93 protein-coding genes, 1 pseudogene and 1 other annotated feature (2 of these 95 running past the window's edge) are annotated in these 115,343 nt (G+C 67.0%); of the genes and pseudogenes, 57 read left to right on the top strand and 37 right to left on the bottom strand.

Features of this window, described 5'->3' with window-relative positions:
• Nucleotides 1-35: the beginning of a type 1 glutamine amidotransferase domain-containing protein gene (locus tag OKA11_RS01145; RefSeq protein ID WP_267218391.1), read on the bottom strand. Its footprint begins 757 nt before the window's first position; 35 of the gene's 792 nt are visible here — the first part of the coding sequence; the start codon lies at nucleotides 33-35; the stop codon falls past the left edge of the window.
• Between the two features lie 121 nt (nucleotides 36-156).
• Between OKA11_RS01145 and OKA11_RS01140 the strand changes: the two genes are divergently transcribed.
• On the top strand, nucleotides 157-1,059 hold the full coding sequence (locus OKA11_RS01140; protein ID WP_267218390.1) for a LysR substrate-binding domain-containing protein: 903 nt from the start codon (nucleotides 157-159) through the stop codon (nucleotides 1,057-1,059).
• A gap of 7 nt (nucleotides 1,060-1,066) precedes the next feature.
• On the opposite strand, the gene OKA11_RS01135 is transcribed toward OKA11_RS01140, so the two are convergent.
• The 6 genes from OKA11_RS01135 to OKA11_RS01110 are packed head-to-tail and all read right to left on the bottom strand — an operon-like array spanning nucleotide 1,067 to nucleotide 6,496.
• Nucleotides 1,067-2,023, bottom strand: a complete 957-nt coding sequence (locus OKA11_RS01135; RefSeq protein ID WP_267218388.1) for a fumarylacetoacetate hydrolase family protein — start codon at nucleotides 2,021-2,023, stop codon at nucleotides 1,067-1,069.
• A 1-nt stretch (nucleotide 2,024) separates the two neighbouring features.
• Nucleotides 2,025-2,831, bottom strand: coding sequence for a cyclase family protein (locus tag OKA11_RS01130; protein ID WP_267218387.1), 807 nt, complete (start codon nucleotides 2,829-2,831; stop codon nucleotides 2,025-2,027).
• A complete protein-coding gene (locus tag OKA11_RS01125) occupies nucleotides 2,828-3,985 on the bottom strand; it encodes an alpha/beta hydrolase family protein (protein WP_267218386.1) in 1,158 nt (385 codons plus the stop codon). Before OKA11_RS01125 ends, OKA11_RS01130 begins: the two co-directional genes overlap by 4 nt.
• A gap of 15 nt (nucleotides 3,986-4,000) precedes the next feature.
• A complete protein-coding gene (locus tag OKA11_RS01120; RefSeq protein ID WP_267218385.1) occupies nucleotides 4,001-4,450 on the bottom strand; it encodes a nuclear transport factor 2 family protein in 450 nt (149 codons plus the stop codon).
• Nucleotides 4,450-5,352 carry a VOC family protein gene (locus OKA11_RS01115; RefSeq protein WP_267218384.1) on the bottom strand — a complete coding sequence of 301 codons (903 nt, stop codon included), beginning with the start codon at nucleotides 5,350-5,352 and terminating at the stop codon, nucleotides 4,450-4,452. The genes OKA11_RS01120 and OKA11_RS01115 overlap by 1 nt, the downstream gene beginning before the upstream one ends.
• A 28-nt stretch (nucleotides 5,353-5,380) precedes the next feature.
• Nucleotides 5,381-6,496, bottom strand: coding sequence for an FAD-dependent oxidoreductase (locus tag OKA11_RS01110; RefSeq protein WP_267218383.1), 1,116 nt, complete (start codon nucleotides 6,494-6,496; stop codon nucleotides 5,381-5,383).
• Nucleotides 6,497-6,633: 137 nt separating this feature from the next.
• Between OKA11_RS01110 and OKA11_RS01105 the strand changes: the two genes are divergently transcribed.
• Nucleotides 6,634-7,557, top strand: coding sequence for a LysR family transcriptional regulator (locus OKA11_RS01105; protein WP_267218382.1), 924 nt, complete (start codon nucleotides 6,634-6,636; stop codon nucleotides 7,555-7,557).
• Here the strand turns inward: OKA11_RS01105 and pip are convergent.
• Entirely contained in the window at nucleotides 7,539-8,489 is a 951-nt protein-coding gene (gene pip, locus OKA11_RS01100) for a prolyl aminopeptidase (RefSeq protein ID WP_267218381.1), read from the bottom strand. The two genes, OKA11_RS01105 and pip, sit on opposite strands and share 19 nt — an antisense overlap.
• 153 nt (nucleotides 8,490-8,642) lie before the next feature.
• Here pip and OKA11_RS01095 point away from each other — a divergent pair, with 153 nt between their 5' ends.
• From OKA11_RS01095 to OKA11_RS01085, 3 genes are all read left to right on the top strand, one after another.
• Nucleotides 8,643-9,530 carry a LysR family transcriptional regulator gene (locus OKA11_RS01095; protein ID WP_267218380.1) on the top strand — a complete coding sequence of 296 codons (888 nt, stop codon included), beginning with the start codon at nucleotides 8,643-8,645 and terminating at the stop codon, nucleotides 9,528-9,530.
• Nucleotides 9,531-9,617: 87 nt separating this feature from the next.
• A complete protein-coding gene (locus OKA11_RS01090) occupies nucleotides 9,618-10,628 on the top strand; it encodes a DUF1611 domain-containing protein (RefSeq protein ID WP_267218378.1) in 1,011 nt (336 codons plus the stop codon).
• Complete coding sequence (locus tag OKA11_RS01085; protein WP_267218377.1) at nucleotides 10,625-11,668, top strand: dipeptide epimerase; 1,044 nt, start codon at nucleotides 10,625-10,627, stop codon at nucleotides 11,666-11,668. Before OKA11_RS01090 ends, OKA11_RS01085 begins: the two co-directional genes overlap by 4 nt.
• A 64-nt stretch (nucleotides 11,669-11,732) precedes the next feature.
• Here OKA11_RS01085 and OKA11_RS01080 read toward each other — a convergent pair whose 3' ends face one another.
• Complete coding sequence (locus tag OKA11_RS01080) at nucleotides 11,733-12,248, bottom strand: GNAT family N-acetyltransferase (RefSeq protein ID WP_267218376.1); 516 nt, start codon at nucleotides 12,246-12,248, stop codon at nucleotides 11,733-11,735.
• A 218-nt stretch (nucleotides 12,249-12,466) separates the two neighbouring features.
• Here OKA11_RS01080 and OKA11_RS01075 point away from each other — a divergent pair, with 218 nt between their 5' ends.
• Both OKA11_RS01075 and OKA11_RS01070 read left to right on the top strand, forming a co-directional pair.
• Nucleotides 12,467-14,035 carry an EAL domain-containing protein gene (locus OKA11_RS01075; protein WP_267218375.1) on the top strand — a complete coding sequence of 523 codons (1,569 nt, stop codon included), beginning with the start codon at nucleotides 12,467-12,469 and terminating at the stop codon, nucleotides 14,033-14,035.
• Between the two features lie 381 nt (nucleotides 14,036-14,416).
• Nucleotides 14,417-16,801: a TonB-dependent receptor plug domain-containing protein gene (locus OKA11_RS01070; RefSeq protein ID WP_379489409.1), complete on the top strand. Its 2,385-nt coding sequence runs from the start codon at nucleotides 14,417-14,419 to the stop codon at nucleotides 16,799-16,801.
• A 68-nt stretch (nucleotides 16,802-16,869) separates the two neighbouring features.
• Here the strand turns inward: OKA11_RS01070 and OKA11_RS01065 are convergent, their stop codons facing one another.
• Nucleotides 16,870-17,331 (bottom strand): EF-hand domain-containing protein, encoded by a 462-nt coding sequence (locus OKA11_RS01065; RefSeq protein ID WP_267218374.1) that lies wholly within the window; start codon nucleotides 17,329-17,331, stop codon nucleotides 16,870-16,872.
• Between the two features lie 8 nt (nucleotides 17,332-17,339).
• Nucleotides 17,340-18,134: a DUF4198 domain-containing protein gene (locus OKA11_RS01060; RefSeq protein ID WP_267218372.1), complete on the bottom strand. Its 795-nt coding sequence runs from the start codon at nucleotides 18,132-18,134 to the stop codon at nucleotides 17,340-17,342.
• Nucleotides 18,135-18,444: 310 nt separating this feature from the next.
• Here OKA11_RS01060 and OKA11_RS01055 point away from each other — a divergent pair, with 310 nt between their 5' ends.
• From OKA11_RS01055 to OKA11_RS01040, 4 genes are all read left to right on the top strand, one after another.
• Complete coding sequence (locus OKA11_RS01055) at nucleotides 18,445-20,679, top strand: TonB-dependent hemoglobin/transferrin/lactoferrin family receptor (RefSeq protein ID WP_267218371.1); 2,235 nt, start codon at nucleotides 18,445-18,447, stop codon at nucleotides 20,677-20,679.
• A gap of 56 nt (nucleotides 20,680-20,735) precedes the next feature.
• Nucleotides 20,736-21,338, top strand: a complete 603-nt coding sequence (locus tag OKA11_RS01050) for a biliverdin-producing heme oxygenase (protein WP_267218370.1) — start codon at nucleotides 20,736-20,738, stop codon at nucleotides 21,336-21,338.
• The gene (locus OKA11_RS01045; protein WP_267218369.1) at nucleotides 21,322-21,789 is read left to right on the top strand and encodes a YbaN family protein; all 468 of its coding nucleotides are present in this window, start codon (nucleotides 21,322-21,324) and stop codon (nucleotides 21,787-21,789) included. Before OKA11_RS01050 ends, OKA11_RS01045 begins: the two co-directional genes overlap by 17 nt.
• A gap of 170 nt (nucleotides 21,790-21,959) precedes the next feature.
• Nucleotides 21,960-23,636 (top strand): ABC-F family ATP-binding cassette domain-containing protein, encoded by a 1,677-nt coding sequence (locus OKA11_RS01040; RefSeq protein WP_267218368.1) that lies wholly within the window; start codon nucleotides 21,960-21,962, stop codon nucleotides 23,634-23,636.
• Here OKA11_RS01040 and OKA11_RS01035 read toward each other — a convergent pair.
• Complete coding sequence (locus OKA11_RS01035) at nucleotides 23,615-24,259, bottom strand: TetR/AcrR family transcriptional regulator (RefSeq protein ID WP_267218367.1); 645 nt, start codon at nucleotides 24,257-24,259, stop codon at nucleotides 23,615-23,617. The two genes, OKA11_RS01040 and OKA11_RS01035, sit on opposite strands and share 22 nt — an antisense overlap.
• A 17-nt stretch (nucleotides 24,260-24,276) precedes the next feature.
• Nucleotides 24,277-25,470: a hypothetical protein gene (locus OKA11_RS01030; protein ID WP_267218366.1), complete on the bottom strand. Its 1,194-nt coding sequence runs from the start codon at nucleotides 25,468-25,470 to the stop codon at nucleotides 24,277-24,279.
• A gap of 243 nt (nucleotides 25,471-25,713) precedes the next feature.
• On the opposite strand from OKA11_RS01030, the gene OKA11_RS01025 reads away from it, so the two are divergent.
• From OKA11_RS01025 to OKA11_RS01015, 3 genes are all read left to right on the top strand, one after another.
• Nucleotides 25,714-26,907, top strand: a complete 1,194-nt coding sequence (locus OKA11_RS01025) for a sulfotransferase family protein (RefSeq protein ID WP_267218365.1) — start codon at nucleotides 25,714-25,716, stop codon at nucleotides 26,905-26,907.
• Entirely contained in the window at nucleotides 26,904-27,911 is a 1,008-nt protein-coding gene (locus OKA11_RS01020; protein ID WP_267218364.1) for an alcohol dehydrogenase catalytic domain-containing protein, read from the top strand. The genes OKA11_RS01025 and OKA11_RS01020 overlap by 4 nt, the downstream gene beginning before the upstream one ends.
• A 155-nt stretch (nucleotides 27,912-28,066) precedes the next feature.
• Nucleotides 28,067-28,834, top strand: a complete 768-nt coding sequence (locus OKA11_RS01015) for an EF-hand domain-containing protein (RefSeq protein WP_267218363.1) — start codon at nucleotides 28,067-28,069, stop codon at nucleotides 28,832-28,834.
• A 48-nt stretch (nucleotides 28,835-28,882) separates the two neighbouring features.
• Here OKA11_RS01015 and OKA11_RS01010 read toward each other — a convergent pair whose 3' ends face one another.
• The 6 genes from OKA11_RS01010 to hmgA form a co-directional block, all read right to left on the bottom strand.
• A complete protein-coding gene (locus tag OKA11_RS01010) occupies nucleotides 28,883-29,539 on the bottom strand; it encodes a BON domain-containing protein (protein WP_267218362.1) in 657 nt (218 codons plus the stop codon).
• 299 nt (nucleotides 29,540-29,838) lie between these two features.
• Entirely contained in the window at nucleotides 29,839-31,542 is a 1,704-nt protein-coding gene (locus tag OKA11_RS01005) for a methyl-accepting chemotaxis protein (RefSeq protein WP_267218361.1), read from the bottom strand.
• Entirely contained in the window at nucleotides 31,539-31,715 is a 177-nt protein-coding gene (locus OKA11_RS01000) for a hypothetical protein (protein WP_267218360.1), read from the bottom strand. The genes OKA11_RS01005 and OKA11_RS01000 overlap by 4 nt, the downstream gene beginning before the upstream one ends.
• Before the next feature lie 167 nt (nucleotides 31,716-31,882).
• A complete protein-coding gene (gene maiA, locus OKA11_RS00995; protein ID WP_267218359.1) occupies nucleotides 31,883-32,527 on the bottom strand; it encodes a maleylacetoacetate isomerase in 645 nt (214 codons plus the stop codon).
• The gene (gene fahA / locus OKA11_RS00990; protein WP_267218358.1) at nucleotides 32,524-33,816 is read right to left on the bottom strand and encodes a fumarylacetoacetase; all 1,293 of its coding nucleotides are present in this window, start codon (nucleotides 33,814-33,816) and stop codon (nucleotides 32,524-32,526) included. The genes maiA and fahA overlap by 4 nt, the downstream gene beginning before the upstream one ends.
• Nucleotides 33,813-35,120: a homogentisate 1,2-dioxygenase gene (gene hmgA, locus OKA11_RS00985; RefSeq protein ID WP_267218614.1), complete on the bottom strand. Its 1,308-nt coding sequence runs from the start codon at nucleotides 35,118-35,120 to the stop codon at nucleotides 33,813-33,815. The genes fahA and hmgA overlap by 4 nt, the downstream gene beginning before the upstream one ends.
• Nucleotides 35,121-35,232: 112 nt before the next feature.
• On the opposite strand from hmgA, the gene OKA11_RS00980 reads away from it, so the two are divergent.
• Nucleotides 35,233-35,697, top strand: coding sequence for a MarR family winged helix-turn-helix transcriptional regulator (locus OKA11_RS00980; RefSeq protein WP_267218357.1), 465 nt, complete (start codon nucleotides 35,233-35,235; stop codon nucleotides 35,695-35,697).
• Between the two features lie 41 nt (nucleotides 35,698-35,738).
• Here OKA11_RS00980 and OKA11_RS00975 read toward each other — a convergent pair whose 3' ends face one another.
• Together OKA11_RS00975 and OKA11_RS00970 are read right to left on the bottom strand one after the other, a co-directional pair.
• Nucleotides 35,739-37,217, bottom strand: coding sequence for a SulP family inorganic anion transporter (locus OKA11_RS00975; protein WP_267218356.1), 1,479 nt, complete (start codon nucleotides 37,215-37,217; stop codon nucleotides 35,739-35,741).
• A gap of 72 nt (nucleotides 37,218-37,289) precedes the next feature.
• Nucleotides 37,290-37,345: a sequence feature (sul1 is cis-regulatory element that is thought to sense ions involved in sulfur or methionine metabolism; They are found in Alphaproteobacteria), on the bottom strand.
• A gap of 192 nt (nucleotides 37,346-37,537) precedes the next feature.
• Nucleotides 37,538-39,613: a prolyl oligopeptidase family serine peptidase gene (locus tag OKA11_RS00970; RefSeq protein WP_267218355.1), complete on the bottom strand. Its 2,076-nt coding sequence runs from the start codon at nucleotides 39,611-39,613 to the stop codon at nucleotides 37,538-37,540.
• A gap of 356 nt (nucleotides 39,614-39,969) precedes the next feature.
• On the opposite strand from OKA11_RS00970, the gene OKA11_RS00965 reads away from it, so the two are divergent.
• The 4 genes and pseudogenes from OKA11_RS00965 to OKA11_RS00950 form a co-directional block, all read left to right on the top strand.
• Nucleotides 39,970-43,080: a response regulator gene (locus tag OKA11_RS00965; RefSeq protein ID WP_267218354.1), complete on the top strand. Its 3,111-nt coding sequence runs from the start codon at nucleotides 39,970-39,972 to the stop codon at nucleotides 43,078-43,080.
• Complete coding sequence (locus tag OKA11_RS00960) at nucleotides 43,065-43,949, top strand: CheR family methyltransferase (protein ID WP_267218353.1); 885 nt, start codon at nucleotides 43,065-43,067, stop codon at nucleotides 43,947-43,949. Before OKA11_RS00965 ends, OKA11_RS00960 begins: the two co-directional genes overlap by 16 nt.
• A complete protein-coding gene (locus OKA11_RS00955; RefSeq protein ID WP_267218352.1) occupies nucleotides 43,939-45,765 on the top strand; it encodes a response regulator in 1,827 nt (608 codons plus the stop codon). The genes OKA11_RS00960 and OKA11_RS00955 overlap by 11 nt, the downstream gene beginning before the upstream one ends.
• Nucleotides 45,766-45,788: 23 nt before the next feature.
• Nucleotides 45,789-45,971, top strand: a pseudogene (locus OKA11_RS00950) (IS5/IS1182 family transposase); the annotation flags it as partial.
• 193 nt (nucleotides 45,972-46,164) lie between these two features.
• Here OKA11_RS00950 and OKA11_RS00945 read toward each other — a convergent pair.
• Nucleotides 46,165-47,001 carry a LytTR family DNA-binding domain-containing protein gene (locus OKA11_RS00945; protein WP_267218351.1) on the bottom strand — a complete coding sequence of 279 codons (837 nt, stop codon included), beginning with the start codon at nucleotides 46,999-47,001 and terminating at the stop codon, nucleotides 46,165-46,167.
• 272 nt (nucleotides 47,002-47,273) lie between these two features.
• Here OKA11_RS00945 and OKA11_RS00940 point away from each other — a divergent pair, with 272 nt between their 5' ends.
• On the top strand, nucleotides 47,274-48,077 hold the full coding sequence (locus OKA11_RS00940; protein ID WP_267218350.1) for a sterol desaturase family protein: 804 nt from the start codon (nucleotides 47,274-47,276) through the stop codon (nucleotides 48,075-48,077).
• Here the strand turns inward: OKA11_RS00940 and OKA11_RS00935 are convergent.
• Nucleotides 48,072-49,226, bottom strand: a complete 1,155-nt coding sequence (locus tag OKA11_RS00935) for a Gfo/Idh/MocA family protein (protein WP_267218349.1) — start codon at nucleotides 49,224-49,226, stop codon at nucleotides 48,072-48,074. The genes OKA11_RS00940 and OKA11_RS00935 overlap by 6 nt on opposite strands.
• 119 nt (nucleotides 49,227-49,345) lie before the next feature.
• On the opposite strand from OKA11_RS00935, the gene OKA11_RS00930 reads away from it, so the two are divergent.
• From OKA11_RS00930 to OKA11_RS00885, 10 genes are all read left to right on the top strand, one after another.
• Nucleotides 49,346-49,741, top strand: coding sequence for a c-type cytochrome (locus OKA11_RS00930; protein ID WP_379489301.1), 396 nt, complete (start codon nucleotides 49,346-49,348; stop codon nucleotides 49,739-49,741).
• A gap of 14 nt (nucleotides 49,742-49,755) precedes the next feature.
• Nucleotides 49,756-50,799, top strand: coding sequence for a sugar phosphate isomerase/epimerase family protein (locus OKA11_RS00925; RefSeq protein ID WP_267218348.1), 1,044 nt, complete (start codon nucleotides 49,756-49,758; stop codon nucleotides 50,797-50,799).
• Between the two features lie 61 nt (nucleotides 50,800-50,860).
• On the top strand, nucleotides 50,861-52,165 hold the full coding sequence (locus tag OKA11_RS00920; RefSeq protein ID WP_267218347.1) for an MFS transporter: 1,305 nt from the start codon (nucleotides 50,861-50,863) through the stop codon (nucleotides 52,163-52,165).
• A complete protein-coding gene (locus OKA11_RS00915; protein WP_267218346.1) occupies nucleotides 52,162-53,088 on the top strand; it encodes a hydroxypyruvate isomerase family protein in 927 nt (308 codons plus the stop codon). Before OKA11_RS00920 ends, OKA11_RS00915 begins: the two co-directional genes overlap by 4 nt.
• 14 nt (nucleotides 53,089-53,102) lie before the next feature.
• Nucleotides 53,103-53,942: a 3-keto-disaccharide hydrolase gene (locus OKA11_RS00910; RefSeq protein ID WP_267218345.1), complete on the top strand. Its 840-nt coding sequence runs from the start codon at nucleotides 53,103-53,105 to the stop codon at nucleotides 53,940-53,942.
• The gene (locus OKA11_RS00905; protein ID WP_267218611.1) at nucleotides 53,939-54,526 is read left to right on the top strand and encodes a gluconate 2-dehydrogenase subunit 3 family protein; all 588 of its coding nucleotides are present in this window, start codon (nucleotides 53,939-53,941) and stop codon (nucleotides 54,524-54,526) included. Before OKA11_RS00910 ends, OKA11_RS00905 begins: the two co-directional genes overlap by 4 nt.
• Nucleotides 54,523-55,368 carry a sugar phosphate isomerase/epimerase family protein gene (locus OKA11_RS00900; RefSeq protein ID WP_267218344.1) on the top strand — a complete coding sequence of 282 codons (846 nt, stop codon included), beginning with the start codon at nucleotides 54,523-54,525 and terminating at the stop codon, nucleotides 55,366-55,368. The genes OKA11_RS00905 and OKA11_RS00900 overlap by 4 nt, the downstream gene beginning before the upstream one ends.
• 24 nt (nucleotides 55,369-55,392) lie before the next feature.
• A complete protein-coding gene (locus tag OKA11_RS00895; protein WP_267218343.1) occupies nucleotides 55,393-57,075 on the top strand; it encodes a GMC oxidoreductase in 1,683 nt (560 codons plus the stop codon).
• Between the two features lie 68 nt (nucleotides 57,076-57,143).
• Nucleotides 57,144-58,217 carry a LacI family DNA-binding transcriptional regulator gene (locus OKA11_RS00890; protein ID WP_267218342.1) on the top strand — a complete coding sequence of 358 codons (1,074 nt, stop codon included), beginning with the start codon at nucleotides 57,144-57,146 and terminating at the stop codon, nucleotides 58,215-58,217.
• A 40-nt stretch (nucleotides 58,218-58,257) separates the two neighbouring features.
• Nucleotides 58,258-58,668 carry a Dabb family protein gene (locus OKA11_RS00885; RefSeq protein WP_267218341.1) on the top strand — a complete coding sequence of 137 codons (411 nt, stop codon included), beginning with the start codon at nucleotides 58,258-58,260 and terminating at the stop codon, nucleotides 58,666-58,668.
• Nucleotides 58,669-58,690: 22 nt separating this feature from the next.
• On the opposite strand, the gene OKA11_RS00880 is transcribed toward OKA11_RS00885, so the two are convergent.
• Nucleotides 58,691-60,859, bottom strand: coding sequence for a TonB-dependent siderophore receptor (locus OKA11_RS00880; RefSeq protein ID WP_267218340.1), 2,169 nt, complete (start codon nucleotides 60,857-60,859; stop codon nucleotides 58,691-58,693).
• Nucleotides 60,860-61,265: 406 nt separating this feature from the next.
• On the opposite strand from OKA11_RS00880, the gene OKA11_RS00875 reads away from it, so the two are divergent.
• The 15 genes from OKA11_RS00875 to OKA11_RS00805 all read left to right on the top strand — a co-directional run bounded on the left by OKA11_RS00875 (nucleotide 61,266) and on the right by OKA11_RS00805 (nucleotide 78,450).
• Entirely contained in the window at nucleotides 61,266-63,464 is a 2,199-nt protein-coding gene (locus tag OKA11_RS00875) for a TonB-dependent siderophore receptor (protein ID WP_267218339.1), read from the top strand.
• Between the two features lie 96 nt (nucleotides 63,465-63,560).
• Nucleotides 63,561-64,184 (top strand): energy transducer TonB, encoded by a 624-nt coding sequence (locus OKA11_RS00870; RefSeq protein ID WP_267218337.1) that lies wholly within the window; start codon nucleotides 63,561-63,563, stop codon nucleotides 64,182-64,184.
• Nucleotides 64,181-64,690: an RNA polymerase sigma factor gene (locus OKA11_RS00865; protein ID WP_267218336.1), complete on the top strand. Its 510-nt coding sequence runs from the start codon at nucleotides 64,181-64,183 to the stop codon at nucleotides 64,688-64,690. The genes OKA11_RS00870 and OKA11_RS00865 overlap by 4 nt, the downstream gene beginning before the upstream one ends.
• Nucleotides 64,691-64,781: 91 nt before the next feature.
• Nucleotides 64,782-65,780, top strand: a complete 999-nt coding sequence (locus tag OKA11_RS00860) for a FecR family protein (RefSeq protein ID WP_267218335.1) — start codon at nucleotides 64,782-64,784, stop codon at nucleotides 65,778-65,780.
• A 119-nt stretch (nucleotides 65,781-65,899) separates the two neighbouring features.
• Nucleotides 65,900-68,392 (top strand): TonB-dependent siderophore receptor, encoded by a 2,493-nt coding sequence (locus OKA11_RS00855; RefSeq protein WP_267218334.1) that lies wholly within the window; start codon nucleotides 65,900-65,902, stop codon nucleotides 68,390-68,392.
• Between the two features lie 38 nt (nucleotides 68,393-68,430).
• Nucleotides 68,431-70,005 carry a PepSY-associated TM helix domain-containing protein gene (locus OKA11_RS00850; protein ID WP_267218333.1) on the top strand — a complete coding sequence of 525 codons (1,575 nt, stop codon included), beginning with the start codon at nucleotides 68,431-68,433 and terminating at the stop codon, nucleotides 70,003-70,005.
• A complete protein-coding gene (locus OKA11_RS00845) occupies nucleotides 70,002-70,325 on the top strand; it encodes a DUF3325 family protein (RefSeq protein WP_267218331.1) in 324 nt (107 codons plus the stop codon). Before OKA11_RS00850 ends, OKA11_RS00845 begins: the two co-directional genes overlap by 4 nt.
• Nucleotides 70,322-70,633: a hypothetical protein gene (locus tag OKA11_RS00840; RefSeq protein ID WP_267218329.1), complete on the top strand. Its 312-nt coding sequence runs from the start codon at nucleotides 70,322-70,324 to the stop codon at nucleotides 70,631-70,633. Before OKA11_RS00845 ends, OKA11_RS00840 begins: the two co-directional genes overlap by 4 nt.
• Complete coding sequence (locus tag OKA11_RS00835; RefSeq protein WP_267218328.1) at nucleotides 70,630-72,705, top strand: TonB-dependent receptor domain-containing protein; 2,076 nt, start codon at nucleotides 70,630-70,632, stop codon at nucleotides 72,703-72,705. Before OKA11_RS00840 ends, OKA11_RS00835 begins: the two co-directional genes overlap by 4 nt.
• Nucleotides 72,706-72,884: 179 nt before the next feature.
• Nucleotides 72,885-73,901: a sugar phosphate isomerase/epimerase family protein gene (locus OKA11_RS00830; protein ID WP_267218327.1), complete on the top strand. Its 1,017-nt coding sequence runs from the start codon at nucleotides 72,885-72,887 to the stop codon at nucleotides 73,899-73,901.
• The gene (locus OKA11_RS00825; protein ID WP_267218326.1) at nucleotides 73,898-74,803 is read left to right on the top strand and encodes an alpha/beta hydrolase; all 906 of its coding nucleotides are present in this window, start codon (nucleotides 73,898-73,900) and stop codon (nucleotides 74,801-74,803) included. The genes OKA11_RS00830 and OKA11_RS00825 overlap by 4 nt, the downstream gene beginning before the upstream one ends.
• Complete coding sequence (locus OKA11_RS00820) at nucleotides 74,800-75,195, top strand: C-glycoside deglycosidase beta subunit domain-containing protein (RefSeq protein ID WP_267218325.1); 396 nt, start codon at nucleotides 74,800-74,802, stop codon at nucleotides 75,193-75,195. The genes OKA11_RS00825 and OKA11_RS00820 overlap by 4 nt, the downstream gene beginning before the upstream one ends.
• Before the next feature lie 266 nt (nucleotides 75,196-75,461).
• Nucleotides 75,462-77,549, top strand: coding sequence for a pilus assembly protein TadG-related protein (locus OKA11_RS00815; protein ID WP_267218324.1), 2,088 nt, complete (start codon nucleotides 75,462-75,464; stop codon nucleotides 77,547-77,549).
• A 2-nt stretch (nucleotides 77,550-77,551) separates the two neighbouring features.
• Nucleotides 77,552-78,034, top strand: a complete 483-nt coding sequence (locus tag OKA11_RS00810; protein WP_267218323.1) for a TadE/TadG family type IV pilus assembly protein — start codon at nucleotides 77,552-77,554, stop codon at nucleotides 78,032-78,034.
• Complete coding sequence (locus OKA11_RS00805; protein ID WP_267218322.1) at nucleotides 78,031-78,450, top strand: TadE/TadG family type IV pilus assembly protein; 420 nt, start codon at nucleotides 78,031-78,033, stop codon at nucleotides 78,448-78,450. Before OKA11_RS00810 ends, OKA11_RS00805 begins: the two co-directional genes overlap by 4 nt.
• Nucleotides 78,451-78,607: 157 nt before the next feature.
• On the opposite strand, the gene OKA11_RS00800 is transcribed toward OKA11_RS00805, so the two are convergent.
• Nucleotides 78,608-79,030: a hypothetical protein gene (locus tag OKA11_RS00800; RefSeq protein ID WP_267218321.1), complete on the bottom strand. Its 423-nt coding sequence runs from the start codon at nucleotides 79,028-79,030 to the stop codon at nucleotides 78,608-78,610.
• Between the two features lie 191 nt (nucleotides 79,031-79,221).
• Between OKA11_RS00800 and OKA11_RS00795 the strand changes: the two genes are divergently transcribed.
• Nucleotides 79,222-79,353 carry a hypothetical protein gene (locus OKA11_RS00795; RefSeq protein ID WP_260610462.1) on the top strand — a complete coding sequence of 44 codons (132 nt, stop codon included), beginning with the start codon at nucleotides 79,222-79,224 and terminating at the stop codon, nucleotides 79,351-79,353.
• Here the strand turns inward: OKA11_RS00795 and OKA11_RS00790 are convergent.
• Entirely contained in the window at nucleotides 79,336-79,965 is a 630-nt protein-coding gene (locus OKA11_RS00790; protein WP_267218320.1) for a hypothetical protein, read from the bottom strand. The genes OKA11_RS00795 and OKA11_RS00790 overlap by 18 nt on opposite strands.
• A gap of 377 nt (nucleotides 79,966-80,342) precedes the next feature.
• On the opposite strand from OKA11_RS00790, the gene OKA11_RS00785 reads away from it, so the two are divergent.
• Nucleotides 80,343-83,279 (top strand): TonB-dependent receptor domain-containing protein, encoded by a 2,937-nt coding sequence (locus OKA11_RS00785; protein ID WP_267218319.1) that lies wholly within the window; start codon nucleotides 80,343-80,345, stop codon nucleotides 83,277-83,279.
• 179 nt (nucleotides 83,280-83,458) lie between these two features.
• Nucleotides 83,459-84,349 carry a glycoside hydrolase gene (locus OKA11_RS00780; RefSeq protein ID WP_267218318.1) on the top strand — a complete coding sequence of 297 codons (891 nt, stop codon included), beginning with the start codon at nucleotides 83,459-83,461 and terminating at the stop codon, nucleotides 84,347-84,349.
• Nucleotides 84,350-85,300: 951 nt separating this feature from the next.
• Here OKA11_RS00780 and OKA11_RS00775 read toward each other — a convergent pair.
• From OKA11_RS00775 to OKA11_RS00750, 6 genes are all read right to left on the bottom strand, one after another.
• On the bottom strand, nucleotides 85,301-86,563 hold the full coding sequence (locus OKA11_RS00775; protein WP_267218317.1) for a purple acid phosphatase family protein: 1,263 nt from the start codon (nucleotides 86,561-86,563) through the stop codon (nucleotides 85,301-85,303).
• A gap of 11 nt (nucleotides 86,564-86,574) precedes the next feature.
• Nucleotides 86,575-89,790, bottom strand: a complete 3,216-nt coding sequence (locus OKA11_RS00770; RefSeq protein WP_267218315.1) for a TonB-dependent receptor — start codon at nucleotides 89,788-89,790, stop codon at nucleotides 86,575-86,577.
• 126 nt (nucleotides 89,791-89,916) lie between these two features.
• Entirely contained in the window at nucleotides 89,917-90,882 is a 966-nt protein-coding gene (locus tag OKA11_RS00765) for a FecR family protein (protein WP_267218314.1), read from the bottom strand.
• Nucleotides 90,882-91,469: an RNA polymerase sigma factor gene (locus tag OKA11_RS00760; RefSeq protein ID WP_267218313.1), complete on the bottom strand. Its 588-nt coding sequence runs from the start codon at nucleotides 91,467-91,469 to the stop codon at nucleotides 90,882-90,884. The genes OKA11_RS00765 and OKA11_RS00760 overlap by 1 nt, the downstream gene beginning before the upstream one ends.
• Before the next feature lie 80 nt (nucleotides 91,470-91,549).
• Entirely contained in the window at nucleotides 91,550-93,049 is a 1,500-nt protein-coding gene (gene proP, locus OKA11_RS00755; protein WP_267218312.1) for a glycine betaine/L-proline transporter ProP, read from the bottom strand.
• A 275-nt stretch (nucleotides 93,050-93,324) separates the two neighbouring features.
• Nucleotides 93,325-93,453 carry a hypothetical protein gene (locus OKA11_RS00750; protein WP_267218310.1) on the bottom strand — a complete coding sequence of 43 codons (129 nt, stop codon included), beginning with the start codon at nucleotides 93,451-93,453 and terminating at the stop codon, nucleotides 93,325-93,327.
• Between the two features lie 329 nt (nucleotides 93,454-93,782).
• Here OKA11_RS00750 and OKA11_RS00745 point away from each other — a divergent pair, with 329 nt between their 5' ends.
• From OKA11_RS00745 to OKA11_RS00715, 7 genes are all read left to right on the top strand, one after another.
• Nucleotides 93,783-95,498, top strand: coding sequence for a methyl-accepting chemotaxis protein (locus OKA11_RS00745; protein WP_267218308.1), 1,716 nt, complete (start codon nucleotides 93,783-93,785; stop codon nucleotides 95,496-95,498).
• A 101-nt stretch (nucleotides 95,499-95,599) separates the two neighbouring features.
• Nucleotides 95,600-96,205 carry an RNA polymerase sigma factor gene (locus OKA11_RS00740; protein ID WP_267218306.1) on the top strand — a complete coding sequence of 202 codons (606 nt, stop codon included), beginning with the start codon at nucleotides 95,600-95,602 and terminating at the stop codon, nucleotides 96,203-96,205.
• Nucleotides 96,202-97,209: a FecR family protein gene (locus OKA11_RS00735; protein ID WP_267218305.1), complete on the top strand. Its 1,008-nt coding sequence runs from the start codon at nucleotides 96,202-96,204 to the stop codon at nucleotides 97,207-97,209. The genes OKA11_RS00740 and OKA11_RS00735 overlap by 4 nt, the downstream gene beginning before the upstream one ends.
• Nucleotides 97,210-97,267: 58 nt before the next feature.
• Nucleotides 97,268-100,315: a TonB-dependent receptor gene (locus OKA11_RS00730; protein WP_267218304.1), complete on the top strand. Its 3,048-nt coding sequence runs from the start codon at nucleotides 97,268-97,270 to the stop codon at nucleotides 100,313-100,315.
• 74 nt (nucleotides 100,316-100,389) lie between these two features.
• The gene (locus OKA11_RS00725) at nucleotides 100,390-101,352 is read left to right on the top strand and encodes an alpha/beta hydrolase (RefSeq protein WP_267218303.1); all 963 of its coding nucleotides are present in this window, start codon (nucleotides 100,390-100,392) and stop codon (nucleotides 101,350-101,352) included.
• Nucleotides 101,349-102,464: a pectinesterase family protein gene (locus OKA11_RS00720; RefSeq protein WP_267218301.1), complete on the top strand. Its 1,116-nt coding sequence runs from the start codon at nucleotides 101,349-101,351 to the stop codon at nucleotides 102,462-102,464. The genes OKA11_RS00725 and OKA11_RS00720 overlap by 4 nt, the downstream gene beginning before the upstream one ends.
• A 5-nt stretch (nucleotides 102,465-102,469) precedes the next feature.
• On the top strand, nucleotides 102,470-102,796 hold the full coding sequence (locus OKA11_RS00715) for a hypothetical protein (RefSeq protein WP_267218300.1): 327 nt from the start codon (nucleotides 102,470-102,472) through the stop codon (nucleotides 102,794-102,796).
• Between the two features lie 240 nt (nucleotides 102,797-103,036).
• Here the strand turns inward: OKA11_RS00715 and OKA11_RS00710 are convergent, their stop codons facing one another.
• The 5 genes from OKA11_RS00710 to OKA11_RS00690 form a co-directional block, all read right to left on the bottom strand.
• Entirely contained in the window at nucleotides 103,037-104,677 is a 1,641-nt protein-coding gene (locus OKA11_RS00710; protein WP_267218299.1) for a DUF5597 domain-containing protein, read from the bottom strand.
• A gap of 55 nt (nucleotides 104,678-104,732) precedes the next feature.
• Entirely contained in the window at nucleotides 104,733-106,382 is a 1,650-nt protein-coding gene (locus tag OKA11_RS00705) for an alpha-L-fucosidase (RefSeq protein ID WP_267218298.1), read from the bottom strand.
• Between the two features lie 113 nt (nucleotides 106,383-106,495).
• The gene (locus tag OKA11_RS00700) at nucleotides 106,496-109,393 is read right to left on the bottom strand and encodes a TIM-barrel domain-containing protein (RefSeq protein WP_267218296.1); all 2,898 of its coding nucleotides are present in this window, start codon (nucleotides 109,391-109,393) and stop codon (nucleotides 106,496-106,498) included.
• 27 nt (nucleotides 109,394-109,420) lie between these two features.
• Nucleotides 109,421-111,058, bottom strand: a complete 1,638-nt coding sequence (locus OKA11_RS00695; RefSeq protein ID WP_379489302.1) for a DUF5597 domain-containing protein — start codon at nucleotides 111,056-111,058, stop codon at nucleotides 109,421-109,423.
• Entirely contained in the window at nucleotides 111,055-113,280 is a 2,226-nt protein-coding gene (locus OKA11_RS00690; RefSeq protein WP_267218295.1) for a beta propeller repeat protein, read from the bottom strand. The genes OKA11_RS00695 and OKA11_RS00690 overlap by 4 nt, the downstream gene beginning before the upstream one ends.
• Before the next feature lie 197 nt (nucleotides 113,281-113,477).
• On the opposite strand from OKA11_RS00690, the gene OKA11_RS00685 reads away from it, so the two are divergent.
• Nucleotides 113,478-114,605, top strand: a complete 1,128-nt coding sequence (locus OKA11_RS00685; RefSeq protein ID WP_267218294.1) for a fumarylacetoacetate hydrolase family protein — start codon at nucleotides 113,478-113,480, stop codon at nucleotides 114,603-114,605.
• Nucleotides 114,606-114,622: 17 nt separating this feature from the next.
• Nucleotides 114,623-115,343 carry the 5' portion of an SDR family NAD(P)-dependent oxidoreductase gene (locus OKA11_RS00680; protein ID WP_267218291.1) on the top strand. Its footprint extends 65 nt past the window's final position, so the window shows 721 of its 786 coding nt (coding positions 1-721); its start codon is at nucleotides 114,623-114,625; the stop codon falls past the right edge of the window.

Genomic DNA, 115,343 nt, shown 5'->3' with positions numbered 1-115,343 from the left:
TTGGAGCCGAGAACGAGAACCTTACCCTTGGTCATCTGAACCTCCGAAAATTCGAAATTGGCGGGCGATCCGCCGATGCCTGCAAGATGGCCTTCCCGAGATCATTTCAGAACTTTATTTCTTGGATTTTAGATATATTCATGAGCATATATCTAAATGCGCTACGATCTCAATCTGCTGCCGATCTTTGTCGCCTTGATGGAAGAGCGGAGCGTGACCCGTGCGGCCGAGCGGCTCGGAATGACCCAGCCCGCGCTGTCGAACGCGCTCGCGCGGCTGCGGACCATGCTGCAGGACCAGTTGTTCATCCGCGAACGCTACGGCATCCAACCGACGCCGGTGGCGCTGGAACTGGCCCCTGCAATAGCGGACGCCCTTGCCCGCCTGGACGACGCCGTGCTCGGCCAGCAGGACTTCGATCCGACGCATGCGGAACGGCTCTTCACGATCGCGCCCAACGGCTATGTCGAGTTCGTGCTGGTGCCGGCCATCGTCGCGCGTCTGGCACAAGTTGCCCCCGGCATAAGACTGCGCCTGACGCCCTACGGCAACGACCTGAGCGAGACCGGCGTCATTTCCGGGACGACCGCGATGGTACTTGGCCGCATCGTCGATCCGCCGGACAATCTCGTCGTCCAGCACCTGATGGACGAGAGCCTTGAATGCGTGGTGCGCGCCGGTCATCCCCAGGTCGGCGAGGCAATCACGCGCGAGCAGTTCGAACAACTCCGCCATGTCAACGTCATGCCGCCCGGAAGGATCCGCGCGGGGGTGTTCCAGGCGCTCGCACAGCAGCAACTCAAGCGCGACGTGGCGATCTCGGTGACCAATTTCTTCGCCGTGGCGGAAATGGTCGCGGTGACCGACTATTGCACCACGCTGCCGCGCCTGATCTGCAATCGGCTGCGCCACGATCCGCGGCTCAAGGTCCTTCCGGCCCCGGTAGATCTAGGGCAGTTCCCGGTCGAGATCGCCTGGCACGTGCGCTATCGCCACGATCCGGCCCATCGCTGGCTGCGATCCCTGATCGGCGATGTGGTGCGGCAACTTGCAGCCTGAAGGCCGGCTAGCGGCAAACCTCCTGCTCGATCGCGCCGAACGGGGCCGTCCCGTCGGGCAGACGCGCTTCCATGCGAACGGTATCGCCATATGTCATGAATGGCGTTGACGGCTTGCCGTCGCGGATGATCTCGATCGCGCGCACTTCGGAAATGCAGCTGGAGCCAACCTCGGCATAGTTGGCATTCGAAACCGTGCCCGAACCGATCACCGTGCCCGCCGCCAGATCGCGCGTCAGCGCGGCGTGGGCGACGAGTTCATGGAACCCGAAATCCATCGCCGCGCCGTTTGCGGCGCCGAACCGCTTGCCATCAAGATCGACGAGCAGATCCATGCAGACCCGCCCTTCACGCCATGCCGTGCCCAGAGCATCGGGCGTGACCGCGAAAGGCGCCATCGAACAAGGCGGCTTGGCCTGTATCCAGCCGAACCCGGTCTTCATCTCGATCGGCGCGATGGCGCGCAGGGACCAGTCGTTGATCTGTACCACCAGCCTGATGTGCCCCAGTGCCTCATCCGCGCTGGTCCCCATCGGCACATGGTCGACGATCACCCCGAACTCGCCCTCGAAATCGATGCCGTGGGCCGGATCGGCAAACGGCACCGGTTCGCTGGGGCCATAGAAGCGATCCGAAATGCCCTGATACATCAACGGCCTGTCGGTATCGATCGGCGGCAACCCGAACGCGATCTGCATGAGTTCGCCGTGGGTGCCGAAGGCCGATCCATCCAGCCATTGCCAGGACCGCGGCATCGGCGCGCGAAGACGCGCAGGATCGAGCCGCCCTCCGCCGCCTGCCTCCAGCAGCGCCGCCAGCCGCAGCAGGTCGGGTTCGGCTGCCTGCCAGTCCTCCATGGCCGAAAGCAGGCTCAATCCCGCCGTCGCCAGATAGCGGGCGCCATCGGCCGAGACGACGACGAGTTCACCATCGGGACGGCCGTTTTCCAGCGTTGCAAGGCGCATGTCAGTCCTCGAAGATCGCGACCGCGCGGGTCCAGCCCGCCGAGGCGCCCTTGATCTTGTGCGGGAAGCACGAGACAGTGAAGCCGTGGCCGGGCAGCACTTCGAGGTTGTGCAGCTTTTCAAGGTGGCAGTAGCCGATGTCGCGGCCTGCCTTGTGGCCTTCCCAGATCAGCGAAGTATCGCCGGTTTCCTTCACCTTTTCGGCGGTGTAGCTGAACGGCGCATCCCACGACCAGGCGTCGGTGCCGGTAACCCGCACCCCGCGCTCCGTCAGGTACATCGTTGCCTCGTAGCCCATGCCGCAGCCGCGATTGACGTAATTGGGCTCGCCCAGCGCCTTGCCCGCCGCCGTGTTGACCAGCACGATGTCGAGCGGCTTCAGCTCGTGGCCGATACGGGCGAGTTCGTCCTCAACGTCCTTGGCGGTCACGACGTAGCCATCGGGGAAATGCCGAAAATCCAGCTTCACGCCGGACTGGAAGCACCATTCCAGCGGCACTTCGTCGATGGTGATCGAGCGCTCCGGCTCCCCGTCCTTGCCGTTCATGGTAGGGTGGAAGTGGTAAGGCGCGTCCAGATGCGTGCCACTGTGCGTCGTCAACTTCACCCATTCCGACGCCGCGAAACCGGCGCCGTCCGGCGTATCTTCCGCCGTGACACCGGGGAAGAACATGTCCAGCTCGCCCGCCGTGTCCATGTGGGTCTGGTAGGTGATTTCGGGCTTCAGGAACGGCGGATCACTGACAACATCGTTGCAGAGCGAGATCGAGAGATCGACGAAACGACGCCTTGAAGAACTGGGTGTCATGCGGTTTCTCCTCCGAGCGTCTCGGCGAACCAGTCGGAAATCAGGTCGCGCCCGTAAGCCATGTTATCGGCGCCGACATGCTCCACGCCGCCCTCACGGTCGGTGAAGATCACCTTCTCGCGGCGCGGCGAGTTCACGAGCTGGTCGTAAAGATCGTCGGCATAGCCCGCACTGATCTGGCGGTCCTTGGCGCCATGGGTGACGAGGAACGGCACCCGGATGGAATCCATGTGGCCGTTGAGGTTCATTGCCTCGGACCTGGCGAGGAAATCCTCCTGATCCTTGGCGCCGAAGGCCCAGTGAACGTGCGCCCAATAGTGCGGCACCGGGTTCTCGCCCTCGCGCGCCATGCGCTTGTCCTGCACTTCGCGCCAGTTGTGGTTGGCACCCCAGACCGCACCCGAGGCAAAGCGCGGCTCATAGGCGACCGCGCGCGGCGCGAAGTGGCCGCCGAGCGAGATGCCGGTCATGCCGATGCGCGCGGGATCGACGTCCGGCTGCTGCTCGAGCCAGTCCACTGCCTTGCTCGCCCAGCTTTCCGAATGGGGATCGACCGGCAGGCCCTGCAGGCGCAGCGCCTCGCCCGACCCAGGCTGATCGACACAGAGCGTGGAGATCCCCCGGCGTGCCAGTTCCTGCGGCAGACGGGTCCAGTAGAGCAATTCCTTGCAGCTATCGAGGCCATTGCAGAACACCACCACCGGCCTGCGCCCCTCTCCGGGTGCGCGCGTGAACAGTGCCGGCATCGTGCCGGTTTCCAGCGGAATTTCCACGCGCTCGCGGTTGAGTTTGCCCAGCGCCGTCGAGCGATCGAAAGCCTCGCGCGCCTTCGCGTAAGTCTCCTTGCGGCCGGGGTGGCCGTGGCCCTGCATGCGCTCCGCCGTGATCAGATAGAGCGAAGCGCGCTCCAACTTGTTGGAAGCGGAAAACTTGCGCCCCTTCGCCTCATCCTCGGCGGCAAGCTCCAGCAGCTTGTCGCCCATTGCCGCCCAGGCCTTCATGAATTGCGGCGTGCCCGCATCGGCACCGTTCGCCGCCGCGTCGCGGATCGGCTGGCACATGTCGATGATCTCACCGAGCTGCGCGCCCGATTCCATCGCGATCGATACCGAGAGGTTCCAGATGTAGTTCGGAAAGTATTCGAAGAGGGCCAAGGGGGGCTCCTGTAATCAGAAATAGGGGTGCGGATTGACGGTCTTCGTCTGGATCGGCTGCAGCACATCCCAGTGCTCGACGATCCGGCCGTCCTTTAGGCGATATATATCGGCCACCGTGCCGCCGGGATTGTCCGGCGAAGGGCGGCCGTGGAGGTGGATCATCGCCATGTCGCCATCGACGAGGATGCGCTTCACATCGAACGAGGCGCTCGGCGCGGAGAACTTAGGCTCCAGCATGGCGATCGCCGCTTCCCGCCCGTCAAGGATGGCCGGGTTGTGCTGGATATAATCCGCCGCGACATAGCGCTCGAACGCCGCGCGCACGTTGCGTTCGGTGTAGAACAGGCGGGCAAAATCAGTGACCACCGCACGATTGCGCTCGGTCAGGCTGTCCGGCCCGCGCGCCGAAACCAGCGCAAGGGCACAGGCAGCAAGCGCCGCTATCCGAAGCCCGCGCCGCATCAGGCGTCTGCCGCCTGGAACAGCCGCGCATCGGGCGCGGGATGCGGCATGGTCTGCGGACCGCCGACGCCGATGCCCCACTGGTCCATCACTTGCGGGCCAGGGACATGGACCCTGTGCTGGTGCGTCTCGAAATCGACGTCCTCGAGTTCCGAGGTGTATTCCACCGCGAAACCGGCAGGCGTCGTGAAGTAACTGAAGGTGTTGTTGCCCGCCGTGTGGCGTCCCGGCCCCCAGCGCAGATCGGTGCCCCGCTGCTTGAGCCGGTGGATGCCGCGCATCATGTCGTCCACCGAAAGCATGTCATAGGCGACATGGTTGAGGCAGGGCGGCCCGGGCAGGATGGCGACGCGGTGGTGCGCCTCGTTGCAGCGCAGGAAGCACATGAAATCGCCCAGCCAGTCGCTCACCTTGAAGCCCAGCACATCGGTGAAGAAGGCCACCAGCGCCTGATGATCGGGCGAGTGCATGACGATGTGGCTGATCTTGACCGGCACGCCTTCCCAGCGCGCGACTTCGCGCTTGCCGAGCCGTTCGACACCCGTCGAAATCTCGAAAGGCAGCCCGTCGGGGCTGAAGAAGCGGAAGCCATGACCGCCGCCCGGCGCGTCGAGATCGCGCGGCGCGAAAATCACCTTGCAGCCCGCCGCAACGACCTTGCCGTGCAGCGCTTCCACGTCCTCGCGGCTGTCGGCGGCGAAGGCGATCACTTCGACATGGTTGGCGGCCGACTTGTGGAGGCGGACGACGTGATGTTCGTCATGCCCCTGCGTCTTGAACCAGACGTAGTCGTCTGAAGCGGCAACTTCCTCCAGTCCCCAATCCTGCGTGTAGAAGGCGCGTTCGGCGTCGAAATCCTCGACGCCATATCCGACATAGCGGATTTCGGTCACTCGGCTCATGGCTGCAAATCCCTGAATACTATCGAAATCAGATGGGTTGGCTGACCACCGCGAACATCTCTGCGGTGGCCTTGTGATTGTCGACCGGCGGGCCTTTACCGATCTGGCCGTGGCAGATCGCCAGCGAAGCCTCGACGATGTAGCGACAGCGTTCGTAGCGACGCGCGCGATAGGCTTCGAAGGCCCGTTCCGGCGTGTCACCGGCGCAGAGTTCCTCCGCCAGCACGAGGCCATCCTCGATCGCCATGCCCGCGCCCTGGCCCAGATGCGGCGTCGTCGCGTGGACGGCATCGCCGAGCAGTACCACGCGTCCGCTGTGCCATGGACCGTGCACCATCATGCCTTCGAGCGGACGATAGACGACGCCTTCATCCTCGGTGATCGCCTCGGCCAGTTCGCGGATTGCGGGTGCCGTGCCCTCCAGCTTTTCGCGCATCCGGGCGGCAAGGCCCTCCACCGGATAGCGCGGATTGCCCGGCTCCGGCGTGGTGGCGTACATGTACATCGTGTCTGCCGACATCGGCACCAGACCGACGCCGGTACGGCCATTGTAGACATGCAGGGCATCGAGCCCCTCGGCGCGCGGGAAGTTGTAGCGCCAGACCGATTGCCCTGTGAATTCCGGGCTCTCGGCTTCGGGCAGGACCATCCGGCGCGTCTGCGAATAGACCCCGTCCGCACCGACGACGATATCGTATCGCCCTTCGCTGCCGTCCGAAAAGCGGGCGGTAACGCCTCTTTCATCCTGCTCCAGCGCCTCCGCCGTGACCCCCAGGCGGATTTCGGCGCCAAGTTCCCGGGCACTGCCACCCAGCACCGACTGCAAGGCGCGGCGGCCGATGCCCACATTGGACGGCTTGCCCTCGACCAGCGTCGGCGTCGGGACCCGGGCGACGCGGGTGCCGTCGGGAATGTAGATCTCCACCGCATTGAACCCGCAGGCGGCATCCAGAAAGGCATCGAGAACGCCAAGCTGGTCCATCGCCCGCACCACGTTCGACTGCTGGATGATGCCCACCCCATAGACCGACCAGGTGGGATCGCGCTCGATCACCGTTACCCGGTGCCCTGCCCGCCGCAGCGCAATAGCGGCGGAAAGCCCGCCAATGCCGCCGCCGACGACCAGCACGTCGAGGTCCTTCATCTGCCTTCCTCTCGCCCTCGCGGCTTGGGCCGCACGCCCGGCGTCCCCGGACTTGTCATGGCTTCGAGATGGGCCAGCGCTTGCTACAGATCAAATTTTTTGTTTTTGTCGTTTATCACAAACAGAATCGATACCTCATGCGCCTCGACAAATTCGACCTCAACCTGCTGATCGCCCTCGAACTGCTGCTGGAGGAGCAGAACGTGACCCGGGCGGCGCAGCGGCTGAACCTCACGCAATCGGCCATGAGCGCAGCGCTCGGCCGCCTGCGGCTTGCCCTCAACGATGAGCTGCTGGTGCCGCACGGACGGCGCATGGTCGCAACGCCCCATGCGCTCGCGTTGCAGCCCATGGTTTCCGAAGCGGTGCGCAACTTGCGCGTACTGATCTCGGGCGCGACCGCGTTCGATCCGGCGACCTCAGACCGTCGTTTCGAGATCGCCGCATCGGACTATGTCGCCACCGTGCTGCTCGGCCCGCTGCTGCCCCGCCTCAAGGCCGAGGCGCCGGGAGTGGACATCAACATCGTGCTGCCCACCCGCGAAACCGGCGTACTGCTGGAAGACGGCAAGCTCGATTTTCAGCTGACGCCCGAACAATTCCTGATCCCCGAACATCCCAGCGAACTGCTGTTCGAGGAACGCCATGTCGCGGTCGGCTGGGCGGAGAACCCGGTCTTTCGCGGGGAACTTACGGAGGAGCGTTTCTATGCCTGCGGCCATGTCGCGGTGCGGATCACCGGCGTGCCCTCGTTTGCCGAGCGGCACATGCTCACCACGGACGACCCCCGCCGCATCGAGGTGACGGCACCCTCGTTCTCGCTGGTGCCCTGGCTGCTGCCGGGCACGGGATTGCTCGCCCTGATGCATGAGCGACTGGCGCGGGTCTTTGCGCCACTGCTGCCACTGGCGATCCGGCCCGCTCCGGCGTTTCTTCCGGCGATGCCGCCCATGCGCGAGATGATCCAGTACCACGCCGCCCGCGCCACCGACGCGGGCATGCTATGGTTCAAGGACCGGCTGATCGCTGCCGCTCGAAACGATCAGACCTTGCCGGCGTAACGATCGGTCGCGCGGATCAACTGGTCGAGAATGCCCGGTTCCGAATAGGCGTGGCCGGCCCCTTCGATCAGGTGGAAGTCCGCCTGCGGCCAGGCCTTGTGCAGCGCCCAGGCATAATGGGCCGGGCACGGCATATCGTAGCGGCCATGGACGATCGTCCCGGGAATGGCGCCCAGCTTTTGGGCATCGCGCAGCAACTGGTCCGGTTCGAGCCAGCAATCGTTGACGAAATAATGCGTCTCCAGCCGCGCGAAGGCGAGCGCGAAGCGGCCATCGTCATGCTGCGCCGAGTTGGCGGGATCGGGCAACAGGGTGATCGTCTCACCCTCGAACATGCTCCAGATGCGGGCCGCCTCGATCCGCTCGGCTTCGGGGCCGGTTGTCAGACGGCGGTGGTAAGCGCGAAGGATATCGCCGCGCTCTTCCTCGGGAATCGGCGCGACGAGGCGCTCATATTTCTCCGGGAACATCTGCGAGACGCCGAACTGGTAGAACCAGTCGAGCTCCGCTCTGGAGCACATGTAGATGCCGCGCAGCACCAGTTCGCTGACCCGCTCGGGGTGCTTCTGGGCATAGGCGAGCGAAAGCGTCGAGCCCCAGGAACCGCCGAACACCAGCCACTTTTCCGCACCCATGAGTTCGCGGAATCGCTCGATGTCATCCACAAGATGCCAGGTCGTGTTGGCATCGAGGGAGGCATGGGGGAGCGACCTGCCGCAGCCGCGCTGGTCGAACAGCAGGACGTCGTAGCGCGCCGGATCGAACAGCCCGCGATGCGCCGGGGAAATGCCGCCGCCCGGCCCGCCGTGTAGGAAAACCGCCGGTTTCGCGTCGGGCGTGCCGCAGCGCTCGTAATAGAGGGAGTGACCGTCGCCGGTATCGAACATGCCGGTCTCGTAAGGTTCGACCGGCGGATAGAGAGTACGAAGCATGGGCCCATCCTGTGCCATCGGGCAACAATTGAAAAGGGGGGAGGCCGCGCATTTCGAACCGCACAGAACCCTAGCAGAACGACACCTGGAAGTACCCGAGCAACCCCAAGCCGCCACTGGACATACCTTGCCCCGATCCGGCAAACCCCCGGCATGAACCTGCGCCACATCGAAGTCTTTCACGCCGTCTACACCACCGGCTCGGTCAGCGCCGCCGCGCGGTTGCTGCACGTATCGCAGCCCGCCGTGACCAGCCTGCTGCGCCATGCCGAAAGCGTGCTCGGCTTCCCGCTGTTCGAGCGCACCCGCGGCCGCCTGGTGCCGACCGCCGATGCCCATGCCCTCTACGAGCAGGCCGACGCCATCCAGGAGAAGGTCCGCCAGATGCGCGACACCGCGCGCAACATGCGCCATGGGCGGGGCACCACCTTGCGGCTGTCCACCCTGCCCGCGCTCGGCATGGAACTGCTGCCCGAAGCACTGGCGGGCTATCTCGCGCGCCATCCCGGCGTCTCGATCGAACTGCACACGATCCACCACGACGACATGGCCGCCAAGCTGCGCGCGCACGAGACCGACGTCGTCATCTGCTATACCCCGCCGCGCGATACCCTGCTGGCCAGTTCCCGTCTCGGCGAGGGGGAGATGGTCGCCTGCTTCCGCGAGGCCGACCTGCCGGATGCCCTCGATCCGTTGCCGCTGTCCGCGCTGGCCGGGCGCGCGCTGATCTCCACCGCCGACAGCGGCCCGCAAGGGCGCGCCATGGCCGACGAACTGGCGCGCCACGAGATCGAGACCGATCCGGTCGGCGCCTCGCGCACGTTTTTCGTGGCGGCCGCCATGGCGCGCGCGGGGCTCGGCATGACCATCGTCGACCTGCACACGGCGCTGGCGATGCAGGCGCCCGGCATGGCGATGCGCAGGCTCGACCCGCCCCAGCCCTATGCCATTCACGCGGCCTATCTGGAGGCGCGCCCACCCTCGCAGCTCGCACTCGACTTCCTCGATTATCTGCGCGAGCGCCTGCAAGTCCATAAGTAAAGATTATGGATGAGCGCCGGATTGCGATGCCCGCCCGGCGTTCACCCGTGCTACGGCCCCGTCACACCCAGACGGAAAGCACTATCCATGATCCCCGGCCCCTTCCTCCTCTACATCGGCGACAAGCGTAACCCGCTCGACATCAAGACCTCGCGCGGGCTGGCCACGTTCCGCCGGGCGGACTGCATCGGCGAACTGCGCGAGGCGGACAACACCCTGACCCTCGGCCTGCCGAGCATGACCGCGGAGGAGGCCGTCGCCGCCGGTGCCCGCTCGCTCGTCCTCGGCATCGCCACCAGCGGCGGCCGGCTCGAGGAAGCGATGATCCCCCATGTGCTCGCCGCGCTCGACGCCGGGCTCGACATCGTCTCGGGCCTCCACCAGCACCTCTCCACCGAACCGCGCATCCGCGAACGGGCCGAGGCGCTGGGCCGCCGGCTGATCGACGTGCGCGCCGCCCCCGAAGGCCTCAAGGTCGGCACCGGCGCCGCGCGTCCGGGCCGCCGCATCCTGACCGTGGGCACCGATTGCGCGGTCGGCAAGATGTACACCTCGATCCACCTCGCCGATGCCCTCAACGCCCGCGGCGTGCCCGCCCGCTTCCGCGCCACCGGCCAGACCGGCGTGCTGATCGCCGGCGACGGCGTCGTCATCGACAGCGTGATCGCCGACTTCATCGCGGGCGCCGCCGAAGCGCTGTCGCCCGCGCGTGAAGACGGTGTGTGGGACGTGATCGAGGGACAGGGCTCGCTGTTCAATCCCTCCTTCGCGGGCGTCTCGCTCGGCCTGCTCCACGGCGCCCAGCCGCAGGCCCTGGTGATGTGCCACGATCCCTCGCGCCCGCACATGCGCGGCCTTCCCCACATGCAGGTGCCGGGCATTGCCGCCTGCATCGAGGAGAACCTGCGCAGCGCCAGGCTGACCAGCCCCGATGCCGAGTTCATCGGCGTGTCGATCAACGGCTCACTGTTCGACGCGGCGGCCGCCCAGGATCTGCGCGCACGGATCACCGCCGAGACCGGCCTGCCCTGCGTCGATCCGCTCGTCACCGGCATGGACGCCGTGATCGACCGCCTGATCGCCCGCTTCCCGGCGTGATCCGCCGCCTTTCGGCCTCGATCGCGCACTACCCCCTCGCGCGGCCCTTCGCCATCGCGAGGGGCACGCGCGAGGCGATCGACCTGGTTCACGTGACCATCGAACAGGACGGGCACGTCGGCCGGGGCGAAGGTGCTCCCAATGCCCGCTACGGCGAATTCGCCCCCGCCATTGTCGCGCAGATCGCCGCCCTCGCCCCGCTGGTCGAAGCCGGTATCGAACGGACGGCCCTGCTCGGTGCCGTGCCCCCGGGTGCGGCCCGCAACGCCATCGACAGCGCGCTGTGGGATCTTGAGGCCAAGCGCTCCGGCGTGCCGGTCTCGGCGCATTTCGGCGCCTTCCCCCCGGCGCTGCGCACCGCTGTCACCGTCGGCATCGACCGTCCCGAGGCGATGGCCGCCCGCGCCGCCGCCATTGCCGCCGAGCATGGCGCCGGAGACGGGAACGGAGACGGGAGCAGCAGCGGAAACAGCAGAGAGGGGCCCCTGCTCAAGATCAAGCTCGACGCCCACGACGTGGCCGAGCGCGTCTCCGCAATTCGCGCCGCCGTGCCCCACGCCGTGCTGATCGCCGATGCCAATGAGAGCTGGAACATGGCCCTGCTTGAACGGGTCCTGCCGGCACTGGCACAGGCCCGGCTCGAACTGCTGGAGCAGCCGCTGCCCGCCGGGGCGGACGACGTGCTGGAAGGCTTCGATTCTCCGATCCCGCTCTCCGCCGACGAATCCGCCCACGTCGCTGCAGACGTTGCCCGCCTGCGCAGCCGCTACGCCTATGTGACGATCAAGCTCGACAAGTCCGGCGGCCTCACCGGCGCGCTTGCGCTGGCCGAAGCCGCGCGCAGCGCCGGCATGGGGGTGATGACCGGCTGCATGCTCTGCTCGTCCCTCTCGGTCGCCGCCGCCTGGCCGCTCGCCGCCATGAGCCGCTTTGTCGACCTGGACGGCCCGCTCTGGCTGGCGCGTGATCTGCCGGGTGGATTTACCGTGCAGGACGGCTTTCTGACCGCTTCGGGTACGTTCGGCTGGGGCCAGCCGTAAGCGCGTCAGCGGGGGACAGGCGCCGCGGTGCTCGGCCCATCGGCCAAGGCAGCCCCGGCGCACCTCACCCCAGATCGATGACATAAAAGCGCGTATCCACCGCCATGCGCGGAAAGCGCTTCGGCAGGTCTTCCACCGCGACCGGTCGGAAGCCGCTGCGCTCGTAGAAGCGATGCGCGGCGAGGAACCGGTCGGTCGTGCCGAGGTAGACCGTGCCGATCCCATTCCCCCGCGAGGCGTCCAGCAGGCTGCGCAGCAAGGCGGCGGCGACGCCCCGCTCCCGCCCGCGATAGTCCGCCGCCACGAACATCTTGCGCAAGGCACCGCCGCCCCTGCGGTCCGTGCCGGAGCCGAGATCGCCGATGTCCTTCATCGCGATGGTGCCGACGATCCGGCCCTCATGCTCGGCGACGAGAAAGCCGCCCCGTCCGGTCTGATACCAGCTGGGGATCGCGCGCAAGTCGGGCTGGTCCTCGGCGGTCACCGCCACGCCGAATTCCTGCTGCTGGATCGGCAGGATCAGGCCGAGGACTCCCTGTTCGTCGGCGGGCACGAAAGGACGGATCACGGGCTGGTTCATGGTTCCCTAATGACTAGGCGGCGTGGACACATTCCGCAACGCCACCGGACAGCCCGTTCGCGGTTTCCTGCAGGTGGTCGCGCAGCGTCGGTCCATCCTGCTGTGCGATTGAATTTGTTGTTGAAATCGGGCTTGCCGCCCATCCACGCGGCATCCCAAGATATAGATCTTCTGACAGCCTGCAGATGCGGGCAGGAACGCATCCATGTGGGATTTGCATGAGCCGCCGCAAGATTGCCGCCATTGCCTCTTTGCTCGCCGTGCTGGCGGCAGTCACGCCGCTGGCAGGCATCGCCATCTACGCGCGGCATAGCGCCGCCGAATCCGAAAAACGCCACCTTGAAGAATATGCCGGGTGGACTCTGAAGCGTGCCGATCGGAGTCTCGACTTCGCCCGCGGCGCCATCAGGCAGCTCGAACGGGAAGGATTGTCCGATTGCTCCCCGGCGCACATCGCCCGCATGCGCCAGCTTACCATTGCGACACGCTCCGTCGAGGAAATCGGCTTTTTCAGGAACGGGCGTCTCGCCTGCACGAGTTGGGGCCGCGTCGATCAACCGATCACGATGGGCAAGCCCGACGTACAGTTGGACGATGGCTTCGGCCTGTTTCTGAAAATGCCGGCAAGGCTCTCCGACGGCATGGCCATGAATGCGCTCAGTCATGGGAATTACGACGCGCTCATGCATCCCGCGCGCATGATCGATGTGTTGACCGACACCGCCATGACGCTGGGAATCGCCTCGATCAATGGCCGGGTGATTTCCGTCAGCGGGCCGGTGCCGGCAGACCTCCTCGAGCGCGTGGCCAGCCGCCAGGGGGCGGGGCGACAGGGCGAGTTCATGTTCGCCGCGATCGAGGAGGGAAAGCTGCGCGCGTTTGCGGTAAGCGATCATAGGCTTGCCGATACACGCGCCCAAAAGGACTTATGGTATCTCATCCCGCTCGGGCTCGTCACTTCGGCGCTGCTCGTCGCGCTTGTCCTCTGGGCGCTGCGTCAGCGCCTTTCACCGCACAAGGAACTGGCCATCGCGGTGAAAAACCGCGAGTTCGTCACCCTCTACCAACCCATCATCGAGCTATCGACCGGCCGATGCGTCGGCGCCGAAGCGCTAATGCGGTGGAACAGGCCGGACGGGACTTCGATATCTCCGGAAATATTCATCCCGCTGGCCGAGGAAACCGGCCTGATCGAGGCGCTCACCGACCATGCGATCGCGTGCGTCGCCGCCGATCTTGCGCGCTGGAAAGACGAAGCCGGGGGCGAATACGGGGGCATGCACATTGCCCTCAACATCTCGTCCGCCGACATGCAGAGCGGTCGTTTCCTGGCCGTGCTGGCCAAAACACTGGCTGACGCCAACGTGGCGAGCGAACAGATCTGGCTCGAGGCCACCGAACGCGGCTTCATGAACGCCGCCGCGGCCCGTGCCACCATCGAACGCGCACGCGCGGCAGGACATGTCATCGCGATCGACGACTTCGGCACCGGTTATTCCAGCCTGTCGTTACTGGAGACGCTGCCGCTCGACACTCTCAAGATCGATAAGTCGTTCATCCGTGCCATCGGCAAGCAAGCGGCAACCAGCCTGGTCATTCCGCACATCATCGAAATGGGTCACAGCCTCAATTTCAAGATCGTGGCGGAAGGCGTCGAGACCGAGGCACAGCAAGTGTACTTGCGCGATGCCGGCGTCGAGTTTGCCCAGGGATGGCTGTACTCGAAGGCGCTGCCAGCAGACGATTTCCTGGCGTTTCATAATCTTACAAACAGGCCATCGGCGTGAAGATACAGGCGGCAGGGCGGCACAGGATTGTCCGCGCCGCCCGGGCCGCCTGCGAAGCAGCGCTAGGGCTTATCCTAGATTTCCTATGTCGCGCAGGCGCTTCCCCGCCTTGACGGCATAATGTCAATCAAATAGGTCGACAAAGCGCGAGGGATACTGGCGCGACTTTCCCGTCATCGGGGAATTCGCGTGAGTGGACGATGCTGCGGATCCAGCATTTGCCAGTCAGCGTCAATGGTGCGGGACGCCGCCTTCCCCCCGTTATCGTCCGACGATTTCGTCCGACGTTTGCGTCCAACCGGGCATGCGACAACGCAGCCCACCGTACCCGGCCGGGAATCCCCCCTTCCGGCCCACAAACGTGACTACAGGGAGTTTCTCGTGAAAATCAGCCTGACCCGCCTCTCGCTGGGTGCAGCCCTCGTCTGGGCGCCATTCCCCGCGCTGGCCCAGACCGCGACCGAGAGCGGCGACGCCGCCGAGCCCGGCGCCGACATCATCGTCACCGGCACCCGCGCCGCAGGGCGCTCCCGTCTCGACAGCGCCTCGCCGGTCGACGTGCTGAGCGCGAACAGCCTGCGCCAGCAGGGCACCACCGAGCTTGGCACCGCGCTCGCCGCCGTCGCCCCCTCCATCGATTTCCCCCGCCCGTCCGCCGTCGACGGCACCGACGCGATCCGCCCCGCCACCCTGCGCGGCCTCTCGCCCGACGCCACGCTGGTGCTGATCAACGGCGTGCGCGGCCACTCCGCCGCGCTGCTCAACACCAATGGCGCCGTCGGGCGCGGCTCGGCCGCGGTCGACCTCAACACCGTGCCCACCGTGGCGCTGGAGACCATCGAGGTGCTGCGCGACGGTGCCTCGGCGCAATACGGTTCGGACGCCATCGCCGGTGTCGTCAACCTGCGCCTGCGCAAGGCGCGCAGCGGCGGCGGCGCCAGCGTGACCTACGGCCTCTACGACACCGACGTGGACACCGCGCGCGGCAGCCGCAGCGTGACCGGCGAGCGCGCGATCACCGCCTCGGCCTGGCAGGGCTTCGGCTTCGGCGAGGACGGCTACCTGACCGTTTCCGGCGAATACGTGAACCGCGACGCCACCAACCGCGCCGACTTCGACCCGCGCGTCACCCCTTCGCGGGTGACCGGCCGCTTCGGCGATCCCGCCGTGGAACAGTACAGCCTCTGGGCCAATGCCGGCACCTCGGTGGGCGACAACTGGCAGCTTTACGGCTGGCTCGGCTACCAGCACCGCGAAAGCGAAAGCGCCGCCTTCCCGCGCCTGCCCTCTGCCGCCGCCGCCGTGTCCGAACTCTACCCGGACGGCTTCCTGCCGCTCATCAACACCCGCTCGAAGGACCTCAATTCGGCGCTCGGCCTGAAGGGCGACCTCGGCGACTGGAACGTCGACGTGAACGTCAGCTACGGCCGCAACCGGATCGACTTCCGCACGCTCAACTCGGCCAACTACAGCTACGGCAACGAATCCCAGACCGACTTCTACGACGGCGCGCTGATCTATGACCAGCTGGTCGGCGGCGTGGACGTGTCGCGCAAGTTCGACGTGTTCCAGTCGCTCAACCTGGCCTTCGGCGTCGAGGCCCGGCGCGAGGGGTACGAGATCAAGGCGGGCGAGCCGGCCTCCTACGGCTATGCCGACAATCCGGTGGCGGGCGCCGCCCCCGGCGCGCAGGGCTTCCTCGGCTTCTCGCCGCTCAACGAAGTGAGCAGGCATCGCGGCAACCAGAGCGTCTATCTCGACCTCGAGGCGCAAGTGACCGACAAGCTGCTGGTCGGCCTGGCCGGTCGCGGCGAGCACTATTCGGACTTCGGCTCGACCGGAACCGGCAAGCTCTCGCTGCGCTACGATTTCAGCCCGGCCTTCGCGGTTCGCGGCACGGCTTCCACCGGCTTCCGCGCGCCTTCGCTCCAGCAGCAGTACTTCACCTCGGTCTCCTCGGTGGTGCAGAACGGCGTGCCGATCCTGACCGGCACTTATCCCTCGACCAGCGACGTCGCAGTGGCGCTTGGCGGCAAGAAGCTGCAACCGGAAAAGTCCACCAACCTCTCGGCGGGCTTCGTGGTGCGCAGCGGCGGCTTCGACCTCACCGTCGACGGCTACCGTATCCACCTGCGCGACCAGCTCGGCCTTTCGGAGAACATCCAGGCCAGCTTCAGTTCGCAAGTGGCCGACCTGCTGGCCCCCTTCAACGTCTCGGCGGCGCGCTTCTTCATCAACGGCCTCGCCTCGACCACCAAGGGCATCGACGCGGTGGCGCACTACCGCCTGCATGCGGGTGAGAACACCTTCGACCTGACGCTGGCGGGCAACGTCAACGACGTGAAGGTCACCAAGGTGCCGACCTCGACCTCGGTGCTCGATCCGGCGCCGACGCTGTTTGCCCGCAGCCGCATCCTGACCATCGAGCAGGGCACCCCCGGCGAGAAGGTGACGGGATCGGTGGACTGGTCGAACGGCCCGCTCGGCGCCACGCTGCGCGCGACCTACTACGGCGACGTGCTGCAGGCCGGAACCACGGCGGCGAACGACTACAACACCGGCGCCCACACGATCACCGACCTGGAACTGCGCTATCAGCCCGCCAAGGGCGCGCAAGTGGCGATCGGCGCGAGCAACCTGTTCGACGTCTACCCGCACAAGGTGCCCGCCGCACTGAACTCGACCGGCGTGCTGGGCTTCCCGTACTACTCGCCCTTCGGCTTCAACGGACGCTATCTCTACGTCCGCGCCGGCTTCAACTGGTAATGCAGGAAGGCCGCGGCGAGGTGCCCCCACCTCGCCGCGGCTTCTCCCCAATGACCTCCTGAAAGACCTCAGGCGTCCGGGTTCGGCACGTCGGCCATGGAAACCCAGCCGTCGCGATCGGTATCGTGGCGCTGGAACATGGCCCAGCCGGTGGCCGCGAATTCGGCGGTGGTGATGCCGCCGCTGTGATCGCTGTCCAGCACGCCGAAGCGGACATCGGCCTGGCGCAGCTGGCGGCTGCGCATTTCCGCGCGCTCGCCCTCGGGGCGTTCGCGCAGGTCGCGCTCCAGCCGCTCGCGATAGTCGCCGACATATTCATCGTGCGAGAGGACACCGTCCCGGTTGCGGTCCATCCGCGCGAATTCGGCGTCGCGGCCGCGCTGGAACTCTTCCTTGCTGACCTTGCCGTCCCCGTCGAGATCCTGCTCGCGGATGAAGGTGGCCAGGTCGTGCGAGGCGGCATGGGCCGCGCAGGGCAGCAGCAGCGCCGCCGACAGGCAAAGCACGCGGCGCAGGATGGTCTGGGTCATGGTCGTTCTCACTCGGTGACGGAATAGCTGAGCGCGTAAGTGTAGCTGCGCGCCGGATCGGCGCCGCTCGCGGCCACGCGGTGGCGGGTCATGGCGAAGTAGAGCCCGGCACGCGGCGCGGTGATGGCAAAGCGGCCCTGCGCATCGCTGACGATCAGCGGCAGGCGCACATTCTCGCCGTCTCCCGCCTGCGCCTCTTCCACTTCGACATCGGCACCGGCGAGCGGCTTGCCATCGAACAGCACCTGGAATTCGGCAGGCTTGCCCGCCTTTATGGTATCGGGATGGGTGATCGCGCGGTACTCGATGCCCTTGCCGGTCGGCGCCAGCGCGGCCTGCGTCGGCGCGCCGCGGGTGACGTAAGCCTCGGCCCTGGTCACGCTCTGCATGTCCACCGGCGCGACGCCTGCGGGGAGCGGCCGGCGCGGATCGATGAATTCCCACACCCCGTCGATCAGCGCCGCCTTGGCGACCCGGCCCTGCCGCGCGCCGCTGCTGATGCGATAGGTGCCCTGCGCCGGGGTCGGCACGTCCAGCACCGTGAGATCGCGCAGCACGACCGGTTTCAGCGGGGTGCTGGCGCCATCGGGACCGACGACGTGGAACAGGTCGGACTGCATGGCGATAGCGGGCACAAAGACATGCTCGCTGAACGCGGCCTCGACGCTGACATGGTCCTGCCCGGCGAGCGTGAAGCCGTTCGGCAGCAGATAGGGTGAATGCGCCAGGGCCGGCGGGGCGATGAAGGCGGCCACCAGCGCGGCGCACGCCAGAGCCGACCAGTAGCGGGTATCATGTTGCATGGATGGTCCTTCCTTGTGGACGCTGGCTGCGAAAGTTGGTGTCGCGCTGGTCTCACATATCCTATTGCGAATCAATAGCAGTGAGATAGAGGAGCGAATCAGGGGCACCGGACGGATGCCTCGCCCTCGCCAGCCATGAACCTCGCCTGGCGCGATGTTCGCCCAGCCTGCGCTTAGCCTGCGCCCCAGCGTGCGCTCGGCCTGCGCCCAGGCTGTGCTCGGCACTGTTGGCCATCGGGGCGTGCCCGTCGTCCGGCACGATCACGCCCATCTATTGCTATTGCGTCTCATTCGTGAACGGTACCAGAACATGATTACCGCGCTGCTGACAGGAACGAGCACGATCGGCATTGGCCGGGGTATGGCCTCCGCCGCCGCGTTGATGCTCGTGCTTCCCGGCGCTCCGGCGCTGGCGCAGGCCGCGGACAGCCCGGACGATACCGTCCGCCTCGGGTCGTTCCCGGTCAGGGCCAAGGCCGAAGACACCGCTGATTCCGAGCGCAGTGCCAGCGGCAAGCCCCGCGTGCTCACCACCACGACGACCGCCGAGACCCTGCGCGAACGCATGGTCGACAGCCTCTCGGACTATGCCCGCCGCGTCGATGCCGGGGTGAACTTCAACCCGCAGAACCAGTCGATCAACATTCGCGGCCTCGATGCGAACCGGGTGCTGACCACCATCGACGGCATCCGCACCCCCTGGCTCAACGACGGCGCGCGCGGCGTGCAGGGCGGCGTCGCCTTGTTCGACTTCAACGCGCTCTCTGCCATCGACGTGGTGAAGAGCGCCGATTCCAGCTTCTTCGGCACCGGCGCCCTGGCCGGCACGCTGGCGCTGCGCACGCTCGATCCCGAGGACCTGCTGGTGGACGGCAAGGTCCAGGCGGGGCTGGGCAAAGTCACGTATGACAGCGCCAGCGACAGTGCCTACATCAACCAGGCCGCCGCCGTGCGCAGCAAGGATACGCTGCTGCTGATCCAGGGCGGCTACCAGAACGGCAACGAGACGAAGAACCAGGGCAATAGCGGCGGCGCCGGATCGACCCGCACCGATGCCAACCCGGCCAGCTACGACCAGCTCAACCTGCTGGTGAAACTGCACCAGTACCTGCCCGGCGGGCACCGCCTCGGCCTCACCGGCGAGATCTTCTCGCGCGACTATGACGAGAACACGCTGACCTCGGTCGGCTCGACCTATTCCGCCTACAACACCCAGAACAAGACCAAGCGCAAGCGCATCTCGGGCAGCTACGACTATCAGGGCGACGGCGGCGCGATCCGCGAGGCGCACCTCGTCGGCTACTGGCAGCGCAGCAACCTCGAAACCTACACCGCCGGCGACCGCCTGACCGCGCCGATCGGCAAGTACATCCGCGACAGCGACCTTGAGGTCGAGATGTACGGTCTCAGCGGCGCGATCACCGCCGACTTCCAGACCGGCCCGGTCTCCCACGCGGTCACGCTCGCGGGCGAGGCCTATCGCACCAATACCAGCCAGTACGCCGCCGGGCAGGACAACTGCACCGCCGCGATCTATTCCTGTTCGTTCCTGCACGTGAACCAGTCGGACATGCCGACGGTGCACGGCACCGATCTCGGCCTCGTCCTGCAGGACCGCATCGGCTTCGGCGCGGCGCAATGGCTGCACGTGACGCCGGGCATCCGCTACGACTACTATCGCCGTTCACCGCAGGATACGCCCAGCTACACCGAAAACGCCGCCTATGAGGGCCTGCCCGCCAGTTCCTCGGACCACCACTGGTCGCCCAAGGTTCTGGTCGAGGCCGAAGTCATCTCGAAGCTGACTCTCTACGGCCAGTACGCGCAGGCCTTCCGCGCGCCTTCCGCGACCGAGCTGTACCTCGCCTATGGCGGCACCGGCAGCTACGTCACCGTCGGCACGCCCGCGCTCAAACCCGAAACCAGCAAGGGCTACGAATTCGGCGTCCACTACGGCGATGCCCGCCGGGGCCTGCGCCTGGCCTACTATCGCAACAAATACCGCAACTTCATCGACACGGTGACGACCACGGCGGCCGCCGCCGGCCTGTCGGGCAGCTATCCCTTCGGCGTGTTCAAGTACATGAACCTCGACCGTGTGCGCATCTACGGCATCGAGGCGAGCGGCAACTGGGAATTCTCGAAGCATTGGCGGACCTGGGCCTCGCTGGCCTATACGAACGGCAAGAACACCCAGGACGACTACCACCTGAACTCGATCCCGCCGCTGCGGGCAGTGCTGGGACTTGGCTATACGCACGACAACTTCGGCGTCGACCTTTCGGGAACGGTCGCCGGATCGCGCAACAAGGTCGAAAACCCCGCGTCGGACCTCAACAAGACGCCGAGCTACGGCATCATCGATGCCAGCGCCTGGATCCAGCCCGCCTTTGCCAGGGGCCTGCGGCTCCAGGTCGGCGTCTACAACCTGCTCGACAAGACCTACTTCAACGCGCTCGACCTGCCCGACAGCGGCAGCATCCCGCAGCTGTTCTACTCGCAGCCCGGCCGCACCGTGAAGGCGACCGCGCTGATCTCGTTCTGACCCCGCCCCGCCCCCGTTTCCCCCCGTATCCCGCTCAGAAAGGCCCGCACCCCGTCATGACCCGATCCGCCGACAACGCGCTGCTGCCCACGCTCGTTCACGCGCTCCGCACCGCGACCCACGACATGCACGATCGTCTCGACAAGGCGATCATGGCCGCCGATCCCTTCTCCAGCCTGCCGGGCTACGGCCGGTTCCTGGAAATGCAGTTCCTGTTCCACCGCGACATCGCCGCGCTCTACGCCAGCGAGGCGATGCGCTACATCCTGCCGGGCCTCGCCGGACGCCAGCGCCTCGATCTCATCGAGGCGGATCTCGCCGATCTCGGCCGGCAATTGCCGACGGGGCATGGCACCCCGGCCTTCACGCCCGGCACGCCGATCGACCTGCCCCAGGCCCTTGGCTGGCTCTACGTGGCGGAGGGGTCGAACATGGGGGCAGCGCTGCTGCGCAAGGAAGTGGCCAGGATCGGACTTTCCGACCATCACGGCGCCCGCCACCTCGCGCCCGCGCCGGAAGGGCCGGCCGCGCACTGGCGCGCCTTCGTTGCCGAACTCAACGCGGCCGAGCTCACGCCGGAGGAGGAACAGCGCGCCGTGGCCGGAGCCAGGGCCGCCTTTGAACGGGTCCGGTCGCTTGCCGATGCCTGTTTCGCCTGAGCGGCCAGGCAGCACCCAGGACCTGCTCCGAAGGGGGCGGGCATCCCGCTGGGCCTGGCTGGTGCTGGGCCTGGCGCTGGTCGGCATCGGCGTGGTCGGGATCTTCGTCCCGCTGCTGCCGACCACGGATTTCATGATCCTTGCCCTGCCTTGCTTCGCCCGCTCGTCGCCGAAGCTGGAAGCCTGGCTGCTCGATCATCCCCGCTTCGGCCCCGGGCTTCGCGCCTGGCGGGCGGAGCGGGCGATCCCGCGTCACGCCAAATATGCCTCGTGGATCGGCATGACGATCGGGTTCACCTCGTTCTGCCTCATCGCCCATCCGCGCCCGATCATCGCGCTCGGGGTGGCGCTGGTGCTGCTGGGATGCGCGGTCTGGGTCGGCAGACGGCGCGAGCCGGGCCAGACGCCGTGCGAAACCGAAGCGGAAAGCGCCGAGGCCGTGAACCCATGAACGGCGCCATCGAAGGCGGCCTGCCCACCTGACGCTTGCCTGCAGGGACCGTCCTGCGCTAATAGCCTGCTTCCCATCGGCCATGATGGCCACCCAGCGAACGGAACCGCAAGACGATGTGATCCCTGCCTGACCGCAATGCCCATTCCGCCTTGCTTTCAGGAAGTTCCATGTCCTTGCCCACCTCTTCGCCCGCCGCCGGGCGTTCGCAGCCCGCCATGCTTTCGCTGGCCAATGCCAGCTGGTCCGCGCCCGACGGCACGCCCGTCCTGTCCGGGATCTCCATCGACTTTGCCGCCGAACGCTGCGGCGTGGTCGGCCGCAACGGGGTGGGCAAGAGCACCGTGCTGCACCTCCTGACCGGCGCCCTCACTCCCGACCGCGGCCGGGTCACGCGCGCCGGATCGATCGGCACCATGCGTCAGATCGTGCAGGTGGACGCGCAGGAAACCGTCGCCGATCTGCTCGGCGTCGCCTCCGCCCTCGCCCTGCTGGACCGTGCCGAAGCCGGCACCGCCACTCTCGATGAACTGTCCGAGGCGGACTGGACGCTGGGCACCCGTGTCGACGAGACGCTGCGCCGGGTCGGACTGGAACTGCCGCCGCAGACCCGGCTGGCCGCGCTTTCGGGCGGCCAGCGCACCCGCGCCGCGCTGGCGGGCGCGGTCTTCGGCGAGCCCGATTTCCTTCTGCTCGACGAGCCGAGCAACAATCTCGACCATGACGGTCGCCGCGCCGTGCTCGAGCTCATGGCAGGCTGGCGCGCGGGTGCGGTGGTCGTCAGCCATGACCGCGAACTGCTCGAAGCCATGGATGCGATCGTCGAGCTGACCACGCTGGGCGCGGCGCGCTATGGCGGCAACTGGAGCGCCTACCGCGCGCGCAAGGCGGTGGAACTTGCGGCGGCCGAACAGGACCTGGCGGGGGCCGAGCGCCGCCTCGGCGACGTGCAGCGCAAGGCGCAAGTCGCCCGCGAACGCCAGCAGCGGCGCGATGCCGCCGGCAGCCGCAAGGGCGCGCGGGGCGACATGCCGCGCATCCTGGCGGGCATGCGGCGCGACCGGGCCGAGAAGAGCGGCGGTGAAAACGCCCGCCTCGCCGCGCGGCTCCACGAGGCTGCAGCGCAGGCCCATGCCGAGGCGGAAGCCCGCGTGGAACGGCTGGAAACGCTCGCCGTCACGCTCGCGCCCACCGGCCTCCTGCCCGGCCAGCGGGTGCTCGACATGCGCGGCGTCACGTTCGGCTACGCGCCGCAGCAGCCGCTGCTGGACAAGTTCGACTTTGCCGTGACCGGGCCGGAGCGCATCGCCCTCGGCGGCCCCAACGGCACCGGCAAGTCAACGCTGCTCGCGCTGCTCGCAGGGCGGATCGCGCCGTCACGCGGCACGGTCGAGGTCCATGTGCCGTTCGCGCTGTTCGACCAGGGCATGACCCTGCTCGATCCCGGCGCGACGATCGCGGACAATTTCGCGCGCCTCAATCCGGGCATGGACAACAACGCCTGCCGCGCCGCGCTGGCCCGGTTCCAGTTCCGCGCCGAGGCTGCCGACAAGGCGGTCGGGGCGCTCAGCGGCGGCCAGACCCTGCGTGCGGGGCTGGCCTGCGTGCTGGGCGGCGCGCATCCGCCGCCCTTGCTGATCCTCGACGAGCCGACCAACCACCTCGACCTCGCCGCCATCGCCGCGCTGGAAGCGGGCCTTGGCGGCTATGACGGCGCGCTGCTGGTGGTGAGCCACGACCCGGCGTTTCTCGCCGCCATCGGCGTGAGCCGCCGCGTGGAACTGCAGCCTGCCGCCGCGGCGCCGGACTTGTCGCCACGCCCGGATCAGACGGCCGCATCGGCATAGATGCCGTCCATGACAAAGCGGGTCATCGCCGCCCGGATCGCGGCGTCGTCCGCCATGCCATCGGGGTAGAGCCAGTCCTTGAACAGCACGCAGCCCAGCACCGCGGCGAAGCTGATCCGCACCATCAGTTCCGGCGGCAGCTTGTCCTCTCCGCCGGTGCGGCGGCGCACCACCTCGGCCCCGCGCGCGAAGTAGGCGTGCAGGGCGTCGACGCCGCCCATGCCGGGCACGTCGCCGTCCTTGCCGGTCTCGGCCACGATGAGCGACAGGAACATGCGCTGGTGCTGCTGGATGAAGTCCTGCAATTCGGCGATGTAGGAGCGCGCCTGTTGCTCCCTCGGCGCCGCGCCCGCAGCCGGACTGGCCGCCATGAAGGCCTGCAGATGCTGGTCCAGCGGCCGCTGGATGGCTTCGCGGAACAGGTCCGCCTTCGAAGCGAAATAGCGGAAGATCTGGGTTTCGGTGGTCTGCGCACGCGCCGCGATGGCGGCGGTCGTCGCCCCGGAAAATCCGAAAGCGCAGTATTCCGCCTCGGCGGCGCGCAGGATCGCCTCGCGCAGCTGCGCGGGGGATCTTCTCTGCCGGGGCCTGTCGCCCTTCGTGGCTTCGGTGTTGCGCGGCAAACTCTTGCTCCGTGCGGCTACCATCGCCGCCTGCGTTGGCATGCCCGGACGCGCCTGGCAATTTCCTCGCGCCGCTGGTCAGGCGTCACGACCGGCGTGTCGCTGGGCAGGTAGCCGCGAAGGTCCGTCAGCTTCACACGCGTGATCGTCGGCGTCGGCGCGCTGCTGCAATCGTACCAGCGCCCATAGATACCGCCCTCGGTATAGCCCGCCGGATCCAGCCAGTTGGGAACGCCGGGATCGCGCAGCGCGATGACGCCGCGAAACCGCCCGTCCGAGGAAAGCCGCGCCATCGCCCCGTTGGTGCTGGAAAGCCGATAGACATATTCGAGCGCGTTGAAGAGCGGATCGTTGAGCTGAATGTTCCAGTACGGCGCGCGTTCGGGAATTTCGGTCTCGATGATCAGCGCCTCGTCCTCGGCCAGCTGGAAACAGGCGGGCCAGTAGACCTGCTTGACCAGCGCCCCGGGCATGCGCACCGGCTCGAAGACGTTGAAGCCCACCCGCTCCTTCACGCCGTTCTGCATGGGATAGTAGAGGCGGGTCTTGCGTCCCGGAAAACGCGCCATCTCGCGCATGCGCCCGGCAATCTCGGCGGGCGACAGGCGCGGCTTGGGCGGGACCGGATCGAGGCATTCGATCGTCAGCTGCGGGTCGGTCTCGGTTTCCCAATCGTACATGCGATAGCGCACGTACATGCCGCCAGCCTGCGGATCGATCGGCGCCCAGAGCCCGGTGTGGTCGGCAGGGCGCCGGGCGCTGAACAGGATCTCGAAGTCCTCGCCGGGCGCGATGCCGAGATCGTCGCAATCCACCTCGTTGTGGCCGCCGGGCTGCGGCATGTGATCGACGGTGCCGGACAGCGCCTTCTGCGTGGTGAACGACAGTATCCGGCAGGTGCCCCGGTTGCCCGCGACCCGGTAGCGCAGATCGCCCCGGATCGGGCTCTGCACGTAGATGTCGTCGGGATTGGGTTGCAGCGTATAGACCGGGTTCCACAGCGGCGCCCAATCGGGATGCTCGGCATCGGCGTGGAAGTACATGAAATAGGCATAGGACAGGCTGGTCATCGTCTGTCGGTAGAGATCGGCGCGATAGGCCGGATCGTCCGGCCGCCAGGTCTGCCCGAGACTGGCCACCGCGCTTTCGAGATCGCTCAGGCATTCAAGGATCGATGCCGGAGCCGCTTGTACGTCCGTTTCCTGCGCCACGGGTCCACTCCCTTTGCCCATTTCAGCGAGGCCGTTCATGAGCGTCCGCCATAGATAGTGTGCGCTGCCTAAACGCTCCCGGGCAAGGACCGCGCCTGCATGATCGCCCCCGGGATATGGCGCCGGCACCCATCAAGACAGCATTGACCATCTTATCGCCCGACCGAACCATCCCGGCCGCAAACAGGAGCAGGCGGCGGCATCGGCAGCGCCCCGCCGCCATTGGTGAGAAGGCATGCCGTCATGGACCTGAGCTACGATCCCCCCAGCGCCTTCCGCCACGCCGGCGACAGGCTGCACGCTTTGGTCGCCGCCGAAGTCGACAGCGATGATTTTGGCCCTGGCGACTATCTCCCCGGCCTTGACGCCTACCTCCATGCAATGGACTACGACCCGCGCTTCCATGCCGAAGGCCGGCGCGCGGCATGGGGCAGGATCGTGTGCGCCCTGCGCGGCCGCGCCCATGCCTACCGGGCCATGCGCGAAAATCCGGGCTTCGCGGACCACGATGTCGTCAGCCCGGTGGTCATCACCGGGGTTCCGCGCACCGGCACCACGGCGCTTCACCGCCTGATGGCGCTCGACCCGCGATTTCAGGGCCTGCAGACCTGGCTTGCCGATGCCCCCATGCCGCGTCCGCCCATCGAGGACTGGAGCGACTATCCGCAGTTCCGCCGCACGGCCGCCGGGATCGACGCCCAGCACGCAGCCGCCCCGCAGCGCCGCGCCGCCCACTTCCGTGCCGCCGAGGAAGTGCATGAATGCTGCATGCTGCTGTGGCATGGCTTCACCTCCAACGTGCTGGCCTGCAGCGCGCCTTCGGCACAGAGCTACGACGCCTGGTGGCGCAGCCAGTCCGAAGCGCCATCCTACGCCCATTACCGGCGCTGCCTGCAATTGATCGGCAGCAGTGCGCCCGACCGGCGCTGGCTGCTCAAGAACCCCGGTCATATCGAGAATCTCGACCTGCTCTTCGCGGTCTTTCCCGATGCACGCGTGATCCAGACCCATCGCGATCCGGGCAAGGCGCTCCCTTCCCTCGTCTCGCTGCTGATGAACCTGCATCCGATGTTCGAGGAAGGCCGCCTGCAGGAGCGCCGCGAGACGATGCTGATCCGCGAGGTCGCCAAGTGGGCGGAGGCGACCGAAAAGGCCGACCGGGTGCGGCGCGCGCATCCCGCGCAAGTGCTCGACGTGATCCATGCCGATTTCCATGCCGACCCGATGGCCGTGCTGGAGCGGATCTACGCGTTCATCGCCATGGACATTCCCGATGCCACCCGCACCGCCTTCGCGGCGCGGATTGCCGCCAGGCCCGAACTGGCGCGCGGCCGGCACCGCTATGACATCGCCGACTTCGGAATGACCGAAGACCAGGCGCGCGAGCCGTTCCGCGCCTATATCGAGCGGTACGACCTCGTGAAGCCAGGCCGATGAGAGCGGCCATCTATCCCGGCAACGGCGGGCCGGTGACCATCGAGACCCTCGCCGATCCGCGCCCGGGCCCGGGCGAAGTGCTGATCCGCGTCTCGCGCTGCGGTATCTGCGGAACCGATCTTGCCATGACCCGCGGCGGGGCATGGGATTACGGCAGCGGCGTGCAGTTCGGCCACGAATATGCAGGCGAGATCGTCGAACTCGGCCGCGAGGTTTCCGCCCTCCGGGTAGGGGACCGTATCGCCGTGATGCCCTCCCTCGCCTGCGGACGGTGCACCAGTTGCCGCGCCCATGGCAATGCCGTGCTGTGTGAGGACAAGCAGGGCTCGGCCATGCTCGGCTTTTCGGAACTGGCCGCGATCCCGCAAGGCGCCGCCACCAAGCTGCCCGCGGTGTTGTCGCTCGCCGACGGCGCCCTGATCGAGCCGCTGGCGATCAGCCTCTACGGCGTGCAGCTTGCCGCGATCCGTCCAGGCGACAGCGTGCTGGTGCTGGGCGCGGGCAGCGTCGCGCTTTACGCGGTCTACTGGGCGCGCCGGCTGGGCGCCGGGCGGATCGCGGTCATGTCCCGCTCACCGCGCCGTGCCGCGCTGGCGCGGGACATGGGGGCGGACCGTTTCATCGCCTTTGGCGAGAACGAAGCGGGCGACCTGCGCGAAGCGCTGGGCGGGGCCCCGGTCGTGGTGCTCGAATGTGTCGGCGCGCAAGGGATGCTGATGAAAGCCCTGAGCCATGTCGCCCCGTTCGGCCGGATCCTGAGCCTCGGCTTCTGTACGGCGCCCGACCCGGTGATCCCGGCCCTGGGCTCTTACAAGTGCGCGTCGATCCAATTCTCGGTCGGCTATTCGATGCGCGAATTCCTCTACATCGCGGACCAGATCGACAAGGGCCATGTCGATCCCAAAAGGACAATCTCCAGCACCGTCACGCTGGACGAATTGCCTGCGACGCTGGCCATGCTGCGCAAGCCGAATGCCGAGACAAAGGTGCATGTGACGTTCTAGGTCGGCAGACCTTCCTGCGGCCGAACCGCAACATTCGTGAAATATGGCGGCGCGAATTGCGAACTACAGCATCGGCGATCCGATCGGTCAGGCCCTGCTACAGGGGCCGTTTCCGCGGCCGACGGACCGGTTCTGACAAAGGAATAACCCTTTCTATGCGCAAGGTCCTGCTAGGCGCCGTACTGCTTCTCGCCGCCGCGCCCGTGTTCGCCCAAAGCGGCGGCATGGGAGACATGGGAGGCGGAATGGGTGGCGGAATGGGCGGCGGAATGGGTGGTGGCCCGGGCGGCGCCGGGGGCCCTCCCGGCGGTGGCGGCGGCGCCCCCGCGAGGCCCAAGCCGATGAAGCCGATCAAGCGCGAGGAAATCGCCAAGGTCGTCACCGCGATGTTCCAGGAAGCCGACAGCAATCGCGACGGCATCGTCACCGTCGCGGAAGTGACCGCGATCGTCGACCAGCGCCGCGAGGCAGCCGTGCGCGACCGTTTCGCGGCCATCGATACCGACCGCAATGGCAGCATCAGCCTCGCCGAATTCCAGACCTGGCAGCACGCCATGGGGTCGCTGGCCAGTTCCGACGCGGCCGCCGCCGACACGTCCAGCCTCGCGGTCGTGAACGGCATCATGCCCAAGCTCGGCAAGGATGCCGAGGACCGCGTGCTCTCGCGCCTGATCGAGCCGATCAACGGCATGACGATCGCCCAGGCCAACACCAATTATGACGCCGGCGCCTCGCTGGAGGAACTGCTCGCGCTCGAATACAAGCGCTTCGATGCCGCCGACCTCGATCACGACGGCTTCCTCAGCGAAGACGAGGCACGCCGACTGGACGGCGGCCCCCGTGGTCGCCCGGGCGGCCCCGGCGGTCCTCCGCCGGCTGGCGGCGGCAAGCCGCCCGCCTGCCCGCCCGGCGAAAGCTGCTGACCCCGAATCCGCGCCGCCGGACACGGCGGCGCGGCCGGAACGACGCGGTCAGCCCGGCAAGCGCTCCGGTCGCAGGTTGTTCTGGACGTGACGCACGCCGATGAACGCCTCCGCCAGATCCTCCGCCCACCGCTTGTCCGCCCTGTCGCCGACGGTTCCCTCCAGCGTCACTTCGCCGCCGGTAACGCTCACCCGGACATGGCTGGCGTCGAGGCGCCGGTCGGCCGTCAGCATGGCGTTGACGTCCTCGCGAATGCGCTCGTCCGGCCGGGTGTAGTCACTCGGACCGCGTCCCCGGTGATCGAGATCGCGGCGATGCGCGGCGGCATCATTGCCGAACCAGCTGGCGATCTCATCACCGGCCCGGCGCAGGAAACCGCGATGCTCGCCATAGGCGCGCCAGCTGCCGTAATCGTGGTCGAGCCCCATCCAGTGTCCCATGGCGTAAGTCGGCCGGTAGCTGTCGCTGGGGTGCATGCCGCCGGTGATCGCCCCGCCAAGCCCGCCCGGTGTCGCCGAAAAGTCGCGTCCGCCGTAATGCTCGCTGGTGAATTCCGAGAACGTGGCCCCGTTCGCCGCATCGAAATGGTGCAAGGGGTAGGTAGGCTCGGCACCGGCCTGCCCTTCCTGATAGCCGCCCGGCTTGCGACCGCCCGCGCCGCCCGCGCTGCTGCCGCCCTCGCTGCCCGAGTCTTGCCTGTTCATGGCTGTTCTCCCGATGTTTCCGCGGTCTACGCGACGCGTTCGCGCAATCGGTCTGTTCGGGCCGGCGTGGACGCCATTTCGCGCTCCTCAGGAGAAACGCGCAAGGCCCCGCGTTCTATCCCTGCCACGCACCTTTTTTTTTGCGCGGGACGGATCGCCGAGCCCAATGAAAAGGGCCGCCCCGGGGAACGGAGCAGCCCTTGGAAGGCCATGGCCGGTCCTGCAGGAAGACCGGCCATGAAGTGCGCAGCATCAAGATCGTCGAGCAGTCGATCCGATGCCGCCGGATCGCAAGCCGCTCAGAAGTCCATCCAGTCGTCGTCCTGGCCGGTGGCGAGCGCGACGGGGGCCGCCTTGCGGACCGGGGCGACCTGGCTGGTGGTGATCGCGGCCGGCACCGCGCGCGGCGCCGGGGCGGGCGCGGCGGCGCGCGGCTTGTAGCCGGCCACTTCGCCGCTCACCCGGAACATCGCCGCGCGGTCGGCCAGCGAGGTCACCTCGCTGTTGAGGTTGCGCGCGGCGGCCGAGGTCTCCTCGACCATCGCTGCGTTCTGCTGGGTCGCCTGGTCCATCGTGCCGATCGCGGCGCTGATCTGGGTGATCGTCGAGGACTGGGCCTGGTTGTCGGTGGCGATGTTGCTCAGCAGCGCGTGGACCTCGGAGACGTCGCCCGAGATGTTCTGCAGGGCGCCGTCGACCCGCTGCACCGCTTCCACGGCGGTGCCGATGTCGGTCTGGGTGGCGGTGAGCTGCTCGCGGGCACGCTTGGCTTCCTCTTCCGAGCGCATGGCGAGCGCCGAGACGAGGTCGGCCACGACCGCGAAACCGCGGCCTGCGTCCCCGGCGCGGCCCGCCTCGACGGCGGCGTTCATGGCGAGCACGCGGGTCTGGAAGGCGATCTTGTCGAGGCCCTCGATCACCGAGTCGATGCCCTTGGCGCTTTCGCTGACGCGGCCCATCGCCTGGACCGCCTCGTCGGCGATCGAGCGGCCGGATTCGACCACGCCCATGGCGCCGTCGGCCCGCTCCACGGTGCGGCCCGCCGCCGAGGCGGTGGCGCGCAGGCGGCCGTCCATCTGGGTGATCGCCGCCGAGGTTTCCTCAAGGCTCGCCGCATTGCTTTCGGTGCGGCGGGCAAGGTCCTCGGAGGCCTGGGCGATCTCGCTGGAGCCGGTGCGGATGGCGTGGGTGCTTTCGGTCACCGCGCCGATGAGCTCGCGCAGGGCGCCGACGGCCGAATTGAAGTTGGTCTTCAGTTCGGCATAGGCGGGCGGGAACTCGGCCTTGATCGACTGGGTGAGGTCGCCCTCGCTGATCGCCTGGAGGCTGGCGCGCAGCGTGGTGGTGACCACTTCCTGCTCCTGCGCATGACGCGCGTCGATCTCGGAGCGGGCCTGGGCGGCAACGCGGAACTGCTCGACCGCCTCGGCGATCTCGCCGATCTCGTCGCCGCGTTCACGGTAGGGCACCTCGACATGGCCGCCTTCGGCGAGCGAGGTGGTGACGCGCGAGATCCGGCCCATCGGCACGGCGACCGAGCGGTCGATCACCAGCCAGATCAGGACAATCACAGCCAGCCCCATGCCGGCCAGAAAGATGGCGAGGTAGGTTGCCGTCGTAGCCGTAGCTTCCCCGGCCTCGGCCTGGCGCTTCGAGGCCGCCCGCGATTCCTTGAGGAGCTTCTCGGTCTGGTCGATCATCGCGTGCGAGGCGGCCCGGGCATCGCCCTTGAGCAAGGCCATCGCGCCCGCCATGTCGCCGGCGGCACGGCGTTCGAACATGCGGTCGTTGGCATCGTTGAGCGCGGCGACCTTCTGGCTCAGGACTTCCGCATCGTCCTTGAAGTCTTCATCAGCAACCTGCTTGTATTCCTCGACCGACTTCGCCAGCGCGGCCCGCGTCTTGGCCAAGCGTTCACGAATATCGGCCTCTTCCTGCTTCGTGCCGACTGCCGCGTAGTAGGTATAGACGATGATCCGGGTCTCTTTGACCTCGTCGATCACGGCATCGCCGACATGCCGGCGATGCCGTGATCGACGTGGTTCTGGGCAATCGCATTGAGTTCGCGGGTCGAGAAATAGCCATTCAAGCCAACGGCGGCGAGCATGGCGGCGAGCAGCGAGAAAGCCGCGAAGAGCTTCCTGGGCAACCGCCAGTTGTCGAGAAATCCAAGCATGAGCAGTCCAATCGCACGGGAGGGGCGAGGCCGTATCCGGCCAGGCTTTTCCGGCATTATAGGCGCAGCGGACGGCTCTCGGACGGAGGCCCGGCAATCGAATGCAACAAACTGCCATAAATGGCGTCGGCCTTGCGGCTGTAAGTGCGGCTGTCACGGGGGGGCTGTCACCCCTCGCCGTCAGGCTGGCGCGAGGGGTGCGCAGCCTGCACGGCGGGAAGCGCGGCCATGCGCGCGCCGATCGCCCGAAGCCGGGGGTACGGCATCAGATCGACCCCGAAACGCTCGGCGGAATAGAGCTGCGGCACCAGATAGCAGTCGGCAAGGCTGGGCCGGTCGCCGTGGCAAAGCCCCTCGCCATAGCGCCCCACCAGCACTTCGAGGGCCGCAAAACCCTCGGACATCCAATGGGAAATCCAGCCATTTACCTGGCTTTCCGAGGCCGAGAAGTCGCTTCGCAGCTTTTTGAGGACGCGCAGGTTGTTGAGCGGATGGACGTCGCAGCCGATCAGTGCGGCCATCGCGCGAACGGCGGCGCGCCCGTCCCTATCGGGCGGCAGCAAGGGCGGCGCGGGCCAGCGCTCCTCGATCCATTCGAGGATCGCCGGGCTCTGCGTCAACGTCAGCCCGTCCGCTTCGAGCACCGGCACCAGCCCTTGCGGGGCAAGGCGGCGATAGGCCGGATCATCCTGCGCGCCCTTGCGCAGATCATGCGTCACCTGGCTATAGGTGATACCCTTAAGGCCCAGGGCGATACGAACGCGGTAGGCCGCGCTCGAGCGCCAGTAGCCGTGCAGGCGCGGATCGCTCACCGCGCCGGCTCGACGCGGGCCCGGCATTCGCCGAAGCCGATCGCGGCATAACCCTCGCGGCGGGCGCAGGCGCGCAGCACGATCTCGTCGCCATCTTCCAGGAAGGTGCGTTCCTCACCGCCGGGGAGGGCAACTTTCACCTTGCCGCCCTGAGACAGCTCCATCAGGCTGCCATAGCCATCCGGCACCGGCGCGGAAATCGTGCCGGTGCCGAGCAGGTCCCCCGGCGCCAGATTGCACCCATTCGAGGCGTGGTGGGTAACCATCTGCTGCACGGTCCAGTACATGTTGCTCGCCGGCCCGTGCGACAGCCGGTGCGGCGCCAGCCCCGCCGCGCGCATGGCCGCCGTGGTGATGAAGACCTCCAGCTCCACCCCCAGCCCGCCATGCGCCTGATCGGTCTCGTCCCAGAGGTAATCGAGCGGACGCGGATCGCCTTCGGGACGCGGCGGCTGTGCCTGCCGGAACGGCGCCAGAGCCTCGGCCGTGACCACCCAGGGCGAGATCGTCGACTGGAAGTTCTTGGCGAGGAACGGGCCCAGCGGAACGTATTCCCAGGCCTGGAAATCGCGCGCGGACCAGTCGTTGAGCAGGCAGAACCCGGCGATGTGATCGGCCGCTTCGCCGATCGGCACGGTTTCGCCCAGCGCGTTGCCCGGCCCGATCCAGACGCCCAGTTCGAGTTCGTAATCGAGCCTTGCGCTGGGGCCGAACGTCGGCGCCGCGGCCTCGGGCGCCTTGCGCTGCCCGCAGGGTCGGCGCACCGGCACGCCCGAAGGGCGGATCGAGGAGGCGCGTCCGTGATAACCGATGGGCACGTACTTGTAGTTGGGCAGCAGCGGATTGTCCGGGCGGAACAGCTTGCCGATGTCGGCGGCGTGGTGGATGCCGACGTAGAAATCGGTGTAGTCGCCGATCGCCGCCGGCAGGTGCAGCGTGCATTCGCCTGCCGGATGGAGGTGCTCTGCGACACGCGCGCGCTTGCTTTCGTCGCACAGCAGGGCGCTCAGCATGCGGCGCAGCGCGAGCCGGTCGGCTGCCGGCAGGGCAAACAGGCCGTTGAGCGTGGCCGCGCCGAGCAGATCGCGCCCGACCGGCAGGAGATCGGCGATTCCAGCCAGGTCGAGCACCCACTCGCCGATGGCCACGCCCAGCCGCCGCCGCGCGTCGCCGTGCGAAAACACTCCGTAAGGCAGGTTCTGCACCGGGAATTCGCCATGCCCCTGCGCCCCCTCGACCCAGCAGGTCAGGGCAGCGTCATGCGTCTCGTCGATCCGGGGGAAGGTCACGTATTGTCATCTCCAGTGGAGCCGCTCGCCTGCGGCACTTGCGCCTTGCGGAAGCCCGCCCAGCAGTCATCGTAATCGAGCTGGCACAGCGGGGTATCGAGCGCGAAACGGGTGGGCCGGAACATGTGCCGGCTCTCGAACATGAAGGCCATGGTATCCTCGATCCGGTGGGGGCGCAGGTCCGCGCCGATGGCGGCTTCATAACTCGCCCGGTCGGGACCGTGGCCGGACATGGGGTTGTGCAGAGAGGCTCCGCCAGGCGCAAAACCGCCCGCCTTGGCATCGTAGCTGCCGTGGACGAGACCCATGAACTCGCTCATCACGTTGCGGTGGAACCAGGGCGGGCGGAACGTGTGCTCCGCCACCATCCAGCGCGGCGGGAAGATCACGAAATCGCAGTTGGCGGTTCCCGGCGTGTCCGAGGGCGAGGTCAGGACCGTGAAGATCGACGGATCGGGGTGGTCGAAACTCACGGTGTTGATCGTGTTGAACGCGCCGAGGTCGTAGCGATAGGGCGCCAGATTGCCGTGCCATGCCACGACGTCGAACGGCGAATGCGACAGCGTGGTGGTCCAGAGCGTGCCGCCGAACTTCTGGACGATCTCGAAGGGCGCATCGTCGTCCTCGAAGGCGGCCCGCGGGGTCTCGAAATCGCGGGGATTGGCAAGGCCGTTCGCGCCGATCGGGCCGAGATCCGGCAGGCGGAAGATCGCGCCGTAATTCTCGCAAGCATAGCCCCGCGCGGCGCCATCGGGCAGCTCCACCCTGAACCGCACCCCGCGCGGGATGACCACGATCTGCCGCGGCACGGCCGCGATCACGCCCATTTCGGTGACGATGCGCAGGCGCCCCTGCTGCGGGACGATCAGCAGTTCGCCATCGGCGCTGTAGAATGCCCGCCGCTCCATCGAGCGGTTGGCCGCGTAGAGGTGCACGCCGATGCCGACACCGGTTGCCGCATCGCCATTGCCGCACAGCGTCACCAGCCCATCGACAAAATCGGTCGGCTGCGCCGGGATCGGCAGCGGGTCCCAGCGCAGCCGATTAGGCGTCGGGGGCACCTCGCCAAACGGACCGGTGCGCAGCAGCGTCTCGCGCGCATAGGGCCGATAGGCCGGGTGATGCGCCGCCGGGCGCAGGCGGTACAGCCAGCTGCGCTGGTTGTCCTTGCGCGGCGCGGTGAACGCGGTTCCGGACAATTGCTCGGCATAGAGGCCGTAGGGCACCTGCTGCGGCGAGTTCTGGCCTTGCGGCAAGGCACCCGCGACCGCCTCGGTCGCGAAGTGATTGGCAAAACCGGTCATCATGCCGCGATCGGGGTCGGCCAGGGGCCCATGCATCCGAGTCTCCCATCTGGTATCATTTGTTACCATCCTGCATGGTTGCGAGAATGGTGTCAAATGATACTATCTGCGGATGACGGACACGCCGCTCCAGCTCGACAGCTTCATTCCCTACCGCCTTTCCTATACCGCCGGGCTCGTCAGCGAATATGTCGCCGGGGCCTATCAGGCCTGGTTCCGGATCGGCATTCCGGAATGGCGGGTGCTGTCCTGGGTGGCCCAGTCGGGCGAGATCACCCAGCAGGACATCTGCGCGCGCACCCGCATGGACAAGGTGACGGTCAGCCGCGCCGCCATCGCCCTGACCGCGCGCGGGCTGATCGGGAAACGCCGCAACCCGGGCGACAAGCGCTCCCACTTGCTGGCGCTGACGGCCGACGGCAAGGATCTCCATGCCCGCATCGCGCCGCGTGCGCTCGAACTGGAGAGCCGCATTCTCGCGCGGTTCGACCGGGCGCAGCTTGACGGCCTTGTCGCCATGCTGCGCGAGATCGACGCCGCCGTGCTCAGCCTCGAGGAGACCGGCACGGCGGACTGAACGTCAGGGTGAGCGGGCTGGTGCCGCTCACCAACTGCCCCTCAATGCGCCGCCAGTTCCACCTGCTTGTCGTGCAGGGCGAAGCGATCGACAAGGTTGGCGCTGGCCTCGTTGTAACCGGCGACCTCAACCTGCGAGCCATCACGGCGCAGGCGGGCGATGACCTTGTCGAGTGCGCCGACGGCCGAGATGTCCCAGAAATGCGCGTCGCTCACGTCGATGCGCACATGGCGTCCCGGTTCCGCCGTGAAGGCCCGCGCGAAGCGGGCAACCGATGCAAAGAAGATTTCGCCGCTGACCCGGTAGGTCACCCGGTCTCCGGCTTCCTCGCGCTCAACCGCGAACATGCGCTGCACCTTGCCTGCGAAGAACAGGCCCGAAAGCAGGACCCCCACCAGCACGCCGCGCGCCAGATCGTGGGTCGCCACCACCACCGCGACCGTTGCCGCCATGACCACCGACGAGGTCGGCGGATGGCGCAGCAGATTGGGGATCGAGGCCCAGCTGAACGTGCCGATCGAGACCATGATCATCACCGCCACCAGCGCCGGCATCGGGATACGCCCGACGACCGGGCCAAGCACCGCCAGCAGGAACAGCAGGAACACGCCCGCGACCAGCGTCGACAGGCGGGTTCGCCCGCCTGAACCGACATTGATGACCGACTGCCCGATCATCGCGCAGCCGCCCATGCCGCCGACCAGGGCTGCGGCGATATTGGCACCGCCCTGCCCCATGCATTCGCGCCGCTTGTCACTTTCGCTGTCGGTCATGTCGTCGACGATCTGCGCGGTCATCATCGATTCCAGCAGGCCGACCGCCGCCATCGTCAACGAATAGGGCAGGATGATCCGCAGCGTCTCGAGCGTCAGGGGAACATGCGGCAGGGACAGGCCCGGCAGGCCTTCGGGCAGGCGCCCCATGTCGCCCACCGTGCGCACCGGCAGGCCGAGCGCGATGCTGATCGCCGCCAGCACGAGGATCGCCACCAAGGGCGAGGGCACCGCCCGGGTCACGCGCGGCAGCAGGTAGATGATCGCCAGGCCGCCCGCGACCATCGCGTAAGTATGCCAGGTCACGTCAACGAACTGCGGCAGCTGGGCGATGAAGATCAGGATCGCCAGGGCATTGACGAAGCCGGTGACGACCGAGCGCGAGACGAACTGCATCAGCAGGTCGAGCCGCAGGAGACCGGCGGCGATCTGGAACAGGCCCATCAGCACGGTCGCGGCAAAGAGGTAGCTGACGCCGTGATCGCGCACCAGCGGGGTGACGACGACCGCCACCGCCGCGGTCGCCGCCGAGATCATCGCCGGACGACCGCCGAGCAGCGAGATGACGATGGCGATCGCCACCGAGGCGTAAAGGCCGACGCGAGGATCGACCCCGGCAATGACGGAAAAGCCGATGGCTTCGGGGATCAGCGCAAGCGCGACGACGATGCCCGACAGCACGTCACGGCGTGCCTGTCCGGCGCTGGCGAACCATTCGGTCCGGAAACGGGAGGGTCTGGAGTTCATTTTGCCTGTCAAGAAACGCAACACATGGCGCAGCGCCCGCGAGCGGGAGCTGGGAAAGGCTGTCCATGTGGAGGTTGCCCGGCGGATCGGCGGCCGGGATAGCCACCCGGATTCTCACCGGGTCCTTGCGAATGCCGGCCCCCTTACCCGAAATCGCCTGAAAATGGCAAGGACCGGCGGGACATTCGCGTCGCCCCCGGCCCCTGTCGGGGTTTGGGCTGGCCCCTGTCGGGGTTAGGGCCGGCCCCTGTCGGGGTTAGGGCCGGCCCCTGTTCGCGGTTAGGGCCGGCCCCTTGCCCGGATGCAATGCTCGGGCCGTGTCAGGGCCTGGGCGAATCCATCAGCTTCTGCGTGAGATAGGTCATCCACAGCGCGGTGGTCTTGGCCGACTGGCGGATGTCGGCGCCCGAGCCGTGACCGCCCTCGGTGTTCTCGTAGAAGTAGAAGGGCAGCCCCAGCTCCTCCATGCGCGCGGCGAACTTGCGCGCATGCTGCGGACCGACGCGGTCGTCGCGGGTGGTGGTGAAGATGTAGGGCTCGGGGTATGCCACCCCCTTGCGCAAGGCGTGGTAGGGCGAGGTCTTCTCCCAGAACGCGCGCACTTCGGGATCGGCCTCGACATCGCCATACTCGCCCTGCCAGCTGGCGCCGGCGGCGATCTTGCCGATACGGATCATGTCGAGCAGCGGCACCTGGATGACGACGGCGCCGTAAAGCTCGGGGTGCTGCGTCATCTCCACGCCCATCAGCAGGCCGCCGTTGGAGCCGCCGATGATGCCGAGCCGCTGCGGCGAGGTGATCCGGCTGTCGATCAGGTTGCGCGCGACCGCGGCGAAATCGTCATAGGCGACCTGCCGTTTCGTCTTCAGCGCCGCCTCGTGCCACTGCGGGCCGAACTCGCCGCCGCCGCGGATATTGGCCAGCGCAAAGGCGCCGCCGCGCTCCAGCCACAGCTTGCCGTACGTAGTGAGGTAATGCGGCGTCGAACTCGCCTGGAACCCGCCATAGGCGTTGAGCAGGACCGGGGTGGAGCCGTCCGGCACGATGTCCTTGCGGTGCACGAGGAAATAGGGGATCGCGGTGCCGTCGCTCGACACCGCATCGCGCTGCTCGACGACAAGGCCGGCGGCGTCGAAGCGCGGCGGCAGGCTCTTGAGCGGCTCGGCCGGAGCACTGCCGGCGGCATCGACCAGATAGAGCGTGCTCGGCGTGGTGAAGCCTTCCGCCGACGCGAAGGTAAGATTGCTGCCGAAATCCGCCGAACCGAAGTTCAGCGCCATCTTGTCGGGCAGCGGCAGGGTCTGCTCGCTCCAGCCGCCACCGGCCACCGGCGCCAGCGACAGCAGGCGCCCGTTGACGTTGTCCAGCACCGAGAGCAGCAGCCGGTCGCGCGTGGCCGAGATGCCGTCCAGCGCCTCGCGCGCGGCCGGCTTCCAGGCCAGCCGGGGCTTCAGCGCCTCGGGACGGGCCAGCAGCTCATCCAGCGGAACCGTTGCCACCGAACCCGCCGGCAGATCGCCCCAGGCCTCGTCGAGGCGGAACACCACCTGTCCCGCCACCAGCCCCGCCACCGCGACCTTCTGCGGCACGGCGAGGGCATGCAGCTTGCCGTCCGCGGCCATGACCAGGGTCTGCTGGTGGAAGAAGTCGATCGCCCGCGAGACATAGGCCAGGCGGTGGCCCTGCGCATCGTGAAGGACCGCCGGGAACACGCCGAGGTCGCTCTTCTGCCCGCGATAGACCTCCACCGCCTCGGACAGCGGGCGGCCGCGCGTGACGCGCTTGACGATGTAGGGATAGAGCGAACCGGTCATGTCGCCCGGCGTCCATTCGGTGGCGACCAGCAGATGGTCGGCGTCTTCCCAGGCGATGCCCTGCTTGGCACGCGGAATGTGGAAACCGCCCGGCACGAAGGCGCGGGCCTGCAGGTCGAACTCGCGCACCTCGACCGCGTCCTCGCCGCCGTCGGACAAGGAAACGAGGCACAGGCGCTGCTCCGGCTCGAGACAGTCCGAGCCCTGATAGACCCAGCTCCTGCCTTCGGCCTTGCCCAGCGCGTCGACGTCGAGCACCGTCTCCCAGCGCGGAGCGGCCGAACGGTAGTCCGCCAGCGACGTGCGCCGCCAGATGCCGCGCAAGTGCTGCTCGTCCTGCCAGAAGTTGTAAATCTGCCCGCCAAGGAAATGCGGCGCGGGAATGCGATCCTTGGCGCCGGAGATGGCCAGCGCCTGATCGTAGAAGGTCTGGTAGCGCGGATCGCCCTCGAGACGCTTTTCGGTGACGGCATTATGCGCCTTCACCCAGTCCATCACCGGCTTGCCCTCAAGATCCTCCAGCCAGATCCAGCGGTCGCTGGCGGGCTGGGCGGCATCGGCTGGTGTTGCGGCATGGGACATGGTTGTGAGACTCATCATCAGGAAAGACGTGGCGAACACGCCGCGCAGCATGGATTTCAAGATCTTGCCCTCAATCGAATGGTGGCGCGGGAGCCTGGTGGTTCGATTCTGCCATTTGCAAACCCATCCGATCCGCCAGGGGATGCAAACGTCAAAATCAATTCACTAGCGCGCAAGCGCGAACTGGCAAGCCCGGACGCCGCACGATCGCGGCAAAAGCGCATCAAGCAAAATCAATGCGCTGTAGCCGGGAACGATCCGGCAACTTATACGTTAGAGCCCTGATCCGGACGCGCGCATGGGTTGGGGGCCGCGCCGTCCTGCCGCGTGCCGGTTTCCTCTCCCAGAGTATGACGATGACACCAGGCCCGGCATTCACGCCGCAGAACAAGATTGCAGCGGCGGTTACCGGCGCGCTCGTGCTGTGCCTTGCCCTGGACATTCTGGTGCCGCTCGGCACCGGCGTCAGCGTGCTCTATCTGCTTCCCACCGTGCTGGCCTATGCCGCGCAGCGCAAGGTCATCCCGCTGCTCGCCGCGATCGCCGGCATCGGCTGCGCATTCATCGCCTATTTCGTCGCCCCCGACGGCCTCGGTCCCGAAGTCGCGCTAATCAACCGCGCGTTGTCAGGCACCACCAACCTGCTGGTGGCAGGTATCGGCTACCTGCTGATCCGCTACCGTAATGAGACCCGGCACGCGCAGTGGCTCCGCGCCAGCGAGGCCGAACTCGCCCGCGCCACCGCCGGCAACCTGCCGCTCGCCGATGTCGGCAGCCGCACCCTCGCCTTCGTCGGCGAGCGTTTCGGCGCGATTGCCGGCGCCATCTTCGTGCAGGGCGACGGCAGCTATCGCCGCATCGCCACCTGGGGTGTCCCCGCCGACGCCGGGGTGCCCGAGGAGATCGCGCCCGGCACCGGCCTGCTCGGCGAAGTGATCGCCCATGGCCGCACGACACTGGTGGAACAGGTTCCCGACGGCTATCTCGCCTTCGGTTCCGCACTGGGCCGGGGCACCCCCGCCAGGCTGGTGATGGGGGCAACGCACGTCGACGCGCAAGTCAACGCAGTCCTCGAACTCGGTTTCCTCGATACCGACGAAGCCCGCCCGCAGGACTTTGCCGCGTTCCTGGACCTCGTCGCCGGGCCGGTGGGTCTGACCCTGCGCGCCGCCAAGTACCGCGCCCGGCTCGAGACGCTGCTCGCCGAAACCCAGCAGCAGGCCGAGGAACTCCAGAACCAGAGCGAGGAACTGCGCGCCACCAACGACGAACTGGAAGCGCAGAGCAAGTTGCTGCTCCAGTCGCAGGCCCAGCTCGAAGAGCAGCAGGCCGAACTCGAACGCAGCAATTCGCAGCTGGAGGAGCAGGCCCAATCGCTGGAGGCGCAGCGCGACGAGCTGACCCGCTCGCAGACACAGCTGCGAAACCAGACCGAGGAACTGGAGCAGGCCAGCCGCTACAAGAGCGAATTCCTGGCGAACATGAGCCACGAACTGCGCACGCCGCTGAACTCGCTGCTCATCATGGCCCGCCTGCTGGCCGACAACCGCGGCGCCAACCTGACCGACGAGCAGGTCCGCTACGCCGAGACCATCGAGTCCTCGGGCAACGACCTGCTGCTGCTCATCAACGACGTCCTCGACATTTCCAAGATCGAGGCCGGACGTCTCGAACTGCAACCGGCGCAGATGCCGGTCAGCACCCTCGTCCGCCGGCTGGAGGACACCTTTGCGGTCCCCGCCTCCGAAAAGGGCCTGCGCCTGTCGGTCGAGATCGCCCCCGGCGCACCCGCCGACATCGAGACCGACGGGCTCCGTCTCGAACAGGTGCTCAAGAACTTCCTCTCGAACGCGGTGAAGTTCACGGCCGCCGGCGAAGTGGCGCTGAGCGTCGGTACCGGCAAGCCCGGGCATGTGGTCTTTGCCGTCCGCGACACCGGGCCCGGCATCGCCAAGAACCAGCAGGACGCGATCTTCGAGGCCTTCCGCCAGGCCGATGGCGGCATTGCCCGCAAGTTCGGCGGCACCGGCCTTGGCCTGTCGATCTCGCGCGAACTGGCCCGTCTGCTGGGCGGGACGATCTCGCTCGTCAGCGCGCCGGGCCAGGGAAGCACGTTCGCGATCGAGGTGCCCGAACGCTTCGCCGCCGCCGACACCGCCGCCCTGCCCCGCTCGGCCAGCCGATCGGCTGCCCCGCCAGTCGCTGCGCCCGTCGCCGGGCCCGTCGCCGCACCGCGCGCGGTCGCCGTGCCCGACGACCGCGAGGCGCTCAGCGGCGATTCCCGCGTCATCCTCATCGTCGAGGACGATGTGGCCTTCGCCCGCATCCTCGGCGATCTCGCGCATGAACTGGGCTTCCAGTACCTGATCGCCACCACCGCCGACGAAGGGGCCCTGCTGGCCCGGCAATACCTGCCCCAGGCGGTCATCCTCGACATGCACCTGCCCGACCATACCGGCCTTTCGGTGCTCGACCGGATCAAGCGCGATACCCGCACGCGGCATATCCCGGTGCATATCGTCTCGGCCGACCATGACGATCATGGCGCGCTTGCCAGCGGCGCGGTGGGCTACCTGTTCAAGCCGGTCACCCGCGAAACGCTGGTCACCATGCTCGAAGGCCTCGAGGCCCGCATGGCGCAGCGCCTGCGCCGGGTGCTGGTGGTGGAGGACGATGCCCGCCAGGCCGATGCCGTGCACCACCTGCTCGCCTCGCGCGATGTCGAGACGGTCGAAGTGCAGAGCGCGGCGGAATGTCTCGAACGGCTGGCGGACGGCACGTTCGACTGCATGGTGCTGGACCTCAACCTGCCCGACATGTCGGGGCTGGACCTGCTCGACCGGCTTGCCCACGACGAAAGCGTCAGTTTCCCGCCGGTCATCGTCTATACCGGCCGCGAACTCTCCGAAGAGGAGGAGATGCGCCTGCGCCGCTACTCCAAGTCGATCATCGTCAAGGGCGCCAAGAGCCCGGAACGCCTGCTCGACGAGGTGACGCTGTTCCTCCACCAGGTCGTCTCGGAACTGCCGCAGGACAAGCAGCAACTCCTCGCCCGCTCGCTGGGCCGCGATGCGGCGCTGGAAGGGCGCCATATCCTGGTCGTCGAGGACGACATCCGCAACGTCTACGCGCTGACCTCGGTGCTGGAACCCCACGGCGTCTCGGTGCGCATCGCCCGCAACGGCATCGAGGCGCTGGCCGAACTTGCGCGCGCGGCGGACAGCGACGGACCGCCGGTCGATCTCGTGCTGATGGACGTGATGATGCCGGAAATGGACGGGCTGGCCTGCACCCGCGAGATCCGCCGCCACGAACAGTGGGGCCAGCTGCCGATCATCGCGCTCACTGCCAAGGCGATGGAGCGCGATCACCTCGAATGCATCGAGGCCGGGGCCAACGACTACCTGTCGAAGCCGCTCGACGTCGACAAGCTGCTCAGCCTGGTGCGCGTATGGATGCCGCGATGAGGGGCCGTGCCCTGCGCCCCAAGGAAACCCTCGAGAACATCGAGGCCGACCTCATCGTCGAGGCAATCTGGCGGCGCTACCAGTACGACTTTCGCGACTATTCGCGCGCCTCGCTGCTGCGCCGGCTGCAGCGGGCCCAGTCGCATTTCGGCTGCGCGCACTTGTCGGGCCTGCTCGACCGGATCCTCCACGATCCCGACAGCCTCAATGCGCTGATCGGTTTCCTGACCATCCAGGTCAGCGAGATGTTCCGTGATCCCGAGTATTTCCGTGCCATCCGCGAACAGGTGGTGCCGCACTTGCGGACCTGGCCGTCGATCAAGGTCTGGGTGGCGGGCTGCGCCAATGGCGAGGAGTTCTATTCGCTCGCCATCCTGTTCCGCGAGGAGGGGCTGGCCGACCGCACGATGTTCTACTGCACCGACATCAACCCCGCCGCGCTGGCCAAGGCGGAGGCAGGCGTCTTCGAGATCGAGCGGATCGCCGGCTTCTCGCGCAATTACCGGGAAGCGGGCGGGCGCGCCTCGCTTTCGGACTACTACACCGCCAATTTCGGCGTCGCCCGCTTCGATCCCTCGCTGCGCAAGCGTGCGGTCTTTGCCGACCACAACCTGGCCAGCGACGCGGTGTTCTCGGAAGTACAGTTCGTGTCGAGCCGCAACGTCCTGATCTATTTCGACCGCGTTCTGCAGGACCGCGCGTTCGGCCTGTTTGCCCAGTCATTGCCGCAAGGCGGATTCCTCGGTCTGGGATCCAAGGAGACGGTGCAGTTCTCCGGGGAAGCCGACAGCTTCTCCGACTTCGCGCCGCTGGAAAAGATCTGGCGGCGCAATGCCCGCCAGGCAGAGGAGAACGCCTTTGCTCACTGAGCCGCTCAAGATCCTCGCGGTCGACGACATTCCCGACAATCTGGCCGCGCTGGAAGCCGCGCTGGACCAGCCCGGCGTCGAACTGGTCACTGTCGCTTCCGGGTTCGAGGCGCTGGAGATGCTGCTGCGCGAGGACTTCGCGCTGGCCCTGCTCGACGTCCAGATGCCCGAGATGGACGGCTTCGAGCTGGCCGAACTGATGCGCGGGACCGAGCGCACCCGCGGCGTGCCGATCATTTTCCTCACCGCCGTCGCCACCGACGAGCGGCGCAAGTTCCGCGGCTATGAAACCGGCGCGGTGGACTACCTGCTCAAGCCCCTCGACATCACCGAACTCAATTCCAAGATCGCGGTCTTTGTCGAACTCGCGCGCCAGCGCCGCGAGATTGCCCGGCAGCGCGACGAACTGGGTCTCGCCCTCGGCCGGGTCCGCGCGCACGGCGACAATTCCCCGCTCGCGGTGCTGGAGATCGATGCCGGCCTGCGCATCGCCAGCTGGTATCGCAGCGCCGAGCGCGAGATCGGCTTCACGGCCGAGAACATGCTGGGCCTCGGCCTCAAGGACGCCCCGTTCCTGGCGGAAACCGGCCGGGCGGACTTCATCGCGGCGATGCGCGCGCTGCTGGAGGGCGGCGATCGCCGCGAACGCCAGGAGCATCGCTTCATCCGCGCCGACGGCGAGGTTCGCGAGGGCGAATGGTACTGCTCGTCCCTGGCCGGAACCGGTTTTCGCGGGGCAAGCGTCATGATCGAGCTGCTCGACGTGACCGCGCGCCACCGGGCCGAAGAAACCCAGCGGCTGCTGATCGGCGAGCTCAACCACCGGGTCAAGAACACCCTGGCGACGGTGCAGGCCATCGCCTCGCAGGGGCTGCGCCATGCCGCCTCGCCCGACGCGTTCCAGACCACCTTCTCCGGCCGCCTCCAGGCATTGTCGCGCGCCCATTCGCTGCTCAGCGCCGCGACCTGGGAAGCGGCCAGCCTCAGGGACCTGATCGCCGGGCAAGTGGCGATCGGGACGGTCAGCGAAGACCGCCTGCACCTCTCGGGTGCGGACATCGACCTGCCCCCCGAACTGGCGCTGCGCTTCGCGCTCATCCTCCACGAACTGACGACCAATGCCCACAAGTACGGCGCCTTGTCGAACGAGACCGGCACCGTCACGATACAGTGGCAGCGGGATGAACACAGGCTCGAATTCACCTGGCGCGAGCGCGGGGGACCGCCGGTCACGGCGCCCGAACGGCGCGGTTTCGGCAGCACGCTGATGGAAGAGGGCATGGCGGCCGATGGCGCCCGTGTCGTCGCGGACTACGCCGTCGATGGCCTTATCTGGAGCCTGTCCCTGCCGATGGGCGACAGCGCCCCGCCTGCCGAACACCGCAAGGAGCCGCGTGCCGCGATGACACCCCCAACCAGCCCCGAACCCGCCGCCGTGCCTGCCGCAACGACGGCGGGCGGCCTCAAGGTCCTGGTCGTCGAGGACGAACCGCTGGTGGCGATGGAACTGTTCATGGAAATCGAGGATTCCGGCGCGATCCCCGTCGGCCCGGCAACAACCTGCGAACAGGCCATCGCCCTGATCCGCGAGGCGGCGCCCGACCTCGCCCTGCTCGACGGCAATCTCAACGGCGAGCGCATCGATCCCGTCGCCGACGAACTGGCTGCGCGCGAGACGCCCTTCGCCTTCGTCAGCGGTTACGACCGCTCACACCTGCCAGCAGGGCACAACACCCGGCCGATGCTGGGCAAGCCCTTCCTCGGCACCGAGGTCAACGCCATGGTCCTGCAACTGGCGGCCGAAGCGGCGCAGTAGAGCGGGCCCGCCGCCCCGCGCCCCGAAACGAAATTGTTCTTTCAAGTCAGCGGTTTAGCAGGGCAATCTGGAAGCGATCGAGCGGCTATCACCAGCGCATCATGGCACGAGGCCGCGATCGCCAGGTCGCCGAAATGCAAGTCCGCGCCGCCATCCTCAACCGTTTCTCCGCCCTCGGAAGGCCTCAAACGCAGCGTGTCGCCTAACCCAATGCCATCAAAGGCCGAATGCTGATCGGCGACTGATTTGCGCAACAAAGCCACCTTCACGGGCACCATCGAGGTCCCGCCCCTGCGCGCCGTCTTCCAGCGCGAGGGCAACCGCACGACCGCGTTTGGCCGTATCCAGACTCTCGGCCGGATGCATATCGTGGTGCAGTAGCGTCGCTGGCCAGCGCCACTAGCCGGCGCCGGGCGTGAGGAAATTCGTTCGCTCGAGGCGGGCAACGGAATCGCGCGCCACCGGCGCCACCGCCCCGTTGACCAGGGTGAGGCTGCGATTGCGTCCGTCCGCCGCGATTCCGGCGATCGCGCTGCGGGTGATCCACCAGCTGCGATGAACCTGCTCCCCCGGCCAGTCGTCCATCTCCGCGATGGCATCGCGCAGCCGCATGAACACCAGTTCGGAACCGCGCGCGCCGTGGACCCGCACGTAGTGGTCCTCGCTTTGCAAGGCGATGATCGGGCCATGAAAGCCGGGAGAAAGGCGCGCGGCAAGACGCGGTGCGGGGCTGGATGCGGGGCTGGATGCAGGCCTGGCATCACCCGGCGGCGGCGCCGGTGCGCCGCCTGCCATCTCGACCGCCGGCACCTCGGCCGGATCCGGCTTGAGCATGGCCGCCAGCCGGTGATCGAGACGGCGCGCGCGATCCACGATCGCCAGAACCCCGATCGCGCTCAAAACCGCAAAGGGCAGGATACCCGCGAAGCCTTCAAGCTGGTGGAAGAACGCCGCCGCGCTCCAGCGCCACAGGAGCGCCAGGGGAAAGCTCGACAGAAACACCCCCCAATAGACCAGCATCTGCCGCGGCAAGGAGGTTGCCTCGGCCACCCGGGTCCACAGCAGGATCGATGGGCGCACCAGGACGTAGGCGCCCATCAGGTGCATCCACCAGCGCCAGACCCGGCCCGCGAAATCCCCCTCGAGATAAGTGCCGAACGGGCCCAGGAACCCGATGATCGCGGCGGCGATCGCCATGGCCCAGAATTCGATCAGGATCCGGCGCAGCCAGCTCACGCAGCATCTCCCCATTCACGATGCGCCAATTGGAAAATCGCCGCATTTCCGCCGGCTTCGCGGCGTCCTTGCCAACGTAACGTAAAACCGATTGCGCGCCAATCGCGGCCTGTCACCTGAAGCCCGACAGGCGGCACCTCCCGTTGGTGCCGCACGAGACTTCAGGAGATTGCCATGTCCGCCATCGCGTATCGCCCGGTCCTTGCTGCCGGTATACTTGCCGTGCTTGCCCATGCCATCGCCTTTGCCGTCGCGCTGGCCTGAGCGCGGCAATGATCGAAACGCTCTTCACCGGTGAACAGGCGCTCACCGTCTGGCTCTGGGCCTTTGTCGCCACCGGCGTGGTTACCGGCATCGTCAGCGGCTTCTTCAAGGCGCGCAAAATCCAGCCACGCGGGTTCAAGTGGAAGACACTGCGCAACGAAGCGATCGTCGCCGTGATCACCCTGCTGATCTCGGGCAAGATCCTTGGCGCCGCTTCAGGCTGGCTGAAGGCGCAGGGCTGGATCACCTTCCACAGCGGCCCTGCCCCCTGGTGGATGATCGCGCTGGAGTTCGGTGCCTACTTCTTCCTGTTCGACACCTATTTCTACTGGCTCCATCGCTGGATGCACAAGGAGCCGTTCTATGGCTGGGTCCACAAGCTTCACCACAAGTCGACCTCGCCCAACCTGCTGACGACACTCTCGGTCAATCCACTGGAATCGATCATCAACGGCGGCTTCGTGCCGCTGTTCCTGGCGATCTTCACCGTTCATCCCGCAACGATGGCGCTGATCCTGCCGACCAACATCGTAATGGGTCTCTACGTGCACTCCGGGTACGAGTTCCTGCCGCGCTGGTGGAACCGCAGCTGGGCCACCAAGTGGTTCATCACCGCGACATTCCACGACCAGCACCATCGCTACTTCACCGGCAATTACGGCGGCTACACGACGATCTGGGACCGTCTCTGCGGAACCATGCGCAAGCGATACGAAGCCGATTTCGACACGATCAAGGCGCGCACGGCGCCCGATCGCGGCCTCCCGGGACTGCGCGCGGAAGGCGGCGAAGCCCAGGCGGTGAACTCATGACCCGGCCGTGACCGCCAGCTGCGTCCATTTGCTGTCAGACCGGGCATTGGCGACCACGCTTTCGACAAATGCCATGGTCCGCAGTCCCGCCGCGACGGATGGGAATGCGTCGTCCGGGCCCGGCGCATCGCCCAGGATACGGGCGGCGAAGGCGCGGTAGAGGTTTGCGAAAGCCTCGATGTATCCCTCGGGATGGCCCGCCGGGGTGCGCAGCCGCTGCAAGGTCGACGGCGCCAGCCCCGGACCGCCGGACCGCACGGTTTCCATCGGCCGGTCCAGCCAGCGCAGCACCAGACTGTTGGGCTCCATCTGCGACCACTCGAGACCGCCCGCCTCGCCGTGGATACGCAGCTTCAGGCCGTTCTCGTCCCCGGCCGCGACCTGGGTGGCCTTGAGCACGCCGCGCGCGCCGTTGTCGAGCCGCAGCAGCACGCTGACATCGTCATCCAGCTGGCGGCCCGGAACGTGGGTCGCAAGGTCGGCGCAGAGCTGGTCCACCCGGAGCCCCGAGACGTGTTCGGCAAGGTGGAAGGCGTGGGTGCCGATATCGCCGAGACAGCCCCCCAGCCCGGCGCGCGCGGGATCGGTGCGCCATTCGGCCTGCTTGTTGCCGTCCCGGTCGATCGGCTGGCTGAGCCAGCCTTGCGAATACTCGACCTGGACCAGCCGCACCTTGCCGAAGTCGCCGCGCGCCACCCGCGCGCGCGCCTCCTCGATCAAGGGATAGCCGCTATACGTGAAGGCAAGCGCGAAGTGACGGCCGGAACGCGCCGCAGCTTGCGCGATTTCCTGCGCCTCCACAGTGCTCAGCGCCATGGGCTTTTCGCAGAAGACGTGAAAACCGGCGTCCAGCGCGGCAATCGCCATCGGCGCGTGGAGGTGGTTGGGCGTGACGATCGACACTGCATCCACCCGTTCCGCTTCGGGCAGAGCCGATTCCGCTGCCAGCAGGGCCTCCAGCGATGCGTAGGTGCGCGCGGGTGCAATGCCCAGCATGTCGCCCGAGCGCCGGTTGCGCGCGGGATCGCTGCTGAAGGCGCCCGCGACCAGTCGCCAGTCCCCGTCGAGCGCCGCCGCCGCGCGGTGGATCGCGCCGATGAAGGCGCCTTCGCCTCCGCCCACCATGGCCAGTTGCAGGGTCCGTTTCATCACCGCTCTCCCTTGTATTTTTCAGAATACCGTAAAGTCATGAATTTCAGCCTTGATCCGATATGATTTACCGGTAAACATAAGGCAACAAGAAATAAGACGGAGAGTCGAGGATGCGCATGACAGCACCCCTCAGCCTGCCCCCCATGTCCCCGCGCCCGATGGCCGTCGCCGCAGCGATGATGCTGGCCGCCCTGTTCACGGCCAACAGTGCCGCAGCGCAGACCGCACCCGCCGCCTTCAACGCCTGCCGCGCCTGTCACAGCGTGGACAAGGGCGGCAAGAACGGTGTCGGCCCCAACCTCAACGGCGTGGCCGGACGCCAGGCCGCCGCTGCCCCCGGCTTCAACTATTCGCCTGCGCTCAAGGGTTCGAAGCTGCGCTGGGACGACACGACGCTCGACGCCTTCCTGGCGGCTCCGGCAAAGAAGGTCCCCGGCACCCGGATGCCGATCGCCACCCCCGATCCGGCCAAGCGCGCCGCGATCGTCGCCTATCTCAAGAGCCTGAAGTAAGGGGCACAAGCACGATGCGCGGTCCGGCCATCTTTCTGGCGCAGTTCATGGGCGATGCCGCCCCGTTCGACACCCTCGACAATGCCGCACGCTGGATGGCCGCGGCCGGATACAAGGGCATCCAGGTGCCCAGCAATGATCCGCGCTGCATGGACCTGGCGCTTGCGGCCGAAAGCCAGGACTACTGCGACGAACTGGCGGGACGCTGCCGCGAGGCCGGGGTCGAGATCACCGAGCTGTCCACCCACCTGCAGGGCCAGCTGGTGGCGGTCCACCCCGCCTATGACGCCGCCTTCGATGCTTTCGCCCCTGCCGAGCTGCGCGGCAGGCCCGCCGCCCGGCAGGCATGGGCAGTGGAACAGCTGAAGCTCGGCGCCAAGGCCAGCCGCCGCCTGGGGCTGAGCGCCCACGCCACCTTTTCCGGCGCCCTCGCCTGGCCGTTCTTCTATCCCTGGCCGCAGCGTCCTGCCGGTCTGGTGGAGGAAGCCTTCGCGGAACTGGGGCGGCGCTGGCAGCCGATCCTCGACAGCTTCGAAGAGGAAGGGGTCGACCTCTGTTTCGAACTCCATCCCGGCGAGGACCTGCACGACGGCCTGACCTTCGAGCGTTTCCTCGATGCCGTGGGCGGCCACCGGCGCGCCAACATTCTCTACGATCCCAGCCACTTCGTGCTTCAGGCGATGGACTACCTCCAGTTCATCGACATCTATCACGAGCGCATCCGGATGTTCCACGTCAAGGACGCCGAACTCAATCCGACCGGGCGGGCGGGCGTCTATGGCGGCTATGCCGACTGGGTGGATCGTCCCGGCCGTTTCCGCTCGCTGGGCGATGGGCAGGTGGACTTCACCGGCATCTTCTCGCGCCTCACCCAATACGGCTACGAGGGCTGGGCGGTGCTCGAATGGGAGTGCTGCCTCAAGCACCCCGAGGACGGCGCGCGCGAGGGGGCACCCTTCATCGCGGCGCACATGATCCGCCGTCCGGAGCGGGCTTTCGACGATTTCGCAGGGGGCGGAGATCCCGCCAACAACCGGAGCTGGCTGGGCCTGACCTGACGGCACGGCAAACACGACCCCGATAACAGACAACACGGGGCCCATGGGTAGAGGATCGGGCATGACGGACATAAACCGGCAAAGGCTATTCTGGCTGAGCGTCCTGGCGCTGTTCACCGCGTCGATGAGCGCATCGCTGCGCGCGGCGATCGCCAGCAGCCTGAAGGCGCAGTGGATCGACCCCGTCGCGCCGATTTCGGCCGGCGAAATGATCGGCGCCGCGCTGGGCTCGGCGTTCCTCGGCTTTTCGATCACCGTCTTCGTGGTCAGCGCGGTGCTGGACCGGATCGGCATTCGCCGCGTGCTGATCGGCTGCGGGATCGCCTTCCTCGTCGGCACCACCCTCATCGTCGGGGCGGGCGTGTTTGCGGCCGGCATGGCGGTCTACCACCTCGTCTGGCTGGGGATGTTGCTGAGCGGCATCGGCTGGGGCTTTGCCGAGGCATCGATCAATCCGCTGACCGCGCGGCTCTATCCCGAGGACACCACCCACCGGCTCAACGTGCTCCACGCCTGGTATCCGGGCGGACTGATCGTCGGCGGGCTTGCCGGCGTGTTCCTGGCGCCGCTGCTGCCCTGGCAGGCGATCATGGCGCTGGTGTTCCTGCCCGCAGTGCTCGTCATCGTCATCGCCGCCACCACCCGCTTCCCCGAGCCGCCCGCAACCGCCGGCGGCCGGGCAATGAAGGACATGATGCTGGAAGTGGTGCGCCGTCCCAGCTTCTTCATCTGGTTCGGGGCGATGTTCCTGACCGCCTCGTCCGAACTCGCGCCGGGCCAGTGGATCGACGTGGCGCTCAGCAACCGCGTCGGCATGCGCGGCATCCTCCTGCTGGTCTACGTCAGCGCGCTGATGTTCGTGTTCCGCCACTTCGCCGGACGGATCGCCGGACGCCTGTCCAATCCGGGGCTGCTCTGGGTCTCCAGCCTGCTCGCCGCGATCGGCCTGTTCCTGCTCTCGCAGGCCCAGTCGCCGGTCTCCGCGATCCTGGCATCGACCGTCTGGGGCCTTGGCGTCTGCGCGATGTGGCCGACGATGCTGGCCTCGGTTGCCGAACGCTACCCGCGCGGCGATTCCTGGGCGCTCGGGCTGGTCGGTTCGGCCGGAGCGCTGGCCAGCTTCTTTGTGCTGCCGCGCCTTGGCGAGATGTTCGACCAGGCCAAGGTCGAACTGGCCGGCGGACCGGAGGCCTTCACGAAGCTCACCGGCCCGGCGCTCAAGGCCGTGGAAGATGCCGCCGCGTCCCAGTCGTTCGCCCGGCTGACCTTTGTCCCGCTGACGCTGCTGATCGTGTTCGGCGGGATCTGGCTGGCCGAGCGCCGCGCCGCCCGCAAGACCGGCGGCCTGGCGGAGGGCGCAGCATGAGCCTGACCCGGCGCACCGTGATCGCCACCGGACTGGCCGCTGCCGCCGCCCCCGCGCTTTCGGCAGCAAGGACCGGTGCCGCTGCGGGCGAAGGCTCGAACGCGGCGCATTTCTCGCTCGGCTATGCCCCGCACGAGGGCAGCTTTGCCAGCCGCGGCGGACTGCTGGAGCAGATCGCCTTTGCCGCCGACCAGGGCTTTCGCGCCTGGGAGGACAACGAGGCCGCCAAACGGCCCGTCGAACAGCAGGAAGCCATGGCCCGCGCCCTCGCGCAGCGCGGCATGACGATGGGCGTGTTCGTCGCCAGCATGCCGAAGTGGGCCGACTTCCGCCCGCTCCTGGGCAGCAACGACGATGGCGACCGGGAGGCCTTCCTGGCCGACATCCGCGCCTCGATCGCGGTCGCCAAACGCCTCGGCGCGCGGCACATGACGGTCGTCACCGGCTTCATGGACCGCAAGGTGCCCGAAGCGATCCAGACCGGCCGCATCATCGACTGCATGCGCCGCGCCGGCGACATCGTCGCGCCGCACGGGCTGACGCTGGTGATGGAACCGCTCAACACCCGCACCAACCATCCCGGCGTGTTCATGCAGTCGATCGCGCAGGGCTATGCCGTCGCGCGCGGCGCCAACGGGCCGGGCGTCAAGATCCTGGCGGATCTCTACCACGAGCAGATCCAGTCCGGGAACCTGATCCCGACGCTCGAGGCCTGCTGGGCCGAGATCGGCTATATCCAGTTCGGCGACAATCCCGGGCGCAAGGAACCGGGAACCGGCGAGATCAACTACGCCACCATCACCCGGTGGCTGCGCGCCCGAGGGTATGGCGGCGTGATCGGCATGGAGCACGGCAACTCCGTCCCCGGCCGCGAGGGCGAGGAGCGCCTGATCGCCGCCTACCGCGCCATCGACAAGACATGAAGGGGAACGACAGGATGCGACATCTCCCGTTCGGCCTGCTGGTGGCAGGCTCCATCCTGACGGCCACTTGCGTGGAGGCGCAGGACAAGCCGGGGTTCAGGGATACGCCGATGCTGCCCGGCGGCCAATGGCACGTCCACGATCCCGACCGGCCCGCCCCTGCAGAAGTCACGCCCGCCGCCGCCCCCGGCGGTCCGCCCTCCGATGCCATCGTGCTGTTCTCGGGCACCTCGCTCGATGCCTGGCACGGAGAGCGCGCCCCGTGGACGCTGGAAAACGGCGTCATGACGATCCCCTCGCGGGCCACGAGCGGCGGCGAGAACAACCTCGTCTCGAACCAGGAATTCGGCGACGTCCAGCTGCACCTGGAATTCCGCTCGCCCAATCCGCCCGAGAACAGCTCGCAGGACCGGGGCAACAGCGGCATCTGGTTCATGCAGCGCTACGAAGTGCAGATCCTCGACGGCTATCGCAACCCGACTTATGCCGACGGCACCGTAGGTGCGGTCTATGCCTGGAAACCGCCGCTGGTGAACCCCTCGCGCCCGCCCGGCGAATGGCAGAGCTACGACATCGTGTTCGAACGCCCGCGCTTCGACGCCGGGGGCGCGCTGCTGCGCCCGGCCTATGTCACGGTGCTGCTGAACGGCGTGCTGGTGCAGAACCACCAGGCGATGCTGGGCACCACCGTCTGGCGCAAGGTCGCGCAGTATCAGGCCCATGCCGACAAGGCGCCGATCCAGTTGCAGGATCACAATTCGCCGGTGTCCTTCCGCAACATCTGGGTCCGCCCGCTGCCGGAAGCGGCCATCGCGCAGGATCTCCACCAGGACCTCAAGGGGGCAGCACGATAATGGATCGCAGAAACGCGCTTGCAGGCATGGTCGCCATGTTCGGGGCCCAGCTCTTCGCCCCGCTCGCCCGCGCCGCCGGGGTCGCCGAGGTCGCCGGGGCCGCTGTCGGGGCGCCGGTCCCGGTCATCGACGAGGGCGCGCCCGGCATCCAGGTGTTCACGCCGGAACAGCGCGCGCTGATGACCGCGCTGTGCGAACGCATCGTGCCCACCACCGACACCCCCGGCGCGATTGCTGCAGGGGTTCCCGCCTATGTCGAGAAGCTGCTGGCGGATTGGGCGCTTCCGGAGGACCGGTTGCCGATCCTCTCCGGCCTTGCCGAAATCGACGCGCGCAGCCGGCAGGACTACAAGGTCTCCGCCGCCCAGGCCAGCCCCGAGCAGCAGGACGCGCTGCTGACCCTGGCGATGAACAACGCCGTTCCCGATGGCGAGGAGTTCTTCAAGGCGTTCCGGCAGATGGTGGTCGTCGGCTACTACACCTCCGAGATCGGCATCACCCAGGAACGCGAATACCTGCCCGTCCCCGGCGAATACAACGGCGCCTTCCCCTATTCTCAGGTCAACAAGGTCTATTCCGCATGATCATGAATCGTCGTTCCCTCATGCTGGGCGCCGGCGGCCTTGCCGCGCTTGCCAGCCAGCCCCTGCTTTCCAGCCTTGCCAGCGCCGCGCAGATCAAAAAGGTCGGCCTGCAGCTCTACACCGTGCGCGAGCTGTTTGCCGCCGATCCGGTCGCCACGCTCGAGAGCGTGGCGCGCATCGGCTACCGCGAGGTCGAGTATGGCGGCGGCGGCTACGATGCCATGGACCACACCCTGCTGCGCAAGACCATGGACCGGCTCGGCCTCACCAGCCCCTCCATCCACGTCGGCTACGATGCGCTGCTCAACACCTTCGATGAGAGCGTGGCGATGGCGCGCACGCTGGGCGCGGACACCATCGTCCTGCCCTACATGGTCGACAAGTACCGCAACGCCGAGGCCTGGGAAGCGGCGCTGGTCAACATCAACCGCTTCGGCGAGAAGCTGAAGGCCGCCGGTCTCGGCTTCGCCTACCACAACCACGACTTCGAATTCACCGTGAAGCCGGACGGCGTCAGCCTCTACGAGCGGATGCTAAAGGCGTGCAATCCCGCCTTCGTCCGCTTCGAGCTGGACATCTACTGGGCCGTCCACGCCGGGGAAGACCCGCTGGCACTGATCCGCCGTCTCGCTGGGCGTATCTACGCCTATCACGTCAAGGACATGCGGGCGGACCGCAGCATGACCGCAGTGGGCGCGGGAACGATCGACTTTGCCGGGATCTTCAAGCTCAACGGCCTTGCCGGCGCGCGGCACTTCTATGTCGAGAACGACCAAGCGCCCGCGCCGTTCCTGCCCGACATCACCAAGAGCTTCCAGACCCTCAGCGCCCTGCGCTTCTGACCTTCGATCCGGGAGAAGAACATCATGGCGGCAACCGACAGGTTCGATGCGATCGTCATCGGCTCCGGCATCAGCGGCGGCTGGGCGGCAAAGGAACTGACCGAAAAGGGCCTGCGCGTGCTGATGCTCGACCGCGGCCACATGGTCGAGCACGGCGAGGACTACACCTACGACGGCAAGCCCGCCTACGAAGTCCCGGCGCGCAACGTCATGCCCGAGGGCCTGCGCGAGAGCGACTACTTCATCGCCCAGCACGGCTACGTCGCTCCCAGCAACCGGGCCTTCTACAACAACGACCGGCTGAATCCCTACGATTTTGCCCAGGGCAGCAAGTTCTACTGGATCCGCCCCGGTGCGGTGGGCGGCAAGTCGCTGATCTGGGGGCGCTGGAGCTTTCGCTGGAGCGCCGCCGATTTCGAGGCCAACAAGCGCGAGGGCATCGGCGGAAACTGGCCGATCGGTTATGACGACCTCCTGCCCTGGTACAGCTACGTCGAGAAATACATCGGCGTCTCGGGATCGCGGGAAAATCTCGATTACCTGCCCGACAGCGAGTTCCAGCCGCCGATGCCGATGAACATCGCCGAGAAGTGGATGAAGCAGCGGCTGGAAACCGCCTTCCCGGGCCGCAAGTTGATCAATGCCCGCCTGTCCAACATGACCGAGGACAAGCCCGAGCAGAACCGCACCCGCTGCCAGCTGCGCAACCAGTGCAGCAACGGCTGCTCGTTCGGCGCCTATTTCTCGACCCAGGCCGTCACCCTGCCCGCCGCCCGGGCGACCGGACGGCTGACGCTGCGCTCCGACGCGGTGGTCACCAACCTCGAATACGATCCCGCCAGCCGCAAGGTCACCGGCGTGCGCTTCATCGATGCCAAGACCGGGCAGGCGGAAGTGGTGCGGGCAAGGGTCGTCTTCCTCAATGCCTCGACGATGGGCTCGCTGCAGGTCCTGATGAACTCGCGTGCCGAGGGCACCGGCAAAAGCCACTTCAACAGCAGCGGCACGCTGGGCCGCTACGTGATGGACCATATCTTCCGCGTCGGCGTGCAGGGCGACATTCCGGGCATGGAGGAGTTCATCGAATATGGCCGCCGCCCCGGCGCCATCTATGTCCCCCGTTTTCGCAACAACGGGCGGGACGAGGGCCTCGGCTTCCACCGCGGCTACGGCTACCAGGGGGCGGCCTACCGCGAACCGTCGCGGCCGGTCGGCTTCGGCGCCGCGATGAAGGAAGGCATGCGCCGCTACAGCGGCTGGAAGTTCCAGATGGGCGCCTTTGGTGAATGCCTGCCCTACGAAGACAACCACGTCGCCCTGAGCGCGAGCAAGGTGGACCGTTTCGGGGTGCCGCTGATGCAGTTCAACGTCACCTTCCGCGACAACGAACTGAAGATGATGGCCGATGCGCGCGAGCAGGGCGAGAAGATGCTGCGCGCCGCCGGGCTGACCAACGTGGTGAGCAAGGTGAGGGAGCATGTGCCCGGCGATGCCATTCACGAGATGGGCGGCGCGCGCATGGGCGACGATCCCCACAGCGCCGTGCTCAACAAGTGGAACCAGGCGCATGATGCGGCCAACCTGTTCGTCACCGACGGCGCGCAGATGGCCTCGGTCTCCTGCGTCAATCCCTCGCTGACCTTCATGGCGCTGACCGCGCGGGCGGTGGATCACGCTGTCGCCGCGATGAAGGCCGGAACGATCTGACGCCTATGTTTCCGGCGCTGCGCAGCCGCCGGAAACACGCTATCAGAGGCCATGGAGACAAGAACCTGATGGCGAGGCGTAACGAAAACGGCGTGACGATCCGCGCCGTGGCACAGCGGGCGGGCGTATCCGCGATGACCGTGTCCAACGTCCTCAACGGCGCCGGCAGGGCCAGCGCCGCCACGGTGGAGACGGTCCGCGCGGCGATCGCCGAACTGGGCTATGTCCCCAATCTGGCGGCGCGGCGGCTCGCCAAGTCGCGCGCGACCACCGTCGGCCTGCTCTACAGCGACCGGCGCACGCCGTTTCTGGATGCCGTGCTGGTGGGCGCCCTGCGCGCTACCAACGCCCAGGGCCTGCAACTGCTGCTGCGCGACGGCGAAGGCAGCAGCCGCGCCGAGGCCGAAGCCATGGCGCAGGACCTCGTGCGCTCGGGCGCCGATGCCCTGCTGCTGATCCCGCCCTTTGCCGAACAGCTCAGCGGATCGGCGGTTCTGGAAGAGCTCGGCGTCCCCCTCGCCGCCATCGCCACGGGGACGGCGCTGGCCGATGTCACCACCGTGCGGATCGACAACCGCGGCGCCATGGAGGCGCTCACCCGCGACGTCATCGCCGCCGGCCATCGCCGCATCGCCTATGTCGCCGGGCCGGACCATTACAGCGTTGTCGGCGCCCGCCTCGAAGGCTTTCTCGCAGCCCTGCGCGCGGCCGGACTGGCGGAGGAACCCGATCTCATCGTGCGGCACGGCGCGTTCGACTATGCCGCGGGCGAGACGGCGGCACGCCACCTCCTCGCCCTGCCCTCCCCGCCGAGCGCCATCATCTGCAGCAGCGACGACCTCGCCGCCGGGGTTGTCGCCGAAGCCAACCGGCAGGGCCTGCAATTGCCCGCCCGGCTCTCCGTCACCGGGTTCGACGACACCATCCTCGCCTCCCGGCTCTGGCCGCCGCTGACCGTCGTGCGCCAGCCGGTCGAGGACATGGCCTACCGCGCCGCCCAGTGCCTGATCGCCGCGCTCGGCAAGACCGGGAGCAAAACCGGGGGCAAGACCGGAAGCGAAGTCAGCGACGAGGTCTTCGACCATACGATCGTGACACGGGCCTCGATCGCCGCGCACAGCGCTTCGGAGGCTTTGTCATGACCTCCCACGCCGCCAACCTCGGAACAAGGACGACAAGACCATGGATGCAAGCAGACGCGAAGTCGCGGCCATGATCGCGCTGGGCGGCAGCGCCATGGCGCTCTCGGCGGCCCCGGCCGAAGCCGCGCCCACCCGGCCCGGACTGGTCCATCATGTGTTCTTCTGGCTCAAGCGCCCCGGATCGCAGGAGGACCGCGACCAGTTGATGGCGGGCCTGCGCACCTTGTCGGCCATTCCCGTGATCCGGAACCTGCAGATCGGCGTTCCCGCTGACACCGAGGCGCGCGACGTCGTCGACGGCAGCTACGACGTCTCCGAACTGATGTTCTTCGATAGCGTCGAAGACCAGAAGGTCTACCAGGACCACCCGGTCCATCAGGCCTTCGTCAAGGCTTGCAGCCATCTGTGGGCAAGGGTGGTTGTCTACGACATGGCCCTGACATCACCCTGAGATGGCCCGGGAGCGCGCGCGGTCAGAACCGCGCGCGCAGGCCCAGGGTGCCGGTACGCGGCGCGCCGGGCTGCACCCATAGCGGCGAATAGCTGTTGGCATACCAATGCGCATCGAACAGGTTGGCAACCGAGCCGAACAGTTCGAACCGGTCCATCACCTCCACGCTGCCGAACACCCGGAACAGGGTATGCGCGGGAAGCATGAAGTCGCTGCCGGTCTCGCCGAGGCGCTTGCCCAGGTGCTGCATGCCGGCGCCGATCTGCGCCTGACGGTTCCCGATGGTCAAGGCCTTGGCAAGTTGCATGGCAAGGTTGTGGCGGGGGATGTTGACCAGCGGATCGCCGGGGTTGATCTGGAACTGGAAATTGGGATCCTGCATGCGTGAGCGCGCCTCGGCATCGAGGTAGGCATAGCTCACCAGCACCTCGATACCGCCTGGCAGATGTCCGCCAAGATCGAATTCCACGCCCCGGCTGCGCGCCTTGCCGATCGCCAGCGAATAGGCCGGAGCATTGGGATCGGTGGCAAGCACGTTGGCCTTGGTCAGCTGGAACGCCGCGAGTGTCCCGCTCAGCGCCCCGCCCAGCACGGTGAACTTCAGTCCCGCCTCGATGGATTCGCTGGTTTCCGGATCGAAGATCGCTCCCGCCGCATCGGTGCCGACATTGGCGCGGAAGCCCTGTCCATAGGCGGCATAGGCCGTCAGCGGCGTGCTCAGCCGGTAGACGAGACCGGCCTGCGGACTGAACCGGCTGCGCCGGCGGCGACTGTCGACGCCGCTCAGGCGGTTGTCGGTCTCCAGCGTCAGGCGGTCGTAGCGGCCGCCGATGCGAACCTGGAGACGCGCGTCGATCGTGATCTGGTCCTGGAAATAGGCGCCGGTCGCGCGCTGCCGGTCGACGCGGTCGGTGATGACACTGGTCTGCGGCAGCGCGAAGCGGCCGTAGACCGGATCGAGGATGTCGATCACGTAGCCCTGCTCGTCGCTCGGGTCCGAGGCCAGGCTGGGCGGCCGAAAGCGGCGGAACACCTGATCGTAGGTGAACGCGTCATGATCCGCACCGATCAGCACGCGATGCCGCAGCGACGCCGTCTCGAACTCCCCGGCAAGCTCGGCGCGGACCACCTTGTGGCTCGCGTCGTAATAGCGCGACCGGCGCTGGCGCGAAAGCGAGCGGCCATCGCCGTAGAGCGCCTGGCGCGAGGGAACCGTTTCGGCATCGGACGAGGAACCGGTGAGCAAGGTGTCGCGAAGGCTCCCGCCCAGCAGCAGGCTCCAGCGATCGCTGAACTCGTGCTGGAGGCGCAACTGGTGTCCACTGGCGCGGGCGGTGGTATCGCCGTCCCCCGGCTCGCCCAGGAAGCGCGAACGCGGCACCGTGCGGAAATTTCCGTCAAGCACCACGATGCCGCGATCGAACGGCACGTCCACGCGGGTCTTCTCGAAATCATAGGTAAGCCGCGTATCGGGGCCAAGCGCGAGGCCGAGCGAGGGCAGGAACCCCCAGCGCGACTGATGGACATGGTCGCGGAAGGTGCCGCCCTGCTCGCCATAACCGATCAGGCGCGCGGTGAGGCCTGCGGTCAGCGCGACATTGACGTCCGCGTCGCCGCGCAGGCGCCCCCAGCTCCCGTATTGCACCGAAGCGCTGCCGAAACTGCGGCCGAGCTCGGCCTGCTTGGTCACGAGATTGACGGTGCCGCCCGGCTCGCCACGCCCGATCAGCGCCGCCGCCGGCCCCTTGAGCACTTCGACCCGCTCGATCCCGGCGGTATCGCGCTGCCCGCCAAAGCCGCGCCCGCCATTGAAGCCGTTCACCAGATAGCCGCTCGGCAGGTTCTCGTCGCCGGTGAAGCCACGGATCGCGAACGAGTCCCACAGCCCGCCCAGCGTGTTCTGCCGCACGACCGAGGCATTGAGGTCGAGCGCGTCGGTCAGGCGCTGGATTCCGCTGCGCTGAAGGGTCTCGGCCGAGATCTCTCCAATTGACTGGGGAATCTCCGAAACCGCGAAATTGCCGCGATAGGCCTGGCGCACGCCGGTGACGGTGATCGCTTCGCTGCGCTCGTCACTGTCCCGCTGCGCCTCCTCGGCGGCGGCCTGATCGAACGGTGCGAACGGCGCCAGCGCGATGACAAGAGGCACGGTTCGCGCGAGCCGCCTGCGGTTTCCGGTAAATCGATGCATGCAGCCCCCACGAGAATTTGCCTGACCAAAGCGGCGCACCGGCGCCGTGACCGGGCGGGCTTGTGTCAGGGCCGGGAGGCCTGGTCAATGTGATGTTGCATCATAACATCAAGATATTCACAAGAACCTGTCACCTGCGAAGGGGCGACATTTTTTCGAGATATGTGCGCACGCTGTCGGGGCCGGAAGTTTACGGTCATCGCGGTACGCGACTGGCCGGGGCTCTGGCCGGAGCGGCGCATGGCGCGTGAGTCAGGACACCAGCAGGCCACACCGCCCCGGTTCCCGCCGCACCATATCAAGCACTTACATTTCACTGCAGCGTTGCGAATGCGAACCATTCGCATTAATAGCCCCCCCCGCATAACAATGCCGGGAGGGCCGGCAGGGGAAACAGGGGCATCGAATGATCCGCACCACCAGGCACTATTTTCGCTATTGCGTCGCATCCGCATTGGCAGTTGCCGCGATGGACGCCGCCTCCGCCCGGGCTGAAACCTTGGCGGCCAAAGCATCCACGGGCGAAACCGCAGCAAGCGAAACCGTGCCGACCGAACCGGATGGCGATCCGATCGTGGTCAACGGCGAGACCGAAACCAACGGCCTCAGCCTCTCCTCGCGCGAAACGCCGCAATCGGTCACCGTGGTCGACAGCCTGCGCATGGAGGAGCAAGGTCTTTACGACATCGCGGCGGTGATGGAGCAGATCGTCGGCGTGCAGTCCAACCGCTCGAGCGCGCTCGGCACCGACGGCACCAACTATACCGCACGCGGTTTTGCCGTGCAGAACTACCTTGTCGACGGGGTCGCCCGCCCGACCAACCTCTATGGCTTCACCGAAGATACCGCCGACATGATCGCCTACGAGCGGATCGAGGTGATCCGCGGTTCGGCGGGCATGATGACCGGCACCGGCCAGCCTTCGGCGGCGATCAACATGGTCCGCAAGCGCCCCGCCGCCGACTTCAGGGCCAGCGCCGCGGCAACCGTGGGGTCCTGGGACATGGTCCGCATCGAAGGCGACGTGGGCGGCAAGGTGACCGCCGACGGACGCATACGTGCACGCGTTGCCGGGGCCTGGCAGGACAACAAGACCTTCATCGACCGTGAACATGCCAAGCGCCAGGCGCTTTACGGCGTCGTCGAGGCGGACCTCACGCCCACCACGCTGCTGACCGCCGGCATCGAGTACCAGAACTTCACCAACACCGGTGCCTCACGCGGCGGCGTGCCGCTGTTCTACACCGACGGCACGACGACCGACTTCGCCCGTTCGACCAACAGCGGCGCCGAATGGTCCGACTTCAACCGCAAGAGCGTCAACTTGTTCGCCTCGCTCACCCACGACTTCGACAAAAACTGGCAGTTGCGGATCGACGCCGAACACAAGGCCGGCTCCTATGACGAGACCATCGGCTATTTCTTCGGCCGGGCCATCGACAAGGACACCGGACTTGGCGGCACGCTCTATTCCACCCGCTGGGCGTCCGACCTCACCCTGAACGCCGTCTACGCGAACCTGCGCGGCAGCTTCGAGGCGCTCGGCCAGGAACAGCACATCGCGCTGACGCTGAGCCATGCGCAGTTCGACGACGACCAGACGCCCTATCCCGGCTGGTGGTCGGGCGGCGACTACGCGAAATCGGTCAATGCCTTCGAATTCTTCGCGACCGGCGAGACCGCCAGGCCCGACCTTTCGCCCAGCGGCGGTTACGCGGGCAACCGCGTGCGGACCACCGCCGCCTCAGCCGTCGCGCGGCTGAAGCCGATCTCGCCGCTCTCGGTCATCGTCGGCGGGCGCCTCACCTGGTGGCGGCAGGACAGCTACACGCAGGATACCTCCGGTCCCCGCAGCTGGACGCCGGGATCAAACGAAAAGGCGGTGGTGACGCCTTACGGCGGGCTTGTCCTGGACCTCACCCGGACCGTGTCGGCCTATGTCAGCTATGCCAGCGTGTTCGAACCGCAGACCCAGCGCACCGTCGATGGCGACATGATCGCGCCGCTGGAAGGCAATACCTACGAGGCCGGCCTCAAGGCCGACCTGCTGGACGGCTGGCTGAGCGCCAGCGCCGCCGTATTCCGCATGAAGCAGGACAACTACGCGCTGGCGGACGGCCCGGGCATCTTCGCGCCCGACGGCAGTTCGGCCTATCACGCGGTATCCGGCATGACATCGTCCGGCTTCGAAATCGAGGTCAACGGCGAGATCCTGCCCGGCTGGCGCGTCGCCGGCGGCTTCGCCAATGCCCGCGCCGAGGACCGCGACGGGGTTCGCCAGCTCCCGCAGATCCCCAAGAACACCTTCAAGATGTTCACCACCTACCGACTGCCCGGCGCGCTCGAGGCGCTGATGGTGGGCGGCAACCTCAATTGGCAGGGCAAGACGACGGCGGACGGCACCGGCCCCAACGGCGAAATCTACACGCAGGGCAGCCTCGCCACACTGGACCTGCTGGCGAACTACCGCATCTCGGAGCGCTTCTCGGTGACCGCCCACGTGGATAACGTCTTCGACAAGAAGTACTATTCGGGCCTCTACATCGGCAGTTCCCGCTATGCGACACCGCGCGCGGCCACGCTGACGCTGCGCGGCACGCTGTGACGCGCGGCGGGTAGCCCGGCACACCGCGCGATGCCCGCGCCCCGCCTCCTGCACCGGCTGTGCCATCCCCCCCGAAAAGGCGGGAACGGCGCGCCGGTGCGCGCCTTGGCGCTTGCCGTCACCGCCGGGGTCCACGTGGCGGCGGTCGCGGTGGCCGCGCTCGCCTTCGGCTGGCTGCAGGCAGGCGGGACCAATCACCCCGCGCCGCCCACCCTGGTGACCTTTGATGTGCACGCCCCCGATCCCGCCCGCCGCGAGCCCAGGGCACCGGCGGCGCGCCCGCGGCCAGTCCCGGGCTCGCCGCCAGCCGCTCTTGCCCTTCCCCTTCCCGCTCACCCCGCGGCACTGATCCAGCCGCCGGTCTCCGAGCAGGCGGCACCGGCCACGAGCGGGGGCGTGGCGGACGGTCTGCCCGACCTTGCCCTGTCCTATCGCCGCGCCCTGATCGCGCAGCTGGAAGGCCAGCGGCGCTATCCGGCGGCGGCGCTGCGCCAGCAGGCACAGGGGACCGGCTCGCTGCTGTTCCGTATCGACCGCGAAGGGCGCCTGCTGGGCGCGGCCATGGTCTCCGGCACCGGACATGCCGCGCTTGACCAGGCCGCGCTGGACATCGTCTCGCGCGCCGCGCCGTTCCCGCCGATCCCGGCCGGGTTGCCGGACGAACTGGCGATCACCCTGCCCCTCACCTTCCTGATCGGCGACGGGCAGGTCGTGCCATGAGCGGGGGCGACACGACCATCGTCGGCTGCCATCAGGCGGCGCTGAGCGCCTACGTGCGCTCGCTAGTGGATTCGGCTCCGCTCGCCGCCGACATCGTGCAGGAGACCTGGGCCCGGGCGATCCCCGCGCTGCGTTCGGGCCGGGTCGAGAACCCGCGCGCCTTCCTTTGCCGGGTCGCCCGCAATCTGGTCAACGACCGGGCGCGGGAGAGCGGCAAGTGGCGCCCCTGGCTGGCCGAGGAAGCGGCAGGCAGCGCCGTGGCCGATGACAGCCCCGACGCCGAACGCCGCGTCCTTGCCGCGGACCGGCTGCGCATGGTGCGCGGCCTCGTGGCGGACCTTCCACCGCGATGCCGGGAAGTCTTCACCTTGCGCAAGTTCGACGGGCTCGACCAGGCCGACATCGCCGATCGCCTCGGCATCACCCGGGGCGCGGTCGAAAAGCAGCTCCGCATCGCTCTGCTGACGCTGGCCAGCCGCCTCGGCGAAATCGAGGAGGACGCATGATGTTCGAGACAGGCCGCGCGCAGGGCAAGGCCGGTTCCGTCGGGGGCATTCTCCCGTCCCGGTCGGCGACTTCCACCGAAGGGACGCAGCCGTGACCGAAAACGCACCGCGCCCTCCGCTTCCCGCCGCCATCGCCGAAACCGCCGCCGACTGGATCGTGCGCCGGGACGCGGGACCATTGCCCGCCGGCGATGAACGGGCCTTCCGGGACTGGCTGGCCGAGCCTGCCCATCGCCGCGCCTTCGAACAGCTGGCCGCGCTGTGGGGGCTGATGGATGCCGAACCGGCCCCGGCCCCGTCCCCATCGCCGGTGCTGCCATCGCTGCCCGCCGCGCGCCGGATCGTGCCCCCTCGCACCCGCCTCCCGACCGCCGCGCGTATTGCGAAAACAAGGCGCTGGACCGGTGCGGCCGTCGCCGCATCCATCGCGCTGGCGGCCTTCGGCTCTCTCGGTGACTGGCCGGCTCGCCTGCGCGCGGACTACACCACCGGCATCGGCGAACGCCGCACGCTGACGCTGGAAGACGGTTCGCGCGTGACGCTGGGCAGCAGCTCGGCCATCGCGCACGACTTTTCCGGCAACGCACGCACGATCACCCTGCTTGAAGGCAGCGCCTTCTTCGAGGTCGCGCCGGACCGCCGTCACCCCTTCACGGTCGAGGCGGCGGGCGGCAGCGCCACCGCCCTGGGAACCGCCTTCGCCGTGCGCGAACGGGACGGGAGCGCCGAACTCGTGGTGACCCAGCACCGGGTCCGGGTCCGCGCGGGAGAACGCTCCGGGGTCGTCGACGAAGGCCAGCGGGTCGATTTCGGCGCGCAGGAACTGGGGCCCATCGAGGCCGCCGGCAACGGCGCCACGGCCTGGGCCCAGGGCCGCCTTGTCGCGGTGAACCGGCCCCTCGGCGAGGTCGTTGCCGAGATTGCCCGCCATCGCCATGGCTATCTGTCGGTCGTGGGCGCAGCGGCCGACCTGAAGGTCAGCGGGGTCTACGACCTCGACCACCCGCTCGCCGCCGTGGACAGCATCGAACGCAGCCTGAAGCTCAGGTCGTTCCGGCTGTCGGATCGACTGATCGTGCTGCACCGCTAAATTGAGAAATTTATTTTCCGCCCATGGTCGTCTTTTCCCGACTGGCCCCGTCTTCATTATTGAGAATGCGTCGCAACATCGTGTTTGCGCCGCCTCGTGAACATCCGGGGGTCAATCCAATGTACAAGAAAATCGGCCATGACGGCGCGCGCCTGCTCGCCGCCGCGCTGCTGGCAGGCACCACCCTGGCAGGCGGCATGACCACGTTTGCCGCCCGCGCCGCCGCACAGGACGTGAATGCCTATGCCATTCCCGCCGGATCGCTGAGCGATGCCCTGAACAGCTTTGCGCAGCAGAGCGGACTGCAACTGAACTACGATGCCGCCTTGACGCAGGGGCGCCGCTCGCCCGGCCTCAACGCCCGGCTACCCTGGCGCGACGCGCTGGCCCGGCTGCTGTCGGGCACCGGCCTTGTCGCCCGCCCGAACGGCCCCGCCGCCGTGACCATCGCCCGCGCCACCACCGGGGCGATGACGCTCGACACGCTGCTGGTCCCGGCCAGCGCGGAGAGTGCCGTCGCCGTCCGGTCCGGCCCGGACGAGAGCTTCGCGGTCGCAGACGAGGCGCGGCCGGACGGCTCGATCGTCGTGCTGGGCCAGAACGACACGATCGACGCGCGCTCGGCCTCCGGCCCATGGGGCGAAAAGCTGGTCATCGACACGCCCTATGCGATCAGCGTGCTCTCGCAGGACCTTATCGAAAGTGTCGTGGCAGGCGACATGGACCAGCTGTTCAAGATGAACCCGGTCGTCCAGAACTCCGCGCCATCGACCGTCTACGGCACGCCTTACGTCACCATCCGCGGCTTCGATTCCCAGAAGGGCGTGGTGGACGGCGTGCGCCTGTCCTCCACCCTCACCGGCATCTCGATGGAGGAGCTCGCCAATGTCGAGATCATGAACGGCCTGTCCGGCTTCCTGTACGGCGTCGGCAATCCGGGCGGGGTGACCAACTATGTGCTCAAGCGGCCGACCTACAGCCCCACGCGCGACATCACCGTGGGCGACTATGGCAACCGGCAGTTCTTCGTCCATGCCGACCTCGGCGGCAGGATCGACCGCGACGGGGTGTTCGCCTACCGCCTGAACCTGTCCTATCAGGACGGTGAGACGGCCAAGCAGAACCAGAACGTCGCCCGCAGCCTGTTCAGCGGCGCGGTGGACTGGAACGTGACGCCGGACCTGCTGCTGCAAGTGGAAGCGGCGCATACCTACTACCGAATCGACGGCATCGATTCCCGCTTCTACGCCTATGCCGATACCAGTTATGCCGCGATCGACCACTGGATCGAACCGCTTGATGCCAGCAAGACCTGGACGCCGGACTGGACCTATCTCCAGGTCAAGACCGACCGCATCGGCACCAATGCCCGGTGGAAGCTCAACGATACCTTCAGCCTGCGCGCCGCCTATCTCTACAAGCGGGACGCACAGGAATCGATCAACGTCTATCCCGCCTATTTCGAGGACGTGGGCTGGAAAGTGGGCTGGGCCTCGCGCAGCGCCCCGTCCTACAACACCGCGCAGGGCGCCTATGCCTACCTCGACAGCGAATTCGAGACGCTGGGCATCCACCACCGCCTGACGCTGGGCGCCTCGGGCGACGTGCTGCGGGTGCAGCGGCATGTCACCAACTCGGTCAGCGCCGGATTCTCGCCGGCCTTCACCGACCCCGACGGCCTCAACACCTGGGCCATGCCCGATACGCTGAACACCTATTCCTGGGGCGCGCTCTACAGGTCCAGCCAGTCGCGGAACACCAACGTGATCCTGGGTGACGACATCCGCTTCACCGAGCAGCTGAGCGCCATGGTGGGCGTGAACCGCAGCACCGTGAAGGCCCGCAACTTCGGCGCGACCGGTGCGCGCACGTCCAGCTACAACGAAAGCGCCTATACGCCCACGATCTCGCTGGTGTTCAAGCCGGCGCCGCGCGTGACCACTTACGCGACCTACATGGAAGGGCTGGAACAGGGCTCTACGGTCCCCGACGATGCCACGCTCTACAACAATCCGGGCGAGATCATGAAGCCCTACGTCTCCAAGCAGTATGAAGTCGGCGCCAAGTTCGCCCCGATCGATGCACTGCTGATCACCGGCGCGCTTTACCGGATCGAGAAGGCCAATTCCTTCGACGAGACAGTGAACGGCAAGATCACCCGCACGCAGGACGGTGTGGAAGTCCATCAGGGCGTGGAACTGACGGTCACCGGCCATGTCACCCCGCGCCTCAACGTGATGCTGGGCGGCACCGTGATGGACCTGAAAGTCACCAGGACCAGCACCGCCGCGCTACTGGGCAAGAAGCCGACCGGCGTCAGCGACATGCTGGCGAAGATCTTCGCGGATTACGAGATTCCGGGCCTCGACGGCTTCTCCATCAGCGGCGGCGTCTATCACGCCGGCAAGATGTTCAAGGACAGCGCCAATCTCCAGAAGATCGACGGCTACACGATCGTCGACCTCGGCATGCACTACAAGACCGAGATCGACGGCCATCCGATCCGCTTCGACCTCAACATCGCGAACCTCGGCGGGCTCGATTACTGGGCGACCTCGTCTCAGCTCGGCAGCCCGCGCAACGTGGCCTTCGCGGTCAAGTACGGGTTCTGAGCGATGCGGTTCCCGAAGCAGCGCGCAAGGAGCGCCTCATGAAGCAGAGCCTGCGCCAGTCGATGGCATGGCTGCACACCTGGGCCGGGCTGGTGCCGGGCTGGGTGCTCTACGTCATCTTCGTGTTCGGCACCGCCGCGTTTTTCCAGCACGAGATTGATGCCTGGATGCGCCCCGAGCTGCCGGCCGAAACCCGGGTGACCCCGCGCGCCCTCGCCGCTGCCGACGCCCTGCTGCGTACCCGCGCGGCCGGGGCGGAAAGCTGGTCCGTCTCGCTGCCCACCGCACGCGGCGGCAGTGGGCTGGAACTATCCTGGGAGATGCCCGGGCATGACCGGCGCCACGGCCGCCACGAAGGCCCGCGCGTCACGCTCGATCCGGCGACCGGCGCCGAGATCCCGGTGCGCGAGACCCGGGGCGGTTTCTTCCTCTACCGCTTCCACTTCGACCTGCATTTCATGTCGGTCATGTGGGCGCGCTACCTGGTCTGCGTGGCGGCGTTGGCAATGCTCGTGGCGATCCTTTCGGGCGTGGTGACGCACAAGAAGATCTTCACCGACTTCTTCATGCTGCGCCTGCGCAAGGGCCAGCGCAGCTGGCTCGACGCGCACAACGCCGTCGCCGTGCTGGCCCTGCCGTTCCACCTGATGATCACCTACACGGGGCTGGCGACCCTGCTGTTCACGCTGATGCCCTGGGCGATCTCCGCCAACTTCCCGGACCGGCAGGCCTTCTACGCCGCGACCTTCCCGCAGGGCCCCGAGCGCGCGGCCAGCGGCGTGCCTGCGCCGGTTGCCCCGATCGGCCGGATGATCGCCGCGGCCCGCCCCCGATGGGGCGGTGCCTTGCCGAACTATATCTCGGTCGCAAACCCCGGCGACAGGGCCGGCGTGGCGACGCTCTACACCGCAAGGTCGCAATGGGGCGGCGGCCGGCCCGATTCCGTCTATCTCGACGCGGCGACGGCAACGCGGCTGTCGTCCACCCCGTCCCGCCCCGGCGGTGCGACCGCGACACACCGGGTGATGGTGGACCTGCACACCGGCTGGTTCGCGGGCTACGGCCTGCGCTGGCTCTACTTCCTCTCCGGGCTCGGCGGCGTCGCGATGGCCGCGACCGGGCTGTGCCTGTGGTGCGTGAAACGACGCGCCAGGTTGCCCGATCCGGCGCGTCCGCACTTCGGCTTCCGCCTCGTCGAGCGGCTCAACATCGGCTTCATCAGCGGCGCACCGATCGGCATCGCCGGCTATTTCCTGGCCAACCGGCTGCTGCCCGCCACCCTGCCCGGCCATGCCGACTGGGAGATCAACACCCTGTTCATCCTCTGGGGCGGCACGCTGGTCTGGGCCTTCCTGCGCCCGGCACGGCGCGCATGGTTGGAGACACTGGCCGCAGCGGCGGCACTCTATGCGGCGATCCCGCTCGTCAATGCCGCGACCACGACACGGGGCCTCATCCCCAGCCTGCTGGCGGGCGACCGGACATTCGCCGTGTTCGACCTGGTGATGCTGGCGCTGGCCGCCGGTTTTGCCTTTACCGGATGGACGCTGGCCCGCCACAAGCCCCGCGCGCTGCCCGCCCGCAAGCGGCGGAGCGAGGAGGCAATGGCATGACCCACATCGTCATCGCCGGTCTCGCGCTGGCCGGTTTTGCGCTGCTGCTCCTGGCCATGCCCCGACACCAGCAGGACTGGCTGCGCCGCAAGCTGCCCGCCCGCACCAGCGGGCGGCTGCGGCTCGGCGGCTTCGCCCTGCTCGCCGCTGCCTTCCTTGCCGCAGGTACCGGCCTTGGCTGGGCCTACGGCACGGTTGCATGGTTCGGCTGGCTCTCGTTCGGCGCCGCCGTCACGCTCGCCGCCCAGACCAATCGCGAGGCCATTCTCGCCCGTCTCCGCCCCACGCCGCCGCCGACAACCCCGGAGAACCGCGCATGACCGAACCCCTCCACGCCCCTTCGCTAGCGCGCCGCCGCTGGTCGGTCGCCTCGCGCACTTTGGCCGGCACGCTCGGCGCCTATGGCGTGACCGCAATGGGCACCGCAGCGCTCTCGCTTGTCCTCGCCGCGCTCGGCATGGACCGGGCCGAAGCGGTCACCGCCGCGACGCTGGCGAGCTACGCGGTGTTCGCGGCGATCGCCATCGCGGTGTTCCATGCCGCCAGCCCCGCCCGGGCCTGGGGCGGGCTGATCGCTGCCGCCGTGCCGCTCAGCCTGATCTGCTGGCTGCTGGCGACGGCGCGATGAACCCGCTTTCCCTGCTTTTCGCCGGTGCCGCGGCCATGGCATCCGGCACCTCCGGCGACGAACCGCAGAGCGGCGATCCGGTGCCCGCAAACGCGGCCCATGCCGCCCATGCCGCCCATGCCGCCAGTGGGCCCGACCCGGTCTACCCGGCCGAGTTCTACAAACCCTTCCAGCCCCAGACCGCGCTGGACATGCTGGAGCGCACGCCGGGCTTCATCCTTACCGAGGGCTCCTCGGTGCGCGGTTTCGGCGGCGCTGCGGGCAATGTCCTGATCGACGGCCAGCGCCCGACCGTGAAAGGCGGTGGCATCACCGAAGTCCTGCGGCGGATCGGCGCCTCGCGGGTCGAGCGGGTGGTCCTGCTGCGCGGCAGTGACGCCGCCGAGGCGCAGGGCCAGACGCTGGTCGCCAACCTGATCCTGCGCGCGGATGCGGGCGGTTCGGGCAATGCCTCGCTGGCTCTGGCGCATACCGCCGACGGCCATGTCTCCCCCGATGCCCGCGTCAGCTACGCGCGGCGGCTCGCGGGCTGGCAGACCAACCTCGAGCTTTCCGCCCAGACGGTGCGCTACCCCACCCACGCCGTCTATCTGGAGCGCGATGCCGCCGGCACCCTCACCCGCACGCGCCGCGAGCGGATCTCGGCCAAGGCGCCGCAATATGGCCTTGCCCTCTCGACCTCGGGCGCCCTCGCCGGGGGTACGCTGACGGTGAACCTGCGGCTCGGCAAGGACAGCTACGCCTCGCACACCGGCTACGACATCTTCGACGGCGCCGAGCACGCGGCACCCGATTCCGTCCGCACCATCGCCTACCGCGAAAGCAGCCGCAGCGGCGAACTCGGCACCGACTGGACCCGCCGCCTCGGCAACGACTGGAGCACCAAACTGGTCGCGCTGGGGACGCTCGAACGCTACGTCACTTCGGACGATCTGGTCGAACCGGGCTATCGCGGCGTGTCCAGCCAGCGCGAGAAACCGGTCGAGCTGGTCGGGCGCCTGACCCTGACGCGGGAGGGTGACCATCGGCTTCGGCCCGAATTCGGCGCGGAAGTGGCCTACAACCGCCTGACCAGCGCGCTCGACTATGCCCAGGACAGCGGTGCCGGGCTTGTGCCCATTGCGCTCAGCAATGCCGACACCCGCGTTTCCGAACGGCGCGCGGAGGCCTTTGCCAACCTCACCGTAAGGCTGGCCCGCCGCGTCTCGCTGGAAGCGGGCATGGCGGCCGAACTCTCGAAGATCACGGTAAGCGGCGAGGCCGCCAGCGCGCAAAGCCTGTCGTACCTCAAGCCTTCGGCGGCCCTCGTCTGGTCGCCATCGGCCGAAACGCAGCTGCGCCTCGCCATGCGCCGGACGGTCGACCAACTCGACTTCAGCGACTTCGCCGCCTCGGTCAACCAGACCGACGGGCGCCCGCTCGGCGGCAATTCACGGTTGCGTCCTGCCCGCCTGACCCGCGCGCTGGCCCGGCTCGACCATCGCTGGGGCAAGGGCGGGGCCCTCGCCCTCGAAGCCTGGCACCAGTGGCACACCGGCCTGCTCGGCTATGTCCTGCTGCCCAGCGGCGAGGAGGCGCTGGGCACGATCGGCAACGCCCGCCAATGGGGCGTAACGGCGCAGGGCACGCTGCCCCTGGAGGCGGTGCTGCGCGGCGCCCGGCTGACCGTGGACGCCGCCTTGCGCCGTTCGCGCATGCGCGATCCGGTGACCGGCGAGGATCGCCGCATGGACGACGTGCTGCCGCGCAGCATCACCGCGGAGCTGCGCCATGACCTCCCCGCGCTCAGGTCGTCCTGGGGGGTGACCTACACCGCCGCCGAATATGCCGATGTGTTCTACACCGGCGAACGGCTGCACTGGCGCGATGGCCAAAGCTGGGGAGGCTATGTCGAGACGACCGCGCTCCCCGGCTTCAAGACCACGCTCGCCGTCTCCGCGCTTGGCGGGCAGGACTTCTACCGGATGCGCCGTTTCTATGCGCCCAGCCGCGCGGGCGCGCCGACCGGCAGCGAGGAACGGCGGCGGCGGCAAGGTGCCTCGGTGACGCTGACGCTGGCAAGGGCGCTGTGACAACGGCCGGACAAGGCCTCTGCCTGCGCCCGTTGCCAGCGACTTTGCGATCCCGTTTGCCATTCCCTGTGCGATGCGCGCCATCAAGGCGTTGACAACTGCCCCGAGCGGACCATAAAACAGAATTGTAATTCTAATAATGGTGCGCCGTCACGGCCTGCCCGGGAGAAGCCATTTCCATGTCCAAGATCCAGCGGGGCGTCAGCCTCTACAGCTTCCAGGAAGAGATGTTCCTGGGCCAGATGAGCGTGGAGGACTGCGTCGCCTTTGCCGCCTCCATCGGCGCAAACGGCATCGAGATCCTGCCCGAACAGAACATGCCGCGCTTCCCGAACATCGACGACGCCGAAGTCGCCCGCTGGCAGGACATGCTGGAGCGCCACGGCGCCCACTTCACCTGCTACGACATGTTCCTCGACACCAAGCTGCGCAAGGGCGAGACGATGTCGGACGAGGAACAGGTCGAGAGCATCCGCCGCGACCTCTTGCTGTGCAACCGCCTCGGCATCCGCAACATGCGCGTGCTGGTCTTCGTGCGGCCCGACATCCTCGAGAAGTGCGTGCCTTACGCCGAACAGCTCGACGTCCACATGGGCGTGGAAGTCCATGCCCCCTGGCATCTCGAACATGCCTGGATCCTGCGCACGATCGAGGTTGCCGACCGGCTGGGCACGCAGCATCTCGGCATCCTGCCCGACATGGGCATCTTCATGAAGCACTATCCGCCCGAATTCCGCGCCCGCTTCCAGCGGCAGGGCGCACGGCCCGAAGTGGCGCAGTTCATCGTCGACCAGCACGAAGCGAAGATCATGTGCGAATACACGATCTACGAAGTCGCGGTGAAGATGGGCGGCAACAAGGCCGAGATCGCCATGGCCGAAACCCTGCGCCACGCGCCTTTCGCCAACCCCCGGCGGATCAAGGACTATGCCCCCTACTTCAGCCACATCCAGGCCAAGTTCTACGGTATGGCGCAAGACTGCACCGACCCCACGATCGCGTATGACGAAGTGATCCCCGAACTGGTGAAGTGCGGCTGGGAAGGCACGCTTTCGAGCGAATACGAAGGCAACCGCTGGGTCCAGGACGTCATGCCGGTCGACAGCCGCGAGCAGGTCCGCCGCCAGCACGTCATGTTCGAGAACCTCATCGCCCGCGCCGAAGCGACGGCGCAGGCAGGCGCGGCGGTAGCATGATGCGCCGCTCCGCAAGCGCGCTGGCGCTGGCGGCGCTGGCACTCTGCGGCACCCCCGCCCGGGCCCAGCCCGCCGTCAGCCGCGAGACCATCGCCGCGCCGCTCCAGCCCGGCGCCATCGACCTGCCCGTCGCCAAAGGCACGCCGCAGCGCGAGGTCTGGCACCTCGACGGCACCCAGGTCGCCGTCCGCAACGTCACCCGGCCGACGCTGACGCCGGTCCTGCCGGTCGGCCGGGGCACGGGCGCGGCCATGATCGTCGCGCCGGGCGGCGGGTTCCTCGGCCTTGCCATCGAGAAGGAGGGCTGGGACGTCGCCCGCTGGCTGGCCGGGCACGGCATCGCCGCCTTCGTGCTGAAGTACCGCGTGCTGCCGACGCCTGCCGACCAGGCGGTGTTCGCGGGCGAGATGGCCAGCGTCGTGAGGGGCGGCAAGGCCAGCTTCGCACCGCCGGCCGACACCCCCGACCCGGCGCTGGAAGACGCCCGCGCCGCGCTCGCCCTGCTGCACCAGCGCGCGGCGCAGTTCGCCATCGATCCCGACCGCATCGGCATGATGGGCTTTTCGGCGGGCGGCATGCTCACGCGCAGCCTGGCGACTCGCCCAGCCGGCTACATGCCTGCCTTCATCGCCCCGATCTACCCGATGATGAACGCGGTGCCGGTGCCGGCCAACGCGCCCCCGATGTTTGTCGCGCTGGCCAGCGACGACCCGCTGTTCGGCAAGAGCCCGTTCGGGCTTGTCGACAGTTGGCGCGCCGCCGGAAAGCCGGTGGAGTTTCACTATTACACCACTGGCGGCCACGGCTTCGGCCTCGGCAAGCCGGGCACCCCCAGCGAGGGCTGGATGGACCAATTGTACAGGTGGCTGTCCTCGAGCGGCTTCCTGACGGGAGAGAAATGATGTTCGACAAGTACCTGATCGACCCCGCCACGCTGCGCAACACCGGCCCGGAAGGTGCCCCCACCGGCTTCGCCTTCGAGGCCAAGCTCGGCTATTATCGCGGCCTCGGCCTGTCGATGATCGAGAAGCTGGACGTCTCCATCGACGGCGAGGCACTGCCGCGCGACGCGGTGCGGTTCGACGAGGGCGAAGGCCCGCTCTCGCTCGACGAGATGGAAACCGCCTATGACCGCCGCTGGCCGTTCGGCACGCCCGCCACGATCCTGGTCGAGCGCCCCGGCGGCTTCCCCGCAGGCGAGCACGAACTGGGCCTGCTCCAGCAGCTGCGCGTCTCCTACCTGCCCTTCCCTTCGGTCAACACCGATACCAAGACCGTGACGCTCGCCCACTGAGCGAAAGGCTCCGACATGGGAGCGCGCCCTGTGCGTCAGGGCCTCCCATGTCGGAAGCGAACCACCAGGCCCGGGCTAAAAGCGCCCCCGGCGCCCTTTGCGCGATGCCGATCGAGATGCGCCCCGCCCGCACTCCGGTTGCACGCGGCCGCATCGGCGTTGCGCTATATGCAATACTTTGAAATACAAGCTTTCCTTGTTGCACGGGGTGAAACACTGTAGCGCCTGCGCCGGTCATGCCTGTGTTCATCAGTTAACTTTTCTCCATGCGGCTCCCCCCTCCGCCCCCCTTCACCGCCTGGTTCCGCGAGGTACTTGGCACGCTGCAGCGGTGCGGCAGGCGATGGCAGCGCGACACCCGGGGCGGCGTCTCCACCCTGGTGGCCCTGTCGCTGCCGCTGGTGATCGGCGCGGTCGGCCTCGGCTATGATCTCAACGCGGGCTACAACCAGCGCCTGTTCAACCAGCGCGTGGCGGACATGGCCGCGCTCGGTGCCGCGCTCGAATACCGCGCCAGCGAGAGCGCCGACATCGACGCGGCCGCGCGGTCGCTCTCGGTCGCCAACGGCCTGTCGGACGCCACCATCAGGACCGAACTGCTCACCGACTTTCCCAATGCCGGCGACACCTCGGTGCGTGTCACCGTCACCCGCGCAGTGCCCTTCACGCTGGCCGCGGTCCTGGGCTTTACCGGCAGCTACTCGGTCGCCGCCGATGCCGCCGCCATCGTTAGCAGCGAAACGCCCTATGCCGCCCCCTGCTTCCTGGCGCTGAGCAATGCCTCGGACGCGCTGCAGGTCCAGGGCGGCGCCTCGATCGTCGCCTCGGACTGTTCGGTCGCCGCCGTCGGCGACGTCACCAACAACGGCACGCTGATCAAGGCCAGCGACATCATCTCGGGCAACGGCAGCATCACCCTCGGCTCGGGCACGCTGAGCGCCAATTCCCTGCGCTACGCCAACGGCCTCAGCGTTCCGGCGTGGAACACCAACCTGCCGCCCGCAAAAGACCGCCACAACGTCTCCACCGCGCTCGCCGACCCCTGGGCGAACAGCGCCGAACTGCAGGCCGCGATCGCCCAGATCGGCAATCATGCGCCCTTGCCCGCACTGTCCGACCCGGTGACGCCCGCCGGCAGCGAGTGGAACCTGTCGTGGAGCCCGAGCGCGGCCGTCACCGCCTACCGCACCGGGCCCTATACCGGCGAATACGTGATCCCCAAGGGCAACTACACCATCGGCGCCTTCATCGTCGGCGGCGGCATAAAGGTAACCTTCGCCTCCGGCTCGAACATCACCATCGCCAATGGGGTGAACATCGGCGGCGGCTCCACGGTGGACTTCGGCGACAGCAACATCTGGGTGAACGGCGGCTTCAACAGCGGCTCGAACGGGGTCACGATCGGCAACGGCACGCTGTGGATCGGCAGCGGCACGGTGACCTTCAGCGGCACCAACCGGAAGGGCAGCGGCAATGTCACCATCAACGCGCCGGTATCGCTGGGCGGCGGCATCTATCTCGACATGGGCGCGGGCAACCATGCCTTCCGCGCGCTGACCCTCTCGGGCGGCGGCAGTTCGGCGCTGGGCAACGGCGACTTCACGGTGCTCTCGGGCGTCAGTGTCGGCGGCGGCAGCGAACTCGTCGTCGGCAATGGCAATATCGTCATCGGCGCGGCCAGCTCCGGCAATGCGATCACCCTGTCTGGATCGGCCAAGCTGCTGATGGGCGACGGGTCATTCTCGGCGAACGGCCACATCGTCACCGAGGGCGGCAGCCGCATCGTCTTCGGCCAGACCCCGAACCACTACATCGCCGGCAACATGACCATCGCCGGGGCGGCCTATTTCGGTGCCGGACGCTATACCGTGGCCGGCAGCTTCACCAATGGCACCGGCGGCACCACCTGGCCCTACACCTCGCCGCGCACGGGCCTCACCTACGGCGCCAACGGTTCGGGCTACGACATGGTGGGCTATGACGTGTCCTTCGTGCTGTCGGGCGCGCTCAATCTTGCCGGCGGCGCCAAGACCAGGCTTTCCGCCCCTGCCGCCTCGGTATCCGGCGGCGCCATCGGCGGCCTGCTCGTACACACCGGCACGTCCGGCGCAATCACCTGGGGCGGGGGGTCCAGCAACGTGTTCAACGGCGTGGTCCACGTGCCCAATGCCACGGTGACGATGACCGGCGGCAACTCGACCGGGGATTCCGGCAGTTCCGGCACCTGCTTCATGCTGATCGCCGGCAAGATCAAGGCCTCGGGCGGCACCACCGCCGGCTCGACCTGCAAGTCGAGCGCCGCCGGCGCCAGCGGCAGCGACACCACCGCACCGCAGATCAAGCTGGTGAAGTAGCCATGGCCAGGACCACCCTCCCCGCCGACGAGAGCGGCGTCGTCGCCGTCGAATTCGCGCTGTGGAGCACGCTGCTGTTCCTGGTGATCTCGATCGGGCTCGACTTCGCGCTCTACTACATCCAGCGCTCCAAGGTGGACGAAGCGCTTTCGGCCACCGCGATCAGCGCCTTCAACGCGCGCCTCAGCGTGCCCTATGCCGACCTGCCCACCACCATGCGCGCCTTGTCCGAGAACCCGGCGCTGGACGTCGGCCTCAGCTGCAACGGGCAGGCCAATGCCTGCAGCAACACCGCGCGCGAATGTGCCTGCCTGCAGGCGGACGGCACCTATCATGCCCAGGCCTGCGCCTCTGCCTGCTCGGGCATGACCACCACCGCCGGCTACTACCTGACGATCCGCTCCCGCGCGGGCTACACTCCGTTCATGGTGCCGCGCTCGCTGACCGGCGACATCGTGCGGCAGACGACGGTGCGCCTGCAATGATCGCCCGCCGCCTCCGGCGCGACACGCGCGGCGCTACGCTGATCGAGTTCGCGATCGTCGGCCCGGTGCTGATCTTCATGCTGATCGGCCTGATCGAGACCGGACGGTTCCTGTGGAGCCAGCATGTGCTGAAGGACGTCGCCTACGCGACCGTGCGCTGCATGAGCGTCTCGGCCGATTGCGCCACCAGCCAGACCCGGCTTGCCTATGCCGCCAACCGGGCCGCGAACGAGGGGCTGAGGGTCGCCGCCAGCAACGTGACGATCACCGAGAACACCGCCTGCAAGGGGCTGACCGGCGCCAACCGCGTCGCCATCACGATCCCCTACAGTTCCGCGCTGACCGGCTTCATCCCCGCCGCCCCCACCACGCTTTCCGCCGAAGCCTGCTTCCCCGTCCTTCCGAGCGGGGACTAGAGCGTTTTTCGAACGGAGCGGAACACGCAGTGACTCGGAAAAACGCGGAAAACTTAGAGCGTTTTTCGAACGGAATGGAACACGCAGTGACTCGGAAAAACGCGGCGAACAAAGAATCTTTAGAGCCCGATGTGATACAATCAGATCGCAAAACGCTCTAGGCGGCCTCGCGGTAGTCCTCCTGGCCATGCCCGCAGCCGTCCTCGAAATCGAACGCGTACGCACTCGGGACATTCGCCGAAATTCCCGCAAACAGCACCGCCAGCGCATCGAACTGGCCGCGCGAGAAGCCTGCCGTGCGGAACCGCTGGAACGGCTCGGCGGCAATGCGGCCTTCGCGCAGCAGGATCGCCGTCACCCGCAGCACTTCCAGCCGGTCGTTCGCCAGGCAGAAGTTGAACGGCGCCCCGAACACCAGTGCCCGCCAGCCGCGCCGCCTGCGCTTGTCGAAGGCGATCGAAGCCAGCGGATCACGCGCGGCCAGTGCCAGGACGCTGCGCTCCTGCTCATCGAACAGGGCCAGCGGCGAAGCGGCAACGCCAGCCTCGGGCGCCGCGTTCCTGGCCGCGACCACTTTCATCCCCGCGTGTTTCTTGTCTTGCGTCATGGACACGGCCGTACCGGACGGCGCCAGGCGCGGTTAGTCCCGCGGCGGACGACAAGTTGTTGCCACAGCGGATACAATCGCCAGACATCGTCAAGCGGAAATGGCCATGAGTGTGAGCGGATTTGCCCGCAACCACCGGCACGCCAAGCTGCTAGAACGACGCCATGAGCACGATCGAAAACGCCCTCGCCCTGCCTTTGCAGCGCAATGTCAACCTGGTGCAGCTGGCCGCCGGCAGCACTGTCGCCGCCACCGGCGCACTTCTCGCGCTGGGTCAGCTATTCGCCCATTTCTGAGCCGCCGCGCACGCGCCGGAACTGCATCTCCCCTTCGGCACGATGCAAGGTGAGCACGTCGCCCGCCACTTCGGCGTAGCTGCCGGTCATGTCGACGACCCCGAAATCGCCCGGTGACAGCAGGAAGATCGCCACTGTCCCGTCCTTGGGATTGAGCGGAAGCGGCGGCGACTGCAGACGGACGGGCGCCATGCTGAACGTCACGGAACGGGCGATGTGCCCGTCGTCGCCAGGCACGACAAAGGGCCCGCCCGCCATATAGGAAACCAGCGGATCGCCCTTGTCGTAGTCGATCCGCAGATCGACTCCCGGCATGTCGCGGCCGTCAGGCGTCAGCAGGCGCAGGGCAAACGGCTCCCCCGGCGCGCTTTCCACCTTTCCTGCGGTGATCGTCGGCGCCACCGGCCGCGGGTCGCTTTCGAATTCGATCCGGTTGCCGACCCATCGCCAGCGCCCCTGCGCCGTCTCGTCCAGCGCGCCGACGGTGAGGCCGTAGAGAAACCTGCCGTCCGCCTGCAGGCGGATCCCGGCAACAAGCTCCATCTCCGAATGGGAATAGTCCCCCGCGGCAGAGGGCTGGTCCTGCGCCTGCCCCTGCGCCTGACCCAGCACCGGGGCGCACGCTGTCCAGAGCCCCAGGGCGCAAGCAAGCCCGCGCCCCCTGTCCGACCATACCATTGGCGCCGCCTCCCAAGTTCCAACCCCCGGCACTCTAGGCCGTAAACTCATAAACGGCACGATTCGAAGCTCCGAAATCCCATTTCGGTCGTCCACGCGCGGTACTCGGACGGCCCGCATACCAGGCACGTTCCGTACCGATCCGCCCCTCTTCCGCGCCCTTTCCCGCAGCTGGCAGCCCTGACGACAGAGGGTGCGCTTTGCCCAAACGATTGAAACCCAACTGCTACTTGACATTCACAAACCTGTAATATGGTATACGATTTACCGTAGACTCGAATGTCGGCGGTAAAAACAGGGAGCAGATTGTTATGAAGTCCAGGGGAACGTCCCGGGCAGTGTTTCGCAGCGCCTTGCTGCTGAGCTGCCTCAGCCTGTCTACCACCGCGCTTGCGCAGGACCTGTCTGATGACGCCTCTGCGAGCGGCGACGGCACCGCGCAGGCGAACGACATCGTCATCACCGGTTCGCGCATCCGCCGCGCCGCCACCGACAGCCCGTCACCCATCGCCGTCGTCGATGCCGACCAGATCAAGGCCGCCGGCACCCAGAACATCGTCGATGTCGTCAACCAGTTGCCCGCACTGGCGGTGACGCAGACCAACCAGACCAGCAACCTGGCCGGCAACGCCGGCATCAACGCGCTCGACCTTCGCGGCATGGGCACGCAGCGCACGCTCGTGCTGGTCGACGGCCGCCGTCAGGTCGCGGCGATCCCCGGCACCTCCGCGGTTGACCTCAGCAACATTCCCTCCAGCCTCGTCCAGCGCGTGGAAGTGATCACCGGCGGCGCCTCGGCGCTCTACGGCGCCGACGCGGTGGCGGGCGTCGCCAACTTCATCCTCAAGAAGGACTTCTCGGGGATCGAGGCCAATACCCGCTACAGCGCCTCGACCCGCGGCGACATGGACACCTACGGGTTCGACATGCTGGCCGGCGCCAACTTCGCCGATCATCGCGGCAACGTCACGCTATACGGTTTCTACGAGAACACCCCCGGCACCGTCAGCGGTTCCGACCGCCCGTGGACGGCGGACGGCTACCCGCTCTACTCGCGCGCCAATCGCAACAGCCCCTATGTGGTGCAGGACCATGTCCGCAACATCAACACCTCGGATTCGGCGCAGGTCGTGCTGGGCGGCAAGCTCTATGCGATCGACCGCACGACCGGCGCCCTGCGCGATCCGATCCTCGGCCCCGGCGGCCTCGTCAATGCCGTGCCGGTCGATCTCAATACCGCGACCGACCCGCTCGGCACCCTGCTGACCGACGGCGGCGAATACAACGGCCGCTACGACGGCTGGTATCTCTCGGTCCCCTCGCAGCGCATCAACACCCGCGCCTCGGTCAGCTTCGAGGCCAGCGACGCGCTCAAGCTCTTTGCCAACGCCACCTTCGCGCACAACAAGTCCGAGGCCGGCTACCTGCAGATGACGGCGTTCGGCACCGACGTGGTCCCCGCCGACAGCCCCTACATCACCGATGCGATCAAGGCGGCCAGCGGCGGCACCGTGCCGGCCGGCGGCGTCCAGTTCGCGCGGCGCTTCATGGAACTGCCCGCGCCGACGACCGAATACGACCGCACGCTGTTCCAGGCCGTGGCCGGCGCCGAGGGTGACTTCACCCTGTTCTCCAAGCCCTGGAACTATTCGACCTACTACTCCTACGGCAAGACCACCCAGAAGGTCCGCGACGTCAATTCGACCGCCTACGACCGCTGGTACAACGGCCTCGACAGCACCACCGACGCCAACGGCAACGCCATCTGCCGCAGCACCCTCACCGACCCCGGCAACGGCTGCGTGCCGATCAACCCGCTGGTCACCCTGACCCCGGAGATGATCGACTACATCACCTATACCTCGCACTGGTCGAAATCGACGCTGACCCAGCAGGTGCTTTCGGGCTACGTCACCGGCGGCCTGTTCGACCTGCCGGGCGGCGCGGTGCAGGTCGTGCTCGGCGGCGAATACCGCAAGGAGCGCAACGACATCGGCGCGATCCCCGAGTACAATCCGGACAGCCCGCTCTACGATCCCACGATCGGCACCACCGCCAGCACGCTGGTCGGCAAGTATTCGGTCAAGGAAGTCTACGGCGAACTCCACGTGCCGATCCTGAAGGGCACGCCGTTCTTCGACACGCTGTCGCTCGACGGCGCGCTGCGTCTCTCGGACTACAGCACCGCCGGTTCGACCACGACCTGGAAGGTCGGCGGCGAATGGGCGCCGATCCGCGACATCCGCTTCCGCGCGACTTACGGCCAGGCGGTGCGCGCGCCCAACATCGGCGAACTCTACACCGCCAACAGCGTCTCGGGGCTGTGGATCACCGATCCCTGCAACGCCTACAACCTGCAGTATCGCTCCACCCGTACCCAGTACACCGCAGCCAACTGCGCCGCGATCAACCCGGCCGACACTGCCAGCTACTGGCTCTACCGCGACATCATCGCCAGCGGCAATCTCGACCTCAAGCCCGAGACTGCCAAGACGCTGACGATCGGCGCCGTGCTCCAGCCGCGCTTCGTGCCCGGCCTGTCGTTCACGGTGGACTACTACAACATCGACCTTCGCAACGCGATCGACGCCTTCGGCGCGCAGACCCTGATCGAGAAGTGCGTGGACCAGCCCACGCTCGACAACATCTTCTGCCCGCTGATCCAGCGCGATGCCAACGGCAACCTGGAATCGGTCAAGACCCAGAAGCTCAACCTCGCGCAGTACCTGACGCGCGGCATCGACTTCGGCCTGGCCTATTCGCTGCCGCTGGAGCGGATCGGGCTGGGCGCCAATGCGGGCACGCTGTCGCTGGACGCCAACTACACGCGCCTGCTCAACCGCCGCTACACGCTCGACCCCGCCGATCCCAACTCGATCACCGAATATGCCGGGATCTTCGGCTCGCCCAAGTGGAAGGGCGTAGTGCGTACCAGCTACAACCGTGAAGGCTTCAACTTCACCTGGACGCTGCGCCACTTCTCGCCGATGAAGTCCAGCACTTCGATCACTTCTGCACAGTACAGCAAGGTGTGGACGCCGGACGTCTTCTACAACGACTTCTCGGCATCGGTTCCGCTGACGGACTTCATCGAACTGTCGGGCGGCCTCAACAATGCCTTCGACCGCAAGCCGCCGCGGATCCCCGGCGCCGAAGCGGGCGGTGCCAACTTCGAGCTGAGCTACCAGTCGGGCGTCTACGACGTCATCGGCCGGACATTCTTCCTCTCGCTGCGGTTCCACCGCTAGAGCGTTTTTCGATCAGGTGGAAACACCTGATGACTATGAAAACGCGTAAAACCATAATCTTGGAGCAGTTGATCCGATGCAGTCGGATTGGAAGCTGCTCTAAGGGAGGCCGGTACCGCTCCGGGAGCACCTACGCTTCCGGAGCGGCACCCCCTTTTCCCTTCTTCAAGACAAGAGCGATGCCCCACCCATTCCCGCGCGGCCTGCTGGCCCTTTCGCTTTGGACGGCGCTGGTCGCCGCCTCACCGGACACCCCCGTGACTGGCGCCGCAGTCGCCCCGCCGCCGGCCTCGCTCGGTCTCGATCCCTTCTACGCCAAGTATCTCGATGCCGCCGGGATCCCGGTCGTCTCGTCCGCGAAGGTTCCCGACGAGGCCCTCAGGGTGGCGCGCGACATCGTGCTGGCCGAAACCGCCAAGCGCCCCGACATCCAGGCGGAACTGGTGCGCAGCGGCGCGCGCGTCGGCGTCATGGCGATCGACGAGGGCACCATGGACCTGCCCGAACAGCGCGACTGGAAAAAGCCCGCCGCCGACGATCCGCGCCTGACCCCGTGCGAACGGGCCAACTACGCCGGGATCGCGGCAATGACCGATGCCCAGTACTGGAACGCCCGCGCGCGCGGCATGGGCGGCCTTTACACCACCGGCGCCGCCGAGAACCTGCTCGCGGTGCCGGGCACGCGCTATTACGGCGAGAACATCCTCGTCCACGAATTCTCGCACAACATCCTCTCGGCGGTGGAGCGCATCGACCCGGCGCTCTACCACCGCGTCGAACAGGCCTACCGCCACGCTCTCGACCAGGGCCTATGGAAAGGGGACTATGCCTCGGTGACGATCCAGGAATACTGGGCGGAAGGCACCCAGTTCTGGTTCAATTCCAACATGGCCTATCGCCACGACGGTAAAGTGCTGCTGTCCGACCGCGACCTGCGCGCCTACGACCCGATGCTCCACGCGGTTCTCGCCGAAGTCTACACCCCCAGCCACCGCATCGCCGCGGACGCGTTCCACGACCACCCCGCCCGCCTGACCCCGCCCAGACCGCGCAAGGCAAACGCCTGCTGACGCCGGTGCGTCTATTCGTCGCGGTCCATCGTCTGGCGGCAGGGGACTGGACGGCTCTAGGGCGCGTGGACAAATTCGGGCGGCCGTTTACGCCCCGTTGCTGACATTCACCGAAAGGCGCACGTTGTCACCGAGACGGTCATAGCGGGCGGTAGTGCACTATCGGTCGGAAGGATACCTTATGAATACTGCAATACGGCTGCTGGTTCTCATTCCCGCAGCGGCCATTTGCGCGGTCATCGCTTTTCTTGGCATGGGGTTCGCGGGTCTAAATGTAGCGTCGGTGACTTTGGCTATTGTCATCACTATCACACCGATCGCCTTGATCGTATGGACTGTAACGGACCATCGCAAGAGGACCCGAAACGGCAACTAACTACGCTCTTGGGCCAAAATCCTGTCGGATCGCAAGCGTCCCATTGCAGGCATCCTGCGTTTGAAGCATATCCGTGCGGATGGCTTCCGGATCATGAACGACAAGCACAAATGGAAATCCCGCGATGGTTTCTGTGGCAGTTCGCGGCGTGGCTCGTTACGGGACTTCCGTTCCAATGGTTTATTACGGCTTTCAACGGTCTGTCATTTTTCTCGTTGCCCGATGCGCCGGGGCATAACGGCCCATCGCTACCAGCTTGGGTTCTGGTGATAATTTTTCTTTATCACCCAATCCTGACCGCTCCGGTTGCGGTTTGGTCTGCCTTTTCTCATCGCGAGCGGCTTTAAACGGACTTTGTCTCGCCCTTAGGGCGGCTGCGGTGATGCCCGACAATAGAATGTCGGCTTCCCACCCAAAACAGACCAAACCCGCCCGGCCTGAGCTTGTCAAAGGCCCCGAAGCGGGGCGCTGAGCCCCCATGCTTCGACAAGCTCAGCATGAGCGGAGTGTTGGGGCAGCGTCCGCTTCCCACCCAACTTGGTCGCGCCGTTCTCCGCTGAATGTGTCCACGCCGCCTAGCGTTTACGAAGCGTCACGACATCCAGATCCTCACCCGTCGCGGTATAGGCATGATACGTCAGCGCGTCCGGGCTCACGTCGATCACCTGAAACGCCTGGGTGCGCGAGGCCGACTTGCGCGCCCAGGGCAGCGCGCCGACATCGTACATCTTGGGCCCCGCCACCGAGACGGCGTACGTCGCCCCTTCCCCATCGGCCACGGGACCGTCGATGCCGATCGCGCCGCGGGCATATCCATGATCATGCCCCTGCAGGACAAGGTCGACGCGGTACTTGTCGATCAGCGGTTTCAGTGCCGCCCGCACCCTGGGATTGTCCCTGTCGGGATCGCTGGAAAACAGCGGGAAGTGCAGGAACATGACCGTCCAGCGGTTCGGGTTGTCGGCCAGCAGCCCCTCGAGCCATTTCACGATCGCCTTGCGGGCGCTTTCGTCGCGGTCCACCTGCATGGAATCGATCGAGATCAGGCGCAGCCCCTGATAATCGGTGTACCAGTTGGTTTCCCGCCCGGCCGGCACGTCCGCCGGGCCATCGTCCGGCAGCGTGAACTGGCGGCGCCACTGCCCGGTGATCGAGGAGCCTGCCCGTGCGGTTTCATCCTTCACATATTCATGGTTTCCCGGCGTCGGCATCTGCGGCGTCTGGGCATAGAGGAACCCGCCCGAGGCGAACCATTCGCCCCACTCCGCGTCGCTATCGTGCCGATTGACCAGATCGCCGGCGTGGATCACGAAAGCCGCATCGCCCGCCCGCCGGAACGCCATGCGCAAGGTGCGCGAGGCTTCGGACAGGATGTTGTTCTGCATGTCCCCCATGTAAATGAAGCGGAACGGCGCCGCCTCCTTCTTCGCGGTGCGGAACTGGAACCATTCGGACCAGTGCGTGCCGTCTCCCACGCGGTAGGCATAGACGGTATCGGGATCGAGCCCCTTCAGGACCGCCGAATGATAGGCAGCGCGAAAGGCAGGATCCTCGCGCACCGGCAAAGTCGCCTCGTCCGTGCTTGCGGCCTGCGACATCGGCGTCTTCACATAGTCGGGGCCGCTGGTGGCGCGGGCATATTGCACTTGCCCCGTCGATCCCGGCGCGGAACGCCAGGTCACCGCCATCTCGGTCGCTGACCTCGCGGTGAGGTTGAGCACGATACGCTCGGGCGCGATGGTCGCCGCCGCGAGCGGCACGGGCGTGTCCTGCGCATGCAGTGCGGTGGGAATGGCCGCGCCCAGAAGCAGGGCGCCGGCCAGGATGCGGATGGTCATCGCGGACACCTTCAGAAGATCAGGTTGAAGCCGAGCGAGATCGTGCGCCCGTTCTTGATGTAGGCGCGGCTCGCCCCGGTTCCGGACGATACGGTTTCCCAATAGGTATGCGCATCGAAGAGGTTCTGGACCTGCAGCTGCACCGAGGACTTCTTCAGGAAGGTCTTGCGCAAGGTCAGGTCCACGAAGCTATAGGCCTGCTCATAAGGGTTGTTGCCGAAGTCCTGGATGCCGCCCATGAACTTCGACTGGTAGTTCCATGCCCCGTAGACTTCCCAGCCCTTGCGTTCCCAGAACAGCTGGAGGTTGGCGATGGTATCGGGCGTCTCCATCAGCGGCAGCGTATAGCCTTCCGGATGCCACGACAGGCCGGTCACCGCCTTCGAGCGTTGCAGCGTCAGGTTGCCGCCCACGCCCAGCGAACCGAGCACGCCCGGCAGCCAGTGCAGCAGCTGTTGAGCGCTGAATTCAACACCGTAGACTTCAGCCCATTTGCCATTGTTCGGCATGGAGATCGCCACGCCTTCGGGGTTCACGTTCTCGCCAAGGGTTCCGTCGCGGATGTTGCTGGAGAAGGAACGGAAGAGGAAGTTGGTGATGTGCTTGTAGTAGAGCGCAACCGAATAGGCCCCGGTCCTGCCCGCATAGTGCTCCAGCGACATGTCGAGGTTCAGCGAGCGCATCGGCTTCAGGTCCGGATTGCCCTGCGAAATCGACGTCAGGATCCATTGCGAGATCGGATTCTGCTCGCCGTCGCCATCGGGATCGGTGTCATAGCCATATTCACGCGCCGAACTCATGCGGGCGATGTCCGGGCGCGCGAAACTGGTCCAGACCGCACCGCGCAGCTTGGTCTTGCCGTCCAGGTCGTAGTTGACATGGACCGAGGGCAGCAGGTTGGCGAAGCTGGAACTGTCGGTGGTGTAGCGCTGGCCCTGCACCTGGTCGAGGTTGTAGGCCTCGATCCGGTTGCGCGTGCCTTCGAGGCGCAGACCGGCGATCACCTGTGCCCGCCCCAGGCGCGCGGTGGCCATGGCATAGCCGGCGATCACGCGTTCGTTGAAGCGGAAGCTGTCCTCGTCGGAAATCTCGGCATTGGCCGGGTCGACCGCGAAACCTTCGAAGATCGTGCTTTCGCCCTTTTCCGCGCGCTGGAGTTCGGCCAGCATGCTGGAATTGTCGATCGTCGTGCCCAGCCGATAGAGGCCGCTGTAGGCGCCGCCGAACAGGCTGGTGACGTTCTTGCCGAAGAAATCGGAAAAGTCCGCCATGGTGCCGTCGGCTTCCAGTTCGAGGAACGATCCGGAAAACGTGTGACGGCGCGAATCGTAGAACTTGCCGCCCGCCTTGATCGATTCCAGCCAGGAAATGTCGGGCTTCCACTCGACGTTGAACTGGGCCTGCCAAAGCTTCTCGCGGCTGCCCCCCACTTCGCCTTCAAGACTGCTGAAAGCATATTGCGACGGGTCCTGCACCGCCTCCATGCCGGCGGCATTCAGCAGCCACTTGGGGAAACGGGCATCGTCGGCGCTGCTGAACAGCACCCCGGTGTTGCCCAGCCAGCCGTATTTGTCGCTGCGGAATTCGAGCGTATAGCCGTCGTCCAGATTATCCTGCGACTGCGAATAGGACACGTCGTAGTCGAGCGTCACCGTGCCGAACCGGGAAATACCGCCGACGTTTGCAGTCGCAAGGTTGCCGCTCTCGTTGGTGGCTTCCCAAAACCGCCGCAGACGGAAACCCTGCGGGTCCCAGGTGCCCGATCCCCCGTAGAGGCTGTAGAACGACTTGCTCTTGCGGTCGGCATCGGTGATCAGGCCGTCGCCATCCTGATCGACGATCTGCGCGGTGGTATACCCGTAGATGCGGCCCAGCGTGTCGTCATAGCCGACGACGTTGTCGTCCGGCTGGGCAAGGCTGACATTGGCGGAAACGACCTGCACCAGCCGGGTCGAATTCCGGCTGGTATCATTGCGAAAGTTCAGCCGGTTGAGGAATTCCTTCTTCTGGTACTTATTGTACTGGCCGCGAACGTGGAAATCGTGGTGATCCGAGCGATAGTCGATGCTGGTGTTGAAGCCCCAGCGCCGCACGTCGGTTTCGCCGAAGCCCAGGTCCATGCCGCGCATCACGAAGCGGTTGGGATCCCAGCCCAGCGTCTCGCTGTCCGAATACCAGGTGTCCGGCTGGTTGTCGCCGTCGACGCCGTTCTGCTCGAACTGCGACTTGCGGTGGCTCCAGTTGCCCGAAACATAGACGCCGAAATTGTCGCTGAACTGGCGCGCCACGGCGCCGGAAACCTGCCCGTATTTGCGGTGATCGTACTTGTCGAGCATGCCTCCTTCGGCCGACAAACGCACGTACCTCGGATCCTGATCGAAGGCGGTGGGGGTGGAGATGTCCACCGATCCGCCCAGCGCATCCCCGTCGCGATCGGGCGTCAGCGTCTTGTAGACGGTGATCTGCTTGATCCCGTCCGGCGGCAGGACCGAGAGGCGCACGCCGCGGTAGAAGTTGTTGTCCCGCGAACCGGCGCCGCCAAGGCGCACGCCGTTGATCGAGTAGTTGTTCAGCTCGGTCGAAAGCCCGCGTACGGTGATGCGGTCGCCCTCACCGGTAGTGGCGTCGCGCACGGCGTTGACGCCGGGCATGCGCGCCAGCGCTTCGGAGACGTTGTTGGCGGGCAGCTTGCCCATGTCGTCCGCGGTGATAGTGTCGGACACGGTATCGTTGTTCCGCTTGGTCTCCAGCGAACGCTCGACGGCCTCGATGTAGCCGGTCACCACGATGTCCTCGCTGGCCGGCTCCACCGGTGCAAGCTGGGCCCCGGCAGGCTCGAACGTCGCCGCACGACGGGGCGGCGATGCCACTGCCGCAGGGGTCACGGCAACCGGCAGCGGCTTGACGATGATCGTGCCGCCGCGGCGCTGGGCGGCGACATGGGCGCCATCGATCAGGCGCGCCAGTGCCGATTCCGCCGACATGGTGCCCGAGATCGCCTGGCTGCGACGCCCCCGCAGCGCATCGGGCGAGGCGGCCACGGGGGTTCCGGTCACCCGCGAAAATTCCTGCAAGGCCCGCGCCAGGTCCTGCGAGGGAATCGCGAAAGCATAACGATGGGCATCCGCGGCCTGCACTTGCGGTGCAATGGCCAGACCGGCAGCCAGACCACCCATGGTCAAGGCGAGCGAAGACACCCCGGCAAAGCGCCCAGTAAAACGAAACATCGAAGAAAACCCCCTGTCAGTACAAACTGTTCAAGCGGCAGACGCACCAGCACGAACAATCCCGACAAAATAATTTTCTTACATTCCCGTGGCTTTACTATGAAAAAAAGATGACACAGCGACTTGTCACCGAACCACTAGGTAGCGATCCGCCATCCGCTGCCAGCGAAGATCGTGCAGCGCGCCGATCGCGTCCAGAACTTCTTCGGGCCGCGCGGTGCGGAAGCGGCCGGTCACCTGCAATTCGCCAAGTCCGGCATCGGCCAGCACGATCGGATGCGCGGCATTGCGGTTCACGTGCTGGATCAGTTGCCAGATCGGCGTGTCGTTGGCTTCGTACCAGCCATCGGTCCAGGCCGGGCGGGTGCCGGTGACGTCACGCAGGCTGCGCACGCGCTGCCCGATCAGCTCCAGTCCGGTGCCCGCCGGCAACCGCCATTCCCGTCCGGCGCCGGCTTCGACACTGACCAGGCCGCGATAGACCTGGATCACGTGCGTCGCCGCATCGACGCGGTCCACGTCGAAGGCAGTGCCCAGCACGGAAATCCGCGCCGTGCCCGTGTCCACCGTGAAGCTGCGCCAGCTTTCATGCGCCACGTCGAAAAAGGCCTCTCCCCGCGCAAGCTCGACCTGCCGCGACCATGGCGTGATGCGGAAACGGATCCGGGTATCGCCATCGAGGCGAACGCGCGATCCATCGGCCAGCACCACGTCCCGGGTCACGCCGCGCGGCGTGGAAAAGCGGGACTCGCGCACCAGCATCGCCGGCATGAGCATCGCCACCAGGACCGCGCAGCCCGCCATCGCCAGAAACGCGGCCATCCTCGTGTAGCGGGGCGTACTCCAGTGCGCCGATGGCACCTCGTCTTCCTCGGCAGCCGCTTCAACTTCGCCTGCCGCGCATGCCATGCCCTGAGCCAGCCCCTCGCAGTGCCACAAGGCACTCAGCCGGGCATAGCTGTCGCAATGCCGCGGATCGGCCAGGATCCACCGATCGAACGCAGCGGCATCGGCAGCGTCGAGCACCGGGCTGTTCATGCGGTCGACCCACCGTGCGGCCTGAAGTTCGATGCCTTCGCCCTCGCCCGGCATCACGCCTCTCCCCCCAGGTCGATCCCGGCTTTTTCCAGAGCCTTGCGCAGATCGACCATCCCGCGGGTAATATGCTTTTCAACGGCCTTGGCGCTCATCGAAAGGTCATCGCCGATGGCCCTGCAACTTTCCTGATTGACCCGGCGGCGGACCAGCACTTCTCGCCGCAAGGCGGGCATCCGCCGCAGGCAGCGATGGAACACCTCGATGGCGCGGCGGGAATCGAGCACACGTTCGAGCGAAGGCTCCTCGCTCTGCCAATCGTCGTCCACTTCTTCCGACAGCCGGCTATCGCGGCGATAGACATCGACCAGCAGATTGTCCGCGATCCGGAACGCCAGCGCGAAAATGCTGCCCACCTGCTCTGCCTGCAGGATGTCGATGAGCCGCGTCACGGTCTCCTGTGCGATGTCCTCGGCAACGTCGGGCCGCGCCCCCCGGCCGCGCACGAACCGCAGCACCGCGGCGCGGATGGTGTCCCAATCGCGCCCTTCGGCGTCACCCTCGCGCCCTTCGGCGTCGCCGCCGCGCCTCCTGTCGGCGGCAGGTTCGTGCGCGCCTGACGCCTCCTTGATCGAAACCAGCACGGCTGCCCCCCGTTCGGAAAGCGATGCGGTTAGTCAAAGAGCATGACAGTTTGACTATGCGCTGCGCGGCGCGGCGGGTTTCACGCGGCACTGGCCGTCGCGGCCGCCCCCGCATGGACCGCCGCGCCGCCCTCGCCCGGCAGCGCCCGGTCGACGGTTACCGGATCGTCACCCTGCACGAGGGCCACGGCTTCCGCCTTCGTTTCCACCGCCGGCGGCGATCCGCGCAGCGGCATCCCGGCGGTCTCCTTCACCGTCAGCATGGTGGCAAGACCGATCGCCGCGGCGCCCATCAGGTAATAGGCCGGCATCAGCGGATCGCCGGTCCGCTCGACCAGCCAGGCGGTGATCAGCGGCGTCGTACCGCCGAACAGCGACACCGATACGTTGAACGCGATCGACAGCGCGCTGTAGCGCACCGGCGTATAGAACAGCGCCGGCAGCGTCGCCGGCATGGAACTGGTGAAGCAGACCAGCGCCAGGCCCAGCAGCATCAGGCCCAGGAAGATCAGCCAGTCGTTGCCCGTGCCGATCAGCAGCATGCAGGGGATCGACAGGGCGATCAGCGCGGCGCAGGCGCCGATGATCATCGGACGGCGCCCGATCCGGTCGCTGAAGAGGCCGCCCACCACGTTGAGCGGCATCATCACCACCATCACCAGGATGATCAGCAACAAGCCCTTGCTCTGCGCATAGCCCATGGTGACGCTGAGATAGTTGGGCATGTAGGTGAGCAGCATGTAGTCGGTGACGTTGAAGACGAGAACCAGGCCCATGCACTTGAGCAGTTGCGTCCGGTGTACGCGGAACAGGTCGCCCAGCTTCGGACGCCCGGCCTCGCGCTTGTCCACTTCGTCGGCATAGGCCTGGAATGCCGGCGTTTCCTCCAGCTTCAGCCGCATGTAGAGGCCCAGCAGGCCAAGCGGCCCCGCGATCAGGAACGGAATGCGCCAGCCCCACGCCAGCATATCCGCAGGCGTGAGCAGCATCTGGAGAGCGGTGACCGTGCCGGCGCCGGCGATGTATCCGCCAAGCGTGCCGAATTCCAGCCAGCTGCCCATCTGCCCCCGGCGGCGGTCCGTCGAATACTCGGCGATGAACGTCGCCGCGCCGCCGTATTCGCCCCCGGTCGAGAAGCCTTGCAGCAAGCGTGCGGCCAGCAGCAGGATGGGCGCCGCCATGCCGATTTGCGCGTAGGACGGAATAAGGCCGATGGCAAAAGTGCCCGCCGCCATCAGGATCATCGTCAGCGCCAGGATCTTGTGCCGACCGTAACGGTCCCCAAGCGGTCCGAACACCAGCCCTCCCAGCGGGCGGACAAGGAAGGCGGCCGTGAAAGTCGCCAGCGTGGCGATCAACTGTGCAGTCGGGCTGCCGGAAGGGAAGAACACCTGCCCCAGCGTGATCGCAATGTAGCCGTAAACGCCGAAATCGAACCATTCCATTGCATTGCCAAGCGCAGCGGCGCCCACGGCACGGTTGAGAGTGGATCGGTCGACGACGGTAATATCGGCAATGTGCAATTCGCTGCTACGTTTGAACCAGCCGAATTTGGCGCTGTGCGCCGGTCTGTCGGACATGTTTTTCTCCGTTCCCGCCGAAAGCGGGCGCGAAATGGCGCACCCGGCACATGGCGGATGAGGCCGATGTTCGACCATGGATCTGAAGCGACGCCGAGAAGCGGCATCTAGCGGGTCCGGGCGCCTCTAGACGGATAATCGCATGGATGGGGACAGTGATGGACGAGCCGTGCAGCAGCCGGGGCAGGACGATCCCGCGCTGCACGACATGTTTAGAGCGTTTTCCAATCAGGTGGACTCACCTGATGACTCTGAAAATGCGTAAAACCAACATCTTAGAGCAGCTTATCCGACGCGATCGGATCGGAAACTGCGCTAAGGCGGCGCAAGTGCGTGCAGACGATGATCGAGGCGGGACCGCCCTGGCAGAGCGGCGTGAACACGGTGCCTGCGGGGTGACACACGCGGTCGCATCACTGTGCACGCACGGCTCGCCGCGAGGCCGTGCCCGAAGCCGCATGACGGAAAAAATTACGCAGCAGCAACAAGGCCCGGACCGGAACCGCGGCTCACCCCGGAAAAGTATACCAATACAGGGGGATAATGCACGAACACCGGCAACAACACCGCCCTTTCCGGGCCAGACCACCGTGTCCGGACCGCGCGCAAAGGTCGGAATTTGCTGTGTTTGCCGACCATACCACCCACCCGCCGCCTATAACGTTTGCATAGCCTCCCACGGCCCCACCATCAGCGGCCTCGTCCAGCCCGCTACCTCTGGATCTGCACAACCATGACCTCCTTGCGTGCCTTCCTTGCCCGACAGCACCTTTCCACCAAAGTCACGCTGATGACCGTCAGCGCGCTGGCCCTGCTGGCCGGCACCCTGTTCATCAGCACCCGCGTGATGCTGATGAGCTCGGCCCGTGAACAGGGTGCGACCCAACTCGACACCAACATGCGCGTCGCCTGGAGCGTGCTGGAGACGCAGGGCAAGGGCTATGGCCTGCGCGACGGCGTGCTCTACGTCGGCAATACCCGCCTCGACGGCGACGATGCCGCGGTAGACCGGATCAAGGCGCTGGTCGGCGGCAATGCCACGATCTTCAACGGCGACACCCGCGTTGCCACCAACATCAAGAAGGACGACGGCACCCGCGCCGTCGGCACCAGTCTCGATCCCGGCCCCGCGCGCGACGCCGTGCTGGGCAAGGGACAGCCCTACCGGGGCGAGACCCGCATCCTCAACAAGCCCTATTTTGCCGCCTATGACCCGATCCGCGATGCCAGCGGCCAGGTCATCGGCATCCTCTACGTCGGCGTGCCCAAGGACAGCTTCTATGCGCAAGTGACGCGGCTGGGCTGGCAGATCCTGATCATCGCGCTGGTGCTCACCGCGCTTTGCGCCGCGGTCTGCATGCGCGCGGCCAAGCGCCTGTTCCAGCCGCTGCAGTCGGCCACCGAGACGATGGCCAGCCTCTCGCGCGGGCAGAACCACATCGAGATCGCCGACACCGCGCGCCCCGACGAGATCGGCGACATCGCCCGCGCCCTGCTGGTGTTCCGAGATGCGGCGATCACCAAGGAAGAAGCCGACCACCAGCAGCGTGAAGTCGTCGAGACGCTCGCCGCGCGGCTCGAACAGCTCTCCTCGGGCGATCTCACCGCCGCGATCGAACGCGCCTTCCCCGGTTCCTACGAGGAACTGCGCCTCAACTACAATTCGGCGCTGTCGGGCCTGCGCGAACTGATCGGCGCAACCGCCGCCAGCACCCATGCGATCCGCGGCGGTTCGTCCGAAATCGCCCAGGCCTCCGAAGACCTGGCCCGCCGCACCGAAGCCAATGCGGCCAACCTCGAACAGAGCTCGGCCGCACTCGTCGAGATCGACCAGCGCCTGCGCACCGGCACCGCTTCGGCCACGGCGACCGTCGCCCGCGCCGACCAGGCCATGACCACCGTCGACGAAGGCCGCACGATTGCCGCCCGCGCCGTCGACGCCATGCGCCAGGTGGCCGACAGCACCCGCGACATCGACAACGTGATCGAAGGGCTCGACAAGATCGCCTTCCAGACCCGCGCGCTGGCGATGAACGCGGCGGTCGAGGCCGGGCAGGCCGGCGATGCCGGACGCGGCTTCGCGGTTGTCGCCGATCTCGTCTCGGCGCTGGCGATCCGTTCGGAGGAAGAAGCCCGCAGCGCCCGCGAGCAGCTCACCCTCACCCGCACCGGCATCCTGACGGCAGTGGGGGCGGTGGAGCAGGTGGACGAGGCCTTCACCGGCATCGCCCAGGACATGGGACAGGTCCATGCCCTGCTCGGCGGCGTCGCCGGCGACAATGCCGCCGCCTCGGAAACGGTCAGCGAGATCACCACCGCGATCGGCGCGATGAACCTCGCCACCCAGCAGAACGCCGCGATGGTGGAACAGACCTCGGCCGCCGCGCGCAGCCTGACCTCCGAAGTCGACCGCCTGGCCGCGCAGGCGAGCACTTTCAAGGTCGCGTAAAAGCGCCCGTTTCCATCATCTCGAAAAATATTTGCGCATTCCGGGAAGGAAATCCTCGCCCCCGGTCTCTTACGTGGCACAACGGGAATTGAACCCGGCATGTGAGGGAGGGCGATACGCCAGGGGAGGCACAACAGGAACTCGCGCGCAGGCGCCGGATCGCGATCTGGACCGCGCGCGAGATCGTGCCCCACGAGGCGCGGGTCCGGCGCTGGCTGGCCCGTTCGCGCCTCTCGCCGGAGGATATCGACGAGGTGATGCAGGAAGCCTATTGCCGCATAGCCATGCTGCCCTCGGTCGAGCACATCGACCGGCCGCTCTCCTACATCTTCGCGATCGCCCGCAACCTCCTGCTGCGGCGCATGAAGCGCCAGCAGGTCGTGGTGCTGGAAGCCTTCAGCGAGATCGAGAACTGGTATGACGAGGATGCCCCCACGCCGGAGGAGCAGGCCGCCAGCCGCATGAGCTACGAGCGTGTGCTCGGCATCATCGCCCGCCTGCCCGAACGCTGCCGCCGGGTGGTGGAACTGCGCAAGATCGAGGGCTGGTCGCAGAAGGAAATCGCCGCCCACCTCGGCATGACCGAGAAGGCGGTGGAAAAGCAGGTGTGGAACGGCGTGCGCGCGATCCGTGCCGCCTTCGCTGCCTGCGAGGCCGAGAACGAACAGCGCCTCACGGATGGCCCGCGCCGGGAGGCCCGACGATGACCGGCGCCGATGACCGCGCCGCTGCCTTTGTCGCGCGCATGGACGGCGAGGCATGGAGCGAGGCGGACGAAGCCGAACTGCAGGCCTGGCTGGCCGAGGATCCGCTGCGGCAGGGGCTGCTGCTGCAGGTGCAGGCACAGTGGTACGCGCTGTCTGCCGCACCCGCCGAAGCAGGCGTTCCGCTCATGCACGACAACGGCGAAGCGGCGCCCGCCAAGCCCGCCCGCTTCGCGCGGCGCGGGCTGCTGGGCGGGATCGCGGCTTCGGCGGCGCTCGTCATGACCGGCCTGCACTGGCGCGGCGGACCTTCCGTCTACGAAACGAAACTCGGCGAGATCCGCCGCCTGCCGCTGCCCGACGGTTCGGTGATGACGATGAATTCGGGCAGCGAGCTGGCGGTCACCATGGCCCCGCGCAGCCGCGAGATCGAACTTGCACAGGGCGAGGCCTGGTTCGAAGTGGCCAAGGACGCAAAGCGCCCCTTCGTGGTGGCGGCGGGCGACGTCCGGGTGCGCGCGGTCGGCACCGCCTTTTCGGTGCGCCGGCGCGAAACCGGCGTGGAAGTGCTGGTCACCGAAGGCGTTGTCGAGACCTGGAGCACCGCGCCCGCAGGCGGGCCGGACCTGCACTTGCGCCTCGAAGCCGGAGACCGCGCCACGCTGAGCGCCCATGCGGTGATCGATTACGAGGCAGGCATGCCCACTTCGGTGGACCGCTCGCTGGCCTGGCGCGGCGGCATGATCGATCTTGGTGGGCGCACGCTCTACGAAGCCGCCAACGAGTTCAACCGCTACAACCCCCGCCAGATCGTCATCGCCGACCCGCGCGTCGCGCGCGAGCAGTTCGATGGGCTGTTCCGCATCAACGACCCGGAAGGTTTTGCCGAGGCGGTGAAAGCCAGCCTTGGCGTGGCGCTGGACACCAGCAATCCCGAGGTCATCCGTATTTCTCTCGATACCGCCGAAGAAAATGCATTTTCCGGGAAGGATTTTTCGGCGGAGTGACTCTTGAATAGTACGGGCTCGAAGAAGTCCGCAAAATCAATTTTTGGGGCGGATAATAATGCATAACAACAAGGTGCGCCATGCACTGTTCTCGACTGCGGCCATCGTCTGCGCCGTGGCCTCTCCGGTACAGGCAGCAGCCCAGACCCGCGAATTCGCCATCGATGCCCAGAGCGCCGAGACGGCAATCACCCAACTGGGCCGCCAGGGGGACATCCAGATCATCGCCGCACGGCGGCTGACGCGCGACGTGCGCACCAATGCGGTGCGCGGCGAAATGAGCGTCGACCAGGCATTGGCGCGGCTGCTGGCCGGCACCGGACTGGCCGCGCGGCGCACCGGCCCGGCCTCTTACGCGGTTGTCGGCAGCGCCAATGGCAATGGGCGCGCGCCCGCCAGCCCGACCCGCGCGGCGGCTGTCACCGTTCCGGTGGCGCTGGCGGCCGCTCCCGCCCCTGCGCCCCAGCCGGTCGCGGCGGCGGAACCGGCATCTGCGGATCCCGAAGCGCCGATCACCAGCGAGGACATCATCGTCACCGGCTTTCGCGGCAGTCTGATCCGCGCGCAGGACGTCAAGCGCCAGTCGATCAACGTGGTCGAAAGCATCATGGCCGAGGACATGGCCAAGATGCCCGACCTCAACCTGTCGGAATCGATCCAGCGCCTGCCCGGCGTCACCATCTCGCGCGAGGGCGGCGAAGGGCGCAACATCACGCTGCGCGGCTTCTCGCCCGACTTCACCCGCACCACGCTCAACGGCATGGAAGTGCCCGCCAGCAGCGACGGCCTCGATTCCGGCGGCTTCACGCTCAACGCAGGGCGCGCCTTCGACTTCCACGTCTTCGCCTCCGAACTGTTCAACCGCATCGACGTGCAGAAGACCCAGCGCGCCTCGATCGAGGAAGGCGGCATCGCCGGCACCGTGGACCTCTATTCGGCCAAGCCCTTCGACCATCCCGGCTTCCACGTCGTCGCCTCGGGCCAGGGCGGCTACAACACCGTCTCGCGCAAGATCGATCCGCGCGCCACGGTCATGGTCTCCGACACTTTCGCGGACGACACCATCGGCGTGCTGTTTTCCGCCGCCTATTCCAAGCGCACCGTCTATCAGGAAGGCTTTTCCAGCGTCCGCTGGACCTCGCCCTTCGTCAACGGCGACAGCTGGGCCGATACCGACCCCGAGGTCACCGGCACCCCCGAGAACTGCGGCGCCGCCGACAGCCTCGACTGCCTCTGGGCCCCGCGCCTGCCGCGCGCGGACTTCTTCGGCAACGACCAGAAGCGCCTCGGTCTTTCTGGCTCGATCCAGGCGCGCCCGCTCGACGGGCTGAAGCTGACGTTCGACGCGCTCTATTCGCAGCTCGACAACGACCGTTACAGCTACAACTCGATGGAGTGGCTGCTCACGCATGGCCCGGCGGGCAACTATGTCGGCCAGACCCCGCTGTCCTTCACCGTCGCGCCGGACGGCAAGCAACTGGTCGCCGCCGCCTTCGACGACGTCACCTCGTGGTATGAAAGCCGCCACCAGACCTCGACCTCGAAGTTCAGCCAGTTCGTGCTCTCGGGCGAATACGAGGCCAGCACCAGCCTGACCTTCGACGGCATGATCGGCAAGGCGCGCGACAGCGCTGACCGCAGCGAACTGCGCTTCTACGCCCGCTCGGTGCCGCACTACTATGCCTACGACTATACCGGCAGCCGCGACGTCGCCGTGGTCGACTACGGAGACTACGATCCCAACGACCCCGACAACTACGTCAACGCGCTGACCGCCGCCAACCGGCTCAACAAGGTGGTGAAGGACAATTTCACCGCCAAGGGCAATGCCAGGTTCCAGCAGAGCCGCTTCACCGCGCTTGCCGGCCTTGCCTACAGCCGCCGCATGGTGCGCTATTCCGAGGCGCAGGGCGCGCTGCCCAGCTTCGCGCCGCAGGACTACATGACCGCCTTCCCGATCAGCCACTTCGGCGACGGCGTGGTTTCGGGCGGATTGCCGACTTTCGCGGTGGTGGACTTTGACGCCATCGCCGGCTCGGGCATGTTCGACGACGGCTACACCGCCAATGTCGCAGCAGGCTGGAAAGTCGTCGAGAAGACCACCGGCGGCTACGGCGAGGTCATGGGCGACATGGACATCGGCACGATGATCCTGCGCCTCGATGCGGGCCTTCGCTACGTGCGCACCGACGTGGAATCGAGCGCGGTCATCGCCGGATCGCCGGTGGAGGTGAAGCGCCACTACGACAATCTGCTGCCCTCGTTCAACGCCGCGCTCAACGTGACCCCGCAAGTGGTTGCCCGCTTCGCCTATGCCCGCTCGATGACGCGCCCCGGCCTCGCCTCGCTCAACATCGCCAGCCCGGTCTTCGAATATACCACCCGCACGGTCAGCAACCTCGGCAGTCCGGACCTCAAGCCCTACCTGTCGGACGATTTCGACCTCGGCCTCGAATGGTACTTCTCGAAGAGCGGCCTCTTTGCCGTGGGGCTGTTCCAGAAGAACATCATCCGCTCGCTCAAGACCTCGGTGGTCGAGCAGATGGTGCCGCAGGAATACTGGGCGGCGATCTACGCCGATCCGCGCTACGACGCCTCCTACAATGCCGATCCCGCCTCGGTGCCCTACACCTTCTACAAGGCGGTCAATTCGTCGGACGGCGACAAGGTGAAAGGCGTCGAGGTGACGCTCAACCTGCCCTTCACGTTCCTGCCGGGGGTCTTCTCCAACTTCGGCATCGCGTCGAACTACACCCACGTGAAGGCACACGATTCCACCGGGCTTTCGCCCAATTCGTACAACTTCACGGGCTATTTCGACACCGGCACGATGGGCCTGCGCGTCTCGGTCAACAAGCGCGACGACTACCTGCTCAGCGAGCCGGGCGGCAACGGACACGTGCAGGAACGCAAGTACGGCCCGACGCAAGTGGATCTCTCGGCCTACTACAACCTGACCGAGCGGCTCAGCTTCAACATCCAGGGCATCAACATCACCAACGAGCGCGAGCGGATCTACGGCACCGGCGACGGCACGCAGTACCTCGTGCGCGAGTTCTCCCGCACCGGCGCGCAGTGGTTCGTGGGCGCCCGCTACCAGTTCTGAGGCGGCAACCGTTGCTCCCTGGGCCGCCATCCTCCCCCGGATGGCGGCCTCCTTGTCGTATCGAAGGAGGCATGATGACCCGAACGCTGCGCACCGGTCTGGCGCCTGCCCTGAGCCTTGCCCTGAGCCTTGCCGCGCTCCCCGCCTCGGCCCGCCAGGTGGACGACAGCTACAGCGTGGACCAGCGCTTCGCCCAGTATCGCGACCAGTTTCCCGGCATCGCCTGGCCTGCCGTGACCTGGCGCGAGGGGCAATCGGTGCTGTTCGACCGCCCCTACAAGACCGTGGGCGCGCGAACGCTCCATCTCGACGTGTTCCGCCCGGCCGCGGCCAACGGGCAAGGGCTCATGCTGGTCCACGGCGGCGCCTGGCGCTCCGGCTCGAAAACGCATTTCTACGCGCTCGCCAACCTGCTGGCACAGCGCGGCTATACCGTGTTCCTGCCCGAGTTCCGCCTCTCCGGCGAAGCGCCCTACCCCGGCGGCATGGAAGACATTGCCGAGGCGCTGCGCTGGACCCAGACCCATGCCGCCGAATTCGGCCTCGACGACGACCACATCGCCATCGGCGGCGCCTCTTCGGGCGGTCAGATGGCCGCCCTGCTCGCGTATGCGGGGCCTTCCGGTCTTTTCGGCAAAGTGCATGCCAATGCCCTCGTCGACCTCGACGGCGTGCTCGACATGGCCGATCCCGAGGCGCTCCGTTTCGAGAACGCAGCAGGCGACGCTTCCCCCTTTGCCCGCTGGCTGGGCGGCCGCTTCGAAGCCATGCCGCAGCGCTGGCAGGAGGCCAGCGCCGCCAGCCATGTGGGACCGCAGTCCCCCCCCACGCTGATCGTCGGCAGCGGCATCGCCCGCTTCACGGTCGGCAAGGACAAGGTCCTGGCCGCGCTCGAGCGGCACCACATCGCCCACCACGCCTTCGCCTTCACCGGTGCGCCGCACGACTTCTGGCTGTTCGCCCCCTGGCTTCCCATCGTTGCCGATCAGATCGACGGCTTCCTGCGCCCCCTCACCCCTGCAAAGGCCCGGAAATGATTGCCACCCGCCTCATCGCCCTGTCGCTGGCGTGCATGCTCGCCCTGCCTGCCCAGCCTGCCATCGCGGCCCCGCCCAGCGCCGAACTCGCCGTGAAACCGGATTGCAAGGGCAGCAAGGCCCGCTGCTACACCTCGATCGGCAGCGCGCTCGAAGCCGCCGCGCGCGATGACAGCGGGCGCTGGATCACCATCCGCGTGGCCGCGGGCGACTATGCCGAAAAGCCCGTCATCACGCGGGACCGCATCCGCCTCGTCGGTGCCGGACGCGGGGTGACGCGGGTGCATTTCGGCGCCGTCGCGCAGACCGCCAAGGCCTATCACCGCAATGGCTGGGGCACGCCGGGATCGGCCACGCTCACCATCAACGCGCGCGAGATCGCGGTGCGCGACCTCACCATCGAGAACACCTACGACTACCTCGCCAACGACCGCCTGCCCGAAGGCGCCGAGGCCAGGATCGCCAACCCGCAGGCCGCCGCCCTGCTGCTCGACATCGCGAGCGACCGCGTCCGGCTCGATCGGGTGGCGCTGCTCGGCTATCAGGACACGGTCTTCGCCAATGGCGGCCGCGCGCTGATCCGCGAGAGCCTGATCGCCGGCAATGTCGACTTCATCTTCGGCAATGGGCAGCTGCTGATCGAGGACAGCGAAGTGCGCACCCGCAAGCGCGCAGCGCCCTACACGCCCGGCGAATTCCAGTCCTTTGTCGCCGCCCCCTCGACCCCGCTGTCGCAGGCGCACGGCCTCGTCTTCTACCGCTCGCGCCTGACCCGCGAGGCCGGGGTGCCCGACCATGCGGTGGCGCTCGCCCGGCCCTGGCACCCCACCACCCGCTTTGCCGATGGCCGCTACGCCGATCCGCAAGCGGTGGGGCAGGCGCTGTTCGTCGACTGCTTCATGGATCGCCACATCCACCCCGACCACTGGACCGAAATGAACGGCACCGCGCGCGACGGCACGATGACGCAGGTGTTCCGAGCGCAGGATTCGCGCTTCGCCGAAACCGGATCGACCGGCCCCGGTGCCCCGGCCCGCGCCATCGGCATGACCTGGGTCTCCCCCCATACGATCGCCGCGATCCGGCGCGACATCATGACCGGGATGCCCTAGGGCGCGTGGACAAATTCGAGCGGACGTTTACGCCCCGTTGCGGACAACAACGGCATATGGCAGCCAAAGGTATGACGAAACCAATTCTGGCTCTTGTCCTCATGTTGGCAATAGGAGATCCTGCCTTGGCGGATCAGAAAGATTGTAATCCTGAGCTGCATGCAATCGCAGATAAATGCGGGATTCCTCGTGAAAATCTGAAGTGGATCGATGGTAGTGTCCGATGGCTCAAGCCTGAAACCTCATCCTACGATCAGGCGACATGCGTGTTCGAGCAACTCAAGATGAGCGGCATACCCATGAAGCAAGGCTTCGTATCGGATGGCGGCTAACCACCCAATCAGACCAAACCCGCTCAGCCTGAGCTTGTCGAAGGCCCTGAAGCGGGGCGCTGGGCCCCCATGCTTCGACAAGCTCAGCATGAGCGGGGTGTTTGGGGCAGCGTCCGCTTACCACCCAACTCGGTCGCTCCGTTCCCCGCTGAATTTGTCAGCATCGAATCAACTGCTCTAAGATTTTGGTTTTACGCGTTTTCCGAGTCATCAGGTGATTCCACCTGTTTAGAAAACGCTCTAGCGGATCGGATAACTCGCCAGCTTCACGTGCAGCACTTGCGGCGCCGCGGTGAAATTGAGACCCCAGTCGACCTGATCGCCGTTCCACACGCGCAGGAACTGCCACTTGCCTGCGGCATCGTACGTGCCCTCCTCCACGCGGTCGAGGATGAGGTTGGCGGCTTTTGGATCGGCCAGCCCAAATTCCACGCGGGCGAAGTAGCCGGTGACGAGGTATTCGTCCGGGCCGATCTCGGCAATGGCGACGCCGCCGGTGGGCTTGGCATTGCCCTTGGGGTCGGTAGGGCCGAAGTCGCCGCTGCCGAAACTGGCGGTGGCCACGTACTTGCCGAGCGGGATCACCTGCTTGTGGCCATCGGCAGGGTCTTCGGGTTCGGACGCGCCCCAGACCTTGCCTTCGAAGGCCAGCTTCGCCCAAACGCGCGCCATCCTTGCGAACAGCGCGTAGTTGGCCGCGAACGGCGCGATCGCCTCGTCGTCCAGCTTCGATCGGAGCGGCAGGCTCGGGCGATAGCGCAGCGGGTCGAGACCGAAGGGCGACCAGCCGATCGCACCGCGCCCCATCGCGGCAAAGAAATGCCGCGCATATTCGGGAGCGTGCCCGGTCTCGGGCACGAACAGTGCGTTGTCCGGCCGCGCGTAGGCATCGAGAAAGCCGAGATAGGCCTTGTGCTTCGGGTTGTAGATGTCGGGCGCCACCATATCGAGGTGCGGGGCGGCGGCCTTGTAGACGTCGATCACGGTATTGGCCGGGCCGCCGCTGGCGTAAGTGTTCGGGTCCTGCCAGGTAAAGGGATCGCCGGGCAGCGCGGCGTTGACATACATCGGCAGCGGCTTCACCGCCTTGCCCGCCGCCGCCACCTTGTCGATGTAGCCGGCGACGTGCCAGGCATGGAAATAGAGTTCGGCATCACGGCCGAACAGCGCGGTCCAGCTGCCGGCGGGCTTGCCGAGGCGCTTCCTCAGCGCTTCGGGCACGGGCGCGGCAAAGGCGGCATCGGCCTCTGGCGAATGGTCGCGGGCGAGGCCGTAGGAGCCGGCCTCGTTCTGCACCTGCAGCATGATGACGGTGTTCTGCCGGTCGACCTCTGCCAGATGCCGCATCAGCGCGGCAAAAGCCTTGCTGTCTGCCGCCAGGGTCGCCTTGCCGAAGGGGGAGAGGGCGTAATGCAGGGTCCCGTCCGCCCGGCGCATGCGCGGGAAGCGGGCATTGTCCAGCTTCACCCAGCGCGGGGCATATTGCGGGTTGGTGTTCTTCCAGGTGCCGAACCACAGCAGCACCAGCCGCACGTTCTGCGCCCGCGCCTGTTCGAGAAGCTGGTCGACGATGGTGAAATCGAAGCGGCCTTCCTCGGGCTCGATCTGCTCCCAGCCCACCGGCACTTCCACGGTGTTGACGTGCATCGCCGCCATCATCGGCCAGACCTTGGGCAGCGTTGCGGGCCATGCGCTGGAGTTGTTGATCTGCGCTCCCAGCATCAGGAAGGGAGCGCTATCAACAATCAGCGCATGGCGGCCGTCGCGGGTGGCGATATGGGGCACCTCGTCGGATGCGGCCCATGCCGGCAAAGGGGTAACTGCAAGCGCGGCACAGAGGGCAGCGCCAAAGGTCATGGCGGTCTTCCAGGTGCCTTTCATGGCGCTTCAGGGTCCTTTAGGGTATCGTTCTGTGCGTTTAGGTACAGGCCAGTGCTCAGGCGATCCCGCGCCCCTCGATCTTCACCACCGGCACCGTGCCGAGCCCTTGCGGCAGGTCGATTTCCATCGCCTCTGCCCCTTGCCGGAACGGCACTGCACCGCCGCCGAGCAGGGTGATTTTTGCCACCTGCCCCTTGCCCGCCTGCGCCATCGCGCGGCGGCCCAGCGCCTTGACGGAAAGCGGCTTTTCGGGCGCCGCCAGCGCAAACAGGTAGAGCGCCCCGTCCTTCACGGTGAAGCGCACGTCACCCTCGACGAAGCCCTTGAATCCGCCCTCGTTCTGCATGCCCACCGAAAGCACTGTCGGCCCCTCGCCATACCTGTGCCAGGGCCGCGATCCGAACACCGCCTCGCCGTTCACCGCCATCCAGCGGGCGAGGTCGTCGAGGATCTTCTCCTCCTCGCCATCGATGGTGCCGTCGCCGCGCTGCGGGATCGAGAGCAGCAGGTTGCCGTTCTTCGAAATCACATCGGCCAGCCGCTGGAGCACGCCCTGCGCCCCGACATAGCTCTTCTGCGTGAAACGGTCGCGGTTGTAGAACCAGTCGCCGATGCAGGTGTCGGTCTGCCAGGGCTCGTCCCAGAGGTGGTCGGTGAAGCCGCGCTCCACGTCCTGCACCAGCCCGAATCGGGCATAGGACTTGAGCTGCTTGGCGGTCAGCACCACGTCGATCTTGCCGTGCCATTCGATCGAGCGGTTGTAGTAGTCCGCCGCCGCCGCGAGGCCGTACTGGCCAAAGGGCAGCTCGTAGTTGTCGAAATAGCAGAAATCCGGGCGATACTTGGCGACGAGGTCCATCTGGCGCAGCAGCCACTGGCGCGCGAAGGTCTCGTCCCCCGGCGGCGCGGTTTCGAGCCACTGGCCGTCGTTCCTGTCATGCCATTCGTTCATCGCCGCGATGGAATCGATGCCATCGGGGGCGACCATGTGGCGGCCGGTATAGAGTTCCTGCGGGTCCAGCCCGTCCCACCACTTGCCCGCGCCATCGGCCTTGGTGAGGCGATAGGCGTCATAACGCTCGCCCTTGCGCGGGCCTTCGGGATCGTAGGCATAGGCGGGCTGATACCAGTGCCAGGCATGCGAGATATGGTTGGAGACGCCGAACTTGAGCCCGGCTGCCCGCGCGGCCTTCTCCCATGTGCCCACCACGTCGCGGCCCGGTCCCACGCGTTTGGAGTTCCAGGCATGGTGCGCGCTGTCGAAACAGTCGAGATTGTCGTGATGGCAGGCGAGCGAGACGAAATACTTCGCCCCTGCCTTCACGTATCGCTGCATCAGCGCTTCCGGATCCCAGCTTTCCGCCTTCCAGCGGTTCTGGATCTCCATCATGCCGGTATCGGCGGGATGGCCGTAAGTCCTCAGATGATGTTCGTACATCGGATGCCCCTGCATGTAGAGGAAGCGTCCGTACCAATCGCCCTGCTCGGGCACCGCCTGCGGGCCCCAGTGCGACCAGATGCCGAACTTGGCATCGCGGAACCAGTCGGGATAGCGATAGTGCTCGACCAGCGAGGCCCAGTTGGCCTGTACTGGCCCCGCAGCCGCTCCGGTCGAGGCGGCAGCGGCAGCAAGCGGCCGCGCAGCGGCACCTGCGGCAAGCGCGCCCGCCAGAAAGCGGCGACGATCCGGTCTCAGCCCCTTCACGGGGTGCACCTGCTGCGAAGGAATGCGCCGAACATCGTTTTAAATCCTCTTCCTGATCCCGCCGGATTATGCCCCGATCCCGCCCATTTCGCGCAGGATCGGGGCGATATGGCTCAGCGCCTGGGACGCTTGACCTGCAGCGCCTTGCCCGTCCAGCGCACTTCGCTGTCGAAGCCGTTCTGGTCGGTGACGGCGGTGCCGGCGACGATCCACTTGATCCGCACGGTGCGGGCCTTGGGCATACCGGCATAACCCTTGCCCTCGCGGGCGCCGATGGTGACGGTGCCGGTGGCATCGTCATAGCGCACGGGCATGCGTTCCCAGGCGCCGGTGCGGTACTGCTCGGAGCGGCCATCGTCGTTGTAGACCGAGAAGGAACCGTCCGCGCCGGTGTAGACCACCAGCGTGATCGGCGCGTCGGGCTTTTCGTCGGTGTACTGCATGACCGGGCCCATCGGCACGATCGAACCGGCGCGCACGAACAGCGGCATGCGTTCGGCCGGAGCCGGAACGGTGGCGCTGGTGCCGCCCTGATAGGCCTTGCCGCTGGCGAAGTCGTACCAGGTCAGGCCTGCATCGCCGGGGAAATAGACCTCACGCTCGCGCGCCTTGTAGGTCGTGACCGGGGCGACCAGGAACGCCTTGCCGAACAGGAACTGGTCGTTGGCCTTGCGGGCCTTGGCATCGCCCGGGAAGTCCATGACGAGGCCGCGCATGATCGAACCGTCGTTCTGGTAGGTGTCCGCGCCCAGCGTGTAGATGTAGGGCATCAGGCGGTAGCGCAGTTCGTCATACCACACCATCGAGGCCCGCATGGGCGAACCTTCGGGCGAGATCTCGTAGATCTCGCGCCAGGGCTGCTCGCCGTGGCTGCGGAACAGCGGACTGAAGGCGCCGAACTGGAACCAGCGCAGGTTCAGTTCGCGCCACTCGTCGAGGTCCGCCGCCTTGGGCTTTTCCGCGGCAAAGCGCGGTTCGACCGAGAAGCCGCCGATGTCGTGCGTCCAGTTGGGCAGGCCCGACATCGCGGTGTTCACGCCGGCAGAGATCTGCGCGTGCAGATCGTACCAGCGCGTCGCCACGTCGCCCGACCACACCGCCGCGCCGTAGCGCTGGAGGCCGCCGAAGCCCGAACGGGTCAGCAGGAACGGGCGCACATCGGGTTTGAAGGCACGCCAGCCGTCGAAGAACGAGCGCGCGTTCATCAGCGGGTAGGAGTTGAAGAACTCCGCCGCCGGGCCCATCGCCGTCGGCCCCATGGTATCGATGCGCTTGTCGATCGACAGGTTCGAATGCATGTCCGGCTCGCTGGCGTCCGCCCACCAGGCGTCGAAGCCGAACTTGGCGATGCGGTCTTCCACCTGGCGCCAGAAGATCTGGCGGCCCTTGGCCGAGTAGGGATCGTAGAAGGTATTGGCGTAGCCGACGCCGACCCAGTCCTTGTTACCCTGACGCAGATTGCCGTGATAGATCGCGCCCGCCGCATCCAGTTCCCTGAACGTGTCGGTGGTCGGATAGAACTTGGGCCAGACCGAGATCATGATGTTGGCATGATCGCCGTGCACCATGTCGACCATCGCCTTGGGATCGGGGAAGCGGCTGGGATCGAACTTGTGGCTGCCCCAGGAATCGTCGGTCCAGTAGCGCCAGTCGAGCACGATATTGTCGAGCGGATACTGACGCTTGCGGTACTCGGCGACGACGCCTTCCAGTTCCTTCGCGGTGTCGTAGCGCTGGCGCGACTGCCAGAAGCCGTAGACCCACTTGGGCATCATTTCCGACTTGCCGGTCAGCTGGCGATAGCCCGCCACCGCGCCGTCCATGTCGCCGCCGGCGATGAACCAGTAGTCCTTGTCACGCGCGACCTCGCTGGTGAACCAGACCGAATGGCGGTCCGCCTCGGGCAGCGGATCATTGTGCAGCAGCGCCATGTAACCGGCGTTGGGGTCCCATTCGATGCGGATGTGCGCGGGTTTGCCCGCCGTCATCGGCACTTCGAAATTGGCGTACCAGGGGTTCCAGTTCTGGCGCCAGCGGTCGAGCTTCAGTTCGCCGTCGACATAGACCTTGTAGTAGCTCGATCCGTAGAGCTGGAACTTGTGGGTGCCGGTCTTGTCGGGCTGGAGATCGCCTTCCCACACCACCTTCTGCGTCTGCACGGCGTTGCCGGCGGTGTTCTGCCCCTGCTCCGAAGCGACGGTCCTGGCCTTGGCGGCTTCCGGCCACTTCGCCTGATCGTCGAGGTACTGGTAGTCGATCGAGGTTTCCTGGCGCTCCACCGCCAGCTTGTCGTCGAGGTAATAGCGCGCGGTGAAGCCGGGCTTGCCGCCGCTCGTCACCTTCATGCCGGTCTTGTCGCCAACCAGCGTATAGGGCGCCGGGTTACCGAAACGCGTGATGCTCTCGTTATCCCAGAGCAGGCCGTAGCCCTTGCTGGAGACGACAAACGGAATGCCGATGTCCATGTTGTGCTGGGCGAGTTCGACGTCCTCGCCGTTGAAGTCCATCACCGCCTGCTGGTGCTGGCCGAGGCCGTAGAGCCCTTCGCCGGTGCCGCGGTTGAACTGCTGCGAAACGGTGACGTAGGGGGTGCCGTCCGCCCTGGTCTGGGTGAAGACGGTGGAGGCCGTCTCGCCCAGCAGTTCCTTGCCGGCCGCGTCGAGGAAACGCACCTGACCGCTGGCAAGGTCGATGTCGGCAGTTGCCTTGGCCGCCTTGACCTGCACGTGACCGCCGCTCTGGCTGACGGTGTACTTGCCCGAGGCGGGGGGATTGGGCGCCATCAGGCTGGCGCTGGCGGCCGGGGCCTGAAGACCGCGCGGATGGGCCACGACATGGAAGATGCCGTCACCGTGCAGCGTCACCTCGACGCGGTCCGAAGGGCCGCTCTGCGGCGTCACCGCCACGCCGCCGGGCACGTTCTCCACGCCGCCATCGGCCGCCAGTGCCACGGCCGGGATCAGGCCGATTGCCGAACCTGCAAGCAGCGCGGCCATTGTGAATTGCTTCATGTTAAGATCCTCTGCCAGTTCAGGCGATTACTTGGAAGAATAGAAACCGGTGGTGATCTTGAGCACTTGCGGCCGGTCGATCAGGTTGATGCCGTAGTCGGTCTGGTCACCGTTCCAGACACGCGTGGTCACCCACTTGCCGTCCTTGAACGTGCCTTCCTCGACAGCGACGATCACGCCGTTGCTCTCGCCCTTCGCAGGCGAGAAATTGACGCGGACGTGATCGCCCATGACGAGGTATTCGGTGTCCGAAAGCTGAGCGACAGCCACGCCGCCGACCGGCTGATCGGCCCAGGGCGCAGGCTTGGTGGGGATCCAGGTCCAGTCCTTCTGGCCGAACTGCCACTGGCCCCAGTCGGCCGAGATCTTCCACTTGCCCATCACCGTTTCGCGCACCGCGCCGTCGTCCGGCTTGGCCGCGCCCCAGGTGGGACGGTCATAGGCGATCTTCGCCCAGTCGCTGGCGATCGGCGCCAGCGTGCCATAGGGCAATGCGAAAGCGGTCAGCGTCTCCTTGTCCAGCGCGGTCGCGCCCAGCGGATAGTTGAAGTAGCCGGTGTCATCCATGCCGAAAGGCGCGAAACCGATGCCGCCGCGCCCGATGGTGGCCCAGAAGAAGCGCGCGAATTCCTTCGCATTGCCGATTTCCGGGACCATCAGCGCATTGTCCGGACGGGCATATTTGTCGAGGTACTGGACGGCGTTGGCGCTGTTGCGATCGTAGATGTCGGGCGCCGCGAAGTCGATCGCGGGCGCAGCCGCCTTCCAGATGTCCAGCACGTCCCACTGCGGGCCGCCACTGGCGACACCGGTGGGATCGGGCACGTTCGACGGCCCGGCGAGCGAGGCGTTGACGTACATCGGCAGCGGCTTCACCGCCTTGCCCGCCTCTGCCAGTGCATTGACGAACTGGGCGACGTACCAGGTGTTGAACGCGCGCGGGGCCTGCTTGCCGAAGGCGGCATCCCACGAACCGGACTTGCCGGTCTTCTTCGCCAGCGCGGCCGGGATCGGCTGGGCGAACAGGGCGTTCGCCGCGGCGGAGAAATCGCGCGGCACGCGGTAGGATCCGGTCTCGTTCTCCGGCTGGACCATGATCACGGTGTTCTGCCGGTCATGATCGCGCAGGTATTCCATCACCTTCACGAAAGCACGGCGGTCCGCCGCCATGGTGCTTTGCGACAGCGGCGTGAGCACGTAGTGGTCCGAGCCGTCCGGCGCCTTCATCCGGGGAAAGCGCTTGTTGTCCAGCTTCACCCAGGCAGGCGTGTAGCTGGGGCTGGTGTTCTTCCAGGTGCCGAACCACAGCAGCACCACCCGCTTGTCATGCGCGCGCGCGGCATCGAGCAGGTTCTGCAGGTAGGTGAAATCGAACTTGCCCTCGACCGGCTCCACCTGTTCCCAGGCGACCGGGATTTCCAGCGTATTGGCGTGCATCGCATCGAGCACCGGCCAGACCGCATCGAGCATCGCGGGATAGTTGCTGGAATTGTTCGCCTGCGCGCCCAGCATCAGGAACGGCTTGCCGTCAACGATCAGCGCGTGGCGGCCGTTCCTGCTTTCAAGGCGCGGCACTGGCGTGGCCGCATCCTGCGCCTGAACCGGCGCGGCCACGCCGATGGCGGCCGCGAGCATCAGCGATGCGATGAAATCCTTGCTTTTCATTCCGTCCCCTCCGCAGGCCCGGTCCTGGGATCGCCATAGACGATCCCCCGGCCATCGGTTCCTATGTAGATGCGCCCGAACTGCCGCGGGTCGCCTGAAATCACGCGGATGCGCAGGCCCCATTGGTGGGCCTCGTCATTGATCTGCTGCCATGTCGCCCCGCCGTCGATGGAGCGCCAGACCGCGCGCAGCCCGCCCAGCGTGCCCAGCGCATAGAGCGCGGCATCCTTGCGCCCGGGCGCGGCCTTGCCAAGCCCGTAGCGCTCGATGGTGATGGCCTGTCCGGTGCGCTGCCAGCTGTCCCCGAAGTCGGCCGAACGATAGAGCGCGCCGCCCAGATTGAGCCACAAGGCCCCGGCGCGGTTCGGATCGGCCAGGATCGGCGCAGGCGCCTCGCGGTTGTCGCTGTGGGCCGCGGAAAGGTCTGCGGGCAGGCCCTTGCCCACCAGCGCGCGGAACCGGGCGCCGCCGTCGTCGCTACGCACCACGCGGTTGCTTGCGAAGTCGATGGCGTAGAAGCGCTTGGCGTCCTGCTTGTCCGAAGTGACGCGGGTGCGGCTGGGCAGGCCGGTCACCGCCTGCCATGTCGCACCGCGATTGCGGGTCAGGCGGGGCTGGTCGGTCTCGACAAGGAACGTCCTGCCATCGGCCGAGACGGTGATCGCGGCATTGCCGGTCTCTTCCGGCAGCGGGGTGCCATCGGCATGCGGCGCGCCCTTGGGCACGTGCAGCAGGCTCCAGGTCGCGCCGCCGTCCGCCGACCATGCCAGCGAGGTATCGGGCACCACGCGGGCATGGGTGTTGCCGCTGCGCACCATTACCAGCGGCGCCCGGCCGCCGTAATCGAGCGTGTTGGTGTTCGAGAGAAACGGGTTGATATGCTGGTGCGCGGGCGAGACGGTGAAGTCGTCATGGCGAAAGCCGCCGATGTCGCCGAAGCCCGAAACGAGATGCGCGCCGCCGGTGGGGCTGACCAGCGTGATGATCGCGGTCTGCTCGATCCCCTGCGTCCACGGTGCCCACTGCATGGTGCCGCTCTTCTGCAATTCGCCCGTCGCATAGACCGTCGCGCCGGTCACATAGGCCGCGTGGTTCGCATCGAAAGGATCGATGGCCAGACCCGCGATCCAGTGGCCGAAGTTCGCCTTCCCGCCGAAATCGAGGAAAGGCGTTGCCGAAACGTCGCGCACCGAGCGCTTCCAGAGTTCATCCCAATGCGCGCCGCCGTCATGGCTGAGCCATACGGTGTCGACCGGATTGCTCCGGTCCACCGTGCTGACCGCGATGGTCTGCGGATCGCTCGCGGCCACCGCCACCCCCATGTAGCCGCCGACGGGCGCCTGAGCGCCCCTTGAGGGCATGACTTTCGGCGTCACATCGCGCCACGCCCCGCGCGCCGGATCGAACCGCCAGACCGCGCCGCGCGTGATGCCGTTGGGGCCGATGCCGTCGCAATAGGTGATCGTCAGCAGGCCATCGCTGCCGATAACGGCCTTAACCGGCAGCATGTCGGCCGCCGGCCCGCCGGTAACCGCGCTCCATGTCTTGCCGCCATCGTCGGAGCGCAGCAGGTGGCGATCGCCCGGATCGGCACTGCCCACGAAGACACGGCCGCGCAGTTTCGCGTCGAAAACCACGAACGACAGTCCGCCGTGCGTCTCGCGCCGATTGGTCGGCAGACCCAGCCCGGCAAGCGGGAAGGCATCCAGCTTGCGCCAGTTCGCGCCCGCATCGTCGCTGGCCCACAGGCCCTGATGGCGCGATGCGAACAGCAGGCGGTCATGCGCGAAGGGATCGATCGCCAGCCGCTCGCCCAGCCCGCGCCCGTTCTCGTTGCCGCCCATCGCAAAGGGCACCCGCGCCTCCCGCCAGGTCTTGCCATAATCGGTGGAACGGAAGATCGCGGCAGGCGCCGACCAGTTCATGCCGGCGGCAAGGTAGACCGTCCCGGCATCGACGGGATCGGCAGCAATGCTCTCGATGCCCATGAAGCTGCTTTCGGACACCCGGTCCTGCAGCGGCACCCACTGCTTTGCCGCCGCATCCCAGCGATAGGCCCCGCCCATGTCACTGCGCAGCCAGGCCAGACCGCGCTCGACCGGGCTGAAGACGATGCCGGGCGTGAACCCGCCGCCGCCCACGCGCACACTGCGCCAGTCATAGGCCACCACGCCGCTGGTCGAAGAAACGATCCCGGAAGCCGGGCCAGCGCCTGCGGACACGGGCACGGCGCCTGCAGCAAGCCCTGCCGCAATCGCCATTGTGAGCGCCACAAATGACGCGCCCCTTGCCCCGCTGATGCTCACGGCCTCCCCTTTTTCCTCTCGCTTCCAGATCAGCGGACGACGGCTTCCTTGACCCGTCTTGACGTTGCGCTGCTCGTCGTAGATAACGCTAACACACCTGGAGAGGAATAGCGGTGACAAAAAATAATGGTTCGGTCGCAAATCGCGGCCTGCCCGCAGACTGGCGTGACGGAATCTTCCTTGGACGCATCGAGACCGCCGAAGGGCCGACCCCGATCCTGATTCGCGGCGGCCAGGTGTTCGACATGGCCCGCGTCGCCCCCACCACCTCGGCGCTGATCGCCCTCGATGCCCGCAGCGGCGGCGAACTCATGGGCGGCATCGAAGTGCTGGAAACCGCACATCTGCTCAGCCCGGTCGATCTCCAGTGCGTCAAGGCCTGCGGGGTGACCTTTGCCGTCTCCGCGCTGGAGCGCGTGATCGAGGAACGTGCGCGCGGCGATCATACCGTGGCCGCCGAGATCCGCAGCAAGATCGAAGCGGTGCTGGGCGGCTCGGTCCGCTCTACCGTGCCCGGCTCGGCCGAAGCTGACGCCCTCAAGCAGACCCTGATCGACGAAGGCATGTGGTCGCAGTACCTCGAAGTGGCCATCGGCCCCGACGCCGAAGTCTTCACCAAGTGCCCCGTGCTCGCCTCGGTCGGCCACGATGCGCCGGTCGGTGTGCGTTCGGATTCGGGCTGGAACAACCCTGAGCCGGAAGTCGTGCTGATCGCCGGCCCCGACGGCAAGGCAGCGGGCGCGACGCTCGGCAACGACGTCAACTTGCGCGACTTCGAAGGACGCTCGGCGCTGCTGCTGGGCAAGGCCAAGGACAACAACGCCTCCTGCTCGCTCGGCCCGTTCATCCGCCTGTTCGACGACAGCTTCACCATGGAAGACGTGCGCACGGCGGACGTTGCCATGGCCATCGCGGGCGAGGACGGCTATGTCCTCGAAGGCCACAGCACGATGCGCGAAATCAGTCGCGATCCCGAGGACCTGCTCCGCCAGTCGATGAGCGAGCACCAGTACCCGGACGGTTTCGCCCTGTTCTGCGGCACGCTGTTCGCCCCCACCCAGGACCGTGACGAACCGGGCCGCGGTTTCACCCACAAGGTGGGCGACACCGTCACCATCACCAGCGCGCGTCTCGGCACGCTGGTGAACTCGGTCACCACTTCGGCCGAGGCCGCACCGTGGACCTTCGGGATCGGCGAACTCTTCTCCAATCTGGCGCGCCGCGGCCTGCTGGCGGCATGACGGACCATAACAGAACCATGCTCACTCAGACCTCCTCGGGCGGCCTCACCGCCATCTACCCCGAACTCCAGGACCGCCGCGTCATCATCACCGGCGGCGCCACCGGCATCGGCGCAGGCCTTGTCGAAGGCTTCGTCGCGCAGGGCGCGCAAGTGGTCTTCGTCGACATCCAGGATGCCGAAGGCGAGGCACTGGCCGCGCGCCTGGCGCAGGGCGCACGCCACGCGCCGGTCTACCGCCATCTCGATCTTGTCGACATCGACAGCGTGCGCGAAACGATCGCCGCGATCGTCGCGGAGTTCGGCGGCATCGACGTGCTGGTCAACAATGCCGCCAACGACGACCGCCACCAGATCGCCGACGTCACGCCCGCGTTCTGGGAAGAGCGCATGAACGTGAACCTGCGCCACCTGTTCTTTGCCGCCCAGGCCGTGGCGCCGGCGATGCGCGAGGCCGGCGGCGGCGTGATCGTCAACTTCGGCTCGATCTCCTGGCATCTCGCCCTGCCCGACCTGGTGCTCTACCAGACCACCAAGGCGGCGATTTCCGGCCTGACCCGCAGCCTGGCCCGCGATCTCGGCGGCGACAACATCCGCGTCAACACCATCGTTCCCGGCAACGTGAAGACCCCGCGTCAGGAAAAATGGTACACCCCCGAAGGCGAGGCCGAGATCGTCGCCGCACAGTGCCTGCCCGGACGCATCGTGCCGCAGGACGTGGCCGCGCTGGTGCTGTTCC

This window comes from Novosphingobium clariflavum (genome assembly GCF_026420865.1).
Taxonomy (GTDB): Bacteria; Pseudomonadota; Alphaproteobacteria; order Sphingomonadales; family Sphingomonadaceae; genus Novosphingobium; species Novosphingobium clariflavum.
The sequence above is the reverse complement of the archived record's forward strand: the minus strand, read 5'-3'. Positions and strand labels throughout refer to the sequence as shown.

Bases quoted from the DNA above. Each gene is read 5' to 3' on its own strand.
- OKA11_RS01140 (WP_267218390.1), top strand. From the start codon at position 157: ATGCGCTACGATCTCAATCTGCTGCCGATCTTTGTCGCCTTGATGGAA.
- OKA11_RS01135 (WP_267218388.1), bottom strand. From the start codon at position 2,023: ATGCGCCTTGCAACGCTGGAAAACGGCCGTCCCGATGGTGAACTCGTC.
- OKA11_RS01130 (WP_267218387.1), bottom strand. From the start codon at position 2,831: ATGACACCCAGTTCTTCAAGGCGTCGTTTCGTCGATCTCTCGATCTCG.
- OKA11_RS01120 (WP_267218385.1), bottom strand. From the start codon at position 4,450: ATGCGGCGCGGGCTTCGGATAGCGGCGCTTGCTGCCTGTGCCCTTGCG.
- OKA11_RS01115 (WP_267218384.1), bottom strand. From the start codon at position 5,352: ATGAGCCGAGTGACCGAAATCCGCTATGTCGGATATGGCGTCGAGGAT.
- OKA11_RS01110 (WP_267218383.1), bottom strand. From the start codon at position 6,496: ATGAAGGACCTCGACGTGCTGGTCGTCGGCGGCGGCATTGGCGGGCTT.
- OKA11_RS01105 (WP_267218382.1), top strand. From the start codon at position 6,634: ATGCGCCTCGACAAATTCGACCTCAACCTGCTGATCGCCCTCGAACTG.
- pip (WP_267218381.1), bottom strand. From the start codon at position 8,489: ATGCTTCGTACTCTCTATCCGCCGGTCGAACCTTACGAGACCGGCATG.
- OKA11_RS01095 (WP_267218380.1), top strand. From the start codon at position 8,643: ATGAACCTGCGCCACATCGAAGTCTTTCACGCCGTCTACACCACCGGC.
- OKA11_RS01090 (WP_267218378.1), top strand. From the start codon at position 9,618: ATGATCCCCGGCCCCTTCCTCCTCTACATCGGCGACAAGCGTAACCCG.
- OKA11_RS01080 (WP_267218376.1), bottom strand. From the start codon at position 12,248: ATGAACCAGCCCGTGATCCGTCCTTTCGTGCCCGCCGACGAACAGGGA.
- OKA11_RS01075 (WP_267218375.1), top strand. From the start codon at position 12,467: ATGAGCCGCCGCAAGATTGCCGCCATTGCCTCTTTGCTCGCCGTGCTG.
- OKA11_RS01065 (WP_267218374.1), bottom strand. From the start codon at position 17,331: ATGACCCAGACCATCCTGCGCCGCGTGCTTTGCCTGTCGGCGGCGCTG.
- OKA11_RS01060 (WP_267218372.1), bottom strand. From the start codon at position 18,134: ATGCAACATGATACCCGCTACTGGTCGGCTCTGGCGTGCGCCGCGCTG.
- OKA11_RS01055 (WP_267218371.1), top strand. From the start codon at position 18,445: ATGATTACCGCGCTGCTGACAGGAACGAGCACGATCGGCATTGGCCGG.
- OKA11_RS01050 (WP_267218370.1), top strand. From the start codon at position 20,736: ATGACCCGATCCGCCGACAACGCGCTGCTGCCCACGCTCGTTCACGCG.
- OKA11_RS01045 (WP_267218369.1), top strand. From the start codon at position 21,322: ATGCCTGTTTCGCCTGAGCGGCCAGGCAGCACCCAGGACCTGCTCCGA.
- OKA11_RS01040 (WP_267218368.1), top strand. From the start codon at position 21,960: ATGTCCTTGCCCACCTCTTCGCCCGCCGCCGGGCGTTCGCAGCCCGCC.
- OKA11_RS01025 (WP_267218365.1), top strand. From the start codon at position 25,714: ATGGACCTGAGCTACGATCCCCCCAGCGCCTTCCGCCACGCCGGCGAC.
- OKA11_RS01020 (WP_267218364.1), top strand. From the start codon at position 26,904: ATGAGAGCGGCCATCTATCCCGGCAACGGCGGGCCGGTGACCATCGAG.
- OKA11_RS01015 (WP_267218363.1), top strand. From the start codon at position 28,067: ATGCGCAAGGTCCTGCTAGGCGCCGTACTGCTTCTCGCCGCCGCGCCC.
- OKA11_RS01010 (WP_267218362.1), bottom strand. From the start codon at position 29,539: ATGAACAGGCAAGACTCGGGCAGCGAGGGCGGCAGCAGCGCGGGCGGC.
- OKA11_RS01000 (WP_267218360.1), bottom strand. From the start codon at position 31,715: ATGCTTGGATTTCTCGACAACTGGCGGTTGCCCAGGAAGCTCTTCGCG.
- hmgA (WP_267218614.1), bottom strand. From the start codon at position 35,120: ATGACCGGTTTTGCCAATCACTTCGCGACCGAGGCGGTCGCGGGTGCC.
- OKA11_RS00980 (WP_267218357.1), top strand. From the start codon at position 35,233: ATGACGGACACGCCGCTCCAGCTCGACAGCTTCATTCCCTACCGCCTT.
- OKA11_RS00975 (WP_267218356.1), bottom strand. From the start codon at position 37,217: ATGAACTCCAGACCCTCCCGTTTCCGGACCGAATGGTTCGCCAGCGCC.
- OKA11_RS00970 (WP_267218355.1), bottom strand. From the start codon at position 39,613: ATGTCCCATGCCGCAACACCAGCCGATGCCGCCCAGCCCGCCAGCGAC.
- OKA11_RS00965 (WP_267218354.1), top strand. From the start codon at position 39,970: ATGACACCAGGCCCGGCATTCACGCCGCAGAACAAGATTGCAGCGGCG.
- OKA11_RS00960 (WP_267218353.1), top strand. From the start codon at position 43,065: ATGGATGCCGCGATGAGGGGCCGTGCCCTGCGCCCCAAGGAAACCCTC.
- OKA11_RS00940 (WP_267218350.1), top strand. From the start codon at position 47,274: ATGATCGAAACGCTCTTCACCGGTGAACAGGCGCTCACCGTCTGGCTC.
- OKA11_RS00935 (WP_267218349.1), bottom strand. From the start codon at position 49,226: ATGAAACGGACCCTGCAACTGGCCATGGTGGGCGGAGGCGAAGGCGCC.
- OKA11_RS00930 (WP_379489301.1), top strand. From the start codon at position 49,346: ATGACAGCACCCCTCAGCCTGCCCCCCATGTCCCCGCGCCCGATGGCC.
- OKA11_RS00925 (WP_267218348.1), top strand. From the start codon at position 49,756: ATGCGCGGTCCGGCCATCTTTCTGGCGCAGTTCATGGGCGATGCCGCC.
- OKA11_RS00920 (WP_267218347.1), top strand. From the start codon at position 50,861: ATGACGGACATAAACCGGCAAAGGCTATTCTGGCTGAGCGTCCTGGCG.
- OKA11_RS00915 (WP_267218346.1), top strand. From the start codon at position 52,162: ATGAGCCTGACCCGGCGCACCGTGATCGCCACCGGACTGGCCGCTGCC.
- OKA11_RS00910 (WP_267218345.1), top strand. From the start codon at position 53,103: ATGCGACATCTCCCGTTCGGCCTGCTGGTGGCAGGCTCCATCCTGACG.
- OKA11_RS00900 (WP_267218344.1), top strand. From the start codon at position 54,523: ATGATCATGAATCGTCGTTCCCTCATGCTGGGCGCCGGCGGCCTTGCC.
- OKA11_RS00895 (WP_267218343.1), top strand. From the start codon at position 55,393: ATGGCGGCAACCGACAGGTTCGATGCGATCGTCATCGGCTCCGGCATC.
- OKA11_RS00890 (WP_267218342.1), top strand. From the start codon at position 57,144: ATGGCGAGGCGTAACGAAAACGGCGTGACGATCCGCGCCGTGGCACAG.
- OKA11_RS00885 (WP_267218341.1), top strand. From the start codon at position 58,258: ATGGATGCAAGCAGACGCGAAGTCGCGGCCATGATCGCGCTGGGCGGC.
- OKA11_RS00880 (WP_267218340.1), bottom strand. From the start codon at position 60,859: ATGCATCGATTTACCGGAAACCGCAGGCGGCTCGCGCGAACCGTGCCT.
- OKA11_RS00875 (WP_267218339.1), top strand. From the start codon at position 61,266: ATGATCCGCACCACCAGGCACTATTTTCGCTATTGCGTCGCATCCGCA.
- OKA11_RS00865 (WP_267218336.1), top strand. From the start codon at position 64,181: ATGAGCGGGGGCGACACGACCATCGTCGGCTGCCATCAGGCGGCGCTG.
- OKA11_RS00855 (WP_267218334.1), top strand. From the start codon at position 65,900: ATGTACAAGAAAATCGGCCATGACGGCGCGCGCCTGCTCGCCGCCGCG.
- OKA11_RS00850 (WP_267218333.1), top strand. From the start codon at position 68,431: ATGAAGCAGAGCCTGCGCCAGTCGATGGCATGGCTGCACACCTGGGCC.
- OKA11_RS00845 (WP_267218331.1), top strand. From the start codon at position 70,002: ATGACCCACATCGTCATCGCCGGTCTCGCGCTGGCCGGTTTTGCGCTG.
- OKA11_RS00840 (WP_267218329.1), top strand. From the start codon at position 70,322: ATGACCGAACCCCTCCACGCCCCTTCGCTAGCGCGCCGCCGCTGGTCG.
- OKA11_RS00835 (WP_267218328.1), top strand. From the start codon at position 70,630: ATGAACCCGCTTTCCCTGCTTTTCGCCGGTGCCGCGGCCATGGCATCC.
- OKA11_RS00830 (WP_267218327.1), top strand. From the start codon at position 72,885: ATGTCCAAGATCCAGCGGGGCGTCAGCCTCTACAGCTTCCAGGAAGAG.
- OKA11_RS00825 (WP_267218326.1), top strand. From the start codon at position 73,898: ATGATGCGCCGCTCCGCAAGCGCGCTGGCGCTGGCGGCGCTGGCACTC.
- OKA11_RS00820 (WP_267218325.1), top strand. From the start codon at position 74,800: ATGATGTTCGACAAGTACCTGATCGACCCCGCCACGCTGCGCAACACC.
- OKA11_RS00815 (WP_267218324.1), top strand. From the start codon at position 75,462: ATGCGGCTCCCCCCTCCGCCCCCCTTCACCGCCTGGTTCCGCGAGGTA.
- OKA11_RS00810 (WP_267218323.1), top strand. From the start codon at position 77,552: ATGGCCAGGACCACCCTCCCCGCCGACGAGAGCGGCGTCGTCGCCGTC.
- OKA11_RS00805 (WP_267218322.1), top strand. From the start codon at position 78,031: ATGATCGCCCGCCGCCTCCGGCGCGACACGCGCGGCGCTACGCTGATC.
- OKA11_RS00800 (WP_267218321.1), bottom strand. From the start codon at position 79,030: ATGAAAGTGGTCGCGGCCAGGAACGCGGCGCCCGAGGCTGGCGTTGCC.
- OKA11_RS00795 (WP_260610462.1), top strand. From the start codon at position 79,222: ATGAGCACGATCGAAAACGCCCTCGCCCTGCCTTTGCAGCGCAATGTC.
- OKA11_RS00785 (WP_267218319.1), top strand. From the start codon at position 80,343: ATGAAGTCCAGGGGAACGTCCCGGGCAGTGTTTCGCAGCGCCTTGCTG.
- OKA11_RS00780 (WP_267218318.1), top strand. From the start codon at position 83,459: ATGCCCCACCCATTCCCGCGCGGCCTGCTGGCCCTTTCGCTTTGGACG.
- OKA11_RS00775 (WP_267218317.1), bottom strand. From the start codon at position 86,563: ATGACCATCCGCATCCTGGCCGGCGCCCTGCTTCTGGGCGCGGCCATT.
- OKA11_RS00770 (WP_267218315.1), bottom strand. From the start codon at position 89,790: ATGTTTCGTTTTACTGGGCGCTTTGCCGGGGTGTCTTCGCTCGCCTTG.
- OKA11_RS00765 (WP_267218314.1), bottom strand. From the start codon at position 90,882: ATGCCGGGCGAGGGCGAAGGCATCGAACTTCAGGCCGCACGGTGGGTC.
- proP (WP_267218312.1), bottom strand. From the start codon at position 93,049: ATGTCCGACAGACCGGCGCACAGCGCCAAATTCGGCTGGTTCAAACGT.
- OKA11_RS00745 (WP_267218308.1), top strand. From the start codon at position 93,783: ATGACCTCCTTGCGTGCCTTCCTTGCCCGACAGCACCTTTCCACCAAA.
- OKA11_RS00735 (WP_267218305.1), top strand. From the start codon at position 96,202: ATGACCGGCGCCGATGACCGCGCCGCTGCCTTTGTCGCGCGCATGGAC.
- OKA11_RS00730 (WP_267218304.1), top strand. From the start codon at position 97,268: ATGCATAACAACAAGGTGCGCCATGCACTGTTCTCGACTGCGGCCATC.
- OKA11_RS00725 (WP_267218303.1), top strand. From the start codon at position 100,390: ATGACCCGAACGCTGCGCACCGGTCTGGCGCCTGCCCTGAGCCTTGCC.
- OKA11_RS00720 (WP_267218301.1), top strand. From the start codon at position 101,349: ATGATTGCCACCCGCCTCATCGCCCTGTCGCTGGCGTGCATGCTCGCC.
- OKA11_RS00710 (WP_267218299.1), bottom strand. From the start codon at position 104,677: ATGAAAGGCACCTGGAAGACCGCCATGACCTTTGGCGCTGCCCTCTGT.
- OKA11_RS00700 (WP_267218296.1), bottom strand. From the start codon at position 109,393: ATGAAGCAATTCACAATGGCCGCGCTGCTTGCAGGTTCGGCAATCGGC.
- OKA11_RS00695 (WP_379489302.1), bottom strand. From the start codon at position 111,058: ATGAAAAGCAAGGATTTCATCGCATCGCTGATGCTCGCGGCCGCCATC.